The organism is Altererythrobacter chaiwopuensis, assembly GCF_054957735.1.
This window is the reverse complement of the sequence record NZ_JBTXJF010000001.1, coordinates 1,036,354-1,150,993: the sequence shown is the minus strand read 5'-3', so window position 1 is coordinate 1,150,993 and position 114,640 is coordinate 1,036,354. Positions and strand designations below refer to the sequence as shown.

The 114,640-nt window shown below is 62.5% G+C and carries 99 protein-coding genes and 3 tRNA genes (1 of these 102 cut by a window edge); 53 read left to right on the top strand and 49 right to left on the bottom strand.

All coding sequences use genetic code 11. The annotated features are described in order from the left end of the window. Positions 1-1,350 carry the 3' portion of an ATP-dependent nuclease gene (locus tag ACX3VQ_RS05615; protein WP_462579940.1) on the top strand. The gene continues 345 nt to the left of window position 1, outside the view, so only the last 1,350 of its 1,695 coding nucleotides appear in the window; the start codon falls outside the window, past its left edge; the stop codon is at positions 1,348-1,350. A 213-nt stretch (positions 1,351-1,563) separates the two neighbouring features. Here the strand turns inward: ACX3VQ_RS05615 and ACX3VQ_RS05610 are convergent, their stop codons facing one another. Next, positions 1,564-1,794 (bottom strand): DUF559 domain-containing protein, encoded by a 231-nt coding sequence (locus tag ACX3VQ_RS05610; RefSeq protein ID WP_462579939.1) that lies wholly within the window; start codon positions 1,792-1,794, stop codon positions 1,564-1,566. 221 nt (positions 1,795-2,015) lie between these two features. Here ACX3VQ_RS05610 and ACX3VQ_RS05605 point away from each other — a divergent pair, with 221 nt between their 5' ends. The 3 genes from ACX3VQ_RS05605 to ACX3VQ_RS05595 all read left to right on the top strand — a co-directional run bounded on the left by ACX3VQ_RS05605 (position 2,016) and on the right by ACX3VQ_RS05595 (position 7,494). After that, positions 2,016-6,377, top strand: coding sequence for an autotransporter domain-containing protein (locus tag ACX3VQ_RS05605; RefSeq protein WP_462579937.1), 4,362 nt, complete (start codon positions 2,016-2,018; stop codon positions 6,375-6,377). Between the two features lie 678 nt (positions 6,378-7,055). Further along, the gene (locus tag ACX3VQ_RS05600) at positions 7,056-7,208 is read left to right on the top strand and encodes a hypothetical protein (RefSeq protein ID WP_462571080.1); all 153 of its coding nucleotides are present in this window, start codon (positions 7,056-7,058) and stop codon (positions 7,206-7,208) included. A gap of 28 nt (positions 7,209-7,236) precedes the next feature. Further along, the gene (locus ACX3VQ_RS05595; RefSeq protein ID WP_462571081.1) at positions 7,237-7,494 is read left to right on the top strand and encodes a YdcH family protein; all 258 of its coding nucleotides are present in this window, start codon (positions 7,237-7,239) and stop codon (positions 7,492-7,494) included. Here ACX3VQ_RS05595 and ACX3VQ_RS05590 read toward each other — a convergent pair. The 3 genes from ACX3VQ_RS05590 to ACX3VQ_RS05580 all read right to left on the bottom strand — a co-directional run bounded on the left by ACX3VQ_RS05590 (position 7,491) and on the right by ACX3VQ_RS05580 (position 8,822). Next, on the bottom strand, positions 7,491-8,060 hold the full coding sequence (locus ACX3VQ_RS05590) for a pyridoxamine 5'-phosphate oxidase family protein (protein WP_462579936.1): 570 nt from the start codon (positions 8,058-8,060) through the stop codon (positions 7,491-7,493). The genes ACX3VQ_RS05595 and ACX3VQ_RS05590 overlap by 4 nt on opposite strands. A 27-nt stretch (positions 8,061-8,087) precedes the next feature. Continuing rightward, positions 8,088-8,501: a DUF1348 family protein gene (locus ACX3VQ_RS05585; protein ID WP_462579935.1), complete on the bottom strand. Its 414-nt coding sequence runs from the start codon at positions 8,499-8,501 to the stop codon at positions 8,088-8,090. 147 nt (positions 8,502-8,648) lie between these two features. Beyond that, a complete protein-coding gene (locus ACX3VQ_RS05580; RefSeq protein ID WP_462579934.1) occupies positions 8,649-8,822 on the bottom strand; it encodes a hypothetical protein in 174 nt (57 codons plus the stop codon). A 246-nt stretch (positions 8,823-9,068) separates the two neighbouring features. Here ACX3VQ_RS05580 and ACX3VQ_RS05575 point away from each other — a divergent pair, with 246 nt between their 5' ends. The 3 genes from ACX3VQ_RS05575 (at position 9,069) to ACX3VQ_RS05565 (ending at position 10,983) form a co-directional block, all read left to right on the top strand. Further along, positions 9,069-9,635 carry a TetR/AcrR family transcriptional regulator gene (locus tag ACX3VQ_RS05575; protein ID WP_462571086.1) on the top strand — a complete coding sequence of 189 codons (567 nt, stop codon included), beginning with the start codon at positions 9,069-9,071 and terminating at the stop codon, positions 9,633-9,635. Positions 9,636-9,717: 82 nt separating this feature from the next. Continuing rightward, positions 9,718-10,245, top strand: coding sequence for a DsrE family protein (locus ACX3VQ_RS05570; protein ID WP_462579933.1), 528 nt, complete (start codon positions 9,718-9,720; stop codon positions 10,243-10,245). 150 nt (positions 10,246-10,395) lie between these two features. Beyond that, the gene (locus ACX3VQ_RS05565) at positions 10,396-10,983 is read left to right on the top strand and encodes a carboxymuconolactone decarboxylase family protein (RefSeq protein WP_462579931.1); all 588 of its coding nucleotides are present in this window, start codon (positions 10,396-10,398) and stop codon (positions 10,981-10,983) included. Positions 10,984-11,127: 144 nt separating this feature from the next. Here the strand turns inward: ACX3VQ_RS05565 and ACX3VQ_RS05560 are convergent, their stop codons facing one another. After that, positions 11,128-11,424 (bottom strand): BufA1 family periplasmic bufferin-type metallophore, encoded by a 297-nt coding sequence (locus ACX3VQ_RS05560; protein WP_462572543.1) that lies wholly within the window; start codon positions 11,422-11,424, stop codon positions 11,128-11,130. Between the two features lie 225 nt (positions 11,425-11,649). Between ACX3VQ_RS05560 and ACX3VQ_RS05555 the strand changes: the two genes are divergently transcribed. Continuing rightward, a complete protein-coding gene (locus ACX3VQ_RS05555; protein WP_462579930.1) occupies positions 11,650-12,555 on the top strand; it encodes a sulfotransferase domain-containing protein in 906 nt (301 codons plus the stop codon). 60 nt (positions 12,556-12,615) lie between these two features. On the opposite strand, the gene ACX3VQ_RS05550 is transcribed toward ACX3VQ_RS05555, so the two are convergent. After that, positions 12,616-13,368, bottom strand: a complete 753-nt coding sequence (locus ACX3VQ_RS05550; protein WP_462579929.1) for a hypothetical protein — start codon at positions 13,366-13,368, stop codon at positions 12,616-12,618. A gap of 217 nt (positions 13,369-13,585) precedes the next feature. Here ACX3VQ_RS05550 and argB point away from each other — a divergent pair, with 217 nt between their 5' ends. From argB to ACX3VQ_RS05525, 5 genes are all read left to right on the top strand, one after another. After that, the gene (gene argB, locus ACX3VQ_RS05545) at positions 13,586-14,497 is read left to right on the top strand and encodes an acetylglutamate kinase (RefSeq protein WP_462571092.1); all 912 of its coding nucleotides are present in this window, start codon (positions 13,586-13,588) and stop codon (positions 14,495-14,497) included. Positions 14,498-14,616: 119 nt separating this feature from the next. Then, positions 14,617-14,910 carry a YggT family protein gene (locus ACX3VQ_RS05540; RefSeq protein ID WP_462571093.1) on the top strand — a complete coding sequence of 98 codons (294 nt, stop codon included), beginning with the start codon at positions 14,617-14,619 and terminating at the stop codon, positions 14,908-14,910. Positions 14,911-14,914: 4 nt separating this feature from the next. Further along, positions 14,915-15,808 (top strand): bifunctional methylenetetrahydrofolate dehydrogenase/methenyltetrahydrofolate cyclohydrolase FolD, encoded by an 894-nt coding sequence (gene folD / locus ACX3VQ_RS05535; protein ID WP_462579928.1) that lies wholly within the window; start codon positions 14,915-14,917, stop codon positions 15,806-15,808. 48 nt (positions 15,809-15,856) lie between these two features. Further along, positions 15,857-16,615, top strand: a complete 759-nt coding sequence (locus ACX3VQ_RS05530; protein WP_462579926.1) for a hypothetical protein — start codon at positions 15,857-15,859, stop codon at positions 16,613-16,615. 3 nt (positions 16,616-16,618) lie between these two features. Continuing rightward, positions 16,619-17,242: a MarC family protein gene (locus tag ACX3VQ_RS05525; protein ID WP_462571097.1), complete on the top strand. Its 624-nt coding sequence runs from the start codon at positions 16,619-16,621 to the stop codon at positions 17,240-17,242. A gap of 16 nt (positions 17,243-17,258) precedes the next feature. Here the strand turns inward: ACX3VQ_RS05525 and ACX3VQ_RS05520 are convergent, their stop codons facing one another. The 3 genes from ACX3VQ_RS05520 to ACX3VQ_RS05510 all read right to left on the bottom strand — a co-directional run bounded on the left by ACX3VQ_RS05520 (position 17,259) and on the right by ACX3VQ_RS05510 (position 19,498). Next, a complete protein-coding gene (locus ACX3VQ_RS05520; RefSeq protein ID WP_462571099.1) occupies positions 17,259-17,888 on the bottom strand; it encodes a TetR/AcrR family transcriptional regulator in 630 nt (209 codons plus the stop codon). A gap of 72 nt (positions 17,889-17,960) precedes the next feature. After that, positions 17,961-18,626: an LON peptidase substrate-binding domain-containing protein gene (locus ACX3VQ_RS05515; protein ID WP_462579925.1), complete on the bottom strand. Its 666-nt coding sequence runs from the start codon at positions 18,624-18,626 to the stop codon at positions 17,961-17,963. Then, positions 18,578-19,498, bottom strand: coding sequence for a tetratricopeptide repeat protein (locus ACX3VQ_RS05510; protein ID WP_462572544.1), 921 nt, complete (start codon positions 19,496-19,498; stop codon positions 18,578-18,580). Before ACX3VQ_RS05510 ends, ACX3VQ_RS05515 begins: the two co-directional genes overlap by 49 nt. A gap of 229 nt (positions 19,499-19,727) precedes the next feature. On the opposite strand from ACX3VQ_RS05510, the gene ACX3VQ_RS05505 reads away from it, so the two are divergent. Next, a tRNA-Gly gene (locus ACX3VQ_RS05505) sits at positions 19,728-19,802 on the top strand. A 224-nt stretch (positions 19,803-20,026) separates the two neighbouring features. Continuing rightward, positions 20,027-22,129 carry a TonB-dependent receptor gene (locus tag ACX3VQ_RS05500; RefSeq protein ID WP_462579924.1) on the top strand — a complete coding sequence of 701 codons (2,103 nt, stop codon included), beginning with the start codon at positions 20,027-20,029 and terminating at the stop codon, positions 22,127-22,129. Between the two features lie 24 nt (positions 22,130-22,153). Here ACX3VQ_RS05500 and ACX3VQ_RS05495 read toward each other — a convergent pair whose 3' ends face one another. From ACX3VQ_RS05495 to dcd, 3 genes are all read right to left on the bottom strand, one after another. Further along, positions 22,154-23,335, bottom strand: coding sequence for a saccharopine dehydrogenase family protein (locus ACX3VQ_RS05495; RefSeq protein ID WP_462579923.1), 1,182 nt, complete (start codon positions 23,333-23,335; stop codon positions 22,154-22,156). Between the two features lie 77 nt (positions 23,336-23,412). Continuing rightward, positions 23,413-24,600, bottom strand: a complete 1,188-nt coding sequence (locus ACX3VQ_RS05490; protein WP_462579922.1) for an acyl-CoA dehydrogenase family protein — start codon at positions 24,598-24,600, stop codon at positions 23,413-23,415. Between the two features lie 12 nt (positions 24,601-24,612). After that, entirely contained in the window at positions 24,613-25,167 is a 555-nt protein-coding gene (gene dcd, locus ACX3VQ_RS05485; protein ID WP_462571104.1) for a dCTP deaminase, read from the bottom strand. A 291-nt stretch (positions 25,168-25,458) separates the two neighbouring features. On the opposite strand from dcd, the gene ACX3VQ_RS05480 reads away from it, so the two are divergent. Further along, on the top strand, positions 25,459-27,258 hold the full coding sequence (locus ACX3VQ_RS05480) for a tetratricopeptide repeat protein (protein ID WP_462579921.1): 1,800 nt from the start codon (positions 25,459-25,461) through the stop codon (positions 27,256-27,258). A 36-nt stretch (positions 27,259-27,294) separates the two neighbouring features. Here ACX3VQ_RS05480 and ACX3VQ_RS05475 read toward each other — a convergent pair whose 3' ends face one another. The 6 genes from ACX3VQ_RS05475 to ACX3VQ_RS05450 all read right to left on the bottom strand — a co-directional run bounded on the left by ACX3VQ_RS05475 (position 27,295) and on the right by ACX3VQ_RS05450 (position 34,843). Beyond that, on the bottom strand, positions 27,295-27,825 hold the full coding sequence (locus tag ACX3VQ_RS05475) for a hypothetical protein (RefSeq protein ID WP_462579919.1): 531 nt from the start codon (positions 27,823-27,825) through the stop codon (positions 27,295-27,297). Between the two features lie 69 nt (positions 27,826-27,894). Further along, positions 27,895-28,878 carry a quinone oxidoreductase family protein gene (locus ACX3VQ_RS05470; RefSeq protein WP_462579918.1) on the bottom strand — a complete coding sequence of 328 codons (984 nt, stop codon included), beginning with the start codon at positions 28,876-28,878 and terminating at the stop codon, positions 27,895-27,897. A gap of 24 nt (positions 28,879-28,902) precedes the next feature. Then, the gene (locus ACX3VQ_RS05465; RefSeq protein WP_462579917.1) at positions 28,903-29,757 is read right to left on the bottom strand and encodes a formate/nitrite transporter family protein; all 855 of its coding nucleotides are present in this window, start codon (positions 29,755-29,757) and stop codon (positions 28,903-28,905) included. Positions 29,758-29,841: 84 nt separating this feature from the next. After that, positions 29,842-31,719, bottom strand: a complete 1,878-nt coding sequence (locus ACX3VQ_RS05460; protein ID WP_462579916.1) for a hydantoinase B/oxoprolinase family protein — start codon at positions 31,717-31,719, stop codon at positions 29,842-29,844. Positions 31,720-31,841: 122 nt separating this feature from the next. Further along, positions 31,842-33,911, bottom strand: a complete 2,070-nt coding sequence (locus tag ACX3VQ_RS05455) for a hydantoinase/oxoprolinase family protein (protein ID WP_462579915.1) — start codon at positions 33,909-33,911, stop codon at positions 31,842-31,844. Positions 33,912-33,934: 23 nt separating this feature from the next. Then, complete coding sequence (locus ACX3VQ_RS05450; RefSeq protein ID WP_462579914.1) at positions 33,935-34,843, bottom strand: hydroxymethylglutaryl-CoA lyase; 909 nt, start codon at positions 34,841-34,843, stop codon at positions 33,935-33,937. Between the two features lie 206 nt (positions 34,844-35,049). On the opposite strand from ACX3VQ_RS05450, the gene ACX3VQ_RS05445 reads away from it, so the two are divergent. After that, entirely contained in the window at positions 35,050-36,231 is a 1,182-nt protein-coding gene (locus ACX3VQ_RS05445) for a CaiB/BaiF CoA transferase family protein (protein ID WP_462571112.1), read from the top strand. 15 nt (positions 36,232-36,246) lie between these two features. On the opposite strand, the gene ACX3VQ_RS05440 is transcribed toward ACX3VQ_RS05445, so the two are convergent. Beyond that, positions 36,247-36,894, bottom strand: a complete 648-nt coding sequence (locus ACX3VQ_RS05440) for a GntR family transcriptional regulator (protein ID WP_462579913.1) — start codon at positions 36,892-36,894, stop codon at positions 36,247-36,249. A 283-nt stretch (positions 36,895-37,177) separates the two neighbouring features. Between ACX3VQ_RS05440 and ACX3VQ_RS05435 the strand changes: the two genes are divergently transcribed. Together ACX3VQ_RS05435 and ACX3VQ_RS05430 are read left to right on the top strand one after the other, a co-directional pair. Beyond that, positions 37,178-39,694 carry a TonB-dependent receptor gene (locus ACX3VQ_RS05435; RefSeq protein ID WP_462579912.1) on the top strand — a complete coding sequence of 839 codons (2,517 nt, stop codon included), beginning with the start codon at positions 37,178-37,180 and terminating at the stop codon, positions 39,692-39,694. A gap of 44 nt (positions 39,695-39,738) precedes the next feature. Then, positions 39,739-40,374: an isochorismatase family protein gene (locus tag ACX3VQ_RS05430; protein WP_462579911.1), complete on the top strand. Its 636-nt coding sequence runs from the start codon at positions 39,739-39,741 to the stop codon at positions 40,372-40,374. Here ACX3VQ_RS05430 and ACX3VQ_RS05425 read toward each other — a convergent pair. Both ACX3VQ_RS05425 and ACX3VQ_RS05420 read right to left on the bottom strand, forming a co-directional pair. Then, a complete protein-coding gene (locus ACX3VQ_RS05425; RefSeq protein ID WP_462579910.1) occupies positions 40,371-41,243 on the bottom strand; it encodes a phosphorylase family protein in 873 nt (290 codons plus the stop codon). The genes ACX3VQ_RS05430 and ACX3VQ_RS05425 overlap by 4 nt on opposite strands. 98 nt (positions 41,244-41,341) lie before the next feature. Beyond that, complete coding sequence (locus ACX3VQ_RS05420) at positions 41,342-42,034, bottom strand: glutathione S-transferase family protein (RefSeq protein ID WP_462579909.1); 693 nt, start codon at positions 42,032-42,034, stop codon at positions 41,342-41,344. A 195-nt stretch (positions 42,035-42,229) separates the two neighbouring features. On the opposite strand from ACX3VQ_RS05420, the gene ACX3VQ_RS05415 reads away from it, so the two are divergent. Genes ACX3VQ_RS05415 through ACX3VQ_RS05405 form a run of 3 tightly spaced genes read left to right on the top strand, consistent with a single transcriptional unit; the run spans position 42,230 to position 46,323 of the window. After that, positions 42,230-43,657: an aldehyde dehydrogenase family protein gene (locus ACX3VQ_RS05415; protein ID WP_462571118.1), complete on the top strand. Its 1,428-nt coding sequence runs from the start codon at positions 42,230-42,232 to the stop codon at positions 43,655-43,657. A 13-nt stretch (positions 43,658-43,670) separates the two neighbouring features. Then, the gene (locus tag ACX3VQ_RS05410; RefSeq protein ID WP_462579907.1) at positions 43,671-45,032 is read left to right on the top strand and encodes a phosphotransferase; all 1,362 of its coding nucleotides are present in this window, start codon (positions 43,671-43,673) and stop codon (positions 45,030-45,032) included. 4 nt (positions 45,033-45,036) lie between these two features. After that, positions 45,037-46,323, top strand: a complete 1,287-nt coding sequence (locus tag ACX3VQ_RS05405; protein ID WP_462579906.1) for an acyl-CoA dehydrogenase family protein — start codon at positions 45,037-45,039, stop codon at positions 46,321-46,323. Here the strand turns inward: ACX3VQ_RS05405 and ACX3VQ_RS05400 are convergent. From ACX3VQ_RS05400 to ACX3VQ_RS05385, 4 genes are all read right to left on the bottom strand, one after another. Further along, a complete protein-coding gene (locus tag ACX3VQ_RS05400) occupies positions 46,320-47,660 on the bottom strand; it encodes an APC family permease (protein ID WP_462579905.1) in 1,341 nt (446 codons plus the stop codon). The two genes, ACX3VQ_RS05405 and ACX3VQ_RS05400, sit on opposite strands and share 4 nt — an antisense overlap. A 106-nt stretch (positions 47,661-47,766) precedes the next feature. Further along, positions 47,767-49,155, bottom strand: coding sequence for an alpha-amylase family glycosyl hydrolase (locus ACX3VQ_RS05395; protein ID WP_462571123.1), 1,389 nt, complete (start codon positions 49,153-49,155; stop codon positions 47,767-47,769). Next, a complete protein-coding gene (locus ACX3VQ_RS05390; RefSeq protein WP_462579904.1) occupies positions 49,148-50,674 on the bottom strand; it encodes an MFS transporter in 1,527 nt (508 codons plus the stop codon). Before ACX3VQ_RS05390 ends, ACX3VQ_RS05395 begins: the two co-directional genes overlap by 8 nt. Before the next feature lie 113 nt (positions 50,675-50,787). After that, positions 50,788-51,876, bottom strand: coding sequence for a LacI family DNA-binding transcriptional regulator (locus tag ACX3VQ_RS05385; RefSeq protein ID WP_462579902.1), 1,089 nt, complete (start codon positions 51,874-51,876; stop codon positions 50,788-50,790). A gap of 304 nt (positions 51,877-52,180) precedes the next feature. On the opposite strand from ACX3VQ_RS05385, the gene ACX3VQ_RS05380 reads away from it, so the two are divergent. From ACX3VQ_RS05380 to ald, 7 genes are all read left to right on the top strand, one after another. Then, complete coding sequence (locus ACX3VQ_RS05380; RefSeq protein ID WP_462579900.1) at positions 52,181-54,982, top strand: TonB-dependent receptor; 2,802 nt, start codon at positions 52,181-52,183, stop codon at positions 54,980-54,982. A gap of 128 nt (positions 54,983-55,110) precedes the next feature. Further along, complete coding sequence (locus ACX3VQ_RS05375; protein ID WP_462579899.1) at positions 55,111-56,625, top strand: tryptophan halogenase family protein; 1,515 nt, start codon at positions 55,111-55,113, stop codon at positions 56,623-56,625. Next, entirely contained in the window at positions 56,622-58,487 is a 1,866-nt protein-coding gene (locus ACX3VQ_RS05370) for an alpha-amylase family glycosyl hydrolase (RefSeq protein WP_462579898.1), read from the top strand. The genes ACX3VQ_RS05375 and ACX3VQ_RS05370 overlap by 4 nt, the downstream gene beginning before the upstream one ends. A 5-nt stretch (positions 58,488-58,492) precedes the next feature. Beyond that, positions 58,493-60,109 carry an alpha-amylase family glycosyl hydrolase gene (locus tag ACX3VQ_RS05365; protein WP_462579897.1) on the top strand — a complete coding sequence of 539 codons (1,617 nt, stop codon included), beginning with the start codon at positions 58,493-58,495 and terminating at the stop codon, positions 60,107-60,109. Next, on the top strand, positions 60,106-62,139 hold the full coding sequence (locus tag ACX3VQ_RS05360) for a glycoside hydrolase family 97 protein (protein WP_462579896.1): 2,034 nt from the start codon (positions 60,106-60,108) through the stop codon (positions 62,137-62,139). Before ACX3VQ_RS05365 ends, ACX3VQ_RS05360 begins: the two co-directional genes overlap by 4 nt. Further along, the gene (locus ACX3VQ_RS05355) at positions 62,136-63,629 is read left to right on the top strand and encodes a tryptophan halogenase family protein (protein WP_462579895.1); all 1,494 of its coding nucleotides are present in this window, start codon (positions 62,136-62,138) and stop codon (positions 63,627-63,629) included. The genes ACX3VQ_RS05360 and ACX3VQ_RS05355 overlap by 4 nt, the downstream gene beginning before the upstream one ends. Before the next feature lie 108 nt (positions 63,630-63,737). Beyond that, entirely contained in the window at positions 63,738-64,826 is a 1,089-nt protein-coding gene (gene ald, locus ACX3VQ_RS05350; RefSeq protein WP_462579894.1) for an alanine dehydrogenase, read from the top strand. A 48-nt stretch (positions 64,827-64,874) separates the two neighbouring features. On the opposite strand, the gene ACX3VQ_RS05345 is transcribed toward ald, so the two are convergent. Together ACX3VQ_RS05345 and ACX3VQ_RS05340 are read right to left on the bottom strand one after the other, a co-directional pair. Further along, positions 64,875-64,961 (bottom strand) — tRNA-Leu (locus ACX3VQ_RS05345). 107 nt (positions 64,962-65,068) lie between these two features. Continuing rightward, positions 65,069-65,983 carry an MJ0042-type zinc finger domain-containing protein gene (locus ACX3VQ_RS05340; protein ID WP_462579893.1) on the bottom strand — a complete coding sequence of 305 codons (915 nt, stop codon included), beginning with the start codon at positions 65,981-65,983 and terminating at the stop codon, positions 65,069-65,071. A gap of 158 nt (positions 65,984-66,141) precedes the next feature. Here ACX3VQ_RS05340 and ftsE point away from each other — a divergent pair, with 158 nt between their 5' ends. The 4 genes from ftsE to ACX3VQ_RS05320 are packed head-to-tail and all read left to right on the top strand — an operon-like array spanning position 66,142 to position 69,053. Beyond that, the gene (gene ftsE, locus ACX3VQ_RS05335; RefSeq protein ID WP_462571146.1) at positions 66,142-66,885 is read left to right on the top strand and encodes a cell division ATP-binding protein FtsE; all 744 of its coding nucleotides are present in this window, start codon (positions 66,142-66,144) and stop codon (positions 66,883-66,885) included. Then, the gene (locus tag ACX3VQ_RS05330) at positions 66,882-67,829 is read left to right on the top strand and encodes a cell division protein FtsX (protein WP_462579892.1); all 948 of its coding nucleotides are present in this window, start codon (positions 66,882-66,884) and stop codon (positions 67,827-67,829) included. The genes ftsE and ACX3VQ_RS05330 overlap by 4 nt, the downstream gene beginning before the upstream one ends. Then, complete coding sequence (locus tag ACX3VQ_RS05325) at positions 67,826-68,356, top strand: YdcF family protein (protein ID WP_462579891.1); 531 nt, start codon at positions 67,826-67,828, stop codon at positions 68,354-68,356. The genes ACX3VQ_RS05330 and ACX3VQ_RS05325 overlap by 4 nt, the downstream gene beginning before the upstream one ends. Positions 68,357-68,366: 10 nt before the next feature. Then, positions 68,367-69,053, top strand: coding sequence for a lysophospholipid acyltransferase family protein (locus ACX3VQ_RS05320; RefSeq protein ID WP_462579890.1), 687 nt, complete (start codon positions 68,367-68,369; stop codon positions 69,051-69,053). Here the strand turns inward: ACX3VQ_RS05320 and ACX3VQ_RS05315 are convergent. Both ACX3VQ_RS05315 and hisC read right to left on the bottom strand, forming a co-directional pair. Continuing rightward, on the bottom strand, positions 69,050-69,952 hold the full coding sequence (locus ACX3VQ_RS05315; protein ID WP_462579888.1) for a prephenate/arogenate dehydrogenase family protein: 903 nt from the start codon (positions 69,950-69,952) through the stop codon (positions 69,050-69,052). The genes ACX3VQ_RS05320 and ACX3VQ_RS05315 overlap by 4 nt on opposite strands. Beyond that, a complete protein-coding gene (hisC, locus tag ACX3VQ_RS05310) occupies positions 69,949-71,061 on the bottom strand; it encodes a histidinol-phosphate transaminase (protein ID WP_462579887.1) in 1,113 nt (370 codons plus the stop codon). Before hisC ends, ACX3VQ_RS05315 begins: the two co-directional genes overlap by 4 nt. A gap of 83 nt (positions 71,062-71,144) precedes the next feature. On the opposite strand from hisC, the gene metX reads away from it, so the two are divergent. The 6 genes from metX to ACX3VQ_RS05280 all read left to right on the top strand — a co-directional run bounded on the left by metX (position 71,145) and on the right by ACX3VQ_RS05280 (position 76,783). After that, positions 71,145-72,281 (top strand): homoserine O-acetyltransferase MetX, encoded by a 1,137-nt coding sequence (metX, locus tag ACX3VQ_RS05305; protein ID WP_462579885.1) that lies wholly within the window; start codon positions 71,145-71,147, stop codon positions 72,279-72,281. Continuing rightward, positions 72,274-72,873 carry a class I SAM-dependent methyltransferase gene (gene metW, locus ACX3VQ_RS05300; protein WP_462579884.1) on the top strand — a complete coding sequence of 200 codons (600 nt, stop codon included), beginning with the start codon at positions 72,274-72,276 and terminating at the stop codon, positions 72,871-72,873. The genes metX and metW overlap by 8 nt, the downstream gene beginning before the upstream one ends. 83 nt (positions 72,874-72,956) lie before the next feature. After that, complete coding sequence (locus tag ACX3VQ_RS05295; protein WP_462579883.1) at positions 72,957-73,328, top strand: hypothetical protein; 372 nt, start codon at positions 72,957-72,959, stop codon at positions 73,326-73,328. Between the two features lie 66 nt (positions 73,329-73,394). After that, complete coding sequence (locus ACX3VQ_RS05290) at positions 73,395-74,066, top strand: glutathione S-transferase family protein (RefSeq protein ID WP_462579882.1); 672 nt, start codon at positions 73,395-73,397, stop codon at positions 74,064-74,066. 9 nt (positions 74,067-74,075) lie between these two features. Next, positions 74,076-74,477: a peptide-methionine (R)-S-oxide reductase MsrB gene (msrB, locus tag ACX3VQ_RS05285; protein WP_462579881.1), complete on the top strand. Its 402-nt coding sequence runs from the start codon at positions 74,076-74,078 to the stop codon at positions 74,475-74,477. Between the two features lie 104 nt (positions 74,478-74,581). Further along, positions 74,582-76,783: a transglycosylase domain-containing protein gene (locus ACX3VQ_RS05280; protein ID WP_462579880.1), complete on the top strand. Its 2,202-nt coding sequence runs from the start codon at positions 74,582-74,584 to the stop codon at positions 76,781-76,783. An 89-nt stretch (positions 76,784-76,872) separates the two neighbouring features. On the opposite strand, the gene ACX3VQ_RS05275 is transcribed toward ACX3VQ_RS05280, so the two are convergent. The 3 genes from ACX3VQ_RS05275 to hflK form a co-directional block, all read right to left on the bottom strand. After that, positions 76,873-78,381: a Do family serine endopeptidase gene (locus tag ACX3VQ_RS05275; RefSeq protein ID WP_462579879.1), complete on the bottom strand. Its 1,509-nt coding sequence runs from the start codon at positions 78,379-78,381 to the stop codon at positions 76,873-76,875. 200 nt (positions 78,382-78,581) lie between these two features. After that, entirely contained in the window at positions 78,582-79,427 is an 846-nt protein-coding gene (gene hflC / locus ACX3VQ_RS05270; RefSeq protein ID WP_462571160.1) for a protease modulator HflC, read from the bottom strand. A gap of 2 nt (positions 79,428-79,429) precedes the next feature. Next, positions 79,430-80,590: a protease modulator HflK gene (gene hflK / locus ACX3VQ_RS05265; RefSeq protein WP_462579878.1), complete on the bottom strand. Its 1,161-nt coding sequence runs from the start codon at positions 80,588-80,590 to the stop codon at positions 79,430-79,432. 73 nt (positions 80,591-80,663) lie between these two features. On the opposite strand from hflK, the gene ACX3VQ_RS05260 reads away from it, so the two are divergent. From ACX3VQ_RS05260 to ACX3VQ_RS05245, 4 genes are all read left to right on the top strand, one after another. Then, on the top strand, positions 80,664-81,629 hold the full coding sequence (locus ACX3VQ_RS05260) for an Mrp/NBP35 family ATP-binding protein (protein ID WP_462579877.1): 966 nt from the start codon (positions 80,664-80,666) through the stop codon (positions 81,627-81,629). Between the two features lie 2 nt (positions 81,630-81,631). Continuing rightward, positions 81,632-83,905 (top strand): xanthine dehydrogenase family protein molybdopterin-binding subunit, encoded by a 2,274-nt coding sequence (locus tag ACX3VQ_RS05255; RefSeq protein ID WP_462580691.1) that lies wholly within the window; start codon positions 81,632-81,634, stop codon positions 83,903-83,905. Further along, positions 83,902-84,936, top strand: coding sequence for a ferrochelatase (gene hemH / locus ACX3VQ_RS05250; RefSeq protein WP_462579875.1), 1,035 nt, complete (start codon positions 83,902-83,904; stop codon positions 84,934-84,936). Before ACX3VQ_RS05255 ends, hemH begins: the two co-directional genes overlap by 4 nt. 91 nt (positions 84,937-85,027) lie before the next feature. Continuing rightward, positions 85,028-86,443, top strand: a complete 1,416-nt coding sequence (locus tag ACX3VQ_RS05245; protein ID WP_462571164.1) for a cytochrome P450 — start codon at positions 85,028-85,030, stop codon at positions 86,441-86,443. Positions 86,444-86,558: 115 nt separating this feature from the next. On the opposite strand, the gene ACX3VQ_RS05240 is transcribed toward ACX3VQ_RS05245, so the two are convergent. Next, positions 86,559-86,726: a DUF1674 domain-containing protein gene (locus ACX3VQ_RS05240; RefSeq protein WP_462571166.1), complete on the bottom strand. Its 168-nt coding sequence runs from the start codon at positions 86,724-86,726 to the stop codon at positions 86,559-86,561. A gap of 56 nt (positions 86,727-86,782) precedes the next feature. Here ACX3VQ_RS05240 and ACX3VQ_RS05235 point away from each other — a divergent pair, with 56 nt between their 5' ends. Continuing rightward, entirely contained in the window at positions 86,783-88,018 is a 1,236-nt protein-coding gene (locus ACX3VQ_RS05235; protein ID WP_462571167.1) for an RsmB/NOP family class I SAM-dependent RNA methyltransferase, read from the top strand. Here ACX3VQ_RS05235 and ACX3VQ_RS05230 read toward each other — a convergent pair. Next, positions 88,008-88,835 carry a hypothetical protein gene (locus ACX3VQ_RS05230; RefSeq protein ID WP_462571169.1) on the bottom strand — a complete coding sequence of 276 codons (828 nt, stop codon included), beginning with the start codon at positions 88,833-88,835 and terminating at the stop codon, positions 88,008-88,010. The two genes, ACX3VQ_RS05235 and ACX3VQ_RS05230, sit on opposite strands and share 11 nt — an antisense overlap. Before the next feature lie 126 nt (positions 88,836-88,961). On the opposite strand from ACX3VQ_RS05230, the gene ACX3VQ_RS05225 reads away from it, so the two are divergent. Next, positions 88,962-89,348 (top strand): VOC family protein, encoded by a 387-nt coding sequence (locus ACX3VQ_RS05225; protein ID WP_462571170.1) that lies wholly within the window; start codon positions 88,962-88,964, stop codon positions 89,346-89,348. Here the strand turns inward: ACX3VQ_RS05225 and msrA are convergent. Then, positions 89,345-89,875 (bottom strand): peptide-methionine (S)-S-oxide reductase MsrA, encoded by a 531-nt coding sequence (msrA, locus tag ACX3VQ_RS05220; protein ID WP_462572546.1) that lies wholly within the window; start codon positions 89,873-89,875, stop codon positions 89,345-89,347. The two genes, ACX3VQ_RS05225 and msrA, sit on opposite strands and share 4 nt — an antisense overlap. 114 nt (positions 89,876-89,989) lie before the next feature. On the opposite strand from msrA, the gene ACX3VQ_RS05215 reads away from it, so the two are divergent. Continuing rightward, positions 89,990-90,865 carry a class I SAM-dependent methyltransferase gene (locus tag ACX3VQ_RS05215; RefSeq protein WP_462579874.1) on the top strand — a complete coding sequence of 292 codons (876 nt, stop codon included), beginning with the start codon at positions 89,990-89,992 and terminating at the stop codon, positions 90,863-90,865. A gap of 16 nt (positions 90,866-90,881) precedes the next feature. Continuing rightward, positions 90,882-91,745, top strand: a complete 864-nt coding sequence (aguB, locus tag ACX3VQ_RS05210) for an N-carbamoylputrescine amidase (protein WP_462579872.1) — start codon at positions 90,882-90,884, stop codon at positions 91,743-91,745. A gap of 86 nt (positions 91,746-91,831) precedes the next feature. Here the strand turns inward: aguB and ACX3VQ_RS05205 are convergent, their stop codons facing one another. Beyond that, positions 91,832-93,265 (bottom strand): M20/M25/M40 family metallo-hydrolase, encoded by a 1,434-nt coding sequence (locus ACX3VQ_RS05205; protein ID WP_462579871.1) that lies wholly within the window; start codon positions 93,263-93,265, stop codon positions 91,832-91,834. Between the two features lie 100 nt (positions 93,266-93,365). Between ACX3VQ_RS05205 and folK the strand changes: the two genes are divergently transcribed. Together folK and ACX3VQ_RS05195 are read left to right on the top strand one after the other, a co-directional pair. Further along, positions 93,366-93,869, top strand: coding sequence for a 2-amino-4-hydroxy-6-hydroxymethyldihydropteridine diphosphokinase (folK, locus tag ACX3VQ_RS05200; RefSeq protein WP_462579870.1), 504 nt, complete (start codon positions 93,366-93,368; stop codon positions 93,867-93,869). Between the two features lie 43 nt (positions 93,870-93,912). Continuing rightward, positions 93,913-93,988, top strand: a tRNA-Lys gene (locus ACX3VQ_RS05195). Positions 93,989-94,173: 185 nt separating this feature from the next. Here ACX3VQ_RS05195 and ACX3VQ_RS05190 read toward each other — a convergent pair. The 6 genes from ACX3VQ_RS05190 to ACX3VQ_RS05165 form a co-directional block, all read right to left on the bottom strand. Next, the gene (locus ACX3VQ_RS05190; protein ID WP_462579869.1) at positions 94,174-95,841 is read right to left on the bottom strand and encodes a recombinase family protein; all 1,668 of its coding nucleotides are present in this window, start codon (positions 95,839-95,841) and stop codon (positions 94,174-94,176) included. Beyond that, the gene (locus tag ACX3VQ_RS05185) at positions 95,834-96,310 is read right to left on the bottom strand and encodes a DUF2924 domain-containing protein (RefSeq protein WP_462579868.1); all 477 of its coding nucleotides are present in this window, start codon (positions 96,308-96,310) and stop codon (positions 95,834-95,836) included. The genes ACX3VQ_RS05190 and ACX3VQ_RS05185 overlap by 8 nt, the downstream gene beginning before the upstream one ends. Before the next feature lie 558 nt (positions 96,311-96,868). Further along, a complete protein-coding gene (locus ACX3VQ_RS05180; protein WP_462579867.1) occupies positions 96,869-97,141 on the bottom strand; it encodes an EF-hand domain-containing protein in 273 nt (90 codons plus the stop codon). Between the two features lie 148 nt (positions 97,142-97,289). After that, positions 97,290-97,931, bottom strand: coding sequence for a DsbA family protein (locus ACX3VQ_RS05175; RefSeq protein ID WP_462579866.1), 642 nt, complete (start codon positions 97,929-97,931; stop codon positions 97,290-97,292). A 68-nt stretch (positions 97,932-97,999) separates the two neighbouring features. Further along, a complete protein-coding gene (locus ACX3VQ_RS05170) occupies positions 98,000-99,847 on the bottom strand; it encodes a flavin-containing monooxygenase (RefSeq protein ID WP_462579865.1) in 1,848 nt (615 codons plus the stop codon). A gap of 186 nt (positions 99,848-100,033) precedes the next feature. Further along, the gene (locus ACX3VQ_RS05165) at positions 100,034-100,648 is read right to left on the bottom strand and encodes a TetR/AcrR family transcriptional regulator (protein WP_462579864.1); all 615 of its coding nucleotides are present in this window, start codon (positions 100,646-100,648) and stop codon (positions 100,034-100,036) included. A 124-nt stretch (positions 100,649-100,772) separates the two neighbouring features. Here ACX3VQ_RS05165 and ACX3VQ_RS05160 point away from each other — a divergent pair, with 124 nt between their 5' ends. Next, entirely contained in the window at positions 100,773-102,233 is a 1,461-nt protein-coding gene (locus ACX3VQ_RS05160) for an MFS transporter (protein ID WP_462579863.1), read from the top strand. Positions 102,234-102,263: 30 nt separating this feature from the next. On the opposite strand, the gene ACX3VQ_RS05155 is transcribed toward ACX3VQ_RS05160, so the two are convergent. The 3 genes from ACX3VQ_RS05155 to ACX3VQ_RS05145 form a co-directional block, all read right to left on the bottom strand. Next, on the bottom strand, positions 102,264-103,298 hold the full coding sequence (locus ACX3VQ_RS05155) for an alpha/beta fold hydrolase (protein ID WP_462579862.1): 1,035 nt from the start codon (positions 103,296-103,298) through the stop codon (positions 102,264-102,266). 81 nt (positions 103,299-103,379) lie between these two features. Next, complete coding sequence (locus ACX3VQ_RS05150; RefSeq protein ID WP_462579861.1) at positions 103,380-103,778, bottom strand: hypothetical protein; 399 nt, start codon at positions 103,776-103,778, stop codon at positions 103,380-103,382. An 8-nt stretch (positions 103,779-103,786) separates the two neighbouring features. Continuing rightward, a complete protein-coding gene (locus ACX3VQ_RS05145; protein ID WP_462579860.1) occupies positions 103,787-106,357 on the bottom strand; it encodes a TonB-dependent receptor in 2,571 nt (856 codons plus the stop codon). Between the two features lie 340 nt (positions 106,358-106,697). Between ACX3VQ_RS05145 and ACX3VQ_RS05140 the strand changes: the two genes are divergently transcribed. Both ACX3VQ_RS05140 and ACX3VQ_RS05135 read left to right on the top strand, forming a co-directional pair. Next, positions 106,698-108,371 (top strand): sulfatase, encoded by a 1,674-nt coding sequence (locus tag ACX3VQ_RS05140; RefSeq protein ID WP_462579859.1) that lies wholly within the window; start codon positions 106,698-106,700, stop codon positions 108,369-108,371. A gap of 13 nt (positions 108,372-108,384) precedes the next feature. Then, complete coding sequence (locus tag ACX3VQ_RS05135; RefSeq protein ID WP_462579858.1) at positions 108,385-109,230, top strand: hypothetical protein; 846 nt, start codon at positions 108,385-108,387, stop codon at positions 109,228-109,230. Here the strand turns inward: ACX3VQ_RS05135 and ACX3VQ_RS05130 are convergent. After that, on the bottom strand, positions 109,224-110,960 hold the full coding sequence (locus tag ACX3VQ_RS05130) for an arylsulfatase (RefSeq protein WP_462579857.1): 1,737 nt from the start codon (positions 110,958-110,960) through the stop codon (positions 109,224-109,226). The two genes, ACX3VQ_RS05135 and ACX3VQ_RS05130, sit on opposite strands and share 7 nt — an antisense overlap. Positions 110,961-111,018: 58 nt before the next feature. Then, positions 111,019-111,354 (bottom strand): hypothetical protein, encoded by a 336-nt coding sequence (locus tag ACX3VQ_RS05125; RefSeq protein WP_462579856.1) that lies wholly within the window; start codon positions 111,352-111,354, stop codon positions 111,019-111,021. A 117-nt stretch (positions 111,355-111,471) separates the two neighbouring features. Between ACX3VQ_RS05125 and ACX3VQ_RS05120 the strand changes: the two genes are divergently transcribed. Continuing rightward, entirely contained in the window at positions 111,472-112,422 is a 951-nt protein-coding gene (locus tag ACX3VQ_RS05120; RefSeq protein WP_462579855.1) for a formylglycine-generating enzyme family protein, read from the top strand. Here ACX3VQ_RS05120 and ACX3VQ_RS05115 read toward each other — a convergent pair. Beyond that, positions 112,419-113,399: a glutathione S-transferase family protein gene (locus tag ACX3VQ_RS05115; RefSeq protein WP_462579854.1), complete on the bottom strand. Its 981-nt coding sequence runs from the start codon at positions 113,397-113,399 to the stop codon at positions 112,419-112,421. The genes ACX3VQ_RS05120 and ACX3VQ_RS05115 overlap by 4 nt on opposite strands. Positions 113,400-113,410: 11 nt before the next feature. Further along, a complete protein-coding gene (locus tag ACX3VQ_RS05110) occupies positions 113,411-114,481 on the bottom strand; it encodes an MBL fold metallo-hydrolase (protein ID WP_462579853.1) in 1,071 nt (356 codons plus the stop codon). Positions 114,482-114,640: the final 159 nt, after the last annotated feature.

Sequence of the window (114,640 nt, the reverse complement as noted above, 5' to 3'; positions counted from 1 at the left end):
ATTAATCACCACTTGCCCATAACCATCAGGATCGGCCGAAATGGCATCCCGGAGTTTGAGGTCAATAAACCCGGAAAGGGCTATAAGGCGCTGACTGGGAAGTCTTCCGATATCGCTGCGTTTGTTGGTAGCAAGCTGTCTATTAACTACATCCCGGCGGTCCGCACTGCGGACCACTCCGCGAGATCTGTCGAACGCTTAGTATCTTCCGCCTTACGTGGAGTCGAAAGGACTGAAGCTTACCAGCAAGCGATGAAGACGATTGACGACCTTCAGCGCCCAGTATTGGAGCAGCTCGAAAGTAGGCTGAAAGGTTCCTTAGAAACTTTCGTTCCATCGATTAGCGATGTGAGCCTACAGATCAGTGGTGACCGCCGGCACTTAATGCGTTCAGTTGAGATTGGTATCGATGATGGCCGCTTGACGCCGTTGGCAAGCAAGGGCGACGGAATTATCAGTCTTGTCGGAATGGCGTTGCTATCGAGAATCGATAGCTTAGCAAGTGACGGCATCAACCTAATTTTGGCTATCGAGGAGCCGGAATCCCACCTCCATCCAAGAGCTATTCACAACATACGCGCCATTCTCGACCAATTGGGCGGCGAGGTCCAAGTAATTATCACTACCCATTCACCTTCGCTTGCTAACCGTCTCAATGTGGAAGAGAATATTATCGTAAGGGATAGTCAGGCCAGACCAGCAGCGGATATCTCGGAGATTCGCGATGTTCTTGGGGTCCGTGTGTCGGACAACCTCACTAACTCACGACTCAGCATAGTTTGCGAAGGTAAAAACGACGACCAAGCCTTGACTCGATTGCTCTGCGATTTGGCTCCAGAACTTCAGTTGCCACTCAAGAACGGCGAAGTGGCGTTTAGTGGATTGGGAGGTGGAGGAAACCTTTCCTACTCTGTAAATTCAATTCAAAACTCAATTTGCGAACCGGTCTGTTTTCTGGATGACGACAAGTCAGGACGCACCGCCTTCCAAACCGCCTGTGATGATGGCCTTCTTTCTGAACAAGATGCAGTTTTTGCAAAGCGGCTTGGCAAGGATGAGTCGGAATTCGAAGACCTGTTAAGAGACGATCTAGTCGAGGAATACCTCAAGGATGAGCACAAAGTCACTCTTGAGAATCTTCCTGCTGGGCTGAAGAAAAAGAAATTCTCAGTCAGACTTAAAGGCGCATTTGATCAGAGCGGGCGAATTTGGAATGAGGGCGTAAAGGCCAAAGTGAAATCAGACTTGAGTGCGATTTGCGCTCGTAAAGGTATTGTTGCGATAGAGGAAAATCGAAAGGGTCCGCTCCGCGCGCTCGCTGCTCTCGTTTCAGAAAGGCTTAACGGCTAAAATTCGGAATTCCGGGGACAGTATACCTAATTCCCCACGCAAAGGCGTGAAGAACCGCGCGGCGCGTTCCTTAGCGCCTTCGCGTGAACCCGCTCCGTCACCCCGGCGAAGGCCGGGGCCCAGCGAGAAAACAAGCGTGGCACTGCGTTGCTCTGGATTCCCGCGTTCAGCCTGCGGCTGTGCTTCGCAACCGTGGGAATAACGAAGTGCGCCCTAACACCCGCCCGGCAGCACAAGCGAATACCACACATGCGCGCTGAGCATCGCGCACCAGCCTAGTCCCCCTCCCGCAAGCGGGAGGGACCGAAGCCTGCCGATCTCTTCGCAGATGCAGGTAGCGACACCTTCGACATTTCCGAGCACGTCAGCATTGGTGAAGCGAACAACCCGATACCCGTTCTCCACCATCCACTTGCCGCGAGCAAAATTGCTGCTTTTGCCCACCCGGACTGCGATGGAGCCGCGCAGGGGAAAGGTTAATTTTCATTCACTATAAAATTACTCGGAATCAGAAAAATGTGTTGCAATTTAGGTATTTACTTTGTGAGTCTGGTGTGATTAACCGCGCACCGCGGGGGGGCTGAATCGTCAGCGACCGCAACCAATAATAAACGCGAGTGCCGACGCGAACCGTCGGTGCCGCAACAATGGGTCGGAGCAAGTAATTGGGCAAGCAGGCGGGCGCGCGCGCACGAGAAGTTGTCGTGCAACACAGGATTTCCACGATCGCGATGCCGCCTGGGCCTGCGCCAGGTCGCGTAATTTTCGGTGGCCTGCGGCACATCTGCACTTCGGCAATTCGCATGGTGACCGGGGGCCTGCTGGCCTTGCTGGCCATGTTCCTGTTCGCCGCACCGGCCGCAGCGCAGACGGTTGTCGCATCATCGGCTACGCCGAGTACCTACAGCGGCAGCGGCCAGACAATTACATTCTCGTTTACGGTCAATTCCGGGAACAGGGTTGCCAGCAGCGCGACTGTGACCAGCCCGAAAGGCCTGGTTTATAGCTGTCCGATCGCAGACACAGTGAACACGAATGTCAACTTTACCTGCACGGCGACCTATACCACCACTGGCAGCGACGCATTGAATGGGGGGTTTGTCCAGGACCAGCCGACGGTCACAATGATTTCATTCTCGACGCCGTCGACTTTCGCCGGCCCGGTCATGCGATCGGACTATGTTGCGCCCGACACGCCGCCCGTGGTCCTATTCGACCCATTCAGCGTGGTGGTTCTCGCCGGCAACAATGCAACCTTCGACGCTTCCGCAGTGGGTAAGCCCACGCCAAGCGTGCAGTGGCAGGTTTCAACCGACGGCGGCGGAACCTTCAATAACATTGCGGGTGCCACAAACATTGCCACCACAATGGACATCCTGACATTTGCCACGACTGCAGCTGACCATGGCAATCAATACCGCGCGGTTTACACAAATTCTCTCGGCAGCGCGACCACTGCGGCCGCCACATTGTCGATCCAGGCTCCCCCGGTGATCACCACCCAGCCGGTAGGCGGAACTGCAGCGCCGGGAAGCAGCATCCCGCTGTCCGCCGCGGCCACGGGCAGTCCGACGCCCACCGCGAGTTGGTCCATTTCCGAAGATAACGGAGCAACCTACCAGTTCGTTTCTAGCGCGCTGTCGTTCAGCCTGGACTCGTTGTCACCCAAGGTTGTCCTTGCGAAGGTTGTGTTCACGAACACGGCAGGCTCGGTCACCTCGGATGTCGTTACCCTGACCTGGGCCAAGCAGAATCAGGCCATAACCTTCACCAGCTCGGCGCCTGCCTCGGCGGTTGTGGGCGGAGCGACCTATACGGTTGCGGCGTCGGCCACTTCGGGCTTGGCGGTCAGCTATTCGGTCGACCCGAGCGCCAGCAACGTCTGCTCGATTGCAGGCAGCACGGTGTCGTTCCAGGGAATCGGCACCTGCACGATCAACGCGAACCAGGCCGGCAACACCGCTTACAATGCAGCTCCGCAGGTTCAACAGGCCTTCGCGGTCGGCCAGGGTGCCAATATCATCACCTTCCCGGCGCTGAGCGATACCGCCTTCACCTCCGCCCCGCCGGTGCTTTCGGCAACGGCCAGCTCGGGCCTGGCGATCAGCTACAACTCGAACTCCACCAGCGTTTGCACCGTTTCAGGCGGAACGATCAGCTTTGTCGCTGGCGGCACCTGCTCGGTCACTGCATCACAGGCTGGGAACACCAATTATGTAGCGGCCACGCCCGTCACACAGACTTTCGCGGTCACCCAGTCTCCCAATGTCATCACCTTCCCGCCGCTGAGCGATACGCCTTTCACATCGGCCCCGCCGGTGCTTGGCGCAACGGCAAGCTCGGGCCTGGCGATCAGCTATGCCTCGAACTCGACCGGCATCTGCACTGTTTCGGGCGGAACGATCAGCTTCGTCACAGGAGGCATCTGCTCGATCACCGCCACGCAGGCGGGCAATGTCACCTACCAGACCGCCGCACCGGTGACCAACACCTTCGCTGTTACTCCAGGCACCAACACGATCACCTTCCCGGCGCTGGCCGATACCGCCTTCACCTCCGCTCCGCCGGCGCTTGTCGCAACGGCCAGCTCGGGCCTGGCGATCAGCTATGCCTCGAACTCGACCGCAATCTGCACGGTCTCGGGCGGCGCGATCAGCTTCGTCGCGGCCGGGACCTGTTCGGTCACGGCATCGCAGGCGGGTGACAGCAACTTTGCCGCTGCCACCCCGGTGACCAACACCTTCGCTGTTACTCCAGGGGTCAACACGATCACCTTCCCGGCGCTGAGCGATACCGCCTTCACCTCCGCCCCGCCGGTGCTTGGCGCAACGGCAAGCTCGGGCCTGGCGATCAGCTATGCTTCGAACTCGACCGCAATCTGCACAGTCTCGGGAGGCGCGATCAGCTTCGTCACCGCCGGGACCTGTTCGGTCACGGCTTCGCAGGCCGGTGACAGCAACTTCGCCGCCGCCGCACCGGTCACCCAGACTTTCACGATCACCCCCGGCACCAACACGATCACCTTCCCGGCGCTGGCCGATACGGCCTTCACCTCCGCTCCGCCGGCGCTTGTCGCAACGGCCAGCTCGGGCCTGGCGATCAGCTATGCCTCGAACTCAACCGGGATCTGCACAGTCTCGGGAGGCGCGATCAGCTTCGTCACCGCCGGGACCTGTTCGGTCACGGCTTCGCAGGCCGGCGACAGCAACTTTGCCGCTGCCGCACCGGTCACCCAGACTTTCACGATCACCCCCGGGACCAACACGATCACCTTCCCGGCGTTGGCCACCCGGTCGCTGGGAAGCGGCAGCTTCGACCTGACCGCAACCGCAAGCTCGGGCCTGGCGGTCACCTATACCTCCGCCACCCCGGCGATCTGTTCGGTGAGCGGCGGGGCGGTCAACCTGCTGGCGGTTGGTACCTGCACCGTGCAGGCCAACCAGGCCGGCAACGCCGAGTTCCAGGCCGCGCCGCAGGTCAGCCAAAGTTTCGAGATTGCCCCTGCGGCGACCACGGTCGCGCTGACCAGTTCGGCCTCGACAGTGTTCTTCAGAGTGCCGGTCACCCTGACCGCCACCGTGAGCGGCGTTTCGCCGACCGGAACGGTCGAGTTCAATGACGGCGACACCATGCTGGGCACCGCGACGCTGAGCGGCGGCAGCGCCACTTTCACCACCTCGGCCCTGGCGGCCGGGACCCGCCAACTGACCGCCTCCTATCTGGGCGATGCCAGCAACCTTCCGGGCACTTCGGCCGCGATCAGCGTGACGGTCAACGCCCGGCCTAACCCGGCGCAGGATCCGGATACGCGCAGCTCCATCGACTCGCAGTTCCGCACCGCCGAACGCTTCGTCCGCACTCAGATGACCAATGTCGAAAACCGCCTGAGCCAGCTGCACTCGGACGGCGAAGGACAGGACAGCATGAACCTGCGTTTCAGCCAGACCCGGCCACAATGGCACAACGGGATCCCTGGCGGTAGCCAGGGCCTGCAAGGCGGCACTGACGGTTATGGTTATAGCTACAGCAATACCCAGCCGCTTGCAGGCGGCGGGGCCATACTGGCCGCATTCGACCCGAACGCAGCGTGGCTGCCGGGCGCGCCCTTGGGCATGGCTCCGGTCGCGATGGGCGGCGGCAGTGGCGGCGAGAGCGCCGGCACCCGCCATGCAGCGGGCGAACAGCTCGAGCGCCGCGCTTTTCGTATCTGGGCGAGCGGCGACGTCAACTTCGGCAAGGAACAGCCCAACGGGGCGGTCGAACAACGCTTCACCTCGTCGGGGATCACGGTCGGCATCGATGGCAAGATCAACGCCAACCTGAAGCTGGGCGCGGCCTTCGGTTTTGCCTGGGATCACACCCGGATCGGCACCAACGGATCGGAAAACGATGCGACCAACGGCTCGCTGACCTTCTATGGCAGCTGGCGGGCGGCATCGAAGCTGTTCGTCGATGGGCTGATCGGCAAGGGTTACGGCACGATTGACACCACCCGCTTCTCCAGCACCGGCGCGGTGTTCCTCGACGGCAAGCGTGAGAGCGAGCAGACTTTCGCCGCGCTGATCGGGACCTACGAAACAAAACTGGGTAGCGGGATCGAGTTCGCCCCCTACCTGCGGGCCGACGGGATCTGGGTGCATCTCGACTCCTATACCGAAACCGGATCACCCTTCTGGGCGCTGGCCTTCCAGGCTGCGGACGAGAATAACTTCAGCGGCTCCGCCGGGACCCGGGCCCGGTTACCCCTGGGCAAGGGCAGCGTCTGGAAGCTGATCGCCAAGGCCGAGTACCGCATCCGGATCAGCGGCGACTACACCCAGTTGCTCGACTATGCCGACATCCAGGGCGCGCAGGGCTCGCCCTTTGCAATCACTGGACAAGGGGTTGATTCATCGACCTTCGCCGGTGGCCTGGGGATCGAAGGAAACCTGCACAACCTGATGCTGCGGCTGAACCACGACCTGACCACGCTGGCGGGCGGCAATATCAGCAACCGGATCAGCGGTTCGTTGATGTGGAGGTTTTGATCGGCTGCCGGAATTCCGGGGACAGTATGCCTAATTCCTCACGTAAAGGTTCAAAGTGGGGGGCGGCGCGTTCCTTAGCGCCTTCGCGGCTTAGCGCCTTCGCGTGAACCCGCTCCGTCACCCCGGCGAAGGCCGGGGCCCAGCGAGAAAACAAACGTGGCACTGCGTTGCTCTGGATTCCCGCGTTCAGCCTGCGGCTGTGCTTCGCAACCGCGGGAATGACGAAGTGCGTCCTAACACCCGCCCGGCAGCACAAGCGAATACCATTGGTGCGGGTGCGCCATAAAGCGCAAGCCCGCTTTCCTACAGGAGGGCGGGCCCGTTAGGCTTCAGGCCATGCCAGCCCACTCCCGCTCACCCCAGCTCCAATGTCGCTGCCCCAGGGAACCTGCCTCAAGGTCACATCTCCCTCCCTGCAAGGTGACACTTCGCGCGCCGCAAGGTCACGCTATCGCGCGGCAGGTTCACGCTGTGCGGCCAAGGGTCACACATTTCCACCCCAGGTTTACACATTGGAGGCTTTCGGGCGGTTTTTACTTCAGGACCGTGTTCCATGTGTTCCATCGCGCCGGATTGGCGGCGGGTCAAACCGCGTCGCCACACCGCCCCCGTTTGACCTCCCGCAAATCCCTGGGCGCAAAATGTGCTATGCTGCCCGCCACGAAAGGAGAGAGAACCATGCAGGAAACAAGCCTGGCCGATCGCCACAAGGAGCTGCGCGACCTGCTCGACAAGCTTGAGGCGCATCCCGAACGAGCCTATCCGCAAGAGCGCGCGCGGGTCGCGGTGCTGCAAAAGCTGCTCGCCGCGCATGAGAAGGCGCGGGCCTGAATTCCATCACAGATCGAGAGGCATTGCCATGTCACAGCATACCCCGCACGAACTCCACCAGGCCTTCCCCGAGGATATCGCGCTGCTCACCCGGCTCAAGGTTGATGACCGGCATTTCGCCAATCTGGCCGAACGCTATCACGAAGTGAACCGCGCGATCCACCGGATCGAAAGCGAGATCGAGCCCGCCAGCGACGATCATGCCGAGGGGCTCAAGAAACAGCGCCTCGCCATGCTTGACGAGATTTCCGCGCTGCTTGAGCAGGCGCGCAAGGCGGCGGGCTAGATTTCCCCGCCCTGTTCCAGCGCGGCAAGTTCCTCCAGCGTATAGCGCTGCGGGATATGCTGCGGGCAGTTCCAGTCAAACCCCGCCAGCGTGATCACAAAGGCGCGCTCGGGCACGGCGCGATATGCCGGATCATGCAGCCGTTCGACCAGTTGCGGATTGTCGGCAATCTCGACCACATCGACCGTGCCGAGGATCTTGAGCCTCCGGCGATTGGGGTAATCCATCAGGAACAGCGAGATGCGGTTGTTGGCCTTGAGGTTCCCGACGCTGAGATACTGCCGGTTGCCGCGGAAATCGACATAGGCGAGCCGTTTCTCGTCAATCACTTTGAGGAAGCCGCGAGGGCCGCCGCGGAACTGGACATAGGGCCAGCCGGTTTCGGACACCGTCGCCTGGTAGAACCCGTCACGCGCGGCGATGAATTCGGCCTCGCGCATGGTGAAGGCATCGCCGCCTGACACGTCGGGCGACAGGAAGCGGGCATAGCTTTCCGCGCTGCCCTGCTTGCGCTGCATCTCCAGCACATTGGGGGTGAAGGTCAGTTCGGCATAGGCGCGGGGCATACGGGGTTCTCCTTTAAGGCGAAGCTGTCAAAGGCGCCGGTCGAGCGCGGAAATCGGCTCGTCATTGACGCTGGCGAAGCGCTGGCGCATCAGCCCGGCCGCGTCGAATTCCCACATCTCGTTGCCGTGGCTGCGATACCACTGCCCCTCGGCGTCATGCCATTCATAGAAGAAGCGCACCGCGATGCGGTTGTCGGTGAAGGCCCACAGTTCCTTCTTGAGGCGATAATCCAGTTCGCGCGACCATTTGTCAGCCAGGAAAGCGCGGATCTCGTCGCGTCCGTTGAGGAAACGGTCGCGGTTCCGCCACTCGCTGTCGGGCGTATAGGCAAGCGCCACTCGCTCCGGATCACGCGTGTTCCAGGCATCCTCGGCGGCCTGCACCTTGGCGCGGGCGGTTTCCTCGGTGAAGGGCGGGGCAATGATGGGGGGCGTGGTCATATGTATCTCTGCGATCCTGAATGGTGGGCCTCAACGGATGACCCAGTGGGAAGGGGGGCTGCGGGGCACGGGGGCGATATGGGGCGGTCGTGCCCCGCAGCGGGGGGCCGCCGGGCTGGGACGCCCGGCCTTGGGGTATCGTGTACGTCAGGCCCCGCTTTCGGCATGCTGCGCGGGAAGGGTTGCTGGTGCCAACGGATCGGCCAGGGCGATGATGCAGGCGACGCCGAGAAACGCGGCAATGATGGCGACAAACGTGACCGGCCCTGGCCCGGGGCTCAGATCGGGATCGAATTCGGGGTTCTCGATCGGGCTCAACATTTTTGCCTCCTGCACGGCGAAGCGCGCGAAACGGACAATGACCGGATTGGGTTAACCGATCTGTCACTGTGGATCTATTACACAATTACCGATCAGTCAACCATCTTGTGCAAGATTTCCGCTGCGGCAGCGTGGGGCAGGCGATGGAGTATATTTACATTACTGATAATAGGCATTTATACCGGACAAGTTGAAAGGCGCCGGCCATCACGCTATTGACCGTTATGTCAATGTAAGGAGCAAAAGATGAGCGCTTCGAAGCGCGACGAGCTGGTCCAGAAGGCCCTCGATTCGTTCTATCGGGGGGGCTTCCATGCGATCGGGATGGACCGGTTGGCGAAGGAAACCGGCGTCTCCAAGACGGCGATCTACAAACACTTCCGCAGCAAGGAGGATCTGATCCTGGCTACGCTGCGGCTGCGTGACGAGCAGTTCCGCAACTGGCTCTATCGCCGGACCGAGGCGGCTACGCCGGACCCGCGCGGCCGGTTGCTGGCGATCTTCGATGCGTTGGCGGATTGGTTCGAGGAGCCTGGCTTCAAGAGCTGCATGTTCATCAAGGCATCGTCTGAATACCAGAACCGCGATCATCCGATCCATGCCATGTCGGCCGAGCACAAGAAGCTGCTTACGCGCTATTTCTCCGGGTTGGCCGAAGCGGCGGGGGCGCCCGATCCGCAAGGGCTGGCGCGCCGTCTGCTGTTGGTCAAGGAAGGCGCGATCGTTATGGCACACCTTGCCGGGCCGCAGTTGGTGGTGGGCGACATGAAGGACGCGGCACGCACGCTGATCGACGAAGCCCTGCCGCAATAGGCGCGGGCAATCCCAGCCAGTACTTGCCGCCGCTGCACCGCGATGGCACTAGAAGCCCGGACAAAACCAAGGGAGGACAATCTTGAAGAGATCGATCGCGTTGGCGGCCCTGTCGCTGTGCCTGCTTGCCGCTCCGGCGCTTGCCGATCATCACGCGCCGGGCGAGGTCATCGTCACCTCGGATATGAGCTTTCCCGCCGATGGCGAATGGAAGCACAGTTTCGATGCTTACGAATCCGAAGCCGGCAAGCCCAATGGTGCCTTTGCCCGCGCCCTCGCCTTCATCCGCGCGATGGAAGGCGCCGGGGTCGATCCTGACAATGTCAAGGTCGCCATCGTCATCCACGGCCCGGCAGTGTTCGATGTAGTCAATGATGCGCGCTATGGCGCCAAGTACCAGAGCGAGAGCGGCGAGCCGCTGCGCAACCAGAACTACAACAATGTGGCCGATCTGGTCGCTCGGGGAGCGGAAATCTGGGTGTGCGGCGTGGCGGCGAAATATCACCGCGTCGGCAATGCTCATTTGCTCGAAGGCGTGAAAATGGCGCCCAGCGCCACCGTGGCCCACGCTGAGCTGCAGCGGCGCGGATTCACCATCAATCCTTATTGATCGGCCTTCCCGCCCCGGGAATCGCGTTTTTATTCAGCGTCAGGGATCATCAAGCCGCGGCCCTTTGCTTGAAGGATCAAGCCGGGCTGCTGCGCTGGTTGGAATTGGGCGCAGCCACTATGCCGCAATAGATTCATCGCAGGAGTCACCATGGCCAAACTACCCACGCTTCCCGAAAATCCCGAAATGATCGACGTGCTGGCAAAATACCCGCAAGGCTTTGCGGCGCTGTGCGATTATCACGATGCAATCCTGCGCGGCCCATCGGAGTTGAGTGTGGCTGAGCGCGAGCTGATCGCGGCCTATGTCTCGGGCCTCAACCAGTGCAGTTTCTGCCATGGGTCACACCGCACCTATGCCGAAGTTCATGGCATCGATCCCGAAGTGTTTGAAAAGCTGATCGCCGATCCGGCGGCTGCAGGCGTGGATGCGCGGCTTCTGCCGCTGCTGGAATATGCCCGGGTATTGACCTTGACGCCGGCGATGGTTGGTGACCGGCTGGCGCAGGCGGTTTACGATGCCGGATGGGGCGAGGAGGCCTTGTTCACTACCGTTGCAGTAACCGGCCTTTTCAACCTGATGAACCGGTTGGTAGAGGGTACTGGCATTACCGCCGATCCAATTATCCGCGCAGGTTCACGAGCGCGCGCGGCGGGCAATATCGATAACCCGGCGCCCTATGCGGCATTTGCGGCAATGGTAGAGGATGTGCACCGTGAGCGTTACGGCCAAGCCTAGCGGGCGATCACAATAGCGCTGGCGGCTGACCTATTCGGATCGGTCTTCCCGACCAACGAAAACGGGCCAGCAGGGTCGCTGTCCTGCTGGCCCGCCTCACTCGCGTCTTCCTCAAGGAAAGGAAAACGTGCGACCCGAGCTCAGTTAAGCTTCGATGGGCTCGAGTGATCCGGTGCCATTGGGCGTTTCGATTGTCAGGCACGTGCCGGCATCGACATATGTCCAGGCATTGCCCTGATAATCGGCAGTGCTGGTTCCGGCGCAGCTGGTGCCCGGCCCGGCCGCGCAATCATTCTTGCCTGCCTTGGCGACGCCATAGCATTTTTCCTTGTCACCTTTCGGGTTCTCGGCAGCGGCAACCTGCTGCGGATCCGAACTGTCAACCGTGGTTGCATTCTGCGACGCACCGCTGTCTCCGCTCGGCGAGCAGGCGGCGGCAATCCCGGCGGCGATGGCCAGCGTAAGGCCACCTTTAAAGTGTATCGAATTCATTTGCGTAACTCCCAACTGTCGCAAGCCAGACCCCCAATCTCTTGCGGAGTCATCGGTGATTTCGCTGCAGCACGGGGAAAGGTTACAAAAATTTCTGAACAGCGGGCGATTGCAAGGATCACGCGAAGGTGTCAGTCAACTGTTGGGGTTGCGCTTTGGGCAGGGGTCATCGCGATGACAGCAGGATTGGGGCGCCGCGCGCGCAGTGTAGAGGAATTCGGCATCAATATGGGCGCGCTGGCCGCGATCCCGCCACAAAACTTTCGCCCGCTCAAGGCAGAATCAGGCGATGTGTTCATCGCCTGCTGGGCCAAGAGCGGCACCACCATGATGCAGCAGATGTTCCACCAGCTGCGCATGGGTGCCGCGACCGGCAAGGGCGATATGGATTTCGACGACATCAGCCGCATGACTCCGTGGGAAGACAGTGCCCCTGTGATCGACCACGACATCAACGGGGCGCAGCGTGCCAGCCCGCGCGGCTTCAAGACTCACCGCGAATATGAGCGTCTGCCATCAGACTGCCGCTATGTGGTCACGCTGCGCGATCCGCACGAAACCTATATTTCCATGCACCGCTTCTTCGACGGATGGGTGATGGAGCCGGGAGCGATAAGCCTGGAGGAATTCTTCCCCATATGGATGACCGGCGGGCCGGGCGGATGCGATTATTACACCCACTTGCTGAGCTGGTGGGCGCGCCGCGATGAGCCCGACACGCTGCTTGCCACCTATCGCTGGGCGGTGAAGAACAAGCGGGCGATGATTGCCCGGTTGGCAGAATTCTGCGGCATCGAACTAAGCGAAGAATTGGCGTCGATAGTCGAGGATATGACCAGCCGGGAATTCATGTATGCGCATAAGGACCGTTTCGACGATGCAATGTTCGGCGCCGCGCTCGAACGCAAGCTCGGCTTCCCGCCTGATCGCGATTCGACCAAGGCTCAGGCAAAGGGGAGCGATCCCAAACAGGTGCCACCGGCCATTGCCGAGCAGATCGATGCCATGTGGGCCGAACGCGTCGCGCCTGTTACGGGCCACGGTAACTTTGCCTCGCTCGCGGCAGAGCTTGACGGGTAGGCAGGCTTACATCCCGTCCCGGGCAGGGCCGGATTCGCCCCGCCCGGAATCAAGTGGCGATCAGAGGTTCACTTTCTTCTCGACATACTCGGTGAAGTCTTTCGAATAGGCATCGCGCAGCTCGGCTTGCGCTGCCTCGATCATCGTTTCGTCCGTTGGCGGGAAATGTTCGAGCGGGTTCTTGACCTGGCCGGTGCCTTCGCGCGTCACATTTTTGCCGTCGAACTGGCGGAATACCCAGCCCGTGAACAGGTTTGAGCCGTACATCATCGCCTTGTGATAGAAGATGTGCGTGGTGACCAGTTCGGCGTAGCAGGCGTTGTCGCTTTCGGTCAGCCGCTCGCCGCCCTTGAGCTTCTTGTTGAAGGCCTTGACCTCGGCCTTGAGCTCGGGATTGTTCTTCAGGTCTTCGTTCCAGGGTGTCGGCTGCTGCACGATCACCTCGTATTTGTCCGGATCGAGACCAAGCAGCCCGACGAATTCGAGCCTGTCCAGTTCGCCCAGTTGCACCTGCGGGCCAAGATATTCGCGCATCAGGTCCTTCACCGTCTTCACGCCCTGGGCATGGCCTGCCTGGTCGATCGCCGCGCCAACCAGGCCGAAGCCCGAGAACAGCCCCATCTTGACGCCGATATAATTCTCGGTTGGCCAGACATGCAGTTCACACGGCTTTGCCGGTTCGACTGCGGGTTCGGTCGCACTATCGCTTGCTGCCAGAGCTTCAACCGGTGCTTCGCTTTCCTGCGCAAGGGCAGGCATGGCGAAGACCATGGCACCGGCCATCAGGCCGAGCCGGAACGCATTCAACTTCATAGAAGGATTCCCTCTTTCCAGACCCTGATCGCGATCAACCACCGGTTCAAAAGAAGGTCAATAGAACCCGCTGAAATCCGGTCTGAAAACACAGTTCCTTGGTAGAATTGCGCCGTGGGGTGACGCATGCTGCGCGGCTTCATGCTTTGCAGCGCCCTTCCTTGCCGCTAAGCGCGCTGGCGAGCCCGGGCTTGCGGGCGCGACGAAAGGATTCTGGATGAGCGCGAGCAGCGATCCCAACATGCTGGCACCAGGCAATCTTGAAAAGGCCGAGGTGCTGATCGAGGCGCTGCCCTATTTCCAGCGCTATGCCGGGCGCACCTTCGTGGTCAAATATGGCGGCCATGCGATGGGCGATCCTGAGGCGGCGCGCGATTTTGCCGAGGATATCGTGCTGCTGAAGGCGGTCGGCATCAACCCGGTGGTGGTGCATGGCGGCGGCCCGCAGATTGGTGCGATGCTGAAAAAGCTGGGCGTTGAAAGCACCTTTGTCGACGGCCTTCGCGTGACCGACAAGGCCACCGCCGAAATTGCCGAAATGGTCCTGTCGGGCGCGATCAACAAGCAGCTGGTGGGCTGGATCGCGGGCGCAGGCGGCAAGGCGATCGGCATTTCGGGCAAGGATGGCGGACTGGTGAAGGCGCGCAAGGTGGAACGGACCACGCGGGACCCGGACAGCAATATCGAACAGGCGGTCGATCTCGGCTTTGTCGGCGAACCCGAACAGGTCGATACAACCGTGATCGATACCGTGGTTGCATCGGGCATGATCCCGGTCATCGCGCCGATCGGTGCGGGCGATGATGGGCACACCTACAATATCAACGCCGATACCATGGCCGGCGCCATCGCGGCGGCGCTGGGCGCGGCGCGGCTGTTCCTGCTGACCGATGTTACGGGCGTGCTCGACAAGCAAGGCAAGCTGCTGACCGATCTCAACCCGGCGGATATTGCCAGGCTGCGCGAAGACGGCACGATTTCGGGCGGGATGATCCCCAAGCTGGAAACCTGCGTGAAGGCGGTCGAATCCGGCTGCGAGGCGGCGGTGGTGCTCGATGGGCGCGTGCCGCATGCGATGCTGCTCGAATTCTTCACAACACACGGCGCCGGTACGCTGGTGCGCGCCTGAACGATGCGCTAGCGCGGGAACAGGCTTGGTCCCGCGGCGTAGCTTTCACCATGGGGGTGGCTTCAGGCGTATTACCAAGGTAATACGGAAGCGGGACGCAGAATACGGAAACGGGTAACATGCAGGCTCTATACGCGATCTACGAAATCATCTCCTTGCTCACCAATGTATTGGTGATGCTGATCATCATCCAGTTCGTTATCGGGTTGCTGTTTGCCTTCAACGTGGTGAGCGCATCGAACGAATTCCTGATGGCGTTCTACAATTCGATCAACCGATTGCTCGATCCGGTGCTGCGCCCGATCCGCAACATGATGCCGCAAACCGGCGCGATCGACTTCTCTCCCCTGGTGCTCATCATCGTGTTGCAGATCGTGCTGATCGTCCTGAGCAGCATTATCACGGGCGGCTGATCCGATGGGCGCAACGCTGATCGACGGCAAGGCATTTGCCGCGCGCCTGGGCGAGCGGGTAGGCGAAGTTGCAGCGAAATTTGAAGAGGCAGCCGGGCGCAAGGCAGGCCTTGCAGTGGTGCTGGTGGGCGATGACCCGGCGAGCCAGGTCTATGTTGGCAGCAAGGGCAAGGCAACCGTGGCCGCCAACATGGCCAGCTTCGAACACCGCTTGCCTGCCGATACCAGCAAGGCCGATCTGCTGGCGCTGGTCGAACGGCTCAACAGCGATCCCGCGGTTGACGGCATCCTGGTGCAATTGCCGCTGCCTGATCATCTGGACGAACAGGCGATTATCTCCGCGATCAGCCCCGACAAGGATGTGGACGGGTTCCATGTCATCAATGCCGGGCGGCTCAGCGTGGGCCAGCGCGGCTTCGTGCCCTGTACGCCGCTTGGCTGCATGATGATGCTGACAGACCTGCTGGGCGATCTTTCGGGCCTCGAAGCGGTGGTGATCGGCCGTTCGAACATCGTCGGCAAGCCGATGGCGCAGCTGCTGCTCGATGCCAATGCCACTGTCACCATCGCGCATAGCCGTACGAAAGACCTGCCCGCTGTGGTGCGCCGCGCCGATATCGTTGTCGCCGCTGTGGGTCGGCCCGAAATGGTCAGGGGCGACTGGCTCAAGCCCGGCGCGACGGTGATCGACGTAGGTATCAACCGCCTGCCGCCTGAACCCGGCAAGGAAAAGGGACGGCTGGTGGGCGACGTCGCCTTTGACGAAGCGAGCGAGGTCGCCGGCGCGATCACTCCCGTGCCGGGCGGCGTAGGCCCAATGACCATTGCCGTTTTGCTCAGGAACACGCTGGTCGCCGCGCACCGCAAAGAAGGGCTTGCCGTACCCGAGGGACTGTGAGCGTTTTCACCTTCGACAAGGCTGGTTTGTGTGGCTAGACCGCTTCCCATGTTCAGAACTGTGATTTCAATAGCGGCGCTGGCCGCCCTTTCGGCCTGCGCTTCCGCCCCTCGCCAAGCGATCCCCACGCAGATGATCAACCGCGTGCTCGCCGGTGCACCGGGGGAAGCCCAACCGGGCAAGATCGTCGCGCGCGAGCTGGAGTTTGCCCGCGCGGCGCGCGAAACGGGGCAATGGAGCGCGTTTCGTGCCTTCGCCGCTCCGGGCGCGCTGATCCATGGCCGCGAGGGGCCGATCATGGCCGAACCTTGGCTGGCAGCGCAAAGCAATCCGCCGGTTTCGGTGCAGTGGGAACCGCGCGCGGTATGGATGAGCTGCGACGGCGCGCTGGCTGTGAGCCACGGGCGTTTCCGCGAACCTGACGGGACCGTGGGAAATTTCATCACCGTATGGGAACGCCAGTCGGATGGCGCCTACAAATGGACTTATGATGTCGGTTCGCCCGACAATCCCCAGCCGCCCCCGCCCGCGCAGTTCGATGACGGCGATATCGTGGTGACGTCGATCGACGCGATCAAGGCCGGGATCGCCGATTGCCCGCGTCGCGGCGTTGAAGTGCCCGCGCCGCCTGCATTCTCGATTGCCGAGGATTTCACCCAGGGGGGCAAAGTGTCGAACGATGGCACCCTGCGCTGGCGCTGGGAAGATCGCGGAAGCGGGCAGCGGCGCGTGGTGGTCGACTATTTCTATCAGGGCAAATGGCAGGGCGCACTCGACGAGCAAATGCCGGCCGGGGATGCGGGCTAGGCCATGTTCGAGCTGTTCGTATCAGCCTTCATCACACTGTTCGTGGTGATCGATCCGCCGGGGTGTGCGCCGATCTATGCCGGGCTGACCAAGGGGGCATCGGCGGCGCAAGCGCGCAATATGGCGCTGCGCGCCAGTTTCATAGCAAGCGCGATCCTGCTGTTCTTCGCCCTTCTGGGCCAGGAACTGCTCAACGCGCTGCATATCCAGCTCGACAGTTTCCGCATCGCGGGCGGGCTGATGCTGTTCTTCATCGCCTTTGAAATGGTGTTCGAAAAGCGCACCCAGCGGCGCGAGGAACGGGCCGAAAAGGTCGCCGCCAGCCCCGAGGTGGAGGATGTCTCGGTTTTTCCCATGGCGATGCCGATGCTGGCCGGGCCGGGGGCGATTGCGGCCATTATGCTGCTGATGAACGAAGCCGACACGCTGCAGCAATCTCTGACCGTGCTGGCGGCGCTGGCTGCGGTATTGCTGATCACCGCTGCAGCGCTGGTTGCCGCAGGCCCGCTGATCCGCCTGCTGGGCGCACGGGTGGAAGCGGTGATTACCCGGCTGCTTGGCGTGCTCCTTGCAGCGTTGGCGGCACAATATGTGATCGACGGGCTGAGGGGCAGTTTCGGGATCTAGGGTCCTGACCCTAGGGCTAGATCGCCAGCGCCGCTTCCGGATAGCCAATGAGCTGGAGCGAGGTGCGCCCGGCGTCGAGGATATATTCGGGCTCTGCGGCGATCCGTGAACTGGCGCAGGCACCGTGGTGCAACTGCATCAGCGCGCGGCCGATCTTGTCCGGTGCTCCATCGGTCCGGCCTGCGGCAATGGCATCGCGCGCAATTCCGGTGAAGTAGCTTTGGACCCGGTCGAAGATATGGCCTGCCTCACGGCGGATTTCAGGCATTTCGAAGCCCAGTTCCAGCACCAGGCCGAGCACCGGGCAGCCAAGCAGGTCGCCCCTCTCCTGCTTCATCTCGATATTGCCGCGGTAGGCCTTGGTGTAGATAGCAATAAGCCGCTGATCGGGCGCCTTGTGGGCAGCGAAGCTGGCTTCGAAGATCTGCTCCAGCGTCAATATGCCCTGGTGGCGCGTGGCCGCCAGCGCAAGATCGCCCTTGTCGGCGAAATAGCGATAGATCGTTGCCTTGTTGACGCTCGCGGCATTGGCGATCTCGTCAACCGAGACGCCGTTGAAGCTGCGCTGCCAGAACATCTCGGCTGCGGTGGCCACGATATGCGCGCGCGTACGCTCGCCCTTGGTGGGGAAGTCTGCATAGTTCATAAATAACCGGTTAGTTATTTTCACTGAACTTGCAAAGCCACCAATTGCAACGTCGGGTCGCAAAAGCGCGTCCTATTGCAGCGTCACGCGGTCGTCATCGCCGTCGCGCCGGCCATAGAAATACATCAGCTGGATCAAGAGTTCGCAGCGTGCGGGAAGGTCCGGCGCTTCAAGCAGAGCCTGCTTCGAAGCAGGATCGAACGGTGCAATCTGCGATACGCCGTTGATGAGCGATTCGTCATCGAGCCGTTCGACCGATGCCCAATCGACGCTGTAGCCCTGGTTGTCGGCAAAGCGGCGCGCTTCCCGTTCGAACCCCGCGCGTTCGACCGCGGACAGCGCGGCATCATCGTCTTCCTCGAGCAGTTCGGCCTCGACCTGGCGAAAAGCCGTGGTGACATCAAGCTCGCGGATAATCCGGAAGCGTGCCTCGCCTTCGAGCACAAGGTTGTATCGCCCGTCATCCATCGCCTCGATATTGCCGATCCGGCCGACGCAGCCGATACTGTAGAGCGGCGCGCTTTCCACCGGGCGCTGCGGCTGGATCATTCCTATGCGGCGATCGCGCACCAGCGCATCACCCACCAGCGCGCGATATCGCGGCTCGAAGATGTGGAGCGGCAATTGCAGGCCGGGAAACAGGATCACGCCCGGCAGCGGAAAGATCGAAAGCCGTGTGGTCACGTGCCCTAGCCGAACAGGATTTGCGACAGGCGGCGGCGCCTGGCGACAACCCATTCGTCTTCCAGGCCCACCGCTTCGAAGATCTGCAGCAACCTGGCCTTGGCCGCGCCTTCATTCCACTCGATGTCCCGGGCGATCATGGCCAGCAGTGCATCGGCCGCATCGTCACGTGCGCCGCTGGCAAAGGCGGCCTCGGCAAAGGCGAACTGCGCCTCCATATCGTCAGGCCTGGCTGCGGCGGCCTCGCGCAGAGCGGCAAGTTCGCTGTCATCGACCTGGTTTGCGGCCAGCTCCAGCGCACTCTTGGCCGGCGCCATCGCTGCGTCCTGTTGAATGGCGGGTTCCAGCGCGTCGAAGATCTGCTGCGCCTGCACGGCTTCGCCTGCGGCTACCAGGGCGCGGACCAGGCCCGAATGTGCCGCGACATTGTCCGGCGCCATTTCGACCACTTGCGCAAAGATCGTCGCGGCGCGGGCGGCATCGCCGTCGGCCAGCACCTGTTCGGCCATGTCGACGAACTGGCCGATATCCTGCTGCGGTTGCTGGCCGCCGTTCGCGCCTCCAGCACCGGGCTGCACCGGCAGCTGCGCCAGAATCTGGTCCAGCATCTGCTTCAGCTGCGTCTCGGTGCGTGCCTGGGTCAGTTCTGCCACCGGCTGGCCCTGGAACATCGCGTAAACCGTTGGGATCGAGCGGACCTGAAACTGCGCGGCGATGAATTTCTCTTCATCGACATTCACCTTCACCAGCACCACGCCCTTATCGGCATATTCCGCGGATACCTTTTCCAGCACCGGGGTCAGCGCCTTGCACGGCCCGCACCATTCGGCCCAGAAATCGAGGATGACGAGCTGCGTCATCGAAGGTTCGACCACGTTGGTCCTGAAACGGTCGACTGCCTTCTGTTCGTCGAGATTGAGGCCCATGCTTGCCAAGATTCGCGCTCCTGATTCGATTTTACCCGGGGCAGTGTACCCCGTATTGTGCCTCCCTCATGTGGGGCTGCCACGCCGAATGTGAAGGGGGACTGTGCCGCCCCCATCGCGCGACTGCAAGGGCGACATTTTCCGCTTGCGGGCACGACTGCCCGCTGCTAATCGCGCCGCCTCTCCAGTGATGGTGTGCCGATCGGGCCGCATTGCTGAGCGTCAGTGAGCGGGCGTAGCTCAGGGGTAGAGCACAACCTTGCCAAGGTTGGGGTCGAGAGTTCGAATCTCTTCGCCCGCTCCAGTTTCTTCAGGAAATCTCCGCAAGGACAGGCCCCGCTGTCATCGCGGCATTTCGTCCGCCATAGTCAACCTTCCATCGATTGTGCGCAATTGGACCTTGCGCCGGGCGCAGGCATTGCTACAGCACATGATATGTTATCACATTATAAGGGTTGTCCATTGATCCGTCAGGCGAATCACTCCGTTTCCTATGCCGCATTGGCCACGATGCTTGTAGCGTGTGCTGTGTCTGTTCCGGCAGCTGCCCAGGATAGCCAGAAGCCGCAGAACCCGCAGGCACAGGCCGAGAGTGTCGAAGACGATGTGCATGATCGCAAGGTCGACTACCAGGGCAATATCATGGTCAGCGCAACCGGATTGGCCCAGCTCGATCTGCTCGCGGGCACCTCGGTTTTCGAAGCGGCGGATATCCAGAACAACCTCAACGGCCAGATCGGCGAGGTGCTGGCCAAACTGCCCGGCGTTTCTGCGACCAGTTTTTCGCCCGGCGCCTCGCGCCCGGTGCTGCGGGGCTTCCAGGGTGAGCGTGTGCGTGTGCTGATCGACGGGCTGGGGACGACCGACGTGTCCAACACTTCGGCTGACCACGCGACCACGATCGATCCGCTCACCGCCGAACGGATCGAAGTGCTGCGCGGTCCCGCAGTGCTGCTGTTCGGAAGCCAGGCGATCGGCGGCGCGGTCAACGTGATCGACAAGCGTATTCCGCGCCGCGTGCCTGACGAACCGGTTCATGTCGACGGGCTGGCGAGCTGGAATTCGGCCTTTGATTTGCGCGAGGGCGGAGTCTCGGTCGATGTGCCGGTTACGGGGCGCTTCGTTATTCACGCCGATGGCACTTACCGCGAGACCAACGATCTCGAAATCGGTGGATTTGTCATGTCGCAAGCACTGCGGTCCGAGCTGCTAGAGGCGGCGGACGAGGAAGCGGGCGAGGGCAATGATGAGGCGGCCGCCGAGCTGCGTGAAGCTGCTGGACAGCGCGACATCCTGCCCTCCAGCGCAACCCGCACCTGGACTGCGAACGCAGGTGCGGCCTTTATCGATGGCGACAACACGCTTGGCGTCGCTGTCGGCTGGTACGATACACGCTACGGCGTTCCGGTGCGCCCCGGCACTGAGCATCACGGGGAAGGCGGCGAAGAGGAGGCCGGCGAAGAACGTGTCACGATCGGCCTCGAACAGTTCCGGGCCGATTTGCGTGCGGAGGCAGGGCTGGGCGATGGGTTTTTGTCCCAACTCAAGGCCCGCGTCGGTTACAGCAACTATAGTCACACCGAATTCGAAGGCGACGAGGTTGGCACCACCTTCGATGTCGAAGGGATAGAGGCGCGGCTGGAACTTGTGCAAAACGAACGCGGCGGCTGGCGCGGATCGAGCGGGGCGCAGTATTACTATCGCGATTTTCTCGCCGTGGGCGAAGAAGCCTATGTGCCGCCCAACCGGACCGACCAGTTCTCACTATTTACATTGCAGGAATTTGGCACTGGGCCGATCCAGTTTGAAGCGGGCGGTCGCGCCGAATTCACCGATGTCGAATCGCAGCCGCTGGGGCTCGCTCGCAACTTCTCGACCTTCTCGGGCGCACTGGGGCTGGTGCATGAGGGGCCCGGCAGAATGCGCATGGGCGTCAACCTGTCGCGCGCCGAGCGTGCGCCGAGCGCGGAAGAGCTGTTTTCCGAGGGGCCGCACATCGCAACGCAAGCATTCGAGATCGGCGATCCCGATCTGGTCAGCGAAAGTGCCATCGGGATCGAGGGATATGCCCGCGGCCATCTGGGCGCGGCGAAAATCAGCGTGGCAGTTTACCAGAACTGGTTCGATAACTACATCTTCCTGCTCGAAACGGGTCTGGAAGAAGACGGCCTGCCCGTGTTCCAATACTTGCAGGACGATGCCACCTATTTCGGAATCGAAGGCGAGGTTACATTTCCGTTCTTCGAGCAGGATGGCTTGACACTGATGGCCGATCTGCGCGGCGATTATATTCGCGCGACACTCGACGATGGGACGCCCGTCCCGCGTATCCCGCCGGTGAGCCTGCTGGGCGCGATCGAGGCGCAGACCAGCAGTTTCGACGCGCGGGCCGAAGTCCAATGGTCCGCGAAGCAGGACCGGGTGGCCTCTTTCGAAACCGAAACCGCCAGTTTTACGCTGGTCAATCTTTCGCTCACCTGGCGTCCGATCAAGGACAGCAAGGGCGTTGCGCTGGTGTTGGCGGCGGACAATTTGTTTGACGTCGTCGGCCGCCGCCACGCCAGCTTTACCAAGGATTTCGTGCCGCTGGCCGGGCGCAATTTCAAGGCCAGCCTGCGCTTCAGTTTCTGAGCGCGGGCACCTTTCCCTACCGGCTCAGTCTTCGACTGCGAAGCTGATCTCGGCGTGTTCCTGCAGCCGGTTGACCAGCGCTTCGCCCAGGAAATAACCCGGCGTGCCGATACCGCCCGGCTTGTCGCATGATAGCAGGCCGATCGCGGTTTCGGCGATCATGCGGCTGGTCGAACCATAGCCCGGATCGTACTTGCCCTTGACGCCGTAACGCAGGTGCTCGCCATCCGGCATGTCGGCCACGAACAGCACGTCGTAAAACCCATTCTCGCGCTCTTCCTTGCTTGGCCCTTCGCCGGGCTTGGGCGGCTTGGCCCCGAACGGATTCTTCATCAGTTCGGTCGCAGCCTCGGCCATCTTCCTGCCCGCTTCGCCGGGGCTGGTCAGCACCATCTCGTCATAGCGGAAGTCCTCGCCATAAGGGAAGCCGGCCAGGAAATTGGTGCGGTGCACGTTCTTGGTGTTGATCGGCGCCATCACGAAAGGGGCGGCCCATTTGTCCAGGTCCTTCTCGTAGTGCGGGATCATGCCGGATGGCTGGTCTGGCCCTTCGAAACCGGGCGTCAAACCGAACGCATTGCGCAGAACCTGGATGATCCGCGGGTTGGTTGCCGCAGCCTTCATCGTTGCAGTGAGGCTGGCGGCAGTACCGCCCGAGAAGGTGCCCTGCATCGCGCGCACCCGCCCGCGGATGCGCGGCGCAGGCTTGCCGAAGCGCTTCACCGCTTCCTTCTGCGCCATCAACACGCCCAGATCGAACGGGATCGAATCGAACCCGCTGGAAAAGCAGATGCGTGCGCCGCTGGCCTTTGCCGCTTCGTGATGTTGGTCGATCTTCTCACGCATCCAGGCCGGCTCGCCGCACAGATCGGCATAATCGGTGCCGGTCTTGACGCAGGCCTCGACCAGCGCATCGCCATAGAGCTGGTAGGGGCCAACTGTGGTGATCACCACCCGCGTGCGATTGCACATTGCTTCAAGGCTGGCCGGGTCATCGGCATTGGCTACAACCAGCGGGGTGGTATCGGGCGCGCCGATTGCGTCGCGCACCGCCTCCAGCTTGTCGAGGCTGCGCCCAGCCATAGCCCATTTGGGGCCGTCTGCGCGCGGGCCATAGTGATGAGCGAGATATTCGGCGACGAGCCGCCCGGTATAGCCGGTGGCGCCGTAAACGATGATGTCGAATTCGCGGTTGTCGCTGGACATGGATGCTCTCCTTTGTGCCCTGCATGCGCCGGGCGCTTCAGAGAGTCAAAGCCGCTACGGCAGTTTACGTTCCCGCATCAAAAGCCGAACTGGCGGCTCGCAAGATCGTACATGATCTCTTCCGATCCGCCGCCGATCGCCATCACGCGCACCTCGCGATAGATCCGCTCGACCCGCCCGCCGCGCACGAAGCTTGCCCCGCCCAGGATCTGGCACGCCTCACGCGCGCAATACTCCAGCGTCTGGGTCGCCTGGACCTTGAGCAGCGCGAAATCGCCGGGGAAGGCGCAGCCGTGTTTCACCGTCCAGGCGGCATGGTCGATCATCGCCTGCGTCGCGCCGATCATCTGCAGCATGCGCGCCAGCTTGTGGCGGATCGCCTGCCGCGTCACCAGCGGTCGGCCAAAGGTCTCTCGGCTCCGCGCCCAGTCGAGCGCGTCTTCGTAGCAGATCCGTGCATAGGCGGCGGCCTGCTGCGCCATGCCCAGCCGCTCGCCGTTGAAATTGCGCATGATCGCGCCGAAGCCCGCGTTTTCCGGCCCGATCAGGTTTTCGGCCGGCACTTCGACATCGTCGAAATGGATCGTCGCGGTGTCAGACGCATGCCAGCCCATCTTTTCCAGCGGCGTGCGCGACACGCCTGGCTGGTCAAGCTCGACCAGCAACAGCGAAACCCCGCCCATGCCCTCGCCGCCGGTGCGCACCGCCAGCGAAATATAGTCGGCGCGCATGCCCGAGGTGATCAGTGTCTTGGCGCCATTGACCACATAAAGATTCCCGCGCCTTTCCGCGCGGGTACGAAGATTGGCAACGTCCGATCCGCCGCCCGGCTCGGTGATGCCAAGGCAGATGATCTTCTCACCGCTTAGCACCTGCGGCGCGATGCGCTGTTTGAGCTCTTCGCTGCCCGCCGCGATCACCGGGGGCAAGCCGATGCCGTGGATCATCAGCGAGGCCGGGATGCCGCCAGCGCCGGGGCGGCACATTTCCTCTGACTGGACCAGCGAGTGGAAGATGTCGAAGCCGCCCTGATCCAGCGTGCCGCTGCCGCCATATTCCTGCGGATAGCCAAGCCCCAGCACGCCCGCCTCGGCGGCTTTCCGGTGCAGTTCGCGCGGCAATTGGCCCGCACGCTCCCATTCGTCGACATGCGGCATGATCTCTCGGGCAACGAAGGCGCGCACGCTGGCACACACCGCCTCGTGGCTTTCGTCATAATGCGGCGAGCGGCTGCGCCATTGGTCAAACAGCGGCGCAGTGTCCATCACATCCTCCTTTCAGAGCCGCGGCAGCGTGACCCCGCGCTGGCCCATATATTTGCCGGCGCGGTCAGCGTAGGTTACTTCAGGTCGCTCGTTCCCAGCCAGGAACAGGAACTGGCACGCGCCCTCATTGGCATAGATTCTGGCGGGCAGCGGAGTGGTGTTGGAAAACTCCAGCGTCACATGCCCTTCCCAGCCCGGCTCAAGCGGAGTGACGTTGACGATGATCCCGCAGCGGGCATAGGTGCTTTTGCCAAGGCAGATCACCAGCACATCCTCGGGCACGCGGAAATATTCCACCGTGCGGGCAAGCGCAAAGCTGTTGGGCGGGATCACGCAGACATCGGTCTTGCGGTCGACAAAACTGTTGGCGGCGAAATCCTTGGGATCGACCACCGCGCTGTCGACATTGGTGAAGATCTTGAACTCGTCAGCCACGCGGGCGTCATAGCCAAAGGAACTGAGCCCATAGGAAATGCAGCCTTCGCGTCTCTGCGCCTCGACGAAGGGCTCGATCATGCCTTCGCTCAGCGCCTTGTCGCGGATCCACTTGTCGGAAAGAATCGCCATGGGAGAGTGATTCCCGATTGTGATGAGGGCGGCAAGCGGGGGAACGGTTTTATCTGGGGGAGACTTTGAAAGCGGTGCCCCGATGACCCCTGGAATGCGGACCATGTGCCAATCGCCCAGCTGCGGACAAAGCCGAATTCGTCCGGGCGCCGGAGCCGGAATGGCCAATCGGAGAATTCTGCGCTACAGTTCAGCTATTGAGAATCTGGCTTGGTGGCTTCGGGAAGACCGATTTCTGCCTCAAGCCAAAAACCTGGCGGGTCGCGCGAAACCTTTTTGGGAGGGACCGCTATGCTAAGATTCATGGGACTGTCGGCACTGTTGATCGGGTCGAGCGGGATTGCCGCGTCAGCCTATTTCGACAATGCTGCAATGGTTGAAACCCGCAAGCTGGCAGCGCTTGATCCATCGTTAGCTGGCCGAAATGCGTGCCGGGGTATCGACGCGAACGGCGCGTTGCTGGACAAGAGGCTGGAAATTGCTGCGGCGAAATCACCGCAGCTGCTTTCGTCGGTTTCTGCCACCACCTTCCCTCTTTACTCCCAGATACCCGCTTCGGATATCGATGTAACGGGCATGTCAGGCGAGGCGCGCAGATATTTCGACCAAGGCGTATCCTTCCTGTACGGCTTCAACCACAAGGCTGCGGTCAAATCGTTTCGAACGGCCCGCAGTTTCGCCCCGGAATGCGCCATGTGCTGGTGGGGTGAAGCAACGGCCAATGGCCTGAACATCAACGCCGGTATAAACGAGGAGCAAAATCGCCGTGCAATCTTTGCAATCAAGCAAGCACAAAGATTGTCGGCAGATTCCAGCCCTGCCGAAAAAGCGCTGATCGCAGCGGCGGCACTGCGCTTTCCCGATGATCTATCGGCAGATCGTGGCGCGCTTGAACGGGAGTATTCCAACTCGATGATGGAAATTGCCCGCCGCTTCCCGGCGAGCGATGACATTGCGGTTCTGGCAGCGGAATCCGCCATGAACACAACCCCCTGGGATTACTGGGTCGATAGTGACGGAAAGCGAGTGGCCAAACCGCAGATTGCAGCGGCGATCGCACTGATCGACAAGGTGATGGAACGAAACCCTGCCCATCCCCAAGCGTCCCATCTCTATATCCATCTTACAGAAAACGGGCCCAATCCCAGCATGGGCGAAGTTGCCGCCGATCGCCTGGTCACACATGCGCCTCCAACGCTGGGGCATCTGGTCCACATGCCCGCGCACATTTTCTATCGGATCGGGCGATACAAGGATTCGATTGCAGCCAATATCAAGGCTGCGCGAGCCGACGAGGAGTATCTGCATCTTGCCGGCGATGACGGTTTGTACCGGTTCGGTTATTACCCTCACAATGTGCATTTCCTGCTCACATCGGCGCAGATGGCAGGCGACATGCTTACGGTCGCGAACGAGACTGAGCGCCTCAAGCGGATTGTCGGAGTAGAGGCAGCGCGAGAAATGCCCTGGGTGCAGGCCATTCACGCGGCGCCATCCTTTGCGTTGACCCAATTCGCTTCGAACGATGCGGTGCTGGCATTGACCCAGCAGCCATCCGAACTTTCCTATGTCGAGGCGATGCGCCACTACGCCCGAGCCGTGGCTTACGCAAGAATTGGCAACGACCAGGCTTTTTCCGCCGAGATTGAAAAGATGCACCAGCTTGCGAGCGAGCCGCAAGTAACCGCGATGGTAGATGCAGGCTTTCCCGCTCCAGACATAATCAGGCTGGCTGCGCTGGTCGCAAAGGGACGCCACGCACACAGCAAGGGCAAGTTTGACGCGGCTGCGGATCATTATCGGGCAGCACAGGCGATCGAACGGACCATTCCCTATACCGAACCGCCTTATTGGTATTATCCGATCGCCCAATCGCTGGGTGCATCGCTGTACAAGGCTGGCAAATACCGGGATGCACAGGCGGCCTTTCGTCAAGCATTGTTCCAGGCGCCGAACAGTGGCTGGGCACTTTACGGTCTTGCCCAGACCGAAGCGAAACTCGGAAACGAGCTGGAGGCGAAGGCTGCGTCTGCAGCATTGGACAAGGCATGGATCGGCAATCGTGATTGGCTGGTAATGGACCGATTGTGATGCGCATTGGCCAACAGTTGGCGTTCGCCGCCAGTGTCAGTCGATCAGTGCGGCGCGTAGCCTGGGATTGAGCGAAGTGATGTAGTTGAGCCACTTTTTTGGCCGGCGTAGCATGTCCTGGGGATAGGTCACCTTGATCCCGGCGATCCTGGCAATCTCGCCCACGAAATGGATGCAATTGCGCTTTTCGAGGTCGTAATACTTGCCCGGTGCATCTCGCCATGCCTTCACCAGCGCGGCAATTTCGCGATATTGCTCGTCGCTTATCGTCACAGTGAAATGGCGGTTGGTCCTGGCGATATATTTCGGCTCTTCCACCATCACATCGTGTTCGACCGGGCCGTTGAGGATCGCGGTGGACACCTTCTTGGCGGTGAAGCCGTAATTCTCGCTCACCTTCTTGCCGGTCTCCTCCAGCGTGCCCTCCATCACGATGAAGGCATGCGGATAACGCCCCACCAGCACCGAGCCATTGAAGCTGTGGAAGCTGAGCTTGACCTCGGCCAGCACAGGCGAAGCCCAGCCGAGCGAAAATGCAGCAAGCAGGATGGTGAAAATGCGGCCCATTGCGCGGCTATTATCGCTGTGTTCCGGCAAAGGGCAAGCCCGGCGTGGCTCTTTCCGCTTGTCGGGCACTCAGGGAACCAGCACGGTCGAACCGGTCGTGCGTCTCGCTTCCAGGTCAATCTGCGCCTGGGCTGCATCCTTCAGGGCATAGGTCTGGCCGATGGTGACCTTGACCTGCCCCGATCCCAGCATGTCCCACACACGGGTGATGCCTAGCGTGCGGTCTTCGGGCGTGGCGTAATAGTGGAAAATCGTCGGGCGGGTCACGAATAGCGAGCCCTTCTGCGCCAGCAGGCCCAAATTGACGCCTTCGACCGGGCCCGAGGCATTGCCGAAACTTACCAGCAGGCCGCGCGGGCAAAGGCTGTCGAGCGAGGGCATGAAAGTGACCTTGCCCACCCCGTCGAACACCACCGGCACGCCGGCCCCGGCGGTCAGTTCCCGCACGCGCGGGGCGATATCCTCACGGTCATAGCGGATCACGTGATCGCAGCCGGCCTCACGCACGGTGGCGGCCTTGGCATCGGAAGAAACCGTGCCGATCACCTTGACCCCGATTGCCTTGAGCCATTGCACCATGATCAGGCCAACCCCGCCCGCGGCGGCGTGGACCAGCACCGTGTCGCCGGCCTCAAGGTCGGCGCAGCGTTCGACCAGCGCCTCGACCGTGGCAGCCTTGACAAGCGCAGCTGCGGCCAGTTCATCGCTGACATTGCCGGGCAGCTTGAACAGCGCATCGGCGGGCATCGCCCGGTGGGTGGCATAGGCACCAAGGCCCGGCCCCATATAGGCGACGCGGTCGCCCATGGCATGGCCTGTCACGCCCGCACCGAGCGCAATGATGCGCCCTGCGGCTTCCAGCCCCAGCCCGCTTGGCAATTCCACTGGATAGAGGCCGCTGCGGTGATAGGTGTCGATGAAGTTGAGCCCGACAGCGCTGTGTTCGATCAGCACTTCACCCGGTGCCGGCACCGGCAAATCGCCTTCCGCCCATTCGATCACTTCGGGGCCGCCGAAGCGGCTGATCTGCGCGCGCAGGTATGTCGTGGTCATATGTTCTCCCGTGTCGCTTTTGCCCTACATCCGGGTGCGGCTGGCATCCGCCTCGTCGTGCAGGCGGTTGACGGTGGCCTTCAGTTCGCGCCGGATCTGTGCCCAGGCGATCAGCGCGAACAGCACCGTGCCGCCCATGACATTGCCGATCAGCGTAGGCAGGATATTGTTCAGCACCATTTCGCCGATCGCACCCTCGCCGATCCATGCCAGCAGGAATATCTCGCACGATCCGACCACGACATGGGTGAAATCGCCCACGGCAATAACATAGGTGACCAGCAAGACCATGCCCAGGAAGCTGTTGCCCGAACTCGGCCGCATCCACACCAGCGCGGCAATCAGCAGGCCCGATGGCAGCCCTTTCACAAAGCTTTCGGTGACGCTGAGATCGGCCACCTTATGGCTGATTTCGAGCATGGCGGCGAGCGTTTCGGGCGTCACCATGGGCGTCTTGGCGAACATCAGCGCCATAGTGGCGGTGCCGATCAAATTGGCCGCCAGGCTGATCGCCCACACGCGTGACAGATTGCCGACATTCCTGGCCGATGGCGAGGCAATCGTTGGCAGCACCGGGGTAATGGTGTTCTCTGTAAAGAGTTGCAGGCGGCAGAAAATCACCAGCACGAAGCCCACGGTATAGCCCAGGCTGTCGATCGCATGGCCCGCCGCCATACCCTTGGTTTCGGCATGGAGCACCGCCTTGAGCAACAGCGAGAAGGACAGCAGAAAGCCCGCCGCCACTGCCGACCAGAACAGCGAGGCCGAGGGGCGCCCCATCTCCTCGATCCCCTCGCGCGCGACTTCGATATAGATCTGCGGCGATGTCAGCGAATCAGGCGGAGCTTGCGCTTCCTCGATGATCTCGTTCTCGCCCATGCCTGCTCCCGTCGTTGCAGCAAATTGCGCCAATCCATAGCCTTATCAAGCGACGGCAACCGCATAAGTTCCGGCAGTGCAACCTCAGGCGGCTCCCGCCCACACCGGCTGTATCGGCGCGGGCAGGCCGGTTTCCGCTTCGCAGGATTCGCGCAACTTGTCGATTCCGGGTCCATAATCGAACAGCGGCAGTTCGCCGCGCCCGGCGCGGATTGCGGTGCGCAGCTTGTCCGTCGCCGCACTATCGACCGTGCCGTTTTCATCAGCCACCACGCCATAGGGGCGCGCGCCTTCCGGTGTGACCAGGCCCTGGCGAATTTCCAGACCGACCAGCTCCGGATCGCGCTCAAGCGGATCACCCCAGCCGCCGCCGCCCCAGGTGATATAATGCAGCAGGTCGCCGGCCTTGACCGGCACATCCTCCACCTTGTTGCCGATGATTTCGGTGGTGCCGTCGGCGCGTTCGAGCACTTTCTTCGCGCGCGTGCCGGGATGCCCGCCGTTGACGCCCCATGGCGGGACGAACCAGCGGTCATCATGCACCGCGATCTCGCCATCGGCCAAAAAGCGGTAGGTCATGTGGATGCCATTGCCGCCGCGGTGCAGCCCCGCGCCGCCGCTGTCGGGCTCGGTCGAGTAGCGTTCGATCCGCAGCGGGAAATAACGCTCGAGGAATTCGTTGGGGACATTGGTGAAGCCGGGCCACAGCGAATGTCCGTCCGGCCCGTCGCCCAGCGGCCGGCCGGGAATGCCGCCAAAGCCGATCTGGAACAGTTGGAACCATTCGGGCGGCTTGTCGTCTCGCGCGTCCCAGCCGGAATAGAACAGGTGCGGGCTTGAACTGAAGCCTGCCGCATTGAGGAATTCGGGCGTGCCCTGGCCCAGCAATCCCCCCAGAATGTCGAAGATACGGCCCAGCGCATGAGTGCGGCCCGAAAGCGCGGCAGGGAATTTCGGCTTCAGCAGCGATCCCTCCGGGATGCGCACTTCGATCAGATCGTAGAACCCGTCATTGAACAGGATCTGCGGATCGAACACCATGATCATGTAGATACCGAAGAACATCTTGAACATGTTCTCGTTGAGATAGAAATTGATCGAGGCGGCGGATTGCGGGTCGGTGCCGTCGAAATCGAGCACCACCTTGTCGCCCTCGCGCCACATGGTGCATCTGATCCGGTAGGGGCCAAAGCCCTTGCCATCGTCGCAGATGTAATCCTCGAAGCTCACCGGCTCCTCGGCCACTGCCATGCCGATCAGCGCCTTCATTGCGCGATAATTGCGGTCGAGCAGTTCCTGCGTCGCCGAGTAATAGACATCGTCGCCGAAGCGATCGGCCATTTCGATCACGCGGCGCGCGGCGACCCGGCACGATGCGATCAGCGCGTTCAGATCGGCCTGGCACCAGTCGGGCTTGCGCGTCTGGTGCATCACCAGCTTCATCAGATCGGCATTGTATTCGCCCTTTTTCCAGATCTTCACCGGCGGGATGCGCACCCCTTCCTCGAAGATCGAGCTGGCGCCGATCGGCATCGATCCGGGCACCGAGCCGCCGATGTCGCTCTGGTGGCCGAACATGGCGGTATAGGCGATCAGCCGCCCGTCCTTGAACACCGGCAGCAGCACCAGCCAGTCGTTCGAATGGCTAATCGCGCCTTCGCAGGAATATGGGTCGCTGAGGAAGATCATGTCGCCATCCTCCAGCGTATCGTCATAGCCCTTGAGGAAGCCGCCGATGAAGCTGCCGAACTGGCCGACGATCATCTTGCCCTTGGGGTCCGCGATTAGCGGGAAGGCGTCACCCTGTTCGCGGATGCCGGGGCTCATTGCGGTGCGCACCAGCGTGGCGTCCATCTCGATGCGGGCATTGCGCAGCGCGTTCTCGATGATGTCGAGCGTGACCGGGTCGATCCTGACCTTCTCGAAGGGCGTGGGGTTGGTTTCGATGATTTGTGCCGGCATCGCTTGCTCCTGAAATCTCTAATTCGTCATTCCGGCGAAGGCCGGAATCCAGATGCGGCGAAGGTGGTTCCGCGCTGGACCCCGGCCTGCGCCGGGGTGACGTGAAAGGGAAAAGACGGGCGTCATTCCGACACCGGATTGATGAGAATATTGCCGACTGCATCGACCCTGGCCACGCAGCCGCTTTCGACCAGCGTGGTCGAATCCATTTCGGTGATGATCGCGGGGCCGGGAATCACATCGCCTTGGCGCAGCCGACTGCGGTCATAGATCGCTGCGGCCTGCTCGCGCCCGTCCATCCACAGCACATGGTCGCGGATCTTGGCGGCCGCTGGGTCGCCGTCGCCCTTTTCCAGCTCGGCGGCGGGAAGCGCCGGCGCCTGGCCCAGCGCCACCGCGCGCAGGTTCACGATTTCATGCGGTGTATCCATGTTGAAGGTGAACAGCCGCAAATGCTCCTCGTCGAAGCGCGCCAATATACCTTCGATCCCGTCTTTCTCGAGCACCGCCTTGTCGATCGTCAGCGGCACTTCGAAGGCCTGCCCGGTATAGCGGATATCGACTTCGAACTGCGTGGTAACCTGCTTTTCCGGCACCCCGTCAGCCAGCAGCTCACTGCGGGTCTGCGCCGCCATTTCATCAAGCACGGCTTCGAGATCGGCAATGCCGATATCCTTTGCCAGGCGGTTGAAGCTGCGCGCGGTTTCAGTGCGCATCCGCGTGGTTGCATCACCCAGCGCGCACAGCACGCCCGGCGAAACGGGCGAGATCGCAGGCCAGCTGCCCATCAGCCGCGCCACCGCATTGACATGCAGCGGACCTGCCCCGCCAAAGCCCATCAGCGCGAATTCGCGCGGGTCATATCCTTGCTGCACGCTGATCATCCTGAGCGCGCCGAACATGTTCTCGTTGACGATATCGATGATCCCGCGCGCCGCCTCCATCAAGGTGACACCCAACGCATCGGCAATCGTCTGTACCGCCTTTTTCGCGCCTTCGCGGTCAAGCTTGAAACTGCCGCCCAGCAGGTCTTCGGGCAAATAGCCCAGCACGACATTGGCGTCGGTCACCGTCGGCAGTTCGCCGCCCTTGCCATAGGCGACTGGGCCGGGCACCGCGCCCGCGCTTTCGGGGCCAACCCGCAGCGCCCCGGTCAGCTGGGGCACATGCGCGATCGAACCGCCACCCGCGCCCACGGTCTTCACGTCGAGCGAGGACGCGCGCACCGACAGATGGCCAACCTCGGTCGAACGGACCCGGCGCGGCTCAAGCCCTTCGATCAGCGCGACATCGGTCGAGGTGCCGCCGACGTCGAGCGTGAGAATGTTGGTGAAGCCGGCATTCTTCGCCACCCACAGCGCGCCGGTAACCCCGCCTGCGGGGCCGGACATCAATATGTTGACCGGGTGCTCCTCGGCCTTCTGGCTGCTCATCAGCCCGCCGTCCGAGCGCAGCAGCGAGAGCTTGCCCTTGAGCCCTTCGTCCTCCAGCTTGCTGCGCAGGTTGGAGACATATTTGCTCACCACCGGGCGCACCGCGGCGTTGGCAACGGTCGACAGCGTACGTTCGTATTCCTGCATCTCGGGCAGCACTTCGTGGCTCAGCGACACGGGAATGCCGGGCAGTTCCTCTGCCGCGATCTCGCCGATGCGCTTTTCATGCGCGCCGTTGACATAGGCGTTGATCAGGCTGACGGTGAGTGCTTCGATCCCTTGCCCCTTGAGCTTGCGCAGCGCGGCACGCACCGCCTTTTCATCAAGCGGGCGCACTTCCCGGCCATCGGCATCCATCCGCCCCGGCACTTCAACCGTATCTTCCAGATGCGCGAGCGGCTGCGGCTTGGGCCACACGATCCATGCAGCAAGGCCGCCGGGCACGAAGCTGCGCGCGATCTGCATGATGTCGCGGTAACCCTCGGTGGTGATGAGCCCGACCTTGGCGCCCTTGCCTTCAAGCACGGCATTGGTCGCCACCGTAGTGCCGTGGAGGAAATAGGAGATGTCGCTGGCCGAAACGCCCGCTTCGGCGGTGATCGCCTTCACCCCGTTGAGTATCCCTTCCGAGCTGTCATGCGGGGTTGAGGGCGTCTTGTGGCGCCAGAATTTTCCGCTTTGCTCGTCGAACAGCAGCAGGTCGGTGAAGGTCCCCCCCACATCGACGCCCAATCTGTACTTATCGGGCCTGTAAGTCATAGTCTCTCCGTGGCTATATTCGGTCAGGCCGCTCGTGCGACCAAGGATGGCAAGGCCCGGCCCAGTCTTTCGGCGAACCAATGGTTGGCGGCGATGGCTGCCTCGAGCTCGATACCCGTGTCGATGCCCGAACGCTCCATCATGTAAACCAGATCCTCTGTGGCAATATTCCCCGTCGCCTTGGGGGCAAAGGGGCAGCCGCCCAGCCCGCCAAGCGATGCGTCGAATATGCGCACGCCCGCCTGATACGCTGCCCAGGCATTGGCGATGCCGGTGCCGCGCGTATCGTGGAAATGCGCGCGCATCGGGATCCTGCCGCCAAGCAGTTCACCCAGGCGCCCGAACAAATCCCCCACCTGCGCCGGAACGCCCACGCCGATGGTATCCGCCAGCGCGATTTCCTCCGGCCCTTCGGCGGCCATTTCCTCGGCAATGGCGAGCACGGTTTCAGGCTGCACCTCGCCCTCGAACGGGCAGCCAAAGGCGGCGCTGATCGTTACCTGCGCGCGCATCCCCTGTTCGCGGGCGAAGCGGATCATGGCGCGGTTCTCGGCGATGCCCTGTGCGATGGTCTGGCCCTGGTTCTTCTGCCCGAATGTGTCGCTGGCCACGATCACGCAGCCGATCTGGTCGATGCCGCGGGCTCCGCCCTCGCGCGTTGCCAGCGCGCGCATCACCCCGCGCTTGTTGAGTACCAGGCCGATATAGGTCGCATCTTTGCGATTGGGCAGGCCGGCGATCACGTCTTCCGCATCGGTCATCTGCGGCACGCGCTGCGGGTGGACGAAGCTCGCCACCTCCAGCCGCCGCGCGCCATAGTCGAGCATCCGCCCGATCATCGCCAGCTTGACTGCGCTGGGGATGATCTCGGGTTCGTTCTGCAGCCCGTCGCGCGGGCCGACTTCGACGAGTTCGATGCTTTGGGCAGCCATGGGAATAGTCTCGCTGGCAAAAAACGGCTGGGCGCGTGATACGCAAATTGTATACAAATGCAAATGGCGCTTGTATAGGCCCGGTCACGTTCGGGTCCGCTTGAGCGCCGCTTGTGTCGCTCTCTGTACCCTTTGTGTGCCTTTAGGGTGCGCCTTGAGTAAATAGCTGTGTGGCGCTGGAATTTTGACGATGCGAAAGGGGTGACATGGCCGAGGGAGCGCTTTCGGGACTGCGGCTGATCGAAATGGGCCAGCTGATCGCGGGGCCATTCTGCGGCCAGCTGATGGCCGATCACGGTGCCGAAGTGATCAAGATCGAGCCGCCCAAGGTGGGCGATGCGATGCGCAACTGGGGGCAGGGTATCCCGCTGTGGTTCTCGGTCGTCGCGCGCAACAAGAAATCGATCACCCTCAATCTGCGCGAGAAGGAAGGGCAGGAGATTGTCCGCCAGCTCGCCGCCAGGGCCGATTTCCTGCTCGAGAATTTCCGTCCCGGCACGCTCGAGCGCTGGAACCTGGGGTGGGACGATCTGCACGCGATCAACCAGGCGCTGATCATGATCCGCGTTTCGGGCTATGGCCAGAGCGGCCCCTATTCCCCGCGCGCTGGCTATGGCGGGATCGGCGAGGCGATGGGCGGCATGCGATACATCGCGGGTGAGCCGGACCGCCCGCCAAGCCGGGCCGGTATCTCGATCGGCGATTCGCTCGCCGCGACCTATGCCTGCCTCGGCGCGCTGATGGCGCTCAACCACCGGCACAAGACGGGGCAGGGGCAGGTGGTCGATTCGGCGATCTATGAAGCGGTGCTGGCGATGATGGAATCGACCGTGCCCGAATATACGGTGACCGGCCATATCCGCGAACGCACCGGCTCGATCCTGCCCAAGATCGCGCCCTCCAACGTCTATCCCACCAGCGATGGCAGCGTGCTGGTGGCGGGGAACCAGGACAGCGTGTGGAAGCGCATGGCGGCGATGATGAGCGTGCCCGAACTGGGCGATGATCCGCGCTACAATTCGCACGTCGCCCGCGGCGAACGGCAGGCCGAGCTCGACGCGCTGATCGGCGAATGGACCAGGCAGCGCACCAGCCAGCAGGTGCTCGACCTGTGCGAAGAGCACGGCGTGCCGGCGGGCAATATCTACCGCGCGCCCGAGATGCTGGCTGATCCGCATTTCGCCGCGCGCGAGGCGATCATCGAAATGCCGCATCCCAAATATGATAACTTCAAGATGCAGAATGTCGCGCCCAAGCTGTCGGAAACGCCCGGCCATGTCGAATGGGTCGGGCCGGAGCTGGGCCAGCATAACGAGGAAATCTACGGCGGGCTGCTGGGGATGGATTCGCGCAAGCGCGCCGAGCTGGAAGAACGCGGGATTATCTAACCCGGCGCAGCCGCTCTACTCCGCCGCCTCGGCCGCATTCGCAAAGGTGTGAAAGGCGCGGCGCAGATGGCTGCCCATGACCGCGCGGGCCCAGCCCGGATCGCGCGCGCGGAAGGCGGCGATCAGTTCGTCATGGTCGCGCGCCGACTGCCTCAGATCTTCCACCGAATAGCTGCGCGCGGTGCGCAGTACCACCGGCTGCTCGACCAGCATGGCCAGCACCTGCGCCAGGCGCGGCGAATGCGCTGCTTCGGTGATGATCTCGTGGAAGCTGCGGTTGGCATCGAGAAAGCGCACTACGTCGGGCGGCTCCATCGTCACCGCCAGGTGCAGCTGCTGGTTGACTTGCTCGAGTCGGTCGATCTGCTCGCCTGAAAGGCGGCGCGCCGCGCGCTCGGCGGCATGGCCCTCGAGCATCTGCCTCAAGGTGAACATCTCGTCGATGTCGTCGCGGCTCCAGTCGGCCACGAAGATGCGCTTCGATTCGCTGCGCACCAGCAGCATCTCGCTCTCCAGCCGCCGCACCGCCTCGCGCACCGGCGTGCGGCTGACGCCGGTGATCTGCGTCAGCTGGTCCTCGGTCAGCTGTGCGCCCGGCTTGACCGCGCCGCTGAGCAGGTGGGCGCGGATCTTGTCATAGGCGAGGTCGGAGGCGCGGCTCATCCCGGAACCCTAGGCTGCTGTGCGCCCGAAGGGGACTGAAAAGGACACAAAGGATACTGAAAAGCACAGAGAAGCAGCTGAAAGGTGCACAAACGCTCCCCCGCAAGCTGCCATCGCGACCATTTTGCCACACACCACGGCCTTCCCCCCGTTCTTGCACATTAAGCTTGACCAGGATAAATTGTATACAATATTGCGTCAATTAATTGGGTAGCGTTTGCCTGCAGCCGGCAAGTCCGGGAAAAATCCCGTACCGGCTAAAGGTTCAGGGGAGATACGACAGATGACCACCTTCAAGTACACCCTTGCGTGCGGCGCGGCGTTTGGCGCGATCATTATGGCCAACCCCGCATTGGCGCAGGATGTCGGCAGCGAAGCAGTTGCGGAAGACGCTACCGGCAGCAACGCCATTATCGTGACCGCGCGGCGCCAGTCCGAAACGCTGGCCGAGGTTCCGAGCGCGATCACCGTGTTCACCGCAGATACGCTGGAGAAGACCGGGATCGACCGGGCTGAGGAATTCGTCCAGCTGACGCCCGGCGTGACGATTGTCACCGGCACTGCGGAAGCGGGCGATACCCAGATCAACATTCGCGGCATCAATGGCGCCCGCGACGCGGAAAGCTCGGTCGCGCTGGTGGTGGACGGCATTCTCAAGACCAACACTGCACAGCTCAACCAGGATCAGGGCACGCTGCGCCAGATTGAAATCCTCAAAGGCCCGCAGGGCGCGCTTTACGGCCGCAATGCTGCAGCTGGCGCGATCGTGATACAGACGCTCAAGCCGGCTGGCTTCCTGGAAGGCGGCATCAAGGTGAGCGCCGCAGAGGACGAGACCTACAAGGCCTCGGCCTATGTTTCGACGCCGGTGGGCGAGGGGGCCGGGCTGGTCCTGTCGGGCAGTTATTCGACCACCGACGGCTTCTATCGCAACGTGCTGCTGGATTCGAATACAGTCGATGACCAGGAAGTGTGGTCGGTCGACGGGCGCTTCGTGGCCGAACTGGGTCCGTCGACGGAGCTTGATGTCAAGGCGCGCTATGCCGATCTCAAGGGCGCATCGATCAATTACAACGCGGCCTTTGCGCTGCCCAATTTCGGCGGTGCCTTTTTCGAGGACGTCAACGAGCACCCGTTCAATTTCTATTCCAACATTCGCCCCACCAATACCCAGCAGACCTTCGAGGCATCGGCCAAGATCGAGCACGAATTCGACAGCGTCACGCTGACGGCCTGGGCGCTTTATAGCGATGTCGAACAATTGCTGACCGCCGATGGCACTTCGGCAGATTTTGCGCGCTTCACCTTCCCAGGGGCGACGCAGGATTCGGTCGACGCTTCGAATGCCTGCTTTGCCAGCACCGCCTCGCTGACCGGCTTCCCGGTCAACCCGCCGGGTTTCATCGGGGCGACGCCGGTGCCCTTCATCTTCGATCCCGTCAACGGGTCGACCTTCGGCCCCTTCGGTCCCACAACCTGTGACGGCACCCAGCTACAGGTTCGCAACCAGAGCGATTTCAGCGCCGAAGTGAGGCTCGCCTCGAACGGCGATAGCATGGTCGACTGGCAGGTGGGTGGTTACTACCTCCATATCGACCGGGAAGTTGGGGTCAGCCTGGGCGCAGACCTGGGCAATGGCGCCAGTACGGAACTGTTCAATCCGGCTGGTTCTGCCAATCCCACCACCCAGCTCTACCACGATGATTTCTCGACCGATGTCTATGCCGTGTTCGGCTCGGCAGATTTCGAGGTGAGCGAACGCTTCGAACTCGGGCTGGCAGCGCGCTATGACATCGAGGACCGCAAGGTGCGCAACCTCGTGCCCAATGCCACCGATCCCTTTACCGGCGGCCCGATCAATCCGGGCCAGGCCTTCGGGCCGATCCCCGACCAGTCGAAGAGCTTCAAGCAGCTCCAGCCCAAGATCTCGCTGCGCTACGAGCTTTCGGATGACGTCAATCTCTACGCCAACTGGGGCATCGGCTTCAAATCGGGCGGGTTCAACAATCAGGGCTCGGCCGCGATCGTTGACCAGGCCTTCAACCAGTTCATCGGCACGGACGTGCTGATCGAGGACCAGTTCCGCAAAGAGAAATCGAGCGCCTTCGAAGCGGGTATGAAGGGCGACCTTCTGGGCGGCGCGGTGACATTCGATCTTGCAGGTTACTATACCAAGATCGACGACATGCAGTTCTTCGAATTCTTCGTTGGCGGCTTCGGCCTGCTGCGCGTGGTGTCGAATATCGACGAGGTCGAGATCTATGGCGCCGAGCTCAACCTGTCTGCCGAGATCATGCCGGGCTGGAGCGTGTTCGGTTCAGCCAATGTGACGGAGAGCGAGATCAAGGAGAATGCCTCTCGGCCGGTCACGGTCGGCAACAAGTCGCCCTATACCGCGGACTACACCCTCAACCTGGGCACCCAGCTTGACCTGCCGGTAACCGACACGCTCGATTTCGTTGCCCGGGCCGATTACCGCATCACCGGGCCGACCTGGTTCCACACCATGCAGAACAACACCTCGCCCACGCTGTTCAGCGGGCTGCTTCCGGGATCGGCGCTGGCCCTGCCTTCATTCGTGGGCGATGCGGATTACTCGCTTACCCGGCGCGATACTTTCGGCGTGCTCAACACGCGTATCGGGCTGGAAACCGGCAGCTGGTCGGTCACGGCCTTTGCCGACAATCTCACCAACGAAAAATACATTGCCGAGGCGATCCCGGCGATCGAATTTGGCGGATCGTTCATTTCTCCGGGGATGTTGCGGCGCTTCGGGGTGGAGTTTGGCTACAAATTCTAGGATAAGCTGTTCACACACGCGAGCGTGCGAGAGGAGCTCTTTGGGTGAGCGCTGAGGACGTGAAGAGCAATTATGCCGGCGTCTTCGAAGGTCGGATCGGTTTCGGGAAAAGGCCCGCGCTGATCCTGATCGACTTTGTAGAGGCCTATTTGGCCAAGGGCAGCCCGCTTTACGCAGGCGTCGAGCCCGCATTGGAGGCGGCCTTGCGGCTGCGCGATGCGGCACGCACGGCGGGTGTGCCGGTGATCTATACCAATGTCGAGTTCCATCCTTCGATGGCGGACGGGGGGATCTTCGCTCGCAAGATCGACGCGCTGAAAAGCTTTGCGCGCGGCAACCCGCTTGGCGCCTGGCCTGCGGGGCTTGAGCCGGGCGGGGATGAACTCGTCATCACCAAGCAATATGCCAGCGCCTTTTTCGGCACCTCGCTCGCCTCCACGCTCACCGCCATGGGCATTGACAGCCTGGTGATCACCGGCGTCACCACCAGTGGCTGCATCCGCGCCAGCTGCGTCGATGCCTGCCAGCACGGCTTCATCCCGATCGTGGTGGAAGAGGCGGTGGGCGACCGGCACGTGGCTGTACACCGCGCCAATCTGTTCGACATGAACGCCAAATATGGCGATGTGGTGGGGATGGCCGAAGTGCTCGATCACTTCGCGCAGGTCGCGGGCCGCTAGCCCCCGGCAAGCAACCGGCCGGCAACTGCGTCAAGCTTTGCCAGCAGCGCCGGATCAAGCTTGTCGGGCGCGGTGATCACTGCATCATCCAGCGCGAAGTCGATCGGCGAAGGCTCGCGCTGGTCAGGCAGTGCGTTGATGAAGCGGGTCAGCATGTCGCGCGCCAGCTTGCTGTTGAGCTGCATCTGCGCAACCACCTGTGCCACGTCGACCGCTTCGCCTTCCCGCCAGCAATCGTAATCGGTCACCATGCCGATCAGGGCATAGGGCAGCTCCGCCTCACGCGCCAGTTTGGCTTCGGGCATGGCGGTCATGCCCACCACGTCCGCCCCCCATTCGCGGTACATCCGGCTTTCGGCGCGGGTCGAGAATTGCGGGCCCTCCATGGCAAGATAGGTTGCACCGGTCGCCACCTTTCCCTTGGCGCCAGCGATCGCGGCGGCGGCCATTTCGGACAGGCGCGGGCAAACCGGATCGGCCATCGAGACATGCGTGACGAGGCCGGTGCCGAAGAAGCTGCGCGGTGTGCGATTGGTGCGGTCGATGAACTGTTCGACAATGGCAAAGCGCCCCGGCTCGATCTGCTCACGCAGGGAGCCAACCGCAGAGATGGCAAGAATGTCGGTGCAGCCTGCGCGCTTGAGCACATCGATATTGGCGCGCGCATTGAGCTCGCCGGGCGCGATCGGGTGCCCCCGCCCGTGGCGCGGGAGGAAGCGCACCCGCACATCGCCGATGCGTCCGCACAGCACCTCGTCGCTGGGCTTGCCCCACGGGCTGTCGATCGCGATCCATTGCGCGTCTTCAAGCCCCTCTATCGCGTAGAGCCCCGATCCGCCGATGATCCCGATGGTCCACGGGCTGGTCATGCATTTCCCCTGTTTGCGTGCCTGTACGGCAAGCTTTATCGCTCAATGCCGCGTCATGGCAAAGAAATGGTTAGCCTTGCGTCGTTAGCCGCGGGAAATCACGCCAGATCATGGGGTTCAGGCACCGACCTGCGGATAAAAGCTTCCGCCTTGGCATAAGGCACGGCAATCGAATCGCGCGCCTGCATGCGCTTCTGGTGCGCGGCGAGCGCGGGATAGGTATCGAGCGGCAGCCTGGCAGCGAGCGAGAGCTGCATCAGGCAGGTGGTGACGGTGATATCGGCGATCGACAGCGCGTCGCCGGCATAGAATTCGCCATCGCCCAGCGCGCCGTCGAGATAGGCCAGGATCGGCGGCATCTTTTCTGTCCAGCATGCCCGCGCGGTGTCGAGATCGGGCTCTTTCCCCTGCATGGCGGCAAAGGCGATCGGACGGAAAATGCCCAGCCCGCCGGTTGCGGCCAGATGGCTGTCGGCATACTCCTCGATCCACAGCGCATGCCCATAGGCGAAGGGATCGGCGGGATAGAGCGGCACCTGGGGGTGCTTCCTCTCGATATAGCCGCAGATGGCAGAGCTGTCCGCAATCGTCCCAGGAATACCCTCTTCGGCAATCGAGCGATCGCGCAGGACCGGGATTCGTTTCAATGGCGAGATCTCGCGAAACCAGTCGGGCGGATCGAACACGTTGACCGCGTTGGTTTCGAATTCCACGCCCTTTTCGATACAGACCGCCTGGACCTTGCGCACAAAGGGGGAAACGGGGCTGCCGTAAACGACGAGATCGGCCATGCGGGAATCCTCTTCAGCTATGCTTTTTCGCTCGCTTTCATGCGGCTATCAGTTGCATAGCGCAATGGATAGGCGCGCGACACGCTGTCGCGCTCTATGATGCAAGGAAAGTATTTGCCCTTGGGGCGGCGGCGTCCCATCTTGGCGACTCGAGACATTCCTGCACACTGGCAGTTCAGACTGGAGAGAGGCCCCATGGCTACCCAATACAAGAATCTCATCAATGGCGAATTGGTTGAATCGGGCGAATGGCTCGACGTGGTCAACCCGGCCAATGAACAGGTCATCGGCCAGGTTCCGGCTTGCGGCGCGGCCGAGCTTGACCGCGCGGTGGCCGCTGCCCGCGCTGCCTTCAAGAGCTGGCGCAAGACACCGATCGAGGAACGCCGCGCCGCGCTGCAGGCGATGGCCAAGATCATCCAGGACAATCACGAAGAGCTGTACCGGCTGCTGACCAGCGAGCAGGGCAAGCCGCATGAACAGGCCAAGGGCGAAATCATGGGGTCGGCCTATATGATTGCCAGCCAGTCGACACTCAGCCTCGAAGACGAGGTGACCGAGGATTCGGCGCAGCGGCTCAGCCGCACCCGGCGGGTGCCGGTGGGCGTGGTCGGCGGCATCGTGCCGTGGAACTTCCCGCTGCTGATGGCGGTGCAGAAGATCGTGCCGGCGCTGCTTTCAGGCTGCACCATCGTCCTGAAACCTTCGCCCTTCACTCCGCTCACCACGCTGCGCTTTGCCGAACTGATCAAGGACACCGTGCCCGCCGGTGTGGTCAATTTCATCACTGGCGAGGATTCATTGGGCCCGCTGATGACCAGCCACCCCGATATCGACAAGATCACCTTCACCGGCTCGACCGCGACCGGCAAGAAGATCATGGAGGGCGCCTCGAAGGATCTGAAGCGCATCACGCTTGAACTGGGCGGCAATGATGCCTCGATCGTGCTGCCCGATGCTGACCCCAAGAAGGTGGCAGAGCAGCTGTTCTGGTCGAGCTTCACCAATGCCGGGCAGGTCTGTATCGCGGCCAAGCGCATCTATATCCACGAGGATATCTATGACGAGCTGAGCCAGGCGATTGCCGACTATGCCAAGACGGTGAAGGTGGGTGACGGCTCGCAGCAGGGCACCGGTGTCGGCCCGATCCAGAACAAGAAGCAATATGAGCGCGTGCTCGAACTGATCGAGGACGCGAAGGACAATGGCTACAAGTTCCTGGTTGGCGGCGATGCCGATCCCACGGGCAGCGGTTATTACGTGCCGATCACCATCCTCGACAATCCGCCCGAAGACGCGCGGATCGTGGCCGAGGAACAGTTCGGCCCGGTCATGCCGCTGATGAAGTTCTCGACCGAAGAAGAGGTGATCGCGCGCGCCAACAATTCCGACTATGGCCTTGCCGGCGCGGTGTGGACTGCCAATCCCGAAAAAGGCATCGAGATTGCCGAGCAACTTGAAACCGGCACCGTCTGGATCAACGAGTTCATGCACATTTCGCCCTTCGCTCCCTTTGGCGGGCACAAGCAATCGGGCTTTGGTGCCGAATACGGCAAGGAAGGGCTCGAGGAATTCACCTACTCGCAGGTAATTACCGTCAAGAGGGACAATATCCCGGCCTGATCGCTGCTGAACGGTGAGCAGCAGCGACCCACAGGCGATAGAGCAGGGCCTGGCCCGCGCCCTCTCCAGACTGGGAGGCTCGCGGGTCGGGCTGCCTGCACCGTCAGGCCTGGCGCGGCTCACCGGCGGGGCAACCATGGAAAGCTGGCGCTTCTCGAGCGGGGCGGAGGATTTCGTGCTCCGCCGCGCGCCTTCGCTCGCCTTCATGGAGGGTCGGCCCTACGGGCACGCCACCGAGGCGGCGATCATCCGCGCCGCGCATGGTGCGGGCGTGACCGCGCCCGAAGTGGTGGCGGTGCTGGAGCCGGGCGACGGGATCGGCAGCGGCTTCATCATGCGCGCCCTGCCCGGCACGCCCGATCCGCGCCAGATATTGGCGATGGAAGGTGCTGGCACGATCCTGGCCGAAGCGGCGCGCGATCTGGCGCGCATTCATTCGTTAAAGCGGGAAGACCTGCCGCTTGACGTGCCGGTGATGGATTACCGCGCGGCGATTGCAGACCTGCGCCAGCAGTTCGAGGAAGCGGGCGGCGACCGCCCGATCATTGCGCTGGGGCTGAGGTGGATGGAGGACAATTGCCCCGATCAGTGCGAGCCTGTGCTCAACCACGGCGATTTTCGCATGGGCAATATTCTCGCCGAGAATGGTCACCTCACCGGCGTGCTCGACTGGGAGCTGGCCCATTTCGGCGACCCGCACGAGGATCTCGCCTTCGGTTGCATGGCGGTGTGGCGCTTTGCCCGGTATGACCGGCCCGCGCTGGGGCTGGGTTCGCTGGACGATTATTTCGCCGCCTATGAGGCCGAAAGCGGACGCACGGTCGACCGCGCCCGGTTCCGCTACTGGCTGGTGCACCGCACCGTATGGTGGGCGCTCGGCTGTCTGCGCAATGCGCGCATCTGGCGCAGCGGCGAGGATCGCATGCTCGAACGGGTGGTGATCTCGCGCCGCACTTCGGAGAACGAGCTGGACCTGCTGATGCTGCTCGAACAGGAAGCTCCGCAGCAGGAACGCGCGCGCAGCCTGCCGCCCGCCGGGCGGGTGCCCGTATCGAGCGGCGAGGCCACTGCGGGCGAAGTGGCCACCGCGATCGGCGAATGGCTGGCAACGGTGAAAGACCGGATGGAAGGGCATGACCGTTTCCAGCTGGCCGTGGCACGCAATGCGCTGGGCATGATCGCGCGCGAGGAGGCGAGCGGTCTGCGCGCCGAGGACCGCGCCATCGCCCGCGCGCTGCTCGGCGGAGAGCGCGACCTTGCCGAGCCTGGCCTGCTCGCCTTGCTGCGGCGCAAGGCGCTCGACAAGCTGGAGGCCGACATTCCCAAATATCCTGCGCTCGCCGTGGCGCGCAAACTCTGGACCGGAGAGGAATAACCGCATGGACTTCGCCATTCCCGCAGATTTGCAGGCCTACCTGGACGAGCTCGACGCCTTCATCGAAGCCGAGATCAAGCCGCTGGAGCAGCAGGATGACAATATCCGTTTCTTCGACCACCGCCGCGAGCATGCGCGCACCGATTGGGAGCGCGGCGGGTTGCCCCGCCACGAGTGGGAAGAACTGCTGATCGAGGCCAAGCGCCGCGCCGACAAGGCCGGCCATTGGCGCTTTTCCGCGCCGAAGAAATATGGCGGCAAGGACGGCTCCAATTTGTGGATGGCGGTGATCCGCGACAACTTCGCGCGGAAGGGGCTGGGCCTCCACAATGATTTGCAGAACGAGCACAGCATCGTTGGCAATTTCCCCTTCGTCGCCATGTTCGAGACTTTCGGGACGGAGGAACAGAAACAGGAATTCATCCTCGGCGGGTTCGAAGGCACTCGGCGGGTTGCCTTCGGCCTCACTGAAGCGAACCATGGCTCCGACGCCACCCATATGGAAACCCGCGCCGTGCGCGAGGCGCGCGACGGGGTCGATGGCTGGCGCATCGATGGCGAGAAGATGTGGATCACCGGCATGCATGTCGCCACGCACTGCGCCATGTTCGCCCGCACATCGGGCAAGGATGGCGATGCCAGCGGGATCACCTGCTTCCTCGTCCCCAATCCCACGCCGGGGCTCGAGATCGAGGAATGGATGTGGACCTTCAACATGCCGACGGATCATCCGCGGCTGTCAGTCAGCAATGTCTGGGTGCCGGATTCTGCGATCCTGGGGGTGGAAGGCCGCGGCCTCGCGCTGGCGCAAAGCTTCGTCCACCAGAACCGCATCCGCCAGGCGGCAAGCTCGCTCGGCGCGGCGCAATTTTGCGTCGATGAGAGCGTGCGATATGCGCGCACCCGCAAGCCCTTTGGCGAGGAACTGGCGAAGAACCAGGCGATCCAGTTCCCGCTGGTGGAGCTTGCCACACAGTGCGAAATGCTGCGGCTGCTGATCTACAAGACCGCCTGGGAAATGGACAACATGCCGCATGAGGAGATCGAGCGGACGATCTCCGACAAGGTCAGCATGTGCAATTACTGGGCGAACCGGCTGGTGTGCGAGGCGGCCGACCGGGCGATGCAGGTGCATGGCGGGATCGGCTATTCGCGGCACAAGACGTTCGAACACATCTATCGCCACCACCGCCGCTATCGCATCACCGAAGGGGCGGAGGAAATCCAGATGCGCAAGGTGGCAGCATACCTGTTCGGCTATCTCGGGCCAAAGCGCGGGATGTACGGCTAGGCACGGCGTTCGGGCAGGATCACGCCCTCATGCTTGACCGCGCCGCCCTTTGACAGCGCGTAGAGCACCAGTCCGGTTGCCACCAGGGCCAGTGTGGATAGCGCCGAGCTGAGCGGAACCTGCGATGTCAGCCACACGATCATGCCGATCGCGATGGGCATGATGACCAGCCAGCGCGGCCCCATCGCATCAGCAACACCCCCGTCATTGCGGTGCCACATCTTGAGCAGAGCGCCGACCGACGCGATGAATATCAATTGCTCGACCGCAACCACCAGCATGGCAAGGATGGCAAAGGAGCCGGATATGGCCAGGCCGGCAACGATCAGCGAATAGGCGGTGATGGCAATGGCCGGGGTTTCAAAGCGCGGCGAGACATAAGCGAAGAAATTGGGCAGCAGCCCGCGGCGAGCCATGCCATAGGCGATGCGGGGCATGGCCACGAAGCTGCTGAGCTGGTTGGTCCCAATTGAAAAGATCGCGGCAAAACTGATCAGCAAGGTTCCCGCAGCGCCAAAGACTTTTTCTCCCGCAGCCGCGAGCGGACTGTCGATTGCCGATGGATCGGGAGCGATCGCGATATAGGCCAGCTGCACAATCGCATAGAAGACCGCCACCCCGGCGAGGTTGATGAAGATCGAGCGCGTGATATGTGATCGCGGTTGCTTCGTTTCCCCTGCGGCAACCGTTACTATTCCAGCGCCTGAAAAGGCATAGGCAAGCAGCAGCGCGACGGCTTCGATCTGCGAAAATTGCGGCAGGCTGACCCGGGTGGGAATCCCGTTCGCGTAAAGCCCGACTAGGCACAGAAACAGGATCGGAGCCAGCTTTGCGACAGTTCCGACCCACATGACCGCGATCGAGCGCCTGGTGCCAACGATGCTGATCATCATGAATGCGGCGATGAGCGCAACAATCGTGGCAAGCCGCACGAATGGGTTGTCGAAGAAGGGGAATATCGCTGCAAGGTAAGATACCAGCACGTGGAAATTGGCCGCCCTGCCAGACATGTTCGCCGCCAGGTTGAACCAGCCGACCAGAAACCCCGCCAGCGGCCCGAAGGCGTGCTGCGCATATAGCTGCGGCCCGCCCGACTGGCGAAAGACCGTCGACAGCTTGGCCAGCACCGCGATCAGGCAGGCATAGAGCAGCGCGAAGGCCAGGATGGCGAGCGGCGAGAAACTGCCCGCGCTGGCATAGAGCAAGGCCGGCAGGGCGAATATTCCCGCTCCGACAACGCCGTTGAGATTGATCAGGATGGCGCCCGCAAGCCCCACCACCCGCGGCGGCTTCTGGTCGTAAGTTATTACATGTCCCCGGCCAAGGAAGGCGCCCAAGCGTGAGAACTATAGTAGCGGCAGCCATTGTCAAACCCTACGCGCTATCTATGCGCCGTCGGTGCAGTGGCTCCGCCACCACTGGCGTAGGCGTGGCTGCAGCCGACTATTGCGTGGCCAGCAGGCGATAGCCCCAGGCTGGCAGCGTGACCGTGTCGCCAGCGGCCAGGCTGGTCGCGGCCCCGCTGCGGAATTCGCGGTAGGTTCCCGCAGCATGGCCATCGGCCAGCACCGCGCTGACCGGGCGGGGCGACAGATTGAACAGGCCCAGTACCTTGTTGCCGTCTTTCTCCCGGACCCAGGCAAACATCTGCTGCGGCTTGTCGGTCACGACCTGGCTCATGCGCGCGCCCCACTGGCCATTGGCGAGTGCCGGGTTAGCCTTGCGGAAGGCGATCAGATCGGTCAGCAGTTCGTCCAGCTGGCAACCTTCGCCCTGGCTCCAGTCGATCGGATCCTTCTCGAAGAAGGCAAGGCGTTTTGCGTTGCAGGCTTCCTGCCCGTTGTAGATCATCGGCAGGCCTTCGCCGGTGAAGCTCAGCGCGAGGAATGCAGGCAGTGCCGGGCCGAAATTCTCGTATTGCGTCCCTTCCCAGGCATTGCTGTCATGATTGGCGATATAGGTCAGCCGCATCGCCTGAGCGGGCCAGGCGCTTTCGTTTTCGGCGTAATAGCCGAACAGCGCGGTGGCGTCGGCCTTGCCCTGGGCGATGTTCTTGACCGTTTGGTGCCATTCCCAGGCATAGGTGGCGTCGAAGGCGCGGCGGTGGAGTTCAGAGCTTTTCCATTCGGCCAGCATGAAGACCGGTTTGATCGCATCGAGCCGGGCGCGCTCGCTTTCCCAGAAATCGAGCGGGACATATCCGGCCACGTCGGCGCGGAAACCATCGACATCGAAATCGCGGACCCACATCTCCATTGCTTCGCCCACATGCTGGCGCACGCCGGGCTGCGACCAGTCGAGATCGATTACATCCGACCAGTCCCACCACGGGGTGGGACGGAAATCACCCTTCCAGTCCTTTTCGTACCAGTCGGGGTGCTCGCTCGCCAGGGCGTTGTCCCAGGCGGTGTGATTGGCAACCCAGTCAAGGATCACCTTGAAACCCTGCTCGTGTGCGGCGGCGATGAAGGCCTTGAGATCCTCGGGCGTGCCGAATTCAGGGTTCACGGCGTAATAATCCTGCACCGAATAGGGGCTGCCCAGCGTGCCCTTGCGGTTCTTTTCGCCGATCGGGTGGATCGGCATCAGCCACAAAATGTCGACACCCAGCGCCTTGAGCCGCGGCAGCTCTTTCTGCGCGGCCTTGAACGTCCCTTCGGGGGTAAACTGGCGCGTGTTGATTTGATACAGCACCGCATCGCGGCTCCATTCGGGATGCGTCAGTTCGACATAGGCGGCGGGCTGCCACTCGGCCTCGCCGGTATCGCCCGAGCACGAGGTGAGCAGCGCCAGCGCTGCGGCAGCGGTGAGCGGGAGGGCAATTTTACGCATGGGAGACCTCTGCAATTCTGGCGGGAAGGGCGGCAGTGACGCGCAGCATCGCGGCGGCGGCCACTAGCCATGCCAGCGCGGCAAACAGCATCGTCCACACCGGCTCGCCCGGGAAGAAGGCCTGCATGATCGATCCCATCACCGTTGCCACCAGCAGTTGCGGCACGACGATGAAGATGTTGAACAGGCCCATGTAGATGCCCAGCTTCGCTTGCGGCAAATTGGATGCGATGATGGCATAGGGCATGGCCAGGATGCTGGCCCAGGCGATCCCGATGCCCACTTCGGCCAGCAGCAGCATCTGCGCATCGCGCACCACGAAGAACATCAGGAAACCCGCCGCGCCCAGCGTCAGACAGATCGAATGCGTCAAGACCTGCCCGACCTTGCGTGACAGCCACGGTAGCAGCGCCAGCGCGGCGATGGCGGCCACGCCGTTGTAAACAGTGAACAGCACGTTCACCCAGCTGGCGCCTTCATTATAGGCGGCGCTTGCCGTATCGCTCGATCCGAAGACATATTGCGTCACCACCGGGGTGGTGTTGATCCACATGATGAACAGTGCCGACCAGCTGAAAAACTGCACCACAGCCAGGCGTTTCATGATTTCCGGCATGCCGGAAAAATCGCCGACGATGCTGGACAGCATGTTGGCGGTCCGGCCCTGCTTCGCCAGGTTGATGGCGACCGCGCTGAGCACGCCGTAGAACACCAGCAATCCGCCCAGCAGGAAGACTTCCTTTTCCAGTTCCAGCGCGTTGACCAGCAACAGAACGATCGCACCCAGCACGGTCCAGACTGCCGCCGAAACGAAGCTCTTTTCCGCCAGCAACCGCACCGGCTGGCCGCTTTCGAGCGGGGCTTCTTGGGCAAAGACGGCCTGTTCTTCCGGGCTGTATTCGCGAGTGAACAGTACGGTCCACATCACCGCCGTGAACAGCGCCGCCGCCCCCGCCCAAAAGCTCCAGCGCACGGTGTCCGGCAGGCCGCCATCGGGTGCGACATTGGCGACACCCAGCGTTTCGAGAAGATAGGGAAAGATCGATCCTACCACTGCGCCCGCGCCGATGAAGGCGGTTTGCACGGCATAGCCCGCGCTGTGCTGATCTGTGCGCAGCATATCGCCGACAAAGGCACGGAACGGTTCCATCGAGACGTTGAGGCTGGCATCGAGCACCCACAGCATGGCGGCGGCAAACAACAGCGGCGCGGCCACAGTGGGCGCCAGCGGCATCGCGAACAGCGCCAGCGCGGAGAAAATCGCTCCGGTCAGGAAATAGGGACGGCGGCGGCCCAGCCGGTTCCATGTCTTGTCTGACAGATGGCCGATGATCGGCTGCACGATCAGGCCCGTCAGCGGGGCGGCTACCCACAGCGCGGGCAGATCGTCCATGCTCGCGCCCAATGTCTGGAATACGCGGCTCATGTTCGAATTCTGCAGCGCGAAGCCGATCTGGATCCCGAAAAATCCGAAGCTGATATTCCACAGTCCCCAGAAATTCTGACGCGGTTTTTCCATTGCCTCTATTGTCCCTTCCCCTTGCGCGAGCGGTCATTGCCGTCCCGCGTCAATACCGGAGGGCTGGCATGAAAGCCTTGAGCCGACAACACGTATACGAATGTATCGGGATCTCAGGCGAGCGGAACAGGCGGCGCGGGCGGTGTTGGTGCGGCCGGGGCGACGGACGCACCGCCGCTGCTGGCACGCACGATCAGGCGGGTGGGCAGGCGGTTGTCAGGCCCATCGCGTTCCTCGATCTTGGCCAGCAGCGTTTCCACCAGCCGTTCGCCCGCGCCGCCGATATCCTGCATGATCGTGGTCAGTGGCGGGTTGGTGAGGCTGGCGGAGGGAATATCGTCGAACCCGACTAGCGCCACATCGCCAGGCACCTTCAGCCCGGCCTCGGCCAGGGCGCGCATCGCACCGATAGCGATCAGATCGCTGGCGGCGAAAATGCCGTCGAACCGCTGACCGCTCGCAATCAGGCTGCGGGTGGCAGCATAGCCTGCTTCCTCGGTGGTGATGGCATCGCGCTGCAAGGCGCGCTCGGGCGCTATGCCGGCATCCTCCAGCGCCTGGCACATGCCGCGATAGCGCTGGGCGAATTCGGGATAGTGATCGTCCGCATGGCCGAGAAAGGCCAGCCTGCGCCGCCCGCGCTCGATCAGATGCGCCCCTACCAGCTTGCCTGCGCCGAAATTGTCCGAACCGATGGTACTGCCGGAAGAATCGCCGCTGACCGATCCCCAGCGGGCAAAATGCGTGCCCTGCCGCGCCAGTTGATTCAGCCGTTCGCGGTAAACCGTGAAATCGCCGTATCCGAGCAGGATCAGCCCGTCGGCTCTATGGCTGTCCTGGTATTGGACGTGCCAGTCATCTTCCATCCGCTGGAATGAAATCAACAGGTCAAGCCCATGATTGGCACAGGCACGGGTGATCGATCCAAGCATTGCCAGAAAGAAGGGATTGATCATGCTCTCATCTGGCGTGGGATCTTCGAAGAACAGCAATGCGATGGTGTTCGAGCGCTGGGAACGCAGCGATGATGCGTTCTTGTCGACAGTGTATCTGAGGTCTTCCGCGATAAGACGGATGCGTTCGCGCGTTGTGGCGCTGACCGAAGGGTCTCCACGCAGCGCGCGGCTGACGGTTGGCTGCGATACCCCCGCCAGATAGGCGATATCGAAGCTAGTCGGCCTGCCGGTAGGCTTGCGACCCAAGTTCCTCTCCTGCGAACAGCCGCCGTTTGGCGATCGCCCGAAACTTTAGGCTTTGCACCGGGGTTTGGCAATTCGGTCATATGAGGCCAGATGGCGCCCTCAAAGGACCTGGTCAGCAGGTTGAAAGATCGTTGTAAGCCATTGAATATATTAACGTATACGTATGCTATCTTTCGCATGCCGACTTTGACCGGCTATTCCTGCGTCCAAGCCGGGGGGCACTTTCGCCTTCCGAGCCGGGACTGGATCAGCACGCAGGCGGGCACAGCAGATGCCTGATCGCCGTGCAGGGGAGGAAATTCACATGGCAATTCGTAGCAAGCTTTCCGTCGGCGTGAGCATGGCGGCCTTTTCGGTTGCGCTGGGCGCGGCCGCGTTCCCGCAGGTTGCAATGGCGCAGGACGCAGGTGCCGAAGACGCGGCCGAAGCGGAAGCGTCCCCGGAAGGCGACGCCATCGTCGTTACCGGCTTTCGTGCCTCGCTGGAGAGCTCGATCAACACCAAGCGTCAATCGACCGTGATTGCGGAAGCCTTCTCGGCCGAAGACATCGGCAAACTGCCAGATGTCTCGATCGCCGAAACGCTGGGCCGCCTGCCCGGCCTGGCGGTGCAGCGGATCGACGGCCGCGCGCAGAACCTGTCGGTGCGTGGTCTTGGCCCGGACTTTTCCACCTCGCTCCTCAATGGCCGCGAACTGGTCTCCTCAAGCGATAACCGCGGGGTCGAATATGACCAGTATCCGTCCGAACTGATCGACCGCGGCATCATTTACAAGGTGCCCTATGCCGGCCTCATCGGCCAGGGCCTGGCCGGTACGGTCGACCTAAAGACCATCCGTCCGCTCGAGAAGGGCGAGCGGATCGTCTCACTCGCAGCCCGCGGCGAGTTCAACGAGGATGGCTCGCTCAACCCCGATGTCAAAGGCCGCGGCTATCGCGCGACCGCCACCTATGTCGACCAGTTCGCAGGCGACACACTTGGCCTGGCTGTGGGCGTCGCTTACCAGTCGAGCCCGAGCCAGGTGAAGAAGTTCAACGCCTGGGGCTATCCCAACGATGCCGGTTTCACCGTGCTCGGCGGAATGAAGCCCTTCGCCAAGTCGGTCGACCTCGATCGCCTCGGCGCGTTCGGCACGCTCGAATGGCAGCCTAGCGACGAATGGAGCACGTCGCTCGATCTGTTCTACGCCGACTATCGCGAACGCATTCCGCTGCGCGGCATCGAATTCCCGCTTAATCCCGGCTGGGGTTCGGGAGCCACGATTACCTCGAACAGCGGCGGCGATTTCCCCGATACGGTCAGCTTTTCGGGTGTCCAGCCGGTGGTGCGCAATGATTTCGACCGCAAGGATACCGAAACCTTCTCGGCCGGGTGGAACACCAAATACGAAAACGACGCGGTCATTCTCGAACTCGACGCATCCTATTCCTCGTCGGATCGCCGCTTGCAGCAGATCGAAAGCTATGCGGGCCTGACCTATGCGGCCAATCCGGCCGGTCCTTCGGACACGGTGACTTACACCCGCAGCCCGAAAGGCTTCCCCTTCGCCTTCACCAATTCGATCGACTATTCGGACACCAATCTCATCCAGCTGACCGATCCGCGCGGCTGGGGTGCGGGCGGGCTGGTCCAGGCCGGCTTCATCAACGACACCCTGACGGATGACGAGCTATGGACGGTCCGCGGCGAAGTCGTGGGCAAGGTCGACAATGCGATCATCAAGCATCTCGTGGCCGGCCTGTCCTATTCGGATCGCAGCAAGGCGCGCGACATCACGCAGAACTTCCTCAGCCTCGCCGGCGGACCCTCGGTGTTCGCGGCCGATGGCGCCGTGACCCGCCTGCCGATCCCGGCGGATGCGCTGCTGCCTTCGATCGCCAGCCTCAGCTTCCTGGGCTTCGGGCCGCAGGTTGCCTATGATCCCTTTGTGCTCCTGAGCAACGGCACTTATGTGCTGACCGATGTCCAGAGTTCGAGCTTGCCCTTCCCGGGTGACTGGACCGTGTCCGAAAAGGTCACGCAGGGATACGTGCGGGCCGATATCGATACGCAGGTCAGCGGTTTGCCGGTCACCGGCAATCTGGGTGTGCAGCTGGTCTTTACAGACCAGTCATCCAATGGCTTCAACTCGCCGGGCGGGATCGGCGCGGTGCAGACCCCGGTCACCGACGGCGACAGATATTCCCATGTCTTGCCGAGCCTGAACCTGAATTTCGAACTATCGGATGACATGAAGCTGCGCGTCGGTGCGGCCCGCACCCTGGCTCGCCCGCGCATGGACCAGCTTAATGCCTCGTTCAATGCCGGGATCGCCAATGCACCGCCGGCCGACGGCTTCAACTCGATCTTCAGCGGCAGCGGCGGCAACCCGCAGCTGCGGCCGTTCGTGTCCGACGGGATCGACGCATCGTTCGAATATTACTTTGGCGGCGCGGGATATCTGGCCATCGCCACCTATTACAAATGGCTTGATGATTTCGTGAACCCCAGCGCACCGGTGCTGCGCGACTTTTCCAACCTCGTCCCGCTGCTGACGCCGACCCAGCAGGCGGCCTTCGCGGCCACGGGCAACAATACGCTGGGCCTGGTGACGGGTCCGGACAACGGGGCCGATGGCTACATCTTCGGTGTGGAGGCGAGCACGGCGGTTCCCTTTGGAATGGTTACTTCGGCGCTGGAAGGTTTCGGCTTCCAGACCAGCGTGTCCTACACCAAGAGCAGGCTCGACGTGACGCAGCCTGACGGGACGAGCTTCAACGTCGATACGCCGGGCCTGTCGAAGTGGGTCATCAATTCGACCGCCTATTTCGAGAAGGACGGGTTCGAGGCCCGCATCAGTAACCGGTATCGTTCGTCGTACCTGGCCGAATTCATCGGTATCTCGGCCAGCCGCGCGTTCCGGCGGACCTATGCGGAATCGATCTTTGACGCGCAGATCGGCTATCGCTTCGAGGCAGGGGCGCTCGAAGGGGTTTCGGTCTCGCTGCAGGCGCTTAACCTGACCAACGAACCATTCGTCAACTTCACCGATGGCGATCGCACCCATGTGATCGATTATGAAGAATATGGCCGCACCTATCTGGTGGGTGTGTCCTATCGCTTCTGACCAGCCATGAGGGGGGCGCCGGGTCTTTCGAATTTCCGCCGGATACTTGAAAGACCCGCCGCTCTACCGCTTAATGGGGTCCGGGTTGTGCTCTCCCCATTCGTTTCGGGGCATGTCGGGGATCGTTCATGACGGCGCAGGCAGCTACGGATTTCGTGATCGTGGGCGGCGGGACCGCCGGCTGGATGGCTGCGGCCGCGCTGGCGCGCTTCGCGCCGGGCCGCTCGGTCATGCTGGTCGAAAGCGAAGCTATCGGCACGGTCGGGGTGGGCGAAGCGACCATTCCCCAGATCCACCTGTTCAATGCCGCGCTTGATCTCGACGAGGCTGAATTCCTGCGTGAAACCAGGGGCAGCTTCAAGCTTGGCATCGAGTTTGACGGCTGGCTGCGCGAAGGCGAAAGCTATATGCACGCCTTCGGCAATGTCGGGCAGGGTATGGGGCTGCTGCCGTTCCAGCATTATTGGGTCCGGGCCAGCCAGCTCGGGCTGGCCAAGCCGCTCCAGCGTTATTCGCTCAACGAACTGGCCGCGCGCAAGATGCGGATGCAGCGTGGGCGGCGCACGCCGCAATCGCCCGAAATGCCCTATGCCTATCATTTCGATGCCGGGCTCTATGCCGCGCACCTGCGCCGTTATGCCGAAGCGCGCGGCGTGGTACGGCGCGAAGGCGTGGTCGAAGCGGTCGAGCGTGACGGCGAGAGCGGCGATATTGCGGCGGTGCGGCTTGAAGGCGGCGATCGCATCGCCGGGCGCTTCTTCATCGATTGCACTGGCTTTCGCGCATTGCTGATCGAAGGCGCGCTCGAATCCGGGTTCGAGGACTGGAGCCACTGGTTGCCGTGCGACCGGGCGATGGCAATTGCCTGCGAGGGGGCAGGCGATTTCACCCCCTATACCCGCTCGATCGCGCGCAAGGCCGGGTGGCAATGGCGCATCCCGCTGCAGCACCGGATCGGCAATGGCCACGTCTATTCGAGCGCGCATATGTCGGATGACGAAGCGGCCTCGATCCTGCTCGCCAATCTCGACGGCGCGCCGCTGGGCGATCCCCGCCCGTTCCGTTTTGCCACCGGTACACGGCGGCAGCACTGGGTTCGCAACTGCCTTGCCATAGGGCTGTCCGCCGGCTTCATGGAGCCGCTCGAATCCACCAGCATCCACCTGATCCAGAGCTCGATCTCGCGTTTCCTGGCGATGCTGCCGGGGGAACGGGTGGAGCAGGCGCTGGCTGACGAATTCAACCGCCAGGCCGCGTTCGAATGGAGCCGGATCCGCGATTTCCTGATCCTGCATTACTGGGCCAACCAGCGCGAGGGCGAACCCTTCTGGGACCTGGTACGCCACATGGAGCTGCCCGAAACGCTGCAACGCAAGATATCCCAATGGCAGGCGGGTGCCTTCATCCATCGCGAGCATGAAGAACTGTTCACTCCGGTCGGCTGGTTCCAGGTGCTGGTTGGCCAGGGCATTGTTTCCCATGGCTACAATCCGATCGCTGACACCCTTCCGGTCGCACAACTGGCGGCGCTGCTCGAAGAACATGAACGCCGCTGCGAGGAGGAAGCCCGCACCATGCCATACCATCTCGATTTCCTCCGCGCCTTTGTCGGCCAGGCTGCGCCCGAACAGGTTGGCGCATGATCGCGCGCGGGCTGATCCTGTCCGGCCTTGCCGCCTGCGCGCTGGTTGGCGCGAGCGGATCCGCGGCGCAGCAGCCGGCGGTGGATGGGGCCGCAGCAACATCGGTCGCCGCCGCGCCGCTGCGGCTGCGCGATCCGGCCGAGGAAGTGGTCTATTTCGTCCTGCCTGACCGGTTCGAAAACGGCGATCCTGCGAATGATCGCGGCGGGCTCGCGGGCGGCCCGCTGCAGACTGGGTTCGACCCCGCGCACAAGGGCTTCTTCCATGGCGGCGATCTGAAAGGGCTGACCGCGCGGCTCGACTATCTCGAGCAGATGGGCATCACCGCCATCTGGTTCGCGCCGATCTTCCAGAACAAGCCGGTGCAAGGGCCACCCGGGCAGGAAAGCGCAGGCTATCATGGCTATTGGGTGACCGACTTCACCCGGCCCGATGCGCATTTCGGCACCAGCGCCGAGCTCAAGGCCTTTGTCGATGCCGCCCATGCGCGGGGCATGAAGGTCTATATGGACATCATCACCAATCACACTGCGGACGTGATCCGCTATGCTGACGGCGATGCGACCAATTACGAATATCGCAGCCGGGGCGACTATCCCTATTCGACCCGTGGCGGGGTCGACGGGCCGCCCATAAACCCCGGTTTCATGGGCGATGAGGATCGCAGCGCCGCCAATTTCGCCCGGCTCGTCGATCCGGCCTATGCCTATGTGCCCATCGTTCCCGATGCGGAAAAGGACGTGAAGGTCCCAGCCTGGCTCAACGATCCGATTTATTACCACAATCGCGGCAATTCCAGCTTCACGGGCGAGGATAGCCGTTTCGGCGATTTTTCGGGCCTCGACGATTTGTTCACCGAACATCCGCGCGTGGTTGCGGGAATGATAGACATCTATGCCGGCTGGATCCGCGAGTTCGGGATCGACGGGTTCCGGGTCGATACCGCGCGGCATGTGAATCCTGAATTCTGGCAGGAGTTCATCCCGGCGATGCAGGACACCGCGCGGGCGGCGGGCATACCCAATTTCTACATCTTCGGCGAGGTGTTCAAGGATATCCCGCAGAACGGATATATCGCGGAATACACCCGGCGCGACGGTTTCCCGGCGGTGCTCGATTTCGCCTTCCAGGCGGCGATGCGCGAAGTGTTGGGGCGGGGCAAGGGCACGGTCGTGCTGGCACACATGTTCGATGGCGATGTGCTTTACGAAGGCGGTGAAGCTGCGGCGCTGCGCCTGCCGACCTTTCTTGGCAATCACGACATGGGCCGGTTTGCGACCCTGATCCGGCAGGACATGCCCGGCATCGGGCAAGATGAGTTGTTGGCCCGGGTCATGCTCGGCCATGCCATGTTGCTGACGCTGCGCGGTTCACCCGTGATCTATTACGGCGACGAGCAGGGCTTTGTCGGGGATGGCGATGACCAACTGGCGCGTGAGGACATGTTTCCCTCACGCACAGCGGTCTATAATGACAACCAACTGATCGGCACTTCCGCGACCACGGCGCAGGCCAATTTCGACCGCACCCATCCGCTCTACCGGCTGATCGCCAGCTTTGCCGCGATCCGCAAGGCGCATCCGGCGCTGGCCACCGGGCGCCAGCTGGTGCGGCATTACGAACAGGCGCCCGGTATCTTTGCAGTCTCGCGTTTCGATCCGGCCACTGGTGGAGAATACCTGCTTGCTTTCAATACCACCGCACAGGAAAGGACGGCCAATGTGGCGCTCGGTTACGATGCCCGCACCTTTGAATCGCTGGCGGGCGATTGCCCCTTATCCGTCACGGCACCGGGTAGCGCGGCATTTCGCCTTGCTCCATTCGGCTGGGCGATCTGCCGCGTGAGCGAGCTTGCCCGGTGAACAGGTTGAGCTCTCCTTCCGCGCAAGCCGCCGACGCCAATCTAGAACCCTGGTGGAAGGGCGCGGCGATCTACCAGATCTATCCGCGCAGCTTCCAGGATTCGAATGGCGACGGGATCGGCGATCTGCCGGGCATTACCGCGCGGCTGGATCATGTTGCGTCGCTCGCGGTAGATGCGATCTGGGTTTCGCCTTTCTTCACCTCGCCGATGAAGGATTTCGGTTACGACGTGGCCGATTATTGCGGCGTCGATCCCATCTTCGGCACGCTGGCCGATTTTGATGCACTGGTCGCCCGCGCGCACGAGCTGGGGCTGCGGGTGCTGATTGACCAGGTTTATTCGCACACTTCGGATGAACACGAATGGTTCGCCGAAAGCCGTTCCAGCCGCACCAACCCCAGGGCTGACTGGTATGTCTGGGCCGATCCCAAGGCGGACGGCTCGCCCCCTTCAAACTGGCAATCGGTGTTCGGCGGCCCCGCCTGGACCTGGGATGCGCGCCGCCAGCAATACTACCTGCACAATTTCCTCAGCTCCCAGCCGCAGCTGAACGGCCACAATCCGCAGGTGCAGGAGGCATTGCTGGGCGTGGCCAGATTCTGGCTCGATCGCGGGGTTGACGGTTTCCGCCTCGATGCGCTCAATTTCGCGATGCACGATCCGCAGCTGCGCGACAATCCGCCCGCGCCGCCATCGGACAAGCCGCGCACGCGCAGTTTCGATTTCCAGCGGCAGACCTACAACAAGTCGCACCCTGCCATTCCGGCCTTCATCGCCCGGATCCGCGCACTGACAGACGAGTATGACGCGGTGTTTACCGTAGCCGAAGTCGGTGGCGACGAAGCCGAAGGCGAAATGAAGGCTTTCACCGCTGATGGCCGGCATCTCAATTCGGCTTATGGCTTCAACTTCCTGTATGCTGAACGGCTGACGCCCGGCCTGGTTTGCGCGGCGCTGGCCCAGTGGCCGGACGAACCCGGACTGGGCTGGCCCAGCTGGGCATTCGAAAACCACGATGCCCCGCGTGCCCTGTCGCGCTGGTGGAGCGCAGACGAACGCGCCGCCGCAGCGCGCATGAAGATTCTGCTGCTGGCTTGCTTGCGCGGCAACATCATCCTTTATTACGGCGAGGAACTGGGTTTGACCCAGATCGACATCCCGTTCAAGCAGCTGCACGATCCCGAAGCGATCGCCAATTGGCCGCTTACGCTTTCGCGTGATGGCGCGCGCACCCCGATGCCGTGGAGCCATGACGCCCGCCATGCCGGCTTTACCATCGCCGATCCGTGGTTGCCGCTGGGCGAACAAAATGTCGCACGATCGGTCGACCAGCAAGAGGCTGATCCGGCTTCGCTGCTGCACCACACCCGCGCGGTGCTGGCTCTGCGGAACGCCCATCCGTCGCTCAAGCTGGGCGCGGTCACACGCTGCGAGGTGCGGGGCGATCTGCTGGTTATCGAGCGCGGCCATGGCGATGAAATGCTGCGCTGTCTGTTCAATCTCGGCCATACGCCAATCGAGGTGCCCCGGCATCTGGCAGGCAGAGAGCTGGTGCACTCTGCCAACAGTGCCACACCCGATCGTTTGCCGCCCCTTGGAGCCTTGGTGACCAAACCATGATCTTGCGTTTTCTAGCTGTTGCCACCGTCCTGATCGCGGCGCTTGCCATTCCGGTCAGGGCAGAAGAACGAGTGACCTCGCCCGATGGGCAGATCAGTGTGACGATCGACGTCGATGGTGAAGGCAAGCCCTTCTACCGGGTGGAGAAAGACGGGGTGCCGGTGCTCGACGCGAGCCGCCTGGGTTTCCTGCTGACCGACCAGGACAAGCTCGAGCGCCGTCTCAGGATCATCGGGTCTGAAACTTCCAGCAATGATGAGACGTGGGAGCAGCCCTGGGGCGAGCGGCGCTATGTCCGTGACCACCACAACCAGCTGACCGTGCGCTTCGAGGAAGAGAGCGATGCGCAGCGCCGTTTTGGCGTCATCTTCCGGGTGTTCGATGACGGGATCGGTTTTCGCTATCTGTTCGATGATACCAGCATGGGCCAGACCGTGCGCATTGCCGAGGAACTGACCGAGTTCAACATCGCGGCAGACGGCAAGGCGTGGTGGATTCCCGGCGGCGAATGGAACCGCTACGAATATCTCTATCAGGAGACGCCGATCAGCGCGGTCTCGCTGGCGCATACGCCGTTGACCTTCCGGCTCGACAACGGGACGCACCTGGCAATCCACGAGGCGGCGCTGGTCGATTTCGCCGGGATGTGGATCAAGCGCACCACCGGCACGGGATTTCGCGCTACGCTGGCGCCGACCGGATCGGGCGCGGCCCGCGCGGTGCGCGACGTTCCCTTCGCCACGCCGTGGCGAACAGTGCTGATTGCGCCCGATGCGGCGGGCCTGGCGATGAGCGATATCGGGCTCAATCTCAACGAGCCCAACCGGCTGGGCGATGTCAGCTGGTTCACACCGCACAAATATGTTGGCGTGTGGTGGTCGCTTCATCTCGAAACGGAAAGCTGGGGTTCGGGGCCAAGTCACGGTGCCAATACCGCCAACGTCAAGCGCTACATCGATTTCGCCGCCGCCAACGGGTTCAAGGGTGTGCTGGTCGAAGGCTGGAACATCGGCTGGGACGGCAACTGGTTCTTCAACGGCGCCGACTTCAGCTTTACCCAAAGCTATCCCGATTACGATCTGGCGGCGCTGGCTCGCTATGCCGCGAACAAGGGTATAGCGATCATCGGCCATCACGAAACTTCAGGCGATGTCGGCAATTACGAAGCGCAACTGCCCGCTGCGCTTGACCTGATGGCCGCCAATGGCGTCGGCACGATCAAGACCGGCTATGTCACCGATGCCTGCAACTTGCGCTATGTCCATCCCGACGGGCGCGAGACACGCGAATGCACCGAAAGCCAGGTGATGCAGCGCCACCACCTCAAGGTCGTGACTGAAGCGGCCAGGCGGCACATTGCAATCAATCCGCACGAACCGGTCAAGGACACCGGGCTGCGCCGGACCTATCCCAACTGGGTCAGCCGCGAGGGTGCGCGGGGCATGGAGTACAACGCCTGGGGTGTTCCGCCCAACGGGCCGGACCATGTCCCGACCATGGTGTTCACCCGGATGCTGGCGGGGCCGATGGACTATACCCCCGGCATCCTCAGCCTTGAGGGGCGCGGCCAACCCCTGCAGATGACGCTAGCACGCGCGCTGGCGGAATATGTCGTGATCTATTCGCCGATCCAGATGGTGGCTGACCTGCCGGAACATTATGCGCAGCACAAGGCGGCATTCCAGTTCATCAAGGACGTGCCCACAGACTGGTCTGACAGCCGTGTGCTGGCGGCCGAAGTCGGCGATTATGTCGTCACCGCGCGCAAGGACCGCAGCAGCGACGCATGGTATGTCGGCGGCGCCGCTGGCGAGCAGGGGCGCAAGCTTTCGGTCGCGCTCGATTTCCTTGACCCGGGCCGCGCCTATCGCGCCGAAATATACCGCGATGGACCAACGGCAACCTATGACGGGCCGGGGAGGTTCGATATCTTGATCGAAAGCCGGGCGGTGACATCGGCCGATGCGCTCGACCTGGCGATGGCGCCGGGTGGCGGCTTTGCGATAAGGCTGGTACCGGCAGTGAGGTGAGTGAGCGAGTTCCCCCCCGCGTTGTCATCCTTGGCGGCGGCAGCGCCGGCTGGATCACTGCCTGTTTGCTCCACCATCAATGGGCAGCGCGCGGCGGCAGCGTCACAGTTGTCGAGAGCCCGGAAATCGGAATCATCGGCGTGGGCGAGGGCTCGACCCCGCAGCTTAAGGCCTTCTTCGACCATCTCGGCATTGCCGAAAGCGAGTGGATGGCGGCCTGCGATGCGACCTACAAGCTCGGCATCCGCTTCACGGGCTGGAGCGAGCGCGAGGGTTTTGACAGCTATTTCCATCCCTTTCCCGGGCCGACCGACCTGCATAGCGAGCCCGGCTTCGTGCAGAACTGCCTGCTGGCGCGGCGGGGCTTTGCGGTCCCCGCGCACCCCGATCACTGGTTCCTGGCGGCGCGGCTGGCGCACGCGCGCAAGGGACCGCACCCATCCGAGAATTTCCCCTTCGCCCCCAGCTATGGCTATCATTTCGATGCGCACCGGCTGGGCGGTTTTCTGCGCGAATGGGCGAGCGCGCGGGGCGTGGTGCATGTTCCGGCGACAGTGGCCGAGGTCGAGCTGTGCGGCAATGGCGATGTCGGCGCGCTTTTGCTCGGTGACGGGCGCCGGATCGAAGGCGACATTTTCGTCGATTGTTCAGGGTTCCGCAGCCTGATCGCGCAGCAGGCACTCGGTGTGCCGTTCTACTCTTTCGCTGAAAACCTGTTCAACGACCGCGCGGTTGTGATCCCGACTGCGCCGCAAGTGCCGTTCCATCCCCAGACCGACAGCATCGCGATGCGGGCAGGCTGGCGCTGGTCAATCCCGCTCACCTCGCGCGTGGGCAATGGCTATGTCTATTCCTCGCGCCATATTTCGGACGAGGAGGCCGAAGCGGAACTGCGCACCGCAATCGGTGTGGACGATACCGGGCAAGAGGCGCGTTTTCTGAAAATGAAGGTCGGCCGCGTGGCTGAAAGCTGGCACCGCAATTGCCTTGCCGCAGGGCTGGCGCAGGGCTTCATCGAGCCGCTCGAGGCAACCGCACTGCATATCGTGATCGCCACTGCGCTGGAGTTTGCCGATGCCTGCGAGGCAGGCGGTTTCACCGCAGCCAACCGCGATACCTTCAACTCCGCGATCGGCGCACGCTATGACGGTATCCGCGACTATATCGTCGCCCATTACCGCATGAACCAGCGCCATGACACGGATTACTGGCGCGACAATGCCGCCAACCAGGCGCTGTCGGACAATCTCAAGGCGATGATGACTGCCTGGTTCACGCATCAGGACATGGCGCAGGCGAATGCCGCAACTTATGCCGATCCGGTCTATTCCTCGCTGAGCTGGCATTGCCTGTTTGCCGGATACGGCACCTTCCCACCGCCAGCCAAAATGCGGCCGCTGCCGCAGGGTGCCAGCGGTGCCGATGCCGAGCGGGTCGAACACATGCTCGAAGCCTGCCTGCGCAACTTCCCTGATTATTCGACCGGGTGATTCCCGCCCGGTGAGGCCAAACAAAATACCAATAGATTGTAATTTTCTAACCCTTGCGATAGGAATCGCCTGCAAAGTCTGCCGAGTCCGATCAAAGAGGTTTTCCGCATGCTCGTAGGTGTTCCCAAGGAAATCAAAGCCCATGAATATCGCGTCGGCCTGACGCCTGAAGCGGTGCGCGAATATGTCAGCGCCGGACACCAGGTGATCGTCGAGACCACAGCGGGCGAGGGCATCAGCAAGGGTGACGAGGTCTATCGCGCCGCCGGGGCCGAAATCGTCAGCAGCGCGGCTGAAGTGTTCGCGCGGGCCGAGATGGTGGTCAAGGTGAAGGAACCACAGCCCAATGAATGGGTGCAGCTGCGCGAAGGGCAGATCCTGTTTACTTATCTCCACCTGGCGCCCGATCCCGATCAGGCGCGGGGCCTGATGGCATCGGGTGTTTCGGCGGTGGCCTATGAAACGGTTACCGCGCCTGATCGTTCGCTGCCGCTACTCGCGCCGATGAGCGAAGTGGCCGGGCGGCTTTCGATCGAAGCGGGTGCCACGGCGCTTTACGCGCACAATGGCGGGCGCGGCACGCTGATGGGCGGGGTGCCCGGCGTGCTCCCGGCCAAGGTGGTGGTGCTGGGCGGCGGCGTGGTCGGCACACAGGCGGCGCGCATGGCGGCGGGGCTTGGCGCGCGGGTCGAGATTTTCGACAAGTCGCTGCCGCGTATCCGCCAGCTTGACGAGATGTTCCAGGGCCGGGTAGCCACGCGTTATTCGACCATCTCGACGATCGAACAATCGATCGCCGATGCCGATTTGGTGGTGGGTGCGGTGCTGATTCCGGGCGCCTCCGCGCCGCATCTGGTAACGCGCGAAATGCTGGGCCTGATGAAGCCGCGCGCGGTGCTGGTAGATGTCGCGATCGATCAGGGCGGCTGCTTTGAGACCTCGCATCCCACCACGCATGATGCACCGACCTATGAGGTGGACGGGATCATCCATTATTGCGTTGCCAATATGCCCGGCGCGGTGCCGCTGACCTCGTCTTACGCGCTCAACAACGCCACGCTGCCGTTCGGCCTGGCGCTGGCGGCAAAGGGCATAGCCGCGTGCGAGGATGATCCGCACCTGATGCTTGGCCTCAACGTGCACCAGGGCCGGATCGTCAATGCAGCGGTAGCGGAAAGCCTGGGCTTCGGCGGTTGACGCCCTAACGCCAGAGGGGGGTGATCAGCTGTGCGACCCAGAGCTGTTTGGTGCGGTCGAGAAGACTCGAACTTCCACGGGCGTTAGCCCACAACGACCTCAACGTTGCGCGTCTACCAATTCCGCCACGACCGCACCCAGTCGTTCAAGGGAGCGAACGTCCCTTGCGAACAGGAGCGCGCCACTAGCAACAGCGGTGCGGCTCCGCAAGCAATTTACCGCAGGCTTTGCGGTCGTGCCGTTCAGGTGGGCTTCCAGCCGATCTCGACCACGCTGGCAGACCGCGGCACATCGACCATGGCTTCGCGTATTGTCACGGTTTCGCCGGGTGCAAGTTCGCTTTGCGGCGGGGCCAGTTCCCACGTGTAAACGATGCGGTCCTGCTCGTCGCGCAGCACGATCAGGATCGGTGGCACCGAAGCGCCCGTGCGGCCGGTGTTGGTAACAGACCCGTTGACTTCGAAATACTCTGTGCCGTTGGGCAGGGTCCGCAGATCCTGCTGTTCGGCGGGGAAATCGAGCTGCAATTGCGGCTGCTCCATCCCGAAAGTGGGCCGCTGGATCGGCACCCAGGCGGGCAGGCCGTAATAATTGACCGCCACCGCTGCGCCGCTTGCGGCAATAAAAAACAGCACCGCCGCCGCAGTCCACAGCTTGAGCGGGTTGCGGCGCGGGCGGAACGGCGGCTCGTGCTCGAACTGCGAATAATCGCCATCCGGCTCTTCGGTGTAGCCGGGCGCATCGTCTGCTTCGACATCGGGAGAGGTCGGCACTCCCGGCGCGGCCGCAGGCTCGCTCACAGCGGCTGGTTCCCGATCCGCTTCACCCTCATCGGCTTCGGCCTCGCCGCGGCGATCGCTCGAGCGCCAGAAGTTGATCGAGGGCCGCGCATCGGGATCGGCCGGCTCCGCTGTATCGGGCGCTACCTCTCTTTCTGTCGGCTCGGGTTGATCTGCCTGCTCGGGCGCCTCGTCACGGGGCGGAGACGCAACCTCTTCAGCGGGTGCCGGTTCGGCAGCGGTCGAGGGTTCAAGCACGGGGCCATCCTGGAACCAGCTGTGCTTGCATTTGGCGCAGCGGACCGTGCGTCCATCGATGCCGATGGCCGTGTCAGGCACAACATAACGTGTGCGACAGGCTGGACAGGCGATGATCATGGCAAACAAAGCCTTACGCGGCGTGGTATGGCGCTAGCAAGAGCGCGTTACGCGCGAGAGGGCGAAAGCCGCCTTTTTTCCACACCGAAGCCCCGCTATAGCCCCCCGGTGGCGATGATTGACCTTGCACTGCCCCGATCTTGGGATAGAGCCGCGCGATGACCCATGGGGCAGGCGAAATCGTGACCTTCGACAATGTCGGGCTGCGGTATGGCACCGAACCAGAGGTGCTGCGCGATCTTGCCTTCACGCTATTCGCCGGGCGGTTTTATTTCCTCACCGGTGCCAGCGGCGCGGGCAAGACCAGCCTGCTCAAGCTGCTCTACCTGGCCCAGCGCCCCTCGCGCGGGGCGATCCGCATGTTCGGCAATGACATGATTACCTTGCCGCGCGACCGGTTGCCCATGTTTCGCCGGAAGCTGGGAGTTGTGTTCCAGGACTTCCGCCTGATCGAGCATCTTTCGGCATTCGACAATGTCGCGCTGCCCTTGCGTTTGGCGGGTGTGCGCGAAAGCGAGCTGGTCCGGCCAGTCAGCGAAATGCTGGAATGGGTCGGCCTGGCGAAGCGGATGGACGGAGTTCCCGCCACCATGTCGGGTGGCGAGCAGCAGCGCGTTGCCATCGCGCGTGCGGTGATCGGGCGGCCCGACCTGCTGATCGCCGACGAGCCAACCGGCAATGTCGATCCCGACATGGCGTTGAAATTGCTGCAGTTGTTCGAACGGCTCAACCGCCTCGGGACCACGGTGATCGTGGCGACGCATGATATCCATTTGCTGCGCCAGGTACCGGATTCGCTGATCATGCGGCTGCAGAAAGGCAGTCTGCTAGACCCCACAGGCGCACTGCGGTTTCCCCCGCGGCTGGCGCCGCGGGCAAGTGAGCGGGGAAGCGAGGCATGAACGGCGAACCGGCTATCGGTCATTCGCTGGTGCGTGATCTGGTGCCGTTCCGCGGGCGGCGTGCGGCCAATCTGGTGCCGCGCAAGCTTGCCAGCGGTCCGATGCCCTGGGTGATCGCGATCATGATCGCGCTGACAGTGATGGCGGCTGCAGCAGGACTGGCGCTGGGCAATCTGGCAGACCGCGCACGGGCTGACCTGTCTGGCGCGCTGACAGTGCAGATTGTCGAGGCGAATGCCGAATTGCGCGCTACCCAGGCGCAGCGTGCCGCCGAACTGCTGCGGGCTGACAAGGCGGTCGCGGGACTGCGCGTGATCCCGCAGGATGAACTGGCCGAACTTCTGGCCCCATGGATCGGAGCCGGTGGTGGCAGCGGTGATGGTGGCTTCGATGCGGTGCCGATTCCGGCGCTGATCGATGTCCAGCTCAGCACTCTAGCGGATACGGCTGAAATTGCCCGGCTCAATGCGATGCTGGTGAGCGAGATTCCCGGCGCGCGGGTCGATGCGCAATCTGATTGGCTGCGACCGGTTTATGATGCGCTGGCAGCGCTGCAATATCTTGCGCTGGCACTGATCGCCTTGCTCGCCTTGACCAGTGCGGGGGCGGTGTGGCTTGCAGCGCGCAGCTCTTTCGCCAACCATCGCAAGACAGTGGAAATCGTCCACCTGCTTGGCGGCACTGATCGCCAGATTGCGCAGGTGTTCCAGCGCAGCGTGACGATCGATGCTATGGTAGGCGGTGTGATCGGCCTTGCCCTGGGCGCGCTTGCGGTCTGGCTGATTGGCGGCCAGTTTGCTGCAATCGATTCGGGCATGGTCGCAGGCGGAAACCTGCGGCGCCTTGACTGGCTTGTGCTAGCGGCAATTCCGCTGGCCGGGGTCTTGCTTGCCATGCTGACCGCGCGCATCACGGTGATGTCAGCCTTGAGGCGAATGTTATGATATTGAGACTCCTTTCCACGATCTTCCTGGCCTGGGCGTTTGGCTTCGTGTGGTTCTTTGCCACGCTGCCTGCGCCTGTCGGCAAGATTGAAACAGATGCCGTGATCGTGCCCACCGGCGCTGCCGGGCGGATTCAGCGCGGAATCGAAGTGCTCGACAAGGGGTGGGCTGAACGGATGCTGGTCAGCGGGGTCGATCTGGAAGTCAGGCCGGATGAATTCGCTGCGGAGTTCGGGGTTTCGCAGCGGCAGATGCGCTGCTGCATCGACCTGGGCTTCGCTGCCATCGACACGCGCGGCAATGCTGAAGAAATCGCCAAATGGGTGGTGGAACACCGGGTTGGTTCGATCCGGCTTGTGACCAGTGACTGGCATATGCGCCGCGTGGCGAGCGAACTTAACCGCACTTTGCCCAGCACCGTTACCGTGGTGCCCGATGCGGTGCGCAGCGAGCCGGGTTTCGGCGTGCTGCTGCTCGAATATCACAAGCTGGTGGTCACCTATCTGACCGGCCTGGTCAAAGCCTGAGTTGAACGCGATGTCGGTGCTGCGCAGCCTGCTCTATTACCCGCTGTTTTACGGGGGAAGCGCCGTGCTGGTTTTTGCGGCAGGTCTTGCCTCGTACCTAGGGAGCGAGACACTGCGCGCCGTAGTGCGCTGGTGGACCAACTGGCATCGCTGGTGCGTGACCTGTATTCTGGGCATCGAAATACGCGTCGAGGGAAAAATTCCGGCCGGGCCGGTGCTGATCGCAATGAAGCACGAAAGCTTCTTCGAGGCGATCGATGCGCCTACCCTGCTGCCCTATCCATCCGTCTTTGCCAAGCGCGAGCTGTTCAAGATCCCGGTCTGGGGGCGGTCTGCGCGGGTCTATGGGTTGACCCCGGTCTCACGCGACGAAGGTGCCCGGGCGCTGCGCCAGATGCTGAGCGCGGCGAAGCAAAGGCTGGCTGAAGGCCGCCCCTTGCTGATTTTCCCGGAGGGAACGCGCGTCCCGCATGGCAAGCCCGCTTCTCTGCAGGCTGGATTTGCCGGTATCTACAAGCTGCTGGGTGTTCCGGTGATCCCATGCGCGGTCAACAGCGGGCCGCTATACCACCGCTTGTGGAAGCGCGGCGGGGTGATCACCTATAAATTCGGCGATTTGATTCCCGCAGGGTTGTCGCGCGCCGAGGCCGAAGCCCGTGTACAGGCGGCGATCAATGCTCTGAACGACGGGGGCTAGTGCTCCCGGCCAAAGTCGGGCCGCTCATCATCCTGCCCTTCCTCGATGATCCCGCGGCGGATTGCGCGGGTGCGGCTGAACAATTCGTGCAGCGTTTCGCCATCGCCCGAACGGATCGCACGTTGCAGCGCGGTGAGATCCTCGGTGAAACGGCCCAGCATCTCCAGAACCGCAGACTTGTTGTGCAGGAACACGTCGCGCCACATCACCGGATCGGAAGCGGCGATGCGGGTGAAATCGCGGAAACCGCCGGCCGAATACTTGATCACCTCGCTGCGGGTCACGTCTTCCAGATCGCTCGCCGTGCCAACGATGGTATAGGCGATCAGGTGCGGGATGTGGCTGGTCACCGCCAGCACCAGATCGTGATGCTGCGGGTCCATGATCTCGATCCGCGCGCCCAGCGTGCGCCAGAATTCGGCCAGCGTGTCGACCGCGGCTTGCTCTGCGCCGGCAGGCGGAGTCAGGATGCACCAGCGGTTTTCGAACAATGTGGCGAATCCGGCTTCCGGCCCGCTTTGTTCGGTGCCCGCGACTGGGTGGGCCGGAATGACCGTGGCACCGGGAAGCGCGGCTGCAAGATCCTCAGCCACGCTCTGCTTTGAAGAACCGACATCGCTCACGATCGCATGCGGTGGCAGAACATCGGCAATTGCCATGGCAGCTTCGCGCATCGCGCCCACCGGCACGCACAGGATCACCAGATCGGCCCCACGCACGGCTTCTTCGGCGCTGTCATACACCCTGCCCACCAATCCGCGTTCGGCAGCCTTGGCGCGCGCGGCGGGGCTGGCATCATAGCCACTGGTGGCAATATGCGCTGCGCGCGCTTGAACTGCCAGCCCGATCGAACCGCCCAACAGGCCCAGCCCGATGATCGCGACCTTCTCGATACTCATGCGCCTTCGCCAACCAGTTCGCGCAGAGCGGCGGCGATCGCGTCCATCTGCTTGTGCGTGCCGATGGTGATGCGCAGCGCATGGGGCAGGCCCTGGCCCGGCAGGTGCCGCACGGCAAAGCCTGCTTCGCCAATCGCCTCGAGCGCCTGTGCCGCGCTCACTTCGCCTTCGAATAGCACCAGCAGGAAATTGGCCTTGCTGGGAATTGGCCGCAGTCCGTGATTGCCGAGCGCCTCGATCGCTGCGGTGAAATGGGCCAGTTCCTCGGCATTGTGCTCACGGCTGCGGGCAACGAAATCCTGATCGCCCAGCGCGGCCAAGGCCGCAGCCTGCCCGCTGGTGGTGACATTGAACGGCCCGCGGATGCGGTTCAGTACATCGATCATTTGCGGCGCTCCGGTGGCCCAGCCGATCCGCTCGCCCGCCAGCCCGTAGATCTTCGAGAAGGTGCGGGTGACGAGCACGTTTTCATGGCGCGCAGCCAGCTCCAGCCCGCCATCGTCCTCGCCTTCGCCGAGATATTCGGCATAGGCCTGATCGATTACCAGCAGCACATCGGCTGGCAGCCCGGCGTGGAGCCGCTCGACCTCAGCGCGCGGCAGGTAGGTTCCGGTGGGGTTGTTGGGGTTGGCGATAAAGACCACCCGCGTGCGATCCGTAACGGCAGTCAGCAGCGCATCGACATCCGTGGCATAGTCGCTGTCCGGTGCTTCCACCGGCGTCGCGCCGCAGCGCCTTGCAGCGATGTCATAGACAATGAAGCTGAAGCGGCTGAACAGCACTTCATCCCCTGGCCCGGCAAAGCCCTGAGCGGCGAGGTTGAGCAGTTCGTCCGAGCCGGTGCCGCACACGATCCGTGCCGGATCAATGCCATGCAGCGCGCCGATGGCGGCTCGCAGATCGCGCGCGTCGGGATCGGGATATTCGGCGCTGCCCGCAACCGCGCGCCGTGCCTCGGCGGCGGCGGTGCTGGTGCCGAGCGGGTTCTCGTTTGCCGATAGCTTGACCAGCTGGCGCCCATCCGCAGCCACTGCCTTTCCTGGCACATAGGCATGAATGCCCATGATCCAGGGTTTGCCTTCGGGACGGGAGCTTGCTTGTTCGGTCATGGCGCGGCGGCGCATAACCGCTTTCGCTGCCGAAAAACAGTGCAATTGACTTAAGCCGCGCCCTCGCCCAATCGGTGCGGCCCATGGCACCAACGCTGCCCTCGAAGCGCCTTACGCTCAGCAACGATCTGCCGCTTGACAGCGGGCAGGTGCTTCCGCGTGTCGAGATCGCCTATGAAACCTATGGCGAACTGGCGGCGGACAAGGGTAATGCGGTGCTGATATGCCATGCCCTGACGGGGGACCAGTATGTCGCCTCGAGCCACCCGATTACCGGCAAGCCGGGCTGGTGGGAACGGATGGTGGGGCCGGGCAAGGTCGTCGATACCAATCGCTTCCATGTCATCTGCGCCAATGTAATCGGCAGCTGCATGGGTTCGACCGGCCCGGCTAGCGAGGCGAGCGACGGCAAGCCTTATGGCATGCGTTTCCCTGTCATCACCATCCGCGACATGGTGCGCGGCCTTATCGGCCTGCTCGACGGGCTCGGCATCGAGCGGCTCCACACAGTGATCGGCGGATCGATGGGCGGGATGCAGGCATTGAGCCTCGCCGCCAACTGGCCCGATCGCGCGGCGCGCGTGCTGGCGATCGCCACCACCGCGCGGCATTCGGCGCAGAATATCGCCTTCCACGAAGTGGGGCGGCAGGCGATCATGGCCGATCCCAACTGGCGCGGGGGCGATTATTACGGCGGCTCCACGCCCGATGCCGGCCTCGCGGTGGCGCGCATGGCCGCGCATATCACCTATCTTTCGGAAGAGGGGCTGACCGAGAAGTTCGGGCGCCGCCTGCAGGACCGGCCCGACGGTACAAAGGGGACGAAGAGCTTCGGCTTCGATGCCGATTTCCAGGTCGAAAGCTATCTGCGCTATCAGGGCAGCGGCTTTACCCAGCGCTTCGATGCCAATTCCTACCTCTATATCACCCGCGCGATGGATTATTTCGACCTTGCCGAAGAACATGGCGGTAAGCTGGCCGATGCCTTTGCCGGGCACGGGCTCACATCGGTGAACGGCAAGGGCGCGCGTTTCTGCGTGATCAGCTTCGATAGCGACTGGCTTTATCCCACCGTGGAAAGCCGCCACATCGTGCACGCGCTCAATGCAGCGGGCGCGCCGGTGAGTTTCGTCGAGCTGTCGGCACCATTCGGGCATGACAGCTTCCTGCTCGATGTGCCCGCGCTCGACCGGGTGATGAAGGGGTTTATCGATGGCTGAGCGCTTGCGGCCAGACCTTGCCGTAATCGCGCAGAATATCGCGCCGGGTAGCCGCGTCCTCGACATCGGCTGCGGTGACGGCAAGCTGATGGCCGAGCTGGTCGAAAGCCACGGGATCGATGCGCGCGGGCTCGAAATCGATCCGCAGCTGGTCGAACGCTGCGTGGCGCGCGGGCTGTCGGTGGTGCAGGGCGATGCCGGCAGCGATCTTGCCAACTATCCTGACAAGGCGTTCGACTATGCGATCCTGTCGCAGACGTTGCAAACCGCCGCGCGGCCCGACCGCATGCTCGACGAATTGCTGCGGGTGGGGCGGCAGACCTTCGTCAGCTTTCCCAATTTCGCACATTGGCGCACCCGCAGCGCGCTAATGCTGGGTGGGCGCATGCCGGTGACCCGCGCTTTGCCGGTGAGCTGGTACGAGACGCAGAACATCCACCACGTGACAATCGCCGATTTCCGCGAACTGGTGGCGGAAAAGGGCGTGACGGTGGAAAACAGCTGGTTCTTCTCCGGTGGGCATGAAATCGGCAATTTTGCGGCCAATCTCCGCGCCGAATTCGCGCTGTTCCAGTTAAGTCGCCAAGGCTAGCGCTGGCACTGGCGCAACATTCTCGCGCTGCGGCGCCACATATTGTAGCGCGCGGTTCAGTTTCGCTGGTATAGTCAAACCCGATGAACATGATCCTGATCGCAGCCGCATTTGGCCTTGCCCCGATAGCCATTCAGGCTTCCCCTCCGGCACCTGTTCCGGCGCCCGAATTGTCGCAGGAAAACGCCGCGCTGCTGCGCTGTTCCGCTGCCTTTGCTCTGGTGTCCTTCGGGCAGGCGAGCGGCCAGGAGGCTTCGCTCAAATGGCCCTCGATCGATCCCCGCGGGCGCGAATTCTTCGTCCGCGCGCTGGCCCGGGTGATGGACGATACCGGCCTGGATCGCGAAGCAGTGGCCCAGCTGGCAAAGGCAGAGGCCCAGCGCCTGCTCGATCAGCAGCAAGTCGATGCCGTCATGCCGGCGTGCCTGTTGATGCTGGATGGATCGGGGATCTGATAACCGCCATTCCAGCGCTTGAGCCGGTGGATTTGCTGCGCGAATTGAGGCAAGGGCGTGGATAGCATGTGGCGCCTCTACCAATTTCCCCTCTGTCCATTCAGCCGCAAGATCCGCTTGCTGCTGAGCGAGAAGAACGTTGCCTACGAATTGGTGCGTGAAGATCCGTGGACGGCCAGTGATTATTTCTGGAATCTCAACCCTGCGGGGCGCACGCCGGTACTGGTGCATCAGGAGCGCGACACGGTGCTGTGCGACAGCCGCGCGATCGCCGAGTATTTCGAGGAAACGGTGGACAAGGCACCGATGATCAACGGCACCGCCACCAATCGCGCGGAGATCCGCCGGCTGGTCGCGCTGTTTGACGAGAATTTCTATAATGACGTCACCGCACCGATGCTCAACGAACGGATGAAGAAGCGGTTGGTGCTGAACCAGCCGCCTGATTCGCGCATGTTGCGCGAGGCGATGAAGTTGGCGCACGGCCACCTGGACTATATGGATTGGTTGATCGATAACCGTCCGTGGCTGGCTGGTTCGAGCATGAGCCTGGCCGATTTGGCCGCTGCGGCGCAGATTTCCGTGGCGGATTACCTGGGCGGGATTGACTGGGCCGGGCATGAGCAGACGCGCGGCTGGTATTCGGTTTTCAAGAGCCGCCCCAGCTTCCGCCCGCTGCTGAGCGAGCGCATGGGCGTGATTCAACCGCCCGCGCATTATGCCAAGCTGGATATGTGAGGACCGGAAATGAGCGAGAAAATCGAGCTGTCTGAGGAAGAGTGGCGCGAGCGGCTCACGCCCGAACAATATCACGTGCTGCGCGAGGCAGGCACCGAGCGGGCCTTCACCGGCCAGTATGACAAGCATTTTGATGAGGGCGAATATATGTGCGCGGGTTGCGGCACGAAACTGTTCGCCAGCGATGCCAAATACAATTCGGGCTGCGGTTGGCCGGCATTCACCCGCCCTGCGGAAAGTGACATGGTGGAGGAGCGGCGCGATATTTCCTTTGGCATGGTCCGCACCGAAGTGCTGTGCGCCAAATGCGGTGGGCATCTGGGCCATGTCTTCCCCGATGGACCTTCCGAAGCGGGCGGAATGCGTTATTGCATCAACTCCGCCGCGCTCGACTTCGACCCCGACAGCTGACCTTGCCGGAGGATATCGCCCCGCGCCCCGTTCACGCGGGGTTACAACTCGCCTATGCAAGCCGCACGGTGGTCAGTTGCAGCAGGGCTTTCACGTAGTTTCCGATGTCGAAGCGCGGTAATCGCATGGTCAACCAGAACAAGCGCGGCTCTCGCCGTGCGGCCGCTGCGCGTGAGCAGGGTGCGATGCCGCCAAGCCGCAAGTCCAAGGGGCACAGGGGTGGTGGCTCGCGTGGGCGACGATTGATCAAGCGCGTCATGATGGGCGGCCTGGCGCTGGTGTTGCTGGGGCTCCTTGCCCTTGGCATTGCAGTGGGATTTGCTGCGCAATCGCTGCCCAGCTATTACCAGCTCCAGGCGACCCAGACCGGCCAGACCATCGTGGTGCGCGCGCGCGATGGCACCGAAATCGTCGAGCTTGGCCCCAGCTTCGGCGAATGGCTCGACTATGCCGAAATCCCGCAGGAGATGAAGGACGCGATGGTGGCGGTAGAGGATCGCCGCTATTTCTCGCATTTCGGGATTGACCCGATCCGCCTGACCGGCGCCGTGGTGGAATCCTTCACTGGCGACAAGCGGATTGGCGGCACTTCCACCATCTCGCAGCAGCTCGCGCGCAACCTGTTCCTCAACAGCAACCGCTCGCTGGATCGCAAATTGCGTGAAGCGGTGCTGGCGCTGGCGCTGGAATGGAAATTCTCCAAGGAGCAGATCCTCGAGCTCTATCTCAACAAGGTCTATTTCGGCGGCGGCGCCTATGGCATTGACAGCGCCAGCCGCAACTTCTTCAGCCATCCCGCGACCGAGCTTTCGATCGCCGAGGCCGCGATTATCGCCGGGCTGGTCAAGGCGCCTTCGCGTTATTCCCCCACTGCCGATGTCGATGCCGCGGTGGGCCGTGCGCGCGTGGTGCTGCAGTTGATGCGCGAACAGGGCTATATCACCCCGCAGCAGGCCTCGGTCGATGTCGATGCCGTACGGCTCAAGCCCCGCGGCGCAGAGAACTCGGTGCGCTATTTCACCGATTACGTGCTGCCGCAGCTCGACCTGCTGTTGCCCGAAACATTCGAGCCGATCGAGGTCTGGACCACGCTTGACGTAAAGCTGCAGGAAGCCGCCACCGCAGCCGTGACCGCCAACACGCCCACCGGCGCGCAGGGGGCGCTTGTCAGCCTCGATCGGGACGGCGCGATCCTGGCGATGGTGGGCGGCACCGATTACGTTGCAACCAATTACAACCGTGCCACCAATGCACAGCGCCAGCCTGGCTCGGCCTGGAAGCTGTTTGTCTACCTCGCTGCGCTTGAAGCGGGCTATACGCCGGATGACCGGGTGGTTGACACACCCACTGAAATCGACGGGTGGAGCCCGCGCAATTCGAATGGCAAGTTCGTGGGCGAAATCGATGTGCGCACCGCCTTCGCCTATTCGATCAACACTGTGGCGGCGCAGCTTGGCCAGGATGTCGGCTTTGGCACGGTTGCATCGATGGCGCGGCGTTTTGGCATTTCCTCACCGATTTCGACCTTTCCCTCGATGGTGCTGGGCACCAGCGAGGTGCGGCTGATCGATATGGCGCGCGCTTTTGCGGCCGTGTCGGCCAAAGGGACGTCGGTTGAGCCGTATGGAATTACGCGCGTTGTCACGGCAAGCGGCGACGAGATTTACCGCTATAACCGCCCCCGCACGAGCCAGCTGGTTCCGGGCTATGTCGCCGCGGGGATCACCGACTTGCTGCAAACTGCGGTTGCCACCGGCACTGGCCAGGCGGCGCAGATCGGCCGGCCGGTGGCAGGCAAGACAGGGACCACCAGTTCGAACAAGGACGGCTGGTTCGTGGGCTTTTCTTCGGGTGTCACCACTGGCGTATGGATGGGCCGCGACGATGCGCGCGCAGTGGGCGGGCTGGCCGGTGGGCGGGCCCCCGCTCGTGCTTTTTCGGATTATATGCGGGTTGCAGTCAAGGATCGCCCGATCGAACAATTCGACACGGAAGTGCAATTGCCGGGCTGGATGCTGGAGCCTGACGATGAATATCTGTTCGGTGATCCCGGCGAATATTATTACATCGACGAACAAGGCAACCTGATTGAGCCCAATCGCGGCGAAGGCGGCGGGCCATTTGGCGTGGATGGAGAGCAGGTGCCGGGCCGGCCGCAAAACCCCGCACCCGCTGGAGAAGCGGGCCAGGCAGCGAGCGATGCATTCCTTGAGCAGGCGACCGGGCAGGAATTGCCGCCCGGGCCGCCGATGCCGCGTACTATCCAGCCCGCCCAGACAGCACGCCAGCGCGCCGAACAACGCTAACGCCAGCGCCATTTCCTTCGCCGCAATAGCAAAGGGGCACTGCAGCCCCGGCCGCAGCACCCCTTCGCAATAGTCAGGCCAGGCCTGGTCTAGCGCATCCGCACCGGGACATAACTTGGCGATCCGCCCCGGCGCTGCACGCGCAGCAGCACGGCTTCGCGGCCTGCCTTCTGCGCCTCGTTCACGATGGCTTCAAGGTCTGCGGGCGAGGCGACCGGGCGATAGTTCGCAGACAGGATGATGTCCCCGCGCCTCAGCCCTTTGGCTGCGGCGTCGGCATTGCCATCGACCGCGCCGATCACCAGGCCGACTGTGTCCTGGCTAGCGCCCAGCTGGCCCGCGATCTGCGGCGTCAACGTCAGCACTTGCAGGCCCAGCTTTTTTTCAATTGCACCGTTGGAATCGGGCACATTTTCCGGCTCGGCTTCGGGGTCGAAAGTCTGCTGGCGCCGCAATTCGTCTTCGGTCGGGCGCTTGCTTACCGTTGCGGAAACGCGAAGTTCCTCACCGTCGCGGATCAGGTCGATCGGGATGCGGGTGCCCGGCGCGATATTGGCGACCAGGAAGGACAGCGTCTGATCTTTCGTCACCGGCTTGCCGTTGACGGCCGTCACCACGTCGCCCGGCTTGATGCCGGCGCGGTCGGCCGCGCCATCGGCCACCACGGTCTGGACGAACTCGCCGCGATTGCGCGGCAGGCCGAGGGAATCGGCCAGATCATCGCTTACCGGCATAATGCTCACGCCCAGGAAGCCGCGTTCGATTTCCGCGCCGGACCGCAGTTGCTCAACGATTGGTGCGGCAGTGTCGGCCGGAATGGCAAAACCGATACCCACGCTGCCGCCTGTGGGCGAGATGATGGCGTTGTTGATGCCGATCACATTGCCCTGCATATCGAACAGCGGGCCGCCCGAATTGCCGCGGTTGATGCTGGCATCGGTCTGGATATAGCGGTCATAGGCACCGCCACCGGCATTGCGCAGAACCGCGGACACGATTCCGCTCGTGACTGTGCCGCCCAGGCCGAACGGATTGCCGATCGCGATCACCCAGTCGCCTGCGCGCACATTGCCCGAACTGCCGAATTTGACGAACGGAAAGTCACGGTCTGACTGGATCTTGAGCACTGCCAGGTCAGACGCGGCATCGGCGCCAACCAGCTCTGCCCGATACTCTGTGCCGTTGGGCATGGTCACGGTGATCTCTTCCAGCGTGGCGCGATTGTCAGGCGCGATCACGTGATTATTGGTCACAACGTAGCCGTCAGATGAAACGATGAAGCCTGAGCCGAGCGATTGCGCCTCACGGGTTTGCGGCTGCGCCTGGCCTCTGCTGCCGAACAGGTCGGCGAAGGGCGTTCCCGCGAACGGATTGGTGTTGACCTCGATTCGCTGGCGGGTCGAGATATTGACCACTGCGGGCTGCAATTGCTCGGTCAGATCGGCAAAGCTTGCCGGCGCACCATTGCGCGGCACGATCTGTTCGATCCTGGTCTGGTCATTCTGCGCCACCTGGGCACCGGCAGGGTAACCAGTGGCCAGCGACAGGGTTGCGCCACCCACCAGCAGCGCGGTTGTCAGTCCGTATACGTAACGCACAGGCTTTTCGTCCTCTTGTTGCTTCTCGGTTGGCGCGCTGCTTCGGATCGTTTCCGAAGCAGCGCCGTTCTCAATCCCCGGTTGCGGTCTGTTTATGGCTACAACGGCACTTAACCGCATTTGAACGGTGCCTGTCACCGGCAGACCGCATTGGGCGGTTCGTCGGCTCGCTATGCCATCAGTGCGATGGCGCGGCCCGATCAGCGGCGACCGCCGAACTGGCGGAAGTATTCGTTGTCACCCGACAGGATCATCGAGCTTTCGCCAGCGCCCTGTTCGAATGTCCGGCGATAGCTTTCCATCGCGCGGTAGAAGTCGTAAAATTCCGGATCCTTGCCATAGGCATCGGCGTAGATCCGCGCAGCTTCGGCTTGCGCCTCGGCCTGGATGATCTGTGCGTCGCGCTGGCCCGCAGCGCGGATCGCGGCCGCTTCTTCCTGGCGGTCTGTCTCCATGCGGATGAAGGCAGCATCAAGCGGGCGCCCTTCGGGCAAGTCCGCGCGCTTGATCCGCACGTCGAGCACCTGCGCGCCATATTGCCGCGCCTGCCGGTCAAAAACAGTGGTGATGTTCTGCATCGCCGTGCCGCGTTCGGCGTTGATCAGCGAAGCGAAGGGCCGCCGCCCCAGTTCCTGCCGCAAGACCGAAGTGAGGATCGGCACGAGCGCGGATTCCAACTGCTCCTCTGTCCCGGCGCGTTCCACCATTCGCACCGGATCAATGATCCGGTAGCGGGCATAGGCATCAACTTGCAGGCGCTGCTGGTCGTTCGAGAGGACCTGCTGACGCTCCATGTCGAGGTCCAGCACACGCCGGTCGACCATTTGCACCTGTTCGATCAGGGGCACGCGCCAGGCAACGCCCGCGCCAGTCTGGCCAAACGGCACATCGGGCTTGAACCTGTTGATCGTGCGCACGGGTTCACCAGTGCGGATCACCACTGCTTGTTGCGTTTCAGGCACGATCACCATGCTGCTGAAGGTGAGGGCGAGCAGAATGCCGACGGCAATGATCGCGCCCTTATAGGCTTGCCAGATCGATTCCATGATCATTGGCCTCCTTGCGGCTGCGCTTGGGGTGGTTGCTGTGCCCGGCGTTTCACTTCAGGCAGCGGCAGATAGGGTGTGACCCCGTCAGCTTCGATGATGGTCTTGTCGGTCTTGGACAACACGCTTTCCATGGTTTCGTAATAGAGCCGGCGCCGCGTCACTTCTGGTGCCAGCCGGTATTCGGCGTAGATGTTATTGAATTCAGCCGCGTCGCCTTGCGCCCGGGCAAGCAATTGCTGCGCGATTGCGCGGGCACGGTTCATCGCCGCATCGGCATCCTGCTGCGCCGAGGAGACGTCCTTGAATGCCTCTTCAACCCGGCTGGGCGGATCGGTCTTGTTGATTTCGATACCCTGCACCTTGATGCCCGACCGATAGGCATCGAGCCGTGCCTGCATCCGCTCGCGCACTTCCTGTTCGATCTCGGCGCGCCCGGCACCTGTCAACACCGTGTCGAGATCATGCTTGGCAACCGCCGCGCGCATAGCGGATTCGCCCACTTCCAGCAGCGTTTCGCGCGGGTCCAGGAGCTGAAAATTGTACAGAGACAGATCGGAAATGTTCCAGCGGATCAGATAACTCAGATCAACGAGGTTCTGGTCAGAGGTGAGGATCAGCTTCTCCTGATCGCCATCGGGAATCTTTTCAGAGCGGATCTGGCTGACATTCTCCACTTCCACCTGCTGGATCGGCCATGGCATGGTGATATTCGTGCCGGGATTGAGCGTGTCGGAAAATTTCCCGCCCAGCCAGGTAACGATGCCCTGCTCGCGCGGCTGGACGAAGTGCACGCCAGTGGTGAACAGCCACAGTGCGGCAAGCCCGCCCAGTATCAACGGTAGCCAGCTCTTGCCTCCCGGCCGCTCGGGAAAGCGGAAGTTGGGTCCGCCCGGCCCACCACCGCGCCGCCGGGGGCCTTCGGGGCCGCGCTGTCTGAAGATATCCTCGATATTGGCAGAGCGGCGCCCACGATCCTGTTTCTCGTTGTCGCCACCGGGAAGCCATGGGTTGCGCGGCCCTTCGCCAGCTCCCTTGTCATCGCCGCCGGAGCCGTCTCCCTCTTCGCCGGAAGGCCTTTGACCGTCGCCCCCGCCCCACGGGTTTTTCTTGCCGGCCATGGCAAGGCCGATCGATCTTTTGAAATTGTCGAACATATCCATGGAACTCTTATAGGGGTGGTTTCTGCGAAAAACAGGGGTTGCGTGTGCGAAATTGGTGCTAGGTGCGGCATCTATGAATTCGCAGGATCTGGCAAACCACATTCCCGAAGCTATCGCGCCGCGCATCAAGTCGGCCAAACTGGTGGGTGACCGCGCCGTGGTGGTGGTCGATGCGACCGGAATGACCGCCGCCGAACGCGACGCGATCGAGCAGGAGGTCACCGCCAGTCTGGGCGCGCTCGGCGGTGTGGGAGAAGTGCGCGTGGCCATGATGGCGGACCGCGTGCGCCGCCGGATCATTGCGGTGGGTTCGGGCAAGGGCGGCGTAGGCAAGTCCACGCTAACCGCCAATCTGGCGGTCGCGCTGCAGCGGCTGGGCATGAAGGTCGGCGTGGTTGATGCCGATATCTATGGCCCCTCGCAGCCCAAGCTACTCGGGCTTGAGGGCAGGAAACCCGAAGCGCGTGATGACAAGCTCGTGCCCGTCACTGGCAAACACGGCGTGCCGGTGCTGTCGATGGGATTTCTGGTCAAGCCGGCGCAGGCGCTTGCCTGGCGCGGGCCGATGGCGGGCAATGCGCTGTCGCAATTGATAGATGCCGACTGGGGCGACACGGAATTGCTGCTGATCGACCTGCCGCCGGGCACCGGCGATGTGCAGCTTTCGATGTTGCAGAAGCACAAGCCAGACGGGGCGATCCTGGTTTCGACCCCGCAAGACCTTGCGCTGATCGATGCGGCGCGGGCCGGCCAGCTGTTCGAGCAGGGCCAGGTGCCGGTGATCGGGCTGGTTGAAAACATGGCCGGATACCAATGCCCGCATTGCGGCGAAGTTTCCGATCCCTTCGGCAAGGGCGGGTTCGAAGCCATGGCAGCGAAGGTCGACTTGCCCTTCCTCGGGCGGATCGCGCTTGCCCTGCCGATTCGCGAGGCGGGCGATAGCGGCAATCCCCCCGCCGCGCAGGACACACCGGAAGGTGAGGCTTTTGCGGGGATTGCGCGGCAGGTCGCTGAATGGCTGGCACAGGAACAGGGCTGATCATGCCGGTTACTCGCCGCGGATTGCTGACCGGGGCCGCGATTGGCGGCGGCCTGCTGGTGGCATGGACGCTCTATCCGCGCAGCTTCCCCAATCCGCTTGAGCCGCGCGAAAACGAGCAGGTGTTCGACGCCTGGTTCAAGATCGCAGCCGACGGGGTGATCACCGTGGCGGTGCCGCAGCTCGAGATGGGGCAGGGCATCACCACGCTTTTGCCGCAGATTGTGGCGGCAGAGCTGGGCGCGGACTGGCGCCAGATCGCGGTTGAACCGGCACCGGTCAGCGGAAGATATGCCAATGTCCCGCTTGCCGCGCGCTGGGCGCCCTTGTGGATGCCCTTTGCGCCTGGCCTTGCCGATGAACCTGACGCTTTCCTGGCGCGGCGTTTTGCCGAAAACAACCGCTTCAACGCCACAGGCGACGGAACTTCGCTGGATGCATTCGAGCAGCCATGCCGCGAAGCTGCCGCGGCTGCGCGCGCCATGCTGGCGCAGGCGGCGGCCGAGCGTTGGGGCGTGGCTTGGGAACAATGCGAGGCAGAGGGCGGCTTTATCCGGCACGGCGAAAATCGCCTGAGCTTTGGCGAACTGGCGGCAGAAGCAGTGGAATTCGATCCGCCCGATCCGCCCCCGCTGCGCCCGCAGCCCAATGGCGAGGATAGCCTGCCTGGCAATGCCGATGCGCAAACGGCCTATCCAAGGCTGGACCTGCCATCAAAGGTTGACGGCACGTTCCAGTTCGCGAGCGACGTGCGGCTGCCCGGCATGGTCTATGCCGCGATCCGTCACGGGCCGGTCGACAAGGCGGAGCTGGTCGAGTTCAACCCCTTCAACGCGCGCAATATCCGCGGGATTGTGGGCGCGGTTGAGGGAAAGCGCTGGCTGGCGGTGGCGGCGACCAGTTGGTGGGCTGCCGAACAGGCGCTCGACACCATGCGCGCGCGTTTCCGGGTCGATCATGTGGTTGACAGCGATGAAATCGAGCAACGGATCGATGATGCGCTGGCCACCGGCAAGGCGAAACGGATCGCCAGCCTCGGCGATGTCGATGCCCTGGTGAAAGAGCCGGATCTGGCGCTGCGCTATGATATCGAGGCTGGCGTGCACGCCGCGCTCGAAACCTCAAGCGCCACCGCGCGCTACAATGATGGAAAGCTCGAGCTGTGGATTGCCTCGCAGGCGCCGGAACAGGCGCGCATCGCGGCGGCCCGTGCGCTAGGCATCGGGGTTGAGGATGTCGTGCTGTACCCGATGGCGGCAGGCGGCAGCTTCGATCGCCGCTATGAGCATGACCACGCGATCGAAGCGGCTCTGATCGCGCGCGAGATTGGCCGCCCGGTGCAGTTGATCTGGTCGCGCTGGCAGGAAATGCTGGCCGCCCGCCCCCGATCGCCCGCAGCGCTGGTACTGCGCGCCAGGCTGAGCCGGGATGGCGAGGCGCGGATCGAGGCGCTGCGCACGCGCATCGCCATGCCGCCGGCCAATCTCGAATTCGGCCAGCGCCTGTTCGAGAACAAGACGAGCTGGGCGGCGATCCGCGACTCCGAAGGCGCAGCTGACGCGCTGGCGATGGAGGGTGCGATGCCGCCCTATGCCATCCCTCATCTCGCGGTTGACCATATCCCGGTGGAGATCGGATTGCCGGTTTCGCGGATGCGCGGCAATGCTCATGGCTATACCGCCTTTGCGATGGAATGCTTCATTGACGAGATCGCCAGCCGCAACGGGCGCGAACCGCTATCTTTCCGCATGGCGATGCTGGGGGATGACACGCGGCTCGCCGCCTGTCTCCAGCGCGCCGCGCGGCTGGCCGAATGGGGCGGCGGGGGTGATCAGAGCGGGCAGGGGATCGCCTGCCACCGCATCGGTGATGTCGAAAGCGGCGGACGCATCGCCTGCGTTGCGACTGCGCGCCAGGGCGAAGGGGGCGTGCGCGTGAGCCGCCTCGTGGCGGCGGTCGACATCGGCCGGATCGTCAATATCGATATCGCACGCCAGCAGATCGAAGGGGGGCTGGTGTTCGGCCTGGCCAGTGCGATGGGGGCCAGTACGCGCTATTCCGGCGGCCTGCCGCAAGCGCAGCAGCTTGCCGCGCTGGCCCTGCCCCTGCTGGCCGATTGCCCGGATATCGAGGTGGATTTCATCGCCAGCGAGGCGCCAGCATTCGATCCGGGCGAACTTGGCGCAGTGATCGCTGCTCCGGCGATTGCCAATGCCTTTTACTCGGCCACCGGCTTGCGCTTGCGCCGCCTGCCCCTACTTTCAGGCGGTCTATGACCTGGCTGCCTCAAGAACTTCCGTCAGATCACAAGCCCGTTAAGAGCGGCAGGATCGGCGTGCTGGTGGTCAATCTGGGCACGCCCGATGCGCCTGACGCGCCTTCGGTGAAGCGCTACCTGAAGGAATTCCTGTCTGACCCGCGGGTGATCGAGATTCCGCAGATCATCTGGCAGGTGATCCTGCGCGGGATCATCCTCAACACGCGCCCGAAGAAGAGTGCCCAGGCCTATGCGAAGGTGTGGACCGATCGCGGTTCACCGCTGTCAGCGATCACGCAGGACCAGGCGGCGGGGCTTCAGCAGCGGCTCGGCGATGCGGTGATCGTGCGCCACGCCATGCGTTATGGGCAGCCCTCTATTCCCGCCCAGATCGAGGCGCTGCATGCTTCGGGTTGCGAGCGCATCCTGCTGGCCCCGCTCTATCCGCAATATTGTGCCGCGACGACGGCGACCGTGGTCGACAAGGCGGCAGAAACGCTGGGCAAGATGCGCTGGCAACCGGCCTTGCGCACCTTGCCCGCCTATCATGACGATGCGGCCTATATCGATGCCCTGGAAGCTGACATCACGCGCCAGCTTATGGCGCTCGAATTCGAGCCTGAAGTGCTGCTGCTGAGCTTTCACGGGATGCCGCAACGCACGCTTGAACTGGGCGATCCCTATCACTGCCAGTGCCGCAAGACTGCACGGCTCTTGAGTGAACGGCTGGCGGCCCGCGCTGAATATGTCGATCTACGGATCGAGACAACGTTCCAGTCGCGTTTCGGGCGCGCCAAATGGCTCGAGCCCGCCACCGACGCCACGCTCGAGGCCGAGGCCGGCAAGGGCACGCGGCGGCTGGCGGTGGCCGCGCCGGGCTTTTCCGCCGATTGCGTCGAGACGCTGGAAGAGCTTGCCATCGCCGGTCGCGAACAGTTCGAAGCTGCGGGGGGCGAACATTATGCGGTGCTATCGTGCCTCAATGCTTCCACCGCCGGCATGGACATGCTCGAGACGATCACCCGGCGCGAGCTGGCTGGCTGGATCTGACGATTTTCCGGGCAATCGGAACTGGATTTGCGGCGAGCGATTATTTACACATAGGTAAGTAGCAATTCACCACCCGATTGAGGACTTCCCGATGGCCACGCTTGTTAAATCCGCGCCCGCGACCGAGCTTGCCGAAGAATTTCACCCCAAGCACTGGTCGGAAAAGCTGCCGCCTGAAGCGCTCGATCATATACCGGGCGAGGCCGGCTGGCCGATCGTCGGCAACACTTTTCGAATGCTGGCAAATCCGCATGGTTTTGCGAAGGAAATGGTCGCGAAATACGGCAAGGTTTACAAGGGCAAGGCGTTCGGCGGCTGGCAGGTGGCACTGATCGGCGCTGAGGCCAACGAACTGCTGTTGTTTGACCGCGACAAGATCTTTTCCAGCGAGCAGGGTTGGGGGCCGATCCTCGACCAGCTGTTTCCGCGTGGACTGATGCTGATCGACTTCGACCATCATCGGGCTGACCGGCGGGCGCTGTCGATCGCGTTCAAGCCGGAACCCATGCGGCATTATGCGGGTGCGCTGGGGCGCGGGATTGCCCGCGAAGTGGCGAGCTGGGGCGGCAAGCCGATGCTGTTCTATCCCGCAATCAAGCAGCTCACGCTCGATCTTGCGGCGGACAGTTTCATCGGCATTTCCTGGGGCCCGGAAGCAGACAAGATCAACAAGGCATTTGTCGATATGGTGCAGGCCTCGGTCGCCCCGGTGCGTAGGCCGCTGCCCTTCACGCAGATGAAGAAGGGCGTTGATGGACGCAGCTATCTCGTCGACTATTTCACCCGTGAAACCCATCGCCGCCGCGCCGAAGGCGGCGGGCAGGACATGTTCAGCCAGTTCGCCACCGCCACGCGCGAGGACGGTTCGCTGCTGCCGGTCGACGAGGTGGTCGATCACATGAATTTCCTGATGATGGCGGCGCATGACACGATCACTTCCAGCGCCACTTCGCTGATCTACCTGCTGGCCAAGAACCCGGACTGGCAGGAAAAGCTGCGGCAGGAGATTATCGCGGTCACCGGCGGGCCCGATGCGAGTGGCAATCCGCGCCCGCTATCCTATGACGATCTTGGCAAGCTCGAACTGACCGAAATGGCGTTCAAGGAAGCGCTGCGGATGATTCCGCCGGTGCCCTCGATGCCGCGCCGCGCGCTCAAGAGCTTCGAATATGGCGGCTACACCATTCCCGCGGGCGCGATGGTGGGGATCAACATCCACATGGTGCACCATATGGAGGAATACTGGCCCGAGCCGGACAGATTCGACCCGATGCGCTTTACGCCGGACAAGGTGAAGGCGCGGCACAAATATGCCTGGGTGCCGTTTGGCGGCGGCGCGCATATGTGCCTGGGGCTACATTTCGCATATATGCAGGTGAAGATCCTGCTGGCGGAGCTGTTGCAGAGATACTCGATCGAGATCGCAGAGGGCTATGATCCCGAGTGGCAGCCCTGGCCGATTCCCAAGCCCAAGGACGGGTTGAAGGTGGTTTTTCGTTCGCTTTGAACGTCATTGCGAGGAGCCCGCAAGGGCGACGCGGCAATCCAGCAAGCGACATTTGTCATAGCCGCAAGGCCAATAGCTGGATTGCTTCGCCTGCGGCTCCCAATGACGCGTGGTCTCAAAAATCAATCGCGATGCCGTTTTTCTCCCAATCGCCATAGCGCGTGGGGGAAAGCTTCTCCTCGACCTTGCCTTCCTTCGGTTCGGGCGGGGGATCGCTGGTCCAGTGCGCGGGCTTTTTGAAGGCGTCGGGGCGTTTGCCGGTGCGTTTTGCGGGGCGTTCCATGGCAGGCCTTATGCGCCCGCTGGCGCTTGATGTCGATACGGCCTAAGGGCCGCGCCATGGCTCAACCCCCCGGAATCCACGCGCGCCGCGCCGCCCTGCAGATGCTAGACGCGGTGCTGCGCCGCGGCGAAACGCTTGAACAGGCCGAACATGCCGCGCTGAAAGCGGTGCGCAGCGGGCCCGACAAGGCACTGGCCCGGGCCATCGCCAACGAGAGCCTGCGCTGGCTGACCGATCTCGATGCGCTGATCGACAGCGCCACCAAGACCAACTTGCCCGGTGATGCCAAGCCGCGCAGTGTCCTGCGCATGATGCTGGCACAGTGGCTGCGGCTGGATACCCCGCCGCATGCCGTGATCGCCACCGCATTGCCCCTGCTTTCCGGTGGGCCAAGGCGGCTGGCGCATGGCGTGTTTTCTGCGCTGATCAAGCGCGAAGTGGCGTTGCCCGATGCGCCGACCCTGCCCGGGGCGGTTCGCGCTCGGTGGGGCGAGCAGGCTCAGGCAATCGCCAGCGGCCTTGCCGATCCTCCTCCGCTTGACCTGACCTTGCGAAATCCTGCCGAAACGCAGCGCTGGGCAACCCAGCTTGCCGCAGACAGCCTGCTGCCCGGCCACCTGCGCCTGCCGCGCGGGGAAGCGATCGAGAAGATCGAAGGATTCAGCGACGGCGCATGGTGGGTGCAGGATCTGGCCGCGTCATTGCCCGCGCGTCTGCTCGGCGCGGGGGATGGCAAGCATGCGCTTGACCTGTGCGCGGCGCCGGGCGGCAAGACCATGCAGCTCGCGGCGGCTGGCTGGCAGGTCACCGCGCTCGATCTCAGCAAGCGCCGGCTTGACCTGCTCAAGGACAATCTCAAGCGCACTGGCCTCAAGGCATCTCCCATCCGCGCCGATGCGCTCAGCTGGGAGCCGAAACACCATTTCGACGCGATCCTGCTTGATGCGCCCTGCACCGCCACCGGCACCTGCCGCCGCCACCCCGATGTGCTGCACCGCATCGGCCCGCGCCAGATCGGGGAGATGACCGAGCTGCAGGCGGCGCTGCTTGAACGCGCCACAGCTTGGCTCAAGCCCGGCGGCGTGCTGGTCTATGCGGTGTGCTCGCTCGAGCGCGAAGAGGGCGAGGATCAGGCCGTGCAGGTTGCGCTGGAGCCGCTGCCGATCACACCGGAAGAACTGCCGACGGGACTTTCACCCACGCCTCAGGGCTGGCTGCGCACGCATCCCGGAATGCTGGCCGGTGAAGGCGGGCTGGATGGCTTCTTCATCGCGCGGTGGATCAGGCGCTGAGCACTTCCCAGCGCAGCGTCAGCAGTGCGCATGGGCGATCCATCTGGGCCACTTCCATCACTGCCGAACCCGCGCTGTGCGCGGTGACACGAATATCGAAGGGACAATCAAGCTCGACATAGCGGTGCATGTCCATCTCGCCGCCAGTCACCAGCAATGCTGCGCCGTCGCATAACAGGCTGGCAATCTGGCGGGCCACCTCGGCCAGATGCGGCGCATTTACATGATCGCCCGATCCGGTGAAATAGGGGTGGCCGGGCATCAGCCCGTTCGCCTTGGTAATCAGCGCGCTCGCTTGCGGTCCGTCGAGGCGTGAAACAAGCGGCGGCTCGCGCTCGGACAGGCCGAGCAAGCGGCGCGGTGCATATGGGAATCCCTCCGGCGGTGAGCGGCGGACGACTTCCCGCTTTGCCCCCTCGCGCCAGGCCTCGAAATTGCGGTTTCGGAACACGACACCGCGCCCGCGCATGGCAACGATCAGCCGCTCTGCATCGTCGAACAACCGCGTTTCGAAGGCGAGCTTGTCATCCACCAGCGTGCGGGCGAATGTGCCGCGCGCGGCGTGGCCTGTGCTGCGATCGCCCAGTTCCCAGTCAGTCCAGGTCAATGCGCTCCACTTGCCATCTTCAAGCGTGCCCAGTGCGGCGGAGGCGCCAATGCTGGTCCAGAAATTCTGCGTCTGGATCACGATCGGATGTTGCGGCGGCAATTCGAGCCAGGGCCATTCAGCGCAATCGGTCGAGCAGGTGAAGGCGACTGTGCCGTCGTCTTGGACGGTGTTGCCACGGGTATAGGATCGGTCGGGTGTCTGCGGCATGGCTGGCACGATTGCAGAGCGAGCGGATTGCGACAAGCATTTGCATAAAAGGGCTTGACCTCAAGTGTGCTTGAGCTTGCATATATTCAGTCCTGGAAAATTGATGCGAATTGGAAAGGACTGACAATGGATCTCAATCAGGTGACGATCGGCGCGCGCGATTTTGACGCCTCGCTAGCGTTCTATCGCAAGCTCGGGCTCAAGTTGATCGTACTGACAGAGGGGCGCTATGCGCGGTTCGAGCTGCCCTCGGGCTCGTCGACGCTTTCGCTTCACCACGATGCCGTGCATTCGCCCGGCGATACGCTGCTCTATTTCGAAGTTGACGATATCGACGGAAAACATGCGGAACTTGAAGCCGCTGGCATCATTTTCGACAGCCCGCCGCGCGACGAGCGCTGGAATTGGCGCGAAGCGCGCTTCAGCGATCCATCGGGCAATCGGCTGTGCCTGTTCCATGCCGGGCCGGATCGACGTTTCCCACCCTGGCGGCTCTCCGCAGCGGAGCGCTAGCCCTTGACCTTCGCCGCAAAGCTCTTGCGCAGCTTCTGCAGCTTGGGCGGGATCACTGCCAGGCAATAGGGATTGCGCTGGCCTTCGCCCTCCCAATATTCCTGGTGATAGTCTTCGGCCGGATACCATTCGGCGGGGCCTTCGATAGTGGTCACGGCAGTTTCGCCAGGATGCTCTGCATGCCAGCGTGCGATGGCGGCTTCGGCTGCATCCCGGTCGAGATCGTCCGACAGGAAGATCGCGCTGCGATATTGCGTGCCGATATCGTTGCCCTGGCGGTTGAGCTGCGTCGGGTCATGCGTGCCCATGAACACGTCGAGAATTTCTGCGAGCGAGATTACGCCGGGATCGAAGCTGACGCGGATCGCCTCGGCATGGCCGGTCGTGCCGCTGCACACTTGCTTGTAGGTCGGGTGCGCAGTGGTGCCGCCGATATAGCCGCTTTCGACCTCGCTCACGCCAACCACGTCGCGGAACACCGCTTCAGTGCACCAGAAACACCCCCCAGCCACGATTGCCCGTTGCACATCGTTCATTGAATTCTCCTTCGCTTGGGAAGATAGGGAACCACTGCGTTATTGTCATCGTTAGCTGTCTATCTATCAGCAGCTACGAAATTATTCGGGAAAGGAACTGGACCAATGAAAAAGCTGATCCTGGCCTCTGCGCTGCCTGCGCTGGCACTGGCGGCAACAGCCAATGCCGATCACCACAGATCCGGCGAGCAGCCGCATCATGGGCAGCACAACGAAGCCACTTTCATGAAGCATCACGGCGAAGCCCTGTCGGGCGCGATCAACCACCCGACCCGCGCGCAGGATCGGGCGCGCGACAAGCATCGCCATCCCGGCGAAACGCTCGCCTTCTTCCATGTTGGCCCACACATGAAAGTGGGTGAATATGCCCCCGGCGGCGGGTGGTATTCGCGCCTGCTGGGCCATTATCTGGGCGGCGAGGGCCAGTTGGTCGGCATCTACGCCAATCCGCTGACCGCAACTTCGGATCCCGTTCGCCAGCAGCGCGTGCGCGATGCGGCTGCGGCCTTTCCCGCTGAAGTGGCCGGATTTACCGGGCTGCCGGCGGAGAAGTTTGGCGGCATGACGCTCGAAACCATTCCCGACGAGCAGCGTGGCACCTTCGACCGAATTCTCGTGATTCGCATGCTGCACAACATGTTGCGCTCGAGCACCGCCGACAGCGAGATCAAGTCCATGCGCGAACTGCTCAAGGATGACGGCATGATCGGCATCGTCCAGCATCGTGCGAAAGCGGATGCGCCATGGTCCTATGTCGACGGCTCGAAGGGCTATCTGCGCGAAGCCGATGTGATCGCCTTCATGCAGGTCAATGGCTTTGAGCTCGTTGGCAAGAGCGAGGTCAACGCCAATCCGCAGGATAGCGCCGATCACCCACTGGGCGTGTGGGAAATGCCGCCGGTATGGCGGACCAAGCGCGAGGAGCTCAAGGACCTGGGCGAGAGCGATCGCATGACGCTGCTGTTCAAGAAGCGACCGTAAAGCTAAAGGGCGGCGCATGAGAGAAATCACTGTCGCCGCCCTCCAGCTCGCCCTTGGCAGCGAAGACGAGCACGAAAACATCGCTGCGGTCACCGCGCTGGTTGAGCAGGCTGCCGCGCGCGGTGCGGACATCGTGCTCCCGCCCGAGCTGTTTTCCGGACCCTATTTCTGCAAAACCGAAGACGAGGCGCAGTTCGCGCTGGCCCGCCCGACCATGGACCATCCTTCGGTCATCGCCATGCGCAAGCTCGCCGCCCAGCTCAAAGTCACGATCCCGACCAGCTTTTTCGAGCGCGACGGGCATCATTACTACAATACTCTGGCGATGATTGGGCCTGATGGCGAGATCATGGGCACCTATCGCAAAAGCCACATTCCCGATGGCCCGGGCTATGAGGAGAAGTTCTACTTCCGCCCCGGAAATGACGGGTTCAAGGTGTGGGACGTGGCAACCTCCTGCGGCCCCGCTCGTATCGGCGTGGGGGTATGCTGGGACCAGTGGTATCCCGAATGCGCGCGGGTGATGGCATTGAAGGGCGCCGAAGTGCTGTTTTATCCCACCGCGATCGGTTCGGAGCCCTATGACGCCGATCTTGACACCAGCCGCATGTGGCGCCGCGCGATGCAGGGGCATTCGGTGTCGAACTGCATGCCGGTGGTGGCATCGAACCGCATCGGGGTGGAGCAGGGGCAGGCCTTTTATGGCCACAGCTTCATCACCAACGAATGGGGCGACCTGGTGTGCGAATTCGGCAAGGAGGAATCGGGAGTGCTGGTGACTACGCTCGATCTTGACCAGGCCGCCACGCACCGCGCGGGCATGGGCTTCTTCCGCGATCGCCGGCCGCAACTTTACGGGCGGATCGCCGAAGATATCTGATCCGGCGGGAGCATTGCGCAGAAAAGTGGGCACCGGTTTTCTGCAAAAAGCAATGCGACAACCGCTATAGGGTCCTGACCCTGGGCTCAGCCGCCGGCGAGTTCCTTCAGCATGATGTACCAGTGATCGAGCCCGCGGAAGAAGGTATCGGCGTGGAGCCTTTCGTTGAGCCCGTGGGCAAACATGTCTTGCGGGCGGGAGCCTGCGCCGCTGATCGCGACTGTATCATAGCCGAGCGTGCGGTAATGCATGCCGTCCGTACCGCCCGATTCCATATAGGGAATGATCGGGATTTCTGCGTCCCAGCGTGCTTTCAGGCTCTTGGCCAGCGCTGCCTTCACGTCCTCCCGCAAGCCTGACTCCGGGCTCTCCGTAACATCCGTGATGAGTTTGAAGGAGATATTGTCATTGCCGGCCACTTCGCGCAGCGTGGCTTCGGTGGCCGCTGCGCCGACACCGGGAAAAATGCGGCAATTGACTGTGGCAGTAGCGCTTTGTGGCAGAGCGTTTTCGGCGTGTCCGGCGCGCAGCATGGTCGCCACACAGGTAGTTCCCAGCGTGCCGACCGTCTCGGGATCGGCTTGCAGCACCGCAATCGCTTGTGGGCTGTCCGGATTGGCGGCGAATGTGCGCATTGCCTGCCCCAGCTCTCCGGGCGCCTGTTGCCCCAAGGCGCCAAGATATGATCGCGTTAGCGGCGTGGCGCGGACCGGGAACTGGTATTGTGCAATTCGGCCAAGTGCTTCTGCCAACTCGTAGATCGCATTGTCCTTGCGCGGGCGGGATGAATGGCCGCCCGGGTTGGTGATGGTAAGCTCGAAGGTGGCAAAGGTCTTTTCAGCGGCCTGCACCCGCATCGCGAGCGGGGCATAATCATTGCTCAACGCCAACCCGCCTGCATCGCTGTTCAGGACGAACGCCGGATCGACGTTTTCGGCCACCCAGCGCGCCTGTGCGCGGGTGGAAATCATTCCCGTTTCCTCATCGCCCGAGAATACCAGATACAGATCACGCCCGGGTGCCCAGCCTTCACGCTTCAGCCGCAGGAAAGTCTGTGTCAGATTCATCACGCCATATTTGTTGTCCATTGTCCCGCGTCCGAAGAAATAACCCTCTTCGGATGTCAGCGTGAACGGAGCGCGTTCCCAGTCTTCCGGCAGCGCGTCCACCACATCCATATGGGCAAGCAACACGATCGGCTTTTCGCCCGAAGCGCCATCGCCTCGATAACGCACCATCAGCCCCTGGGTCGGTTCGCCTTCGCTGTCATAATCGGTGACCATGATATCTTCATTGGCGAAACCGCCAGCTTTCAACCGCTCGACCAGATAGCTGACCATGGCCGGAACCTGCCCGTGGCCCCGCGACGTTCGGAAGCTCACAATATCCCTGTAAATGTCGAGCGCGACCTGTTGATCGCTCGTCAGCTCGCGGCCGTGTTCGTCATATGCACCGGCTGGCAGCGATGCGGCTGCCGCAGCAAATGCGGCCACAGTCCCGAGAAGTTTAAAGCAACGCATGATTCCGGTTCCCCCTTGTCACAATCCGATTGCCTAGCTTTTGCCAGCAGCAAAGTCGACTGCGCTTGCAAGCACGCCCGCCCGCGCTAGGACGCACGGCATGATGGCCGCTGCATCAAACGTTTATCTCATCGCGCTGGGCTCGAATATCCGGCATCCGGCAGACGGGCCGCCGCGTGAAGTCTTGCGGGCCGCGATCGAAGTGCTCGAAGATGTTGGACTGCTGTTCCACGCTGCCTCGCCCATCAGCGATAGCTTTCCGATGGGGCCGTCGCAGCGGCGCTTTGCCAATGCCGCGGCGGTAATCGAGACGCACCGTGATCCGGCAGCTTTGCTGGAACTGTTCAAGGGGATTGAGCAGGCGTTCGGCAGGCGGCGCGGGCAGCGGTGGGCGGCGCGGGTGCTCGATCTTGACATTGTGCTGTGGGATGGCGGGATCTGGGCCGGGCGGGGGCTCGCTATTCCGCATCCGCAATTCCGCCAGCGAGACTTCGTGCTGCGCCCGGCAAAGGCCATCGCGCCGGGTTGGCGCGATCCGGTGACAGGATTGTCGATTGCGCAGCTTTATGCACGCTTGACCAAGCCGCGACCTGTCCCTAGGTGACGCGCTCTGTGCCGCGCTTGAGATCAGCGCGGGCATGTCAGGTGGGCCCTTAGCTCAGTCGGTAGAGCAACTGACTTTTAATCAGTAGGTCGCTGGTTCGAGCCCAGCAGGGCTCACCACCTTTCCTCAAAAAGACTCGGTTGCTCGCACGGCGGCTCGGCTCGCCCCAAATTGTGCCCGCAATTCCGGGACTTTGCGGCGAAGGGAATGAAGCATTTCGCATTTGGAGACTCATTGACCTACTCATTCGAGGCGAGAATGGGCAAGGTTCTCCGCGCTCGATTTAGTGACCTACTGCTTTGATTTAGGAAGGTTCGAAGCCTAGGGCTGCTCGCTGGTCTGCAAAGCGCAATGGGAGATCACCCATTCGCCAAAGGCTCCGTGAGCTGATTCTCTTGGGCTGGGTTCCAGCGAGGATGCTGCGCGCGATGTGTGGATCGAGATAGCTCAGTCTCGCGAGCCGCTGCAGATGCCGAAGCCTGGTGGCCTTCATCGACTTCGTCTCCGCTTCACTCATCGTGAACAAAGTGTCGCGGGCTTGAAAGGCTCGTCCCAGCAACTCGACCATGCGTTGGTCTCTTGTCATCTTGTCTTCGATAGTAGGGACCAGTCGCAGACGTGGTTCGTGGCCATAGCTTTGACGTTCGATCGGGACGGTGAGTTGAGCTCTTGTGGACGCTGCGCGTTCATCACCTCCAAGTTCTATTGCCCTATTAGGATCAAAGCCGCCCTCAATGCATCTGTCGCTGACTGATATCTTGAGCTTCAGCTTCTGTAGAATAGCGCGTGCTTCTCCGTTTGGTGCGCTTTGGATGTCATCAGACAGTTCCCCGGCCTTCTCAAAGATCGATTGCTTCCGATCTGCTGGCAGAGCTTCGACCAACTTTCGGAGGTTCGATTGGTCCTGAAGCCATTTAGCAATTGCAGTGCGAACCGCTTGTTCGATTTCGCCAGCAGGCAAGCGAAGTGCTGGTGCGCCTGGATCATCATTCAGGTTGGAAGCGTAGTATGTGTAGCGCCTGCCGTGGTTTTGCGTGTGAGTTGGAGACATGGGTCTTCCCCGATCATCGCGGATCATTCCGGCTAGCAGCGATACCCTTCGATGCGCTCCTGCTTTGCCATCTGATGTTGTTTTGGCCTTAAGCTTCGCCTGCACTGCATCAAACAACTCGCGATCGACAATGGCCTCGTGCTGACCGGGATAGACTCTATCCTTGTGCCTGATCATGCCGACATAGATCGGGTTGGATAAGAGCCATTTGAGCGCACCGCGCTTGAAGGGCACGCTCCCTGATATATTACCCCTCTTCGAGACGCGCATCTTGCTGACAATGCCGTCGCGCTCCAGCTCTTGAACCAGCGTTCTGATTGAAGGGGTCTCAAGATAGCGCTGCATGATTGAGTGGACGGTTTTGGCCTCTTCAGGGATAGGAACGAGCTTGCGATCTACAGCGTCGTAGCCAAGCGGTACGCCGCCGCCCATCCACATGCCTTTGGCCTTGGATGCTGCGATCTTGTCCCGGATGCGCTCGGCTCCGACCTCACGTTCAAACTGAGCAAAGGAAAGCAGCACATTGAGAGTCAGCCTGCCCATGGAACTCGTTGTTGAGAAGGCTTGCGTTACGCTCACGAATGAGGCTTCAGCGTCATCGAGCACATCAACGATCTTGGCAAAGTCAGCGAGGCTCCGCGTTAAGCGATCGATCTTGTAGACGACGACTACATCGATCTTGCCGCTCTCGACATCGGCCAGGAGCTGTCTGAGTGCTGGCCGATCCAGGGTGCCGCCTGAATGGCCTCCATCATCATAGAGATCCGGCAGAAGAGTCCAGCCTTCGTGCTGCTGGCTCACCACGTAGGCTGCACACGCTTCGCGCTGGGCATCAAGGCTATTGAAGTCCTTGTCCAGGCCCTCATCGGTCGACTTGCGGGTATAGATCGCGCAGCGCAGTTTCTTCTGTGATCTAGCCAATGGCGGCGACCTTCAGTTCACCAAGGCGCGGACTGGTAAGGCCAAAGAAGCGCGGACCTGACCACTTAGCACCGGTTATGTGCTGCGCCACTGCGCTGAGCGATCCGAACGTTCTGCCGCGATATTCGCAGCCACTTTCTAGCACGACCACTTCGTGCACTTCGCCATGCCATGTGCGTGAGAGCCAAGTGCCAGGCTTTGCTTGTGTCGAGAGCCGACCTTCTTTGCGGCGCTCGTCCTTTCGCCCAAGTGACGAGAGTTGTCTCAATTCAGCCTTGGTGAGCCTGCCTTGCTCTTTCTCTTGGTAGCGCGCCGAAAGTGCTCGAGTCATGAGAGCCAAACCAAGTGCTGGCGGTGCTGTTCTTCCAAACATCCTGCGCCATTCCTGATGGAGCTGGGCTGGGGTCATCCGTTCGAGCGCTTCGTTCTTTGCATCCGCTGTCATGACGTTCTCCTGAAAGCCATGCATGCTCGAATGTCCGCACTAGTCGAGTTCTTTCTGCGAGCTTTCGGCCACTCTCGTTCCACCCATCGCCGAATGGCGGAAATGCGCCCCAATCTCGGTCGTTCGACCAGACATCTCCGCGACCTGAAAGCAGTCGTAATGGCTGCGCTGAAGTGATGTCTGTTTTCGCCGGAGTCATTCGATTCTTTCGCTCACTTCTCCGCTCCGCCGTACCTTAATGACGGCAACGGCGTTGACCCGGACTTCCGCCGGAATGCGCAGCTACATCGAAGGAGCGCTGGCGATCGACATCAATGGTGTGAAGAGCAGGGTGTTGGTTTAGCTGGCGGCTGGGATCGAGACGATCAACACCTCGGAAGCCGCAGGACGGTTTGGCGGTGTCAATCTAGGGATGATCCGCGCTGGGGTCACGAACATGCTCGCAGACATTCCGCCCGAGTGAGCCCACCAACAAAGCGTCTGCGCTCGCCGGAAGTAATGAGGGCTATTAGCCGAGTCCACACTGGCTCGCGCAATGTAGCGCGCCGATCCTCCAAAACGGCGCGCTCCGCGCTGGCCGGCCTACTTGAAGCGCGCGGCGAGCTGAGTCTCGAGTTGCGCCAGGGAGACATAGCCATCCTTGTCGGTATCGACACGGCTGAAATTAGCGGCGATGCGGGTCATGCCGCCATCCTTGGCTTCTTGCTGGGTCAACTTGCCGTCCTTGTTCTTGTCGGAGGCCCTGAACTTGGTCCGCAGCTCGGTCAGCCGGTCCTGATAAGCATCGGCATGAGCGGCGGGGGCGAAAATCATCGTGGCAGCGGCAAATGCAGCAATCTTTGCAAGGGTCTTCATGGGACAATCTCCAGAGAGTTCATGGGTCAGGCATGAGAGCAGCCAGAGAATCGCAGTACCGCCACCAGCCGCCTCACTTGCTTGGTATAATGTACAACATTAACTGAAGCCATACAGTCGTTGGTTTGGCGCTGCGCAAAGCCTAGCTCTAGGCGAGTCCAGCGCGGTCGAGCCTCCAGCGCAGGCTGTCGACCCTGTCCTGGCCGAAGAACGGCTCGCCGCGAAACACCATCGTGGGCACGCCCCAATGGCCGGCGGCATCGAGTGCGTCCTGATTGCGCTCGATCTCTTCGAGGTGATCGCCATCGACGATCGCCGCATCAAGCTCGGCCAGATCCAGCCCGGCATCGGCCACAGCATCCATGAGCGGATCGCCGGTGTTCCAACCCCTGGTGCCGCCGAAAATCAGCGCTGCGACGCGGTCGGCCAGTTCCATGCCCAGGCCGCGGCGATTGGCCTCCACCCCCAGCTTGGACAGGCGGTAGATATAGGGCTGGTCCTTGGCGACCTCCATCGTCCTGAAATCCTGCACAATCGGGTCGGGGTCTGTTGGGAAGACAATCGGCCGCCCGAGCATCTCACCGCGGCGGATGCTGTCCATCGCGATATATCGCGGCGGTTTGCGGTTGGCCGGATCGAACAGTGCCTGCGGATTGCGGACCGCCAGCGGCAGGACGACGCGCAGCTGCACATTGACATCATAGTCCTCGCGCAGCTGCAGCAGGTCGGCCGTGACCAACCGCGAATAGGGACTGCGGAAGGACCAGTATACATCGACGGTCTCGCTCATGGTTTGCTCCCTTTCCGCCGTGAAGGCTTACCTGCATAAGTGCGCCGAGCAACCCACCCCGCGCCACGTTACTTGCTGAAAACAAGGCCCTTGAAGTCACCCGACCGGCGCCAGGCCTCGATGTGCCGGAAGAAGCCTTCGGCGCCGCCCGGGTGACCTTGTGACCGGCGGAACTTCTCGTCCCAGCCCTGGCCCTCGTTGTTCCAGAAGCCGGGCGTGCAGTCCGACGAGGTGATCATGGAAGGCGGCGTTGTCAGAATCAGTTTCACCCAATCCGTAACCGCTGCCTGGGTGGGCTCGATCTCGGCGAAGCCGTGTCGCTCGGCATGAGCGGCAACCTGCGCGATGGTCGCTGCATGATCGACGATGTTGTGTGGGATGTTCGAGACCATGTTGGCCCCCTGGTTCATCTGCACCGCAAAGGCGTTGGGGAAGCCATACATGTGCAGGCCGTGAAGGGTCTGAAGGCCGTCCGCCCAATACTCGGACAGCATCTGCCCGCCGCGCCCCTTGAGGTCGAAGCCGGTCTTGAGCTGGAAATTGGCCCCATACTCGAAGCCCGAGGCATAGACGATGCAATCGACCTCGTAGCGCTTTCCCCCGGCCACCAGCCCGGTTTCGGTGATCTGCTCAACCCCCTTCCCATCGGTGTCGACCAGCGTGGTGTTGGGGCTGTTATAGGCGGGGAGGTATTCATCGCTGAAGCACGGGCGCTTGCAGAGCTGCGAATACCACGGCTTCAGGTGCTCGGCAGTGTCCGGGTCCTGAACCACGGTTTCCACCCGGGCCCGGATTTGCTCCATCTTCTCGATATCCGCGTCCTCGAATGCGGCGCGCACGCGCGCGGTGCTTTGCTGGCCGGGCGCGGTGTTGAAGACTTTGCGAAACCGCGCCACCAGCCGGGCGAGCCACAGCGGCGTGCCGCCCAGCGCCTTTTCACGGATTCGGCGCGAGATTGCGGTCCAGCCGTCGTTGATCAGGTCTTCCGTCGGGAGGCTACCGCCCATGTTCTCGACGAAATTGTCCATCCAGCGCTTCTGCCAACCCGGCTTGGCAATGCTGGCGAACCATTCGGGATCGATCGGATGGTTGTTCCGTACATCGACCGAGGACGGCGTGCGCTGGAACACATAAAGCTGCTTGGCGGTCTTGGCGACCTGCGGGATGCATTGCACGCCGGTTGCCCCGGTGCCGATCACCGCGACCCGTTTGTCGGACAGCTTGTCCATCGGCGCGCCATTCGCGTCCCCGCCAGTGTATTCGTAATCCCAGCGGCTGGTGTGGAACGACTTGCCCTTGAAGGTCTCGATCCCCGGAATGCCCGGCAGCTTCGCCACGTGCAGCGGGCCGGTGCCGATGGCAACATATTTTGCGGTAAAATTGTCGCCGCGGTTGGTGGTGATCCGCCAGACCCGCGGGGCCTCCTGCCACTCGATGCTCGACACCTCGGTGTGGAACAGCGCCTTGTCGTAGAGGTCGAAATGCTTGGCGATCCGCTCGCAATGGGCGAGGATTTCGGGGCCGCGGACGTACTTCTCGCTTGGGCAATAGCCGGTCTCTTCGAGCAGCGGCAGATAGATCATCGCCGCCGTATCGCAGCGCGCGCCGGGATAGCGGTTCCAGTACCAGGTGCCGCCGACCCCGCCGGCCTTGTCGATCAGGCGAAAGCTGTCGATCCCGGCCTCCTTGAGCCGCGCGCCGACCACGAGGCCCGACATGCCCGCCCCGACAAAGGCAAAGGTGACATGATCGGCCACCGGCTCGCGCTCGGTATAGGGTGTGTAGGGATCGGCAGCGAGCGCGGCGAACTTGCCCGAGAGCCGCTGATATTGATCGTTGCCTTCAGGGCGCAGGCGCTTCGCGCGTTCGGCGGAATATTTCGCCTTGATGTCAGCCTTGTCGAGCACCGTAGTCATTGTGTTTGCCTCTTGTCTGACCTGGTCCGCGCGCCGGGTGTCTCGCCGTCACATGCGGGGTCCAGTCGCGAAATCCGGCGCACCAAAGCGCCGCCGCAGCGCTGATGCTACGACGCTTAGAGACTTAATGTATCACATTAGAAAGTCAAGCGAGCGGGGTGATCGCCTTGGCCTATGCTAGGATGGCTATGCCCCGAGATAGGCGGCAATGCAGGTGGCCGCGTCCTTCACTGCGTCGTCAATCGGCGGCGCGGTTCCGGCCTCGACCTTCCCGGCATAATCTGCCGCTTGAACCAGCGAGATCATGAAAGAGTGGCGCATCCGCGAGACAAGTTTGTCCAGCGGCACATGCGGCAGGCAGGAGACCAGCTCTCCGCGCAGCCACAACAGGCTTTCCAGACCCGCCTCGACCGTCGATTGCGACAGGTCAAAGCGGGGGTCGGTGCCGAATTGCAGGGCAAAGCTGACATACATCCGGCCACTCTCTTCAAGGCAGGCTTCCATGAAGGGGCCGATTGCCGCCTCGATCAGCGCCACCACGCGGGCTTCCGGATCGCTCTCGTCGACCTTCTGAAGCCGAACAGCCCGCTCCGCCTCGATCGCGCGATAGCGCTTGGCGAAGACTTCCCTGATCAGGCCTTCGATGCTGCCGAAATGGTAATGCACCGCGCTCGGATTGCGGGCGCCAGCATCGGTCGTGATCATCTTTACTGAGACCGAGCCGATCCCCTTTTCGGCGATCAGCCGCTCAGCCGATCGCAGCAATTCGGCCTTGGTGTCCTGACGACTTGATACTTCCATAACACCCGCTAATAATGCCAAGCATTAGAATGGCAATGTCGTGTCTTATCATTGCTCCCAATGAGATAGCAAGCCGAGGGCACATGATGAGGCAACGCCATGGAGCGTCCTGGGGAGAGCGCCTGTGAATGAAGCTGATCACGGCGCGGTTGCCGCAAAGCCTGCGGCTGGCACCCCGCCGCTGGGTCGCTGGACGAAGCTGGCATTCGGTTTCGGGGCCGTCGCGCCGGGCGTGACCACGGGCGGCTTCGAGTTTTTCCTGCTTATCTATTACAGCCAGGTGGTAGGACTTGATGCGCGGCTTGTGGGGCTGGCGATCCTGATCGCGCTCGTCTGCGATGCGATCAGCGATCCGATTGTCGGCTATTGGTCGGATAATTTCCGCTCACTTTGGGGCCGTCGACACCCGATGATGTATGCCTCGGCCATCCCGGTGGCGCTGGGCTTTTTCCTGCTTTGGGCGCCGCCCGAAGGCGCGAGCCAGACGGTGCTGTTCTGGTATCTGCTGGTGCTGGCCGTCATCGTGCGCACCGCGATCACGTTTTACCGCACCCCATCGGCTGCGCTGACCCCCGATCTGACCACCGATTACGGGGAGCGTACCAAGCTCATCAGCCTGCGCTATTTCCTCGGGTGGACGGGCGGCAATGCCATCGCGGTGTGGATGTTCTTCATCCTGTTCCCACGCTCCTCGACCGAGACGATTGCCGATGGTCGGTTCAATCCGGACGCATACATCAATTATGGCATCTTGGCGGCGGTGGTGATCCTGCTGTCGATCCTGATTGGTTCGGTTGGGACGCATTCGCGCATCCCCTACCTTACCCCCGCGCCGCCCAAGCGCCGCTTCACTCTCAGGCTGATTTTCGGCGAATTGTTCGAAACGCTTTCGAATCGCTCGTTTCTGGCGCTCTTCGCAGGCGCCATGCTGTTCGGCATCGCAGCGGGGCTGAGTTCAGGCATGTCGCTTTATTTCTTCACCTATTTCTGGGGCTTCAGTGAGATCGAGACCGGCATGCTGTTCCTCGGCACCTTCGTTGCTGCGTTGATCGGCTTTGTGCTGGCCCAGATTGTTTCACGGCGCATGGGCAAGAGGCGCGGGGCGATCATTGTGGGGCTCGTCGCCTTCCTCGGCGCGCCCTTGCCGATTGTGTTGCGGCTCGTCGGACTGTTGCCGCCCAATGACGATCCTTTCGTGTTCTGGTTCGTCTTGGTGGCGCAGATCATCGATGTCGGCCTCATCATCTGTTTCCAGATCCTGTTCGCAGCGATGCTGGCCGACCTGGTCGAGGACAGCGAGTTGCGGACAGGGCGGCGCTCCGAAGGCGTGTTCAATGCGGCCGAGACCTTCATCGACAAATCGGTGCGGGGGATCGGTGTGATGGCGGCAAGCGCGGTGCTGACGCTGGCCGCTCTGCCGACCGGGGCCGGGGTGGAGGAGGTCAGCGCTGACACCCTGTGGTGGATGGGCACGCTGTATGTGCCGCTGGTACTGGCGCTGTGGCTGACGATGATCGCCCTGATCGCGCAATATCAGATCGACGAGGCCACCCACGAGGAGAACCTGCGCCAGCTGGGCCGCTGACGCTCCCCCAAGCCGGTTGGCCCCCGCCGGTTACTCCGCCTCAACCGCCGCGACCACGCGTTCGATGGCTTCTGCAATCTCGCTCGGCACCTCTTCCTGAAGGAAATGGCCGGCCTGAGTTTCGGTCACGCGGGCCTCGGGGAACATTTCCGTCATCACCGGCAGAATGCGCGAGAGGATCGGGTCGCGCATCCCCCACACGATCTCGGTCGGCACCTTGAGCGATTTGGCATAGGCTTCAACCTCTGCCATCGCTGGCGAGCTCGCGTGATCGGGACCGGTGGGGACCATCCGCATCAGCGCCAGCGGGCCCTTGATATTGCCGCTGTCGCGCACCGGGCGGGAATAGAGCGCGGCGACTTCCGGCGGGATCGAGGCGGGGTCTCCCTGCGTCTCGTGCAACCGATCGAACACCGAGACGACGTTCTCCAACAGGATTTCGCCCACGATCGGGGTCGCGGCAATCGCGTGGGGTCGCGAAAGCTCGAACTTCTCCTTGGGCGCGGTCCAGCCCGTGTTGAGGACGACCATGCCCTTGATCAGCTCAGGCGAGCGCATCATCGCGCCAAGCCCGACCGCGCCGCCCCAGTCCTGGCCGACATAGACCGTCCCGCCCAGATCAAGCTGGCGCAGCGCCGCATTCATCCAGCGGATGTGGTTTTCAAGCGTGTGCTGGCTCGCCGGAACCTTGGTGGAGAAGCCCAGCCCGACCATGGTCGGCATTATCAACCGCATCCGGTCGGTCGGCAATTCCTGCCAGGTCTTGCGGTACAGCAGGCCGTTGGTGGGGTTGCCGTGCTGAAGATAGACCGGGGTGCCCGATCCCGCTTCGAGTATGTGGATCTTGATTCCTGGCTCAACCTCGATGAGATAACTCTTGTAGCCTGCGGGCAGCACCTCGTGAGCATAATCGGGCAGGGGAAAGCCCTCGAACTCGCCCGAAGCGGTGACCACCGTGCCTGACCCTTGCGGCGTGACCAGCGCGCCCTCGCGGGTCATCCACCAGATCCCGGCAATCGCAGGAATCGCCACGATACCCAGCCCGATCAACAGCTTCATCATCATCCAGAAATCTCCCGCGCCTTTCGGCAGCCAACACTAATGCATCGCATTACGCGAAGCTTCTAAGGCCAATCTTTACGGCGATCAAGCTTCTCGCGGTGCTCCGGCGGAGCGTGCGGCGAAAAGCAATAGCCCGACGAACACCAGCTCGGGCACGATCCGTTCTGGCAAGAGCGGTGCGCCGTGGAGCGCGGTGGCCATGATCCGTCCGAACGCGAGCACCCCGAAGATCAGCATCGGCGGATAGTACCACACGCGCTCCTTGCGGATCACGCCCAGCAACAGAGAGACGGCAATGGTCAGCGACCAACCTGCCATCACCCCGATCATCGTGCTGAGCCCCAGCCCGCCATCTGGGACGACAAACTCCCCGAACTGCGCGGCACGCGCAGGATTGACGAGCCACACGATGCCCTGTGCGCCGAAAATCAGCGCCAGCAGCACGGGCGGCAGCTGGACGAGGTATCTAAGAATCCTTGTCACCACCCGGCTCAGAACGTCTTGCGCAGGGTCGCCCCGAAGGTGCGCGGCTGGCCCGGTGCGCCGCTGAACGAGCCGGCCTGCAACACCGTTGGCGATGCAAACACAAGATATTGGTCATCGAACAGGTTGCGCGCCCACAGGCTGATGCCAAGCCCGCTCTGCGTGCGGATGCCGAGCGCGGCGTTGATCAGGTTCTGTTCGCGCGTGTAATCGGTCGCATCGATGATCGCCTGCTCTGCGGGATTGTCGAAGAAGGGCGAATCGCCAATATGCTGCCAGTCGGCCCGCACGAAAGCGTCGAGATCGCCGATCGTGAACCCGTAAGCGGCCGCCAGGCTGAACTGGGTTTCGGCGATGCCCTGCGGCTTTTGTCCGGAGATATCGATCCCGTCTCCGAAATTGGGGAAGCTGTCATAGACCGGATCGAGGAAGGTCGCGCCGCCGGACAGGACCAGCCCCAGATACGGGCTCCAGGTGAAGTCGAACTCGACCCCGAAGGTCGACTGCTCGGCCGCATTGGCAAGCACGAATCCGTCTTCGGTGAAGACGTTGGTCTGGAAATTCTGAATGGTCTGATCAAACACGGTGAGGTTGAAGCTCAGCGTGTCGAAGGCCGCCTTGATCCCAAGCTCATAAACCTCAGAATCCTCAGGACCAGCAAAACGAGTGCCCGATGACAGGTTCACAAGGTTGAGCCCGGCATCGGTGATCGGCGATGAGGGGGTCGAAAACACCGGACGCTGCGTGAACCGGTCGAACACGGGATTGCCGGCGGTATAATCCTCCGGGAACGGACGGCTCTGGCGCGACAGGTTCCACGAGGTCGCCTTGAAGCCAGTCGCATAGGAGACGTAGACATTGATGTTGTCGGTCACGTCATAGGCCAGCCGCGCGGTAAAATCGGTGCTGTTGTCGTTGCTTATCCCGTCCTCGACCGCGTTGGGAAAGCCGAGAAAGGGCGGAAATGGCTGCAAGGCACGCACCGCGTTGAATGGATTGGTGGGCCCTTGCGCCACCGTCAGCGCCTGTTGCTGGAGCTGGGCGTAGAGCTGCGGGTTGGTCTGGATGAACATGCCGACCTGTGCGGGGTTGGTAGGATTGACGCCCCTGCCTGTCAGCAGCTGCCCAAGGGTCGCTGCATAGCCCAGCTGTTCGAGATTGAGGCTGGCCAGCGCCTCGGTGCTGACCGCGTTCAGGCTCACTTCCTTGTGGTCGTCGGTGTAGCTTATGCCGAATGTGGCGGTCAGCCGGTCGGTGATGTTGATATCAGCCGAAGCGAAGATCGACCACGCCGTGTTGTCCTGATGCCCGGTATCGGTGATCCCCTGACCCTCGCCGCCTAGCGTGGGCGATGGGGTCCCGGTGGACTGGGTGACGAGGTTCTGAAGATTGACCAGAACCTGCGGGTTGCCGATCAGCGAGTCGAGATAGCGGCGATAATCCGCGCCATTGAGAATCTGGTTGTTCACATCCAGCGTCTCATCAAAGTAATAGCCGCCGACGGTCCAATCGATCAGATTGCCCGCGCCGACCGACTGCAGCCGGATTTCCTGCGTGAAGGTTTCGATCTCGCTGCTTTGATTTACCGTGCCGAACAGCGAAAGATCAGTTACGTCGGCATCGAAATCGGATGAATTGGTGTTGCTGCGATAGGCGGTGATGCTGGTCAGCGCGGCAAAGCCCAGATCGACATCACCCTGCAGCGATAAGCCTGCGTTCTCGATCTCGTTGGCTGGCGCAACGTCATAGAACACCTCGTAAGAGTACGGATCTTCCGAGACGAACTGTCCGCCCAGCGCGCGGATATTGGCGCCGGTCGGACCCTCGACGAGGTTGGTGACGCCGCAGCAGACCTCGTTGATCTTGTCATAATCGCCGATCAGGCGGAACGAGACATCGAGCGTCGGCTCCCACAAGATATCCCCGCGCACGCCCCAACGGTCGCGCTGGTTGTAATCGGCGCCCGTGCCCAGATCCTCGAAAAAGCCATCGCGGCGGTTGTAATTGCCCGAAAGCGAGGCAGCGAGATTCTCGGTCAGCGGCCCGGTGACATAGGCATCGAAGCGGCGCAGATCGTAATTGCCGATGCTGGCTTCGACCGCTCCGGAAAGTTCGAATTGCGGCTTGCGGGTGGTCACCGAAATGATCCCGGCTGAAGCGTTCTTGCCGAACAGCGTCGACTGCGGCCCACGCAGCACCTCGACCCGTTCAAGGTTGGGCAGGTCCGAGATCGCCGCTGCCGAGCGTGAACGGTAGACCCCGTCGATGAAGACACCGACCGAAGGCTCAAGCCCGATCGCGTTCTGGCCGTTGCCAAAGCCGCGAATGAAGAAGGTGGTATTGCCCGAAGTCTGCCCCTGCCGCACCGCCAGCGAGGGCACCAGTGTCTGGAGATCAGCGAGGTCCTGAATTTCGGCCTGCTCGATTCCCTCGGCACCGACCACCGAGACGGCGACCGGGGTTTCCTGGAGGGTCTGCTCGCGCTTGGTCGCGGTCACGACAATGACGGGGACCCGCGGGGTCGACACGTCCGGCTGGTCAGGATCGGCCTGTTCCTGCGCAAGGAGCGGCGTGCCCATGCCGATCAGGAGGGCCGGAAATGCGGCACCAAGTGCCAACTTCGAACAAAATGTGACGGGTTGATCCCCCCGGCGAGATTGCAGCACTATTCCCTCCCAAGTCCACAGCCGACATTCAATGTGCCGGATGATTGATTGCATTAATGGTATACATTATTTTGTGACCTGCAAGGGGTGAGTTGCAGGCAGGGGGCAAAGGTCCGGAGCACCCGCTTTGTAGCGGTGCATTGCCTTTTCTAATCGAACCCATTAACCATTGCTCAAACGGGTTTGCAAGCGGCGGTAAGACCGGCTGCACTGGTATGCCGGAGACCGGAACGCGGCAGGGAGTAGGATGCGAATGCTGAAGAAGATCGGGATCGTCGGGCTTGTCGCTGTGCTGCTGATCGGAGCGCTCGGGTGGTTCAACCGCGCGACGATTATTCAGATGATCGCGCTGAACCGTGCCGAGGCGAACCGGATCGAGGCCGACCCGACCCAGACCGTTCCGTGGAGCAAGGGCCCCGCCGAGGCGAGCACGCCGCTCGCCGACCGGCCGCCCAACATCGTCTTTATCCTGCTCGATGACCTCGGCTATAACGACATCACCACCTTCGGCGGGGGCATTGGTGGCGGCAAGGTGCCCACCCCCAATATCGATCGGCTGGCAGCACAAGGCGCGATCTTCTCGCAGGCCTATTCCGGCACCGGCACCTGCGCGCCGTCCCGCGCGATGCTGATGACCGGGCGCTACCCGACGCGCACCGGGTTCGAATTCACCCCGACGCCCGATGGCATGACCAATGTGATCGCCGCCTTCGCCGCAGGCCGCGAGCAACCACACCTACCCTCGCTTGAAGTCAATCCCGCGGTCAATGATGAAGACCTGCCGTTTCGCAACAAGGGCCTGCCGCAATCGGAAATCACCATTGCCGAGCTGCTCAAGCAGCGCGATTATCACACCGTCCATATCGGCAAATGGCATCTCGGCAACAGCCCGCAATTCCTGCCCAATGCCCAAGGTTTCGACGAGAGCCTGCTGATGCACAGCGGGCTGTACCTGCCTGAGGATGACCCGAACGTCGTCAACGCTCGGCTCGAATTCGATCCCATCGACAAGTTCCTGTGGGCCGCGATGAGCTTTGCCGCATCCTACAATGGCGGTGAGCCGTTCACACCGGGCGGCTATCTCACCGATTGGTGGACCGACGAAACGCTGCGGGTAATCGAGGCCAATCGCCACCGTCCGTTCTTCCTCCACCTTGCGCACTGGGCGCCGCACACGCCGCTGCAGGCCACCAAGGCGGATTTCGACGCGGTCGGCGAATTCGGGACGCATCACGAGCGGGTCTATGCCGCGATGATCCGCGCGGTGGATCGCAGCATTGGGCGGGTAATGGACAAGCTTGAGGCCGAAGGGCTGGCTGACAACACCATCGTAATCCTGAGCAGCGACAATGGCGCGCCCGGTTATATCGGCATCCCCGAGGTCAATGCGCCGTTCCGGGGCTGGAAGATCACCCTGTTCGAAGGCGGCATCCGCGTGCCAATGTTCGTCAAGTGGCCGCAGCGCATCGCGGCGGGCACGGTGGTCGATACGCCGGTGGCGCATATCGACCTGTTCCCCAGCCTCGCCTCAGCCGCCGGTGTGGCCCTCCCCAGCGACCGTGTGATCGACGGGGTCGACTTCATGCCCGCCGCCTTCGGAACTGGGCCGGTCACCCGCAAGGACAATGCGATCTTCTGGCAATCGGGCAACTACCGGGTGGTGCGCGCGGGCGACTGGAAGCTGCAGGTGGATGGCTATCAGAACAAGCTCTGGCTGTTCAACCTCGCCGCCGATCCGGGGGAGCGCAAAAACCTTGCGGTAAAGCAGCCCAAAAAGGTGGCTGAGTTGAAGGCGCTGCTCGCTACCCATCACGCCAATGCAGTTCCCTCGCTGTGGCCGCACAGCCTGATCAGCCCGATCGTGATCGACAAGACCATCGATCAGGCGGTGGCCAAGGAGGATGAATACATCCTCTGGCCCAATTGAGGGAGTGACCGGAATGAACATCGTGCTCTCCGGAATGGCTGTGGTTGGCGGGATTATCGTGCTCGCCATCGTCGTGGTCGGGGTCATTGGTCTGCGCCAGCCATCGCGCCGCATCTACCGCTATCGCACCGTCATCCTTGCCGCCATCCGGCAGGACCAAACTGGCGCGCGCCTGACCGCCGACAACCTGATCGCCGGCAAGACGCTGTGGCGAGGCTCGGCGCTGTTCACGCTGATCGGTGGTGGCGAGCCCTATTGGACCCAATACCTGATCTTCCCGCCCGGCGGCTTGGATGTGGCAGAACTGAAGGCGCAGCCGGGGGTTTCGGACCTGTATGTGGTGGAACTCGCCCTTACACCGGTCCCGGCAATTGCGCTTGGCGTACTGCGGCTGCGCCATTTGCTTGGTCTCACCCGCAGGCCTGCCGCGCCATTGCCGAGCGCACTCGACCATATCGAGGGGCGGCGCGATGTGCTGCCCACCATTGAAGCCATCGCCAACGCGCAGGCCCTGCCTTCGGACATGACTTTGGCCATGATGAACTTTCTCGAATATCCTGCCATCGCCAAAGGCGACGCTGCGGATGGGCGCGCGGCGTATCATCGCTATGGCCGCCAGGCCATGCGAGCCGTTCACGCTGTTGGCGGCCAGTTCCTGTTTGCCGGCCAGATCACTTCGGTGCTGGCCGAACCGCAAGAGCCGCAATGGCAGGAGCCCTGGGACGATCTCGCCGCGATGATCTATCCCGATCCGACCGCGATTTTCGCGATGGAACAATTCCCATTCTACCGCCGCGCACTCGGCGACCGGGACGAGGGGCTCAAACGCACCCGTGTGGTCGCCATCCGCGCCTATTGAGCGGCCCTGCGCCGGCGCACCAGCACAACGACCCTTCGCACCACCAACCTGATTATCAGCGCCAACACCAGCAGGACAACTCCAAGCACGGCGTAAAGCCAGGGGTAGTTGGTCAACAGCCGCGCCCCGATGTTGCGGTTGACCTCGGCGATCGAATCATACCCTTCCGGCATGGCCAGCACGCCGACCCGCTCGGTGTAAGCATCATAGGCTGCCAGCAGCTTCGCCTTGACCGCTCGCTCGCGCGCGCTGAGATCGGTCGTCTCACCCGGGTCGCGCACAATGTTATAGAGCCTCCACTGGCCATCGCCGACCGGGGGCACGCTGCGGGTGATCTTGTGGTCGCCCAGATAGAGCGCTGAATTGCCCGAAACCTCGATCGCGCGGGCTTCGTCAGCGCCATAGGCGCTCTCGGCCTCGCCTGCGAGCACCGGCAACAGGCTGCGCCCGGTCATCGGCTTGCCTGCGCTGGCTCCGGGATCGACCTCCAACCATTCGAGCACGGTCGGAGCGATATCGGTCACCATCGCCGGGCTGTCGATGCGTTGCGGCTCGATGCCGGGGCCCGCCATGATCAGCGGCACCCTGATCCCGCCCTCGGTCGCGTAGAACTTGTACCACGCACCGGGAGTGGCGGCCGCTGCAGCCCATTCGGGCCCGATGAAGCCCCAGTGCCCAGGACCGCCCATGGTCTCAGGCCCGATGTCATAACCGGTCAGCCAGTGGAACAGGCTGAGGGTTGCGCTATCGTCGCCGCGTGAAGGCTCCGGGCCATTGTCCGACGAGACGATGAAGATCGTGTTGTGGTATTCTCCGATGGTTTTGAGGTGTACGATCAGCCGTCCGATGTGGAAGTCCATCGCCTCCAGCATCGCTGCGTTCACCTCCATGCGCGCGGCATAGAGCGCGCGGTCTTCGTCCGAGAGACTGGCCCACGGACGAAAATCGGGCGGCAGGGCGGCGAGCGGTGCGCCTTGCGGGATCAGACCGAGCGCCTGCGCCCGTTCATGCCGCTCCTTGCGCAGCACCTCCCAGCCGGCGTCATAGCGGCCCTTGTAGCGGTCGATGAATTCCTGCGGCGCCTGTACCGGGATGTGGACCGCCTGAAACGGCAGATAGGCGAAGAACGGCTTGGCGGGATCGGTCTCTTCCAGATATTTGATCGCCGTATCGACGATAAAGCGCGAAGAATAGAAATCCTCCGGCAGGTTGGTCTCGACCCCATCCTCGAACCACGGCGCGTCCTTGTAATAGGGCATGTAGGACCGGTCGTCCCAATTGTCCGCGCCCGATGCAGCGAGCGCAAAGCTGCGGTCGAAGCCGTGCGCCTGCGGCATCTCGTCCGGCGCCTCGCCCATGTGCCACTTGCCCGCCATGACGGTGCGATAGCCCTGTGCCCGCAAGCGGTCGGCCAGCGTCAGCACCCCCGGCTCGAGTGCCATTTTGTAGCCGGGCCTGCCGCGCTGCTCTCTGGGCAGGACTTCGGGAATGGTGGCAATGCCGGTGAGGTGCGCGTCCATCCCCGTCAACAGCATCGCGCGCGAAGGTGAACACAAAGGCGAAGCGCGGTACTGGGTAAAGAGCGCCCCGCGTCCGGCCAGAGCGTCGATATTGGGGGTGCGCGCCTCGCCCCCATAGGCACCGAAGTCCATCAGCGCCACGTCGTCGGCGAGGATGACGACAATGTTGGGTGGCTTGCCAGCCGGGTTGGCAAGGCTGTTCGCGTCCACCAGGGAGGCGACCGCAAATAGCGGCAATAACAGGCAGGCACGCAGCGATGTCACAGCCTTACCCAACCCTGGCGGGTGCGCGTCCGAGGATGCGGCTGGCCACAAGAAGCACGCTGCCCATCACGATCTCGATCGCGACAAAATGGGCGAGGAATGAAGCACCGTGAAACAGATAAGCATTGGTGCGGTACGCCGCTGCGCCGAGGATCAGCACTGCCGCCGCAACGAACCACGGCCGATCACGGGCGATCAGCCCCAGCACGGCGAAGCTGGCAGCGCCCAGAAACAGGGCACCGATGTCCATCTGGCTGCTCAAGCCACTGCCTGTCAGCAGGGGCATCTCTAGCGCCCGCGCCGCGCGCTCCGGTGCGGTCAGCCAGAGCGTTGCGTTCAAGCCCATGAATAGCGCTATCAAAGCGACAAGCCCCACCAGAACCAATTGACCCGCTTTCATGCAAACCCCTCTTCACCGCTGATTTAATGCAGTATATTACCATTGCAATGTGTGTCAATGGATGCAGATTCCCAGCGCCTCGTCAGAAAGACTGTTGTGAAGCGACTATTTCTTCCCGTTCTGCTCGCCGTCTCCGCCTGTGGAGAGAGCGATGGTCAGGACTCTACTCCGCTTGCTGCCGCAGCCTGCGAGGGGTTGGCCGAGCCCGGTATGGTCTGGATCGCCGGGGGCCGTTTCACCATGGGTGCGGATGCCTATTACCCCGAAGAAGGTCCGCCGCGCGAGGTGGAAGTCGATGGGTTCTGGATGAGCCGGACCGAAGTTACCAATGCCCAGTTTGCCGCATTCGTTGCCGCGACCGGCTACCGCACCGAGGCCGAGCGCGATCCGCCGCCGCTTGCCGGCGCGCCGCCCGAGATGCTTGAGCCCGGCTCCGCCGTGTTCCGGGTGCCCACGCCGGACAACCGCAACTGGTGGAATTGGGTGCCGGGTGCACAATGGCGCCACCCCTCTGGACCGCACACTACGATCCGCGGGCGCGACACCGATCCGGTGGTGCAGGTCACCTATAATGATGCGCTCGCCTATGCCCAATGGGCGGGCCTGAGTCTGCCTAGCGAGGAGCAGTGGGAGTTCGCCGCGCGCGCCGGTGCTGACGTTTTGCCTGAACCAAAGGATGCCTTGGGCAAGCCGACCGCCAACTACTATCAGGGCGTCTTCCCCGCCCGCGATACGGGCGAAGACGGCTTCACCGCGCGCGCACCGGTGGGCTGCTTTCCAGCCAATGCATTCGGCCTGCACGATATGATCGGCAATGTCTGGGAATGGACCACCAATGCCGCGCGCCCCGGCCAGCCGGTCAATGTGATCAAAGGCGGCTCGTTCCTGTGTGCGGCCAACTATTGCGCACGCTACCGCCCCGCTGCCCGCCAGTTTCAGGAGCGCGATCTCGGCACCGATCACATCGGGTTTCGCCTCGTGGACAACGAACGGCCTGCGCCGCGCTAGGCGAAGAGCGTGAGCAAATCATGGCGCGTCAGCAGCGCATCGACCTCCTCGCGCGCGGCCGGGGGCAATTCGGCATGGCTGCGGCGCAAGGCATCGAGGCACTTCACTTGATAGCCGAACGTGCTCTGTACATAGGGCAATCCGTCTACTTCAATCCGGAAGCTACCCTCACCCGCGGCAAGGGCCGCGGCGTTGGCCAAGAGGAAAGGCGCGTAGATGCGGCCCGCTTCGCCGACCAGCGCCTCGACCACAGGGTCCCAGCCCGGCGCCCAATCGCCTTCCACCCCCGAAGCATCGTCGACATGGGCGAGCCAGCGATAGGTGTAAGGATAGTCGCGGCGCATCATCGCCTGCGCGGTCGGATCGACGCCGAGCTGCGAGATCTGCCCGTAGATCCCGAACTCAGCCATCGACGGGCGGGTGCCGAACAGCCAGTGGCGCGTCGTCACATGCGCTTCCAGCGCGGCCAGCACCCGGCGGGTCGAGGCCTCGATCAGCGGGAAATTTTCACGCGTGCAGCCGACCAGCGCCATGCGCCCGACCTGCCGGTCGCGGAAGGCGGTAGCGAAGCTCTCGATCTGAGCCAATCCGCCGCCCTGGAACAGATCGAAGGCGAGCCAGTGGCTCATCTGATCCTGATCCACCGCCTCAAGCCAGCGATAGCCGAACATGGCCTTGGTCAGCCATTCATCGGCGAAATCCTCGATCAGCTGCGCGATGAACGCCTGCGCCGGATCCTCGGGGATAATCGAGCGTTCGAGGTGCCTTGCTTCGAGATCGTGGATCAGCGGCGTGCTGTCATTGGCGAAATGCCCTTCGGGATACTCCAGCACCGGGATGACCGGCGCCTTCACATGCGCCTGCGCCGCGCGCGTCGCCGGGCCTTGCGACCAGACATGCGGGATTCGGCGATAGCGCAGGACCGCCCGCATCTTCATCGAATAGGGGGAGGCGAGTGCGCCGTGGAGTTTGTACATTGTGCCCTGTCCTACAGCAGCTTGCGGCGATCGATAGCCTCGCTGTTCGGCGGGAGCGAGAACAGCATCCCGTCCTCACCCACGACAATACTGCCGTCGAACCGCTCGGGCGCATCGCCGAGAAAGGCAGGGTATAGATAGTCCATTGGCACCGGCGGAACGAGATGCGAGAGCACCAGCATCCGCGCGCCCGCTTCCTGCGCGCTCTCCGCCGCCTGTTCGGGCGTGGCATGGTAATCCTGGATGTCGTGGAAGATCTTGGCGGTATTGGCATTGCCTTGCGCTGCGAAGGCCGCCTCGATGTCCTCCAGCATCCGCGGCTGCAAGGCATCGTGGACGATCAGGTCCGTCCCCTTGCAGGTGGCAATCAGCTTGGCCGATTTGGCGGCGTCGCCGCTGATACACACCGCGCGCCCCTTGTAGTCGAAGCGATAGCCGACCGCAGGTTTGATCGGATCGTGATCGACCTTGAAGGCCCTAACGGTCAGGCCACCGCCTTGGAGGATAATCGCGCTGTCGCCTTTGATGGCAAAGGGCCGCGCCTCCGCCCCGCCGCCGCTGCTCGGCACGACGGTCTCGCCGTGGTGGGCGATCCGGTAAGTGTGATCGAGCGCATAGGCCGCATTGAAGCCCGCCACGACCTGCTCGACGCCTTCGGGGCCATAAATCGGCAGCGGGGCGGTGCTTGCACTGCGGGTCCAGTGGTACAATAGAAGCGGGCCAATGCCGTCGATATGATCCGAATGGAAGTGTGTGAGCAGCAAGGCGTCGACATCGCCGGCGCTGACGCCCATCAGGTTGAGGTTGCGATTACCGGTCTCGCCCATATCGACCACAAACACCTGGCTTCCCGCGATAACGACGCTGCAGGGTCCGGCGCGCTGCGGATTGGGCATCGGCGAGCCCGTACCGCACAGGCCGACGTGAAGGCCGTCATCGAGGCTAGTGAGTTGGTCACGGCCAGCCATTTGCTGGGTAGCCCGCTGCACGACATAATGACCGATCTGCTTCTGAAACAGAAATGCTGCCGCCGCCACGATCGCCGCAACAACCACCAGCCCGATCCCGATTCGCTTCATCATCGATCCCCTTTTGGTGGCCTCTTGGATTAATTGATTGCATTAGGCAATTGTTCTTGCGCAAGTCTGATGATGACGCGGCGGCTTCGATGGGCGATCATTTGCTCACGGCACACGAGCAAGCAACGGGTCGGCAGCTTGCTGGCTTTGTGTCCTGAAAGC

Bases quoted from the DNA above. Each gene is read 5' to 3' on its own strand.
- ACX3VQ_RS05540 (WP_462571093.1), top strand. From the start codon at position 14,617: ATGCAGGCTCTATACGCGATCTACGAAATCATCTCCTTGCTCACCAAT.
- ACX3VQ_RS05340 (WP_462579893.1), bottom strand. From the start codon at position 65,983: ATGATCATCGCCTGTCCAGCCTGTCGCACACGTTATGTTGTGCCTGAC.
- ACX3VQ_RS05455 (WP_462579915.1), bottom strand. From the start codon at position 33,911: ATGACTTACAGGCCCGATAAGTACAGATTGGGCGTCGATGTGGGGGGG.
- folK (WP_462579870.1), top strand. From the start codon at position 93,366: ATGATGGCCGCTGCATCAAACGTTTATCTCATCGCGCTGGGCTCGAAT.
- ACX3VQ_RS05510 (WP_462572544.1), bottom strand. From the start codon at position 19,498: ATGGGCCTCAATCTCGACGAACAGAAGGCAGTCGACCGTTTCAGGACC.
- ACX3VQ_RS05550 (WP_462579929.1), bottom strand. From the start codon at position 13,368: ATGAAGTTGAATGCGTTCCGGCTCGGCCTGATGGCCGGTGCCATGGTC.
- ACX3VQ_RS05255 (WP_462580691.1), top strand. From the start codon at position 81,632: ATGCCGGTTACTCGCCGCGGATTGCTGACCGGGGCCGCGATTGGCGGC.
- ACX3VQ_RS05245 (WP_462571164.1), top strand. From the start codon at position 85,028: ATGGCCACGCTTGTTAAATCCGCGCCCGCGACCGAGCTTGCCGAAGAA.
- ACX3VQ_RS05280 (WP_462579880.1), top strand. From the start codon at position 74,582: ATGTCGAAGCGCGGTAATCGCATGGTCAACCAGAACAAGCGCGGCTCT.
- ACX3VQ_RS05205 (WP_462579871.1), bottom strand. From the start codon at position 93,265: ATGCGTTGCTTTAAACTTCTCGGGACTGTGGCCGCATTTGCTGCGGCA.
- ACX3VQ_RS05600 (WP_462571080.1), top strand. From the start codon at position 7,056: ATGCAGGAAACAAGCCTGGCCGATCGCCACAAGGAGCTGCGCGACCTG.
- ACX3VQ_RS05445 (WP_462571112.1), top strand. From the start codon at position 35,050: ATGGCCGAGGGAGCGCTTTCGGGACTGCGGCTGATCGAAATGGGCCAG.
- ACX3VQ_RS05230 (WP_462571169.1), bottom strand. From the start codon at position 88,835: ATGCCGCAGACACCCGACCGATCCTATACCCGTGGCAACACCGTCCAA.
- ACX3VQ_RS05475 (WP_462579919.1), bottom strand. From the start codon at position 27,825: ATGGGCCGCATTTTCACCATCCTGCTTGCTGCATTTTCGCTCGGCTGG.
- ACX3VQ_RS05175 (WP_462579866.1), bottom strand. From the start codon at position 97,931: ATGAGCGAGACCGTCGATGTATACTGGTCCTTCCGCAGTCCCTATTCG.
- ACX3VQ_RS05360 (WP_462579896.1), top strand. From the start codon at position 60,106: ATGATCTTGCGTTTTCTAGCTGTTGCCACCGTCCTGATCGCGGCGCTT.
- ACX3VQ_RS05180 (WP_462579867.1), bottom strand. From the start codon at position 97,141: ATGAAGACCCTTGCAAAGATTGCTGCATTTGCCGCTGCCACGATGATT.
- ACX3VQ_RS05375 (WP_462579899.1), top strand. From the start codon at position 55,111: ATGACGGCGCAGGCAGCTACGGATTTCGTGATCGTGGGCGGCGGGACC.
- ald (WP_462579894.1), top strand. From the start codon at position 63,738: ATGCTCGTAGGTGTTCCCAAGGAAATCAAAGCCCATGAATATCGCGTC.
- ACX3VQ_RS05595 (WP_462571081.1), top strand. From the start codon at position 7,237: ATGTCACAGCATACCCCGCACGAACTCCACCAGGCCTTCCCCGAGGAT.
- ACX3VQ_RS05415 (WP_462571118.1), top strand. From the start codon at position 42,230: ATGGCTACCCAATACAAGAATCTCATCAATGGCGAATTGGTTGAATCG.
- folD (WP_462579928.1), top strand. From the start codon at position 14,915: ATGGGCGCAACGCTGATCGACGGCAAGGCATTTGCCGCGCGCCTGGGC.
- ACX3VQ_RS05155 (WP_462579862.1), bottom strand. From the start codon at position 103,298: ATGATGATGAAGCTGTTGATCGGGCTGGGTATCGTGGCGATTCCTGCG.
- ACX3VQ_RS05425 (WP_462579910.1), bottom strand. From the start codon at position 41,243: ATGACCAGCCCGTGGACCATCGGGATCATCGGCGGATCGGGGCTCTAC.
- ACX3VQ_RS05590 (WP_462579936.1), bottom strand. From the start codon at position 8,060: ATGCCCCGCGCCTATGCCGAACTGACCTTCACCCCCAATGTGCTGGAG.
- ACX3VQ_RS05170 (WP_462579865.1), bottom strand. From the start codon at position 99,847: ATGACTACGGTGCTCGACAAGGCTGACATCAAGGCGAAATATTCCGCC.
- ACX3VQ_RS05225 (WP_462571170.1), top strand. From the start codon at position 88,962: ATGGATCTCAATCAGGTGACGATCGGCGCGCGCGATTTTGACGCCTCG.
- ACX3VQ_RS05395 (WP_462571123.1), bottom strand. From the start codon at position 49,155: ATGCGTAAAATTGCCCTCCCGCTCACCGCTGCCGCAGCGCTGGCGCTG.
- hemH (WP_462579875.1), top strand. From the start codon at position 83,902: ATGACCTGGCTGCCTCAAGAACTTCCGTCAGATCACAAGCCCGTTAAG.
- ACX3VQ_RS05115 (WP_462579854.1), bottom strand. From the start codon at position 113,399: ATGTACAAACTCCACGGCGCACTCGCCTCCCCCTATTCGATGAAGATG.
- ACX3VQ_RS05315 (WP_462579888.1), bottom strand. From the start codon at position 69,952: ATGAGTATCGAGAAGGTCGCGATCATCGGGCTGGGCCTGTTGGGCGGT.
- ACX3VQ_RS05405 (WP_462579906.1), top strand. From the start codon at position 45,037: ATGGACTTCGCCATTCCCGCAGATTTGCAGGCCTACCTGGACGAGCTC.
- ACX3VQ_RS05120 (WP_462579855.1), top strand. From the start codon at position 111,472: ATGGATGCAGATTCCCAGCGCCTCGTCAGAAAGACTGTTGTGAAGCGA.
- ACX3VQ_RS05330 (WP_462579892.1), top strand. From the start codon at position 66,882: ATGAACGGCGAACCGGCTATCGGTCATTCGCTGGTGCGTGATCTGGTG.
- ACX3VQ_RS05435 (WP_462579912.1), top strand. From the start codon at position 37,178: ATGACCACCTTCAAGTACACCCTTGCGTGCGGCGCGGCGTTTGGCGCG.
- ACX3VQ_RS05460 (WP_462579916.1), bottom strand. From the start codon at position 31,719: ATGCCGGCACAAATCATCGAAACCAACCCCACGCCCTTCGAGAAGGTC.
- ACX3VQ_RS05585 (WP_462579935.1), bottom strand. From the start codon at position 8,501: ATGACCACGCCCCCCATCATTGCCCCGCCCTTCACCGAGGAAACCGCC.
- ACX3VQ_RS05530 (WP_462579926.1), top strand. From the start codon at position 15,857: ATGTTCAGAACTGTGATTTCAATAGCGGCGCTGGCCGCCCTTTCGGCC.
- ACX3VQ_RS05465 (WP_462579917.1), bottom strand. From the start codon at position 29,757: ATGGGCGAGAACGAGATCATCGAGGAAGCGCAAGCTCCGCCTGATTCG.
- ACX3VQ_RS05515 (WP_462579925.1), bottom strand. From the start codon at position 18,626: ATGGGTTGTCGCCAGGCGCCGCCGCCTGTCGCAAATCCTGTTCGGCTA.
- ACX3VQ_RS05165 (WP_462579864.1), bottom strand. From the start codon at position 100,648: ATGGAAGTATCAAGTCGTCAGGACACCAAGGCCGAATTGCTGCGATCG.
- ACX3VQ_RS05575 (WP_462571086.1), top strand. From the start codon at position 9,069: ATGAGCGCTTCGAAGCGCGACGAGCTGGTCCAGAAGGCCCTCGATTCG.
- ACX3VQ_RS05390 (WP_462579904.1), bottom strand. From the start codon at position 50,674: ATGGAAAAACCGCGTCAGAATTTCTGGGGACTGTGGAATATCAGCTTC.
- metX (WP_462579885.1), top strand. From the start codon at position 71,145: ATGGCACCAACGCTGCCCTCGAAGCGCCTTACGCTCAGCAACGATCTG.
- ACX3VQ_RS05185 (WP_462579868.1), bottom strand. From the start codon at position 96,310: ATGCATGGCTTTCAGGAGAACGTCATGACAGCGGATGCAAAGAACGAA.
- ACX3VQ_RS05580 (WP_462579934.1), bottom strand. From the start codon at position 8,822: ATGTTGAGCCCGATCGAGAACCCCGAATTCGATCCCGATCTGAGCCCC.
- aguB (WP_462579872.1), top strand. From the start codon at position 90,882: ATGAGAGAAATCACTGTCGCCGCCCTCCAGCTCGCCCTTGGCAGCGAA.
- hflK (WP_462579878.1), bottom strand. From the start codon at position 80,590: ATGGATATGTTCGACAATTTCAAAAGATCGATCGGCCTTGCCATGGCC.
- ACX3VQ_RS05290 (WP_462579882.1), top strand. From the start codon at position 73,395: ATGTGGCGCCTCTACCAATTTCCCCTCTGTCCATTCAGCCGCAAGATC.
- ACX3VQ_RS05325 (WP_462579891.1), top strand. From the start codon at position 67,826: ATGATATTGAGACTCCTTTCCACGATCTTCCTGGCCTGGGCGTTTGGC.
- dcd (WP_462571104.1), bottom strand. From the start codon at position 25,167: ATGGCGATTCTTTCCGACAAGTGGATCCGCGACAAGGCGCTGAGCGAA.
- ACX3VQ_RS05145 (WP_462579860.1), bottom strand. From the start codon at position 106,357: ATGGGCACGCCGCTCCTTGCGCAGGAACAGGCCGATCCTGACCAGCCG.
- ACX3VQ_RS05380 (WP_462579900.1), top strand. From the start codon at position 52,181: ATGGCAATTCGTAGCAAGCTTTCCGTCGGCGTGAGCATGGCGGCCTTT.
- ftsE (WP_462571146.1), top strand. From the start codon at position 66,142: ATGACCCATGGGGCAGGCGAAATCGTGACCTTCGACAATGTCGGGCTG.
- ACX3VQ_RS05240 (WP_462571166.1), bottom strand. From the start codon at position 86,726: ATGGAACGCCCCGCAAAACGCACCGGCAAACGCCCCGACGCCTTCAAA.
- ACX3VQ_RS05320 (WP_462579890.1), top strand. From the start codon at position 68,367: ATGTCGGTGCTGCGCAGCCTGCTCTATTACCCGCTGTTTTACGGGGGA.
- argB (WP_462571092.1), top strand. From the start codon at position 13,586: ATGAGCGCGAGCAGCGATCCCAACATGCTGGCACCAGGCAATCTTGAA.
- ACX3VQ_RS05470 (WP_462579918.1), bottom strand. From the start codon at position 28,878: ATGACCACGACATACCTGCGCGCGCAGATCAGCCGCTTCGGCGGCCCC.
- ACX3VQ_RS05370 (WP_462579898.1), top strand. From the start codon at position 56,622: ATGATCGCGCGCGGGCTGATCCTGTCCGGCCTTGCCGCCTGCGCGCTG.
- ACX3VQ_RS05235 (WP_462571167.1), top strand. From the start codon at position 86,783: ATGGCTCAACCCCCCGGAATCCACGCGCGCCGCGCCGCCCTGCAGATG.
- hisC (WP_462579887.1), bottom strand. From the start codon at position 71,061: ATGACCGAACAAGCAAGCTCCCGTCCCGAAGGCAAACCCTGGATCATG.
- ACX3VQ_RS05520 (WP_462571099.1), bottom strand. From the start codon at position 17,888: ATGAACTATGCAGACTTCCCCACCAAGGGCGAGCGTACGCGCGCGCAT.
- ACX3VQ_RS05525 (WP_462571097.1), top strand. From the start codon at position 16,619: ATGTTCGAGCTGTTCGTATCAGCCTTCATCACACTGTTCGTGGTGATC.
- ACX3VQ_RS05450 (WP_462579914.1), bottom strand. From the start codon at position 34,843: ATGGCTGCCCAAAGCATCGAACTCGTCGAAGTCGGCCCGCGCGACGGG.
- ACX3VQ_RS05140 (WP_462579859.1), top strand. From the start codon at position 106,698: ATGCTGAAGAAGATCGGGATCGTCGGGCTTGTCGCTGTGCTGCTGATC.
- ACX3VQ_RS05440 (WP_462579913.1), bottom strand. From the start codon at position 36,894: ATGAGCCGCGCCTCCGACCTCGCCTATGACAAGATCCGCGCCCACCTG.
- ACX3VQ_RS05215 (WP_462579874.1), top strand. From the start codon at position 89,990: ATGAAAAAGCTGATCCTGGCCTCTGCGCTGCCTGCGCTGGCACTGGCG.
- ACX3VQ_RS05555 (WP_462579930.1), top strand. From the start codon at position 11,650: ATGACAGCAGGATTGGGGCGCCGCGCGCGCAGTGTAGAGGAATTCGGC.
- ACX3VQ_RS05565 (WP_462579931.1), top strand. From the start codon at position 10,396: ATGGCCAAACTACCCACGCTTCCCGAAAATCCCGAAATGATCGACGTG.
- ACX3VQ_RS05110 (WP_462579853.1), bottom strand. From the start codon at position 114,481: ATGATGAAGCGAATCGGGATCGGGCTGGTGGTTGTTGCGGCGATCGTG.
- msrB (WP_462579881.1), top strand. From the start codon at position 74,076: ATGAGCGAGAAAATCGAGCTGTCTGAGGAAGAGTGGCGCGAGCGGCTC.
- ACX3VQ_RS05495 (WP_462579923.1), bottom strand. From the start codon at position 23,335: ATGTCCAGCGACAACCGCGAATTCGACATCATCGTTTACGGCGCCACC.
- ACX3VQ_RS05260 (WP_462579877.1), top strand. From the start codon at position 80,664: ATGAATTCGCAGGATCTGGCAAACCACATTCCCGAAGCTATCGCGCCG.
- hflC (WP_462571160.1), bottom strand. From the start codon at position 79,427: ATGGAATCGATCTGGCAAGCCTATAAGGGCGCGATCATTGCCGTCGGC.
- ACX3VQ_RS05480 (WP_462579921.1), top strand. From the start codon at position 25,459: ATGCTAAGATTCATGGGACTGTCGGCACTGTTGATCGGGTCGAGCGGG.
- metW (WP_462579884.1), top strand. From the start codon at position 72,274: ATGGCTGAGCGCTTGCGGCCAGACCTTGCCGTAATCGCGCAGAATATC.
- ACX3VQ_RS05420 (WP_462579909.1), bottom strand. From the start codon at position 42,034: ATGGCCGATCTCGTCGTTTACGGCAGCCCCGTTTCCCCCTTTGTGCGC.
- ACX3VQ_RS05490 (WP_462579922.1), bottom strand. From the start codon at position 24,600: ATGGACACTGCGCCGCTGTTTGACCAATGGCGCAGCCGCTCGCCGCAT.
- ACX3VQ_RS05295 (WP_462579883.1), top strand. From the start codon at position 72,957: ATGAACATGATCCTGATCGCAGCCGCATTTGGCCTTGCCCCGATAGCC.
- ACX3VQ_RS05135 (WP_462579858.1), top strand. From the start codon at position 108,385: ATGAACATCGTGCTCTCCGGAATGGCTGTGGTTGGCGGGATTATCGTG.